This is a genomic window from Polaribacter sp. (assembly GCF_024639685.1).
Classification (GTDB): Bacteria; Bacteroidota; Bacteroidia; order Flavobacteriales; family Flavobacteriaceae; genus Polaribacter.
Genome location: NZ_JAHEHX010000003.1, coordinates 115,344 through 230,686 on the forward strand (window position 1 = coordinate 115,344; position 115,343 = coordinate 230,686).

General features: G+C 30.2%; 111 protein-coding genes and 1 tRNA gene (2 of these 112 cut by a window edge). 60 read left to right on the forward strand and 52 right to left on the reverse strand.

The genetic code is table 11. From position 1 onward, the window contains the following. Positions 1-890 carry the 5' portion of an ABC-F family ATP-binding cassette domain-containing protein gene (locus tag Q0L44_RS02755; protein WP_296634980.1) on the reverse strand. 979 nt of this gene lie to the left of the window's left edge, so the window shows 890 of its 1,869 coding nt (coding positions 1-890); it begins with the start codon at positions 888-890; the stop codon falls past the left edge of the window. Between the two features lie 129 nt (positions 891-1,019). On the opposite strand from Q0L44_RS02755, the gene Q0L44_RS02760 reads away from it, so the two are divergent. From Q0L44_RS02760 to Q0L44_RS02775, 4 genes are all read left to right on the forward strand, one after another. Then, the gene (locus Q0L44_RS02760) at positions 1,020-2,036 is read left to right on the forward strand and encodes a sugar phosphate nucleotidyltransferase (protein ID WP_296634983.1); all 1,017 of its coding nucleotides are present in this window, start codon (positions 1,020-1,022) and stop codon (positions 2,034-2,036) included. 69 nt (positions 2,037-2,105) lie between these two features. Beyond that, positions 2,106-3,017 (forward strand): hypothetical protein, encoded by a 912-nt coding sequence (locus Q0L44_RS02765; RefSeq protein ID WP_296634985.1) that lies wholly within the window; start codon positions 2,106-2,108, stop codon positions 3,015-3,017. Between the two features lies 1 nt (position 3,018). Then, the gene (locus tag Q0L44_RS02770; RefSeq protein ID WP_296634988.1) at positions 3,019-3,789 is read left to right on the forward strand and encodes a DUF4292 domain-containing protein; all 771 of its coding nucleotides are present in this window, start codon (positions 3,019-3,021) and stop codon (positions 3,787-3,789) included. After that, positions 3,789-5,024, forward strand: a complete 1,236-nt coding sequence (locus tag Q0L44_RS02775; protein WP_296634990.1) for a peptidoglycan DD-metalloendopeptidase family protein — start codon at positions 3,789-3,791, stop codon at positions 5,022-5,024. The genes Q0L44_RS02770 and Q0L44_RS02775 overlap by 1 nt, the downstream gene beginning before the upstream one ends. Before the next feature lie 8 nt (positions 5,025-5,032). On the opposite strand, the gene Q0L44_RS02780 is transcribed toward Q0L44_RS02775, so the two are convergent. Continuing rightward, positions 5,033-5,545, reverse strand: a complete 513-nt coding sequence (locus Q0L44_RS02780) for an acyl-CoA thioesterase (protein ID WP_296634992.1) — start codon at positions 5,543-5,545, stop codon at positions 5,033-5,035. A 45-nt stretch (positions 5,546-5,590) separates the two neighbouring features. Continuing rightward, positions 5,591-6,490, reverse strand: coding sequence for an SPOR domain-containing protein (locus Q0L44_RS02785; RefSeq protein WP_296634995.1), 900 nt, complete (start codon positions 6,488-6,490; stop codon positions 5,591-5,593). A 268-nt stretch (positions 6,491-6,758) separates the two neighbouring features. On the opposite strand from Q0L44_RS02785, the gene dprA reads away from it, so the two are divergent. Further along, the gene (dprA, locus tag Q0L44_RS02790; RefSeq protein ID WP_366085005.1) at positions 6,759-7,694 is read left to right on the forward strand and encodes a DNA-processing protein DprA; all 936 of its coding nucleotides are present in this window, start codon (positions 6,759-6,761) and stop codon (positions 7,692-7,694) included. 38 nt (positions 7,695-7,732) lie between these two features. Beyond that, positions 7,733-8,791: a hypothetical protein gene (locus tag Q0L44_RS02795; protein WP_296634997.1), complete on the forward strand. Its 1,059-nt coding sequence runs from the start codon at positions 7,733-7,735 to the stop codon at positions 8,789-8,791. A gap of 4 nt (positions 8,792-8,795) precedes the next feature. Here Q0L44_RS02795 and Q0L44_RS02800 read toward each other — a convergent pair whose 3' ends face one another. Further along, the gene (locus Q0L44_RS02800) at positions 8,796-9,653 is read right to left on the reverse strand and encodes a DMT family transporter (protein WP_296634999.1); all 858 of its coding nucleotides are present in this window, start codon (positions 9,651-9,653) and stop codon (positions 8,796-8,798) included. Further along, positions 9,653-12,985 (reverse strand): transcription-repair coupling factor, encoded by a 3,333-nt coding sequence (gene mfd, locus Q0L44_RS02805; RefSeq protein WP_296635001.1) that lies wholly within the window; start codon positions 12,983-12,985, stop codon positions 9,653-9,655. Before mfd ends, Q0L44_RS02800 begins: the two co-directional genes overlap by 1 nt. A gap of 301 nt (positions 12,986-13,286) precedes the next feature. Between mfd and Q0L44_RS02810 the strand changes: the two genes are divergently transcribed. After that, entirely contained in the window at positions 13,287-13,589 is a 303-nt protein-coding gene (locus Q0L44_RS02810; RefSeq protein ID WP_296635004.1) for a hypothetical protein, read from the forward strand. Between the two features lie 64 nt (positions 13,590-13,653). Here the strand turns inward: Q0L44_RS02810 and Q0L44_RS02815 are convergent, their stop codons facing one another. Both Q0L44_RS02815 and Q0L44_RS02820 read right to left on the reverse strand, forming a co-directional pair. Continuing rightward, positions 13,654-14,127 carry a DUF255 domain-containing protein gene (locus Q0L44_RS02815; RefSeq protein WP_296635007.1) on the reverse strand — a complete coding sequence of 158 codons (474 nt, stop codon included), beginning with the start codon at positions 14,125-14,127 and terminating at the stop codon, positions 13,654-13,656. Between the two features lie 7 nt (positions 14,128-14,134). After that, positions 14,135-16,366 carry a TonB-dependent receptor gene (locus Q0L44_RS02820; protein ID WP_296635010.1) on the reverse strand — a complete coding sequence of 744 codons (2,232 nt, stop codon included), beginning with the start codon at positions 16,364-16,366 and terminating at the stop codon, positions 14,135-14,137. Positions 16,367-16,461: 95 nt separating this feature from the next. Between Q0L44_RS02820 and Q0L44_RS02825 the strand changes: the two genes are divergently transcribed. From Q0L44_RS02825 to Q0L44_RS02875, 11 genes are all read left to right on the forward strand, one after another. Continuing rightward, positions 16,462-17,118: a metal-dependent transcriptional regulator gene (locus Q0L44_RS02825; RefSeq protein ID WP_296635013.1), complete on the forward strand. Its 657-nt coding sequence runs from the start codon at positions 16,462-16,464 to the stop codon at positions 17,116-17,118. Next, positions 17,115-17,951: a ZIP family metal transporter gene (locus Q0L44_RS02830; RefSeq protein WP_296635019.1), complete on the forward strand. Its 837-nt coding sequence runs from the start codon at positions 17,115-17,117 to the stop codon at positions 17,949-17,951. The genes Q0L44_RS02825 and Q0L44_RS02830 overlap by 4 nt, the downstream gene beginning before the upstream one ends. Before the next feature lie 105 nt (positions 17,952-18,056). Next, the gene (locus tag Q0L44_RS02835) at positions 18,057-21,197 is read left to right on the forward strand and encodes a UvrD-helicase domain-containing protein (protein ID WP_296635025.1); all 3,141 of its coding nucleotides are present in this window, start codon (positions 18,057-18,059) and stop codon (positions 21,195-21,197) included. Between the two features lie 46 nt (positions 21,198-21,243). Continuing rightward, positions 21,244-22,437, forward strand: coding sequence for a glycine C-acetyltransferase (gene kbl, locus Q0L44_RS02840; protein WP_296635028.1), 1,194 nt, complete (start codon positions 21,244-21,246; stop codon positions 22,435-22,437). A gap of 114 nt (positions 22,438-22,551) precedes the next feature. Next, positions 22,552-23,904, forward strand: coding sequence for an OmpA family protein (locus Q0L44_RS02845; protein ID WP_296635030.1), 1,353 nt, complete (start codon positions 22,552-22,554; stop codon positions 23,902-23,904). Positions 23,905-24,058: 154 nt separating this feature from the next. Beyond that, the gene (gene atpD, locus Q0L44_RS02850; protein ID WP_296635032.1) at positions 24,059-25,570 is read left to right on the forward strand and encodes a F0F1 ATP synthase subunit beta; all 1,512 of its coding nucleotides are present in this window, start codon (positions 24,059-24,061) and stop codon (positions 25,568-25,570) included. Positions 25,571-25,648: 78 nt separating this feature from the next. Next, positions 25,649-25,939 (forward strand): F0F1 ATP synthase subunit epsilon, encoded by a 291-nt coding sequence (locus Q0L44_RS02855; RefSeq protein WP_296635035.1) that lies wholly within the window; start codon positions 25,649-25,651, stop codon positions 25,937-25,939. A gap of 341 nt (positions 25,940-26,280) precedes the next feature. Then, on the forward strand, positions 26,281-26,676 hold the full coding sequence (rbfA, locus tag Q0L44_RS02860; RefSeq protein ID WP_296635038.1) for a 30S ribosome-binding factor RbfA: 396 nt from the start codon (positions 26,281-26,283) through the stop codon (positions 26,674-26,676). Between the two features lie 515 nt (positions 26,677-27,191). Further along, on the forward strand, positions 27,192-27,890 hold the full coding sequence (locus Q0L44_RS02865) for an FtsX-like permease family protein (RefSeq protein WP_296635041.1): 699 nt from the start codon (positions 27,192-27,194) through the stop codon (positions 27,888-27,890). Positions 27,891-27,983: 93 nt separating this feature from the next. After that, positions 27,984-28,376 carry a hypothetical protein gene (locus tag Q0L44_RS02870; RefSeq protein WP_296635044.1) on the forward strand — a complete coding sequence of 131 codons (393 nt, stop codon included), beginning with the start codon at positions 27,984-27,986 and terminating at the stop codon, positions 28,374-28,376. Positions 28,377-28,463: 87 nt separating this feature from the next. Next, positions 28,464-29,054: a hypothetical protein gene (locus tag Q0L44_RS02875; protein WP_296635046.1), complete on the forward strand. Its 591-nt coding sequence runs from the start codon at positions 28,464-28,466 to the stop codon at positions 29,052-29,054. A 27-nt stretch (positions 29,055-29,081) separates the two neighbouring features. On the opposite strand, the gene dusB is transcribed toward Q0L44_RS02875, so the two are convergent. Genes dusB through Q0L44_RS02910 form a run of 7 tightly spaced genes read right to left on the reverse strand, consistent with a single transcriptional unit; the run spans position 29,082 to position 32,624 of the window. Then, positions 29,082-30,083 carry a tRNA dihydrouridine synthase DusB gene (dusB, locus tag Q0L44_RS02880; protein ID WP_296635049.1) on the reverse strand — a complete coding sequence of 334 codons (1,002 nt, stop codon included), beginning with the start codon at positions 30,081-30,083 and terminating at the stop codon, positions 29,082-29,084. Positions 30,084-30,089: 6 nt separating this feature from the next. Continuing rightward, positions 30,090-30,335: a DUF4345 family protein gene (locus Q0L44_RS02885; RefSeq protein ID WP_296635052.1), complete on the reverse strand. Its 246-nt coding sequence runs from the start codon at positions 30,333-30,335 to the stop codon at positions 30,090-30,092. 21 nt (positions 30,336-30,356) lie between these two features. Beyond that, positions 30,357-30,491, reverse strand: coding sequence for a hypothetical protein (locus Q0L44_RS02890; protein ID WP_296635056.1), 135 nt, complete (start codon positions 30,489-30,491; stop codon positions 30,357-30,359). 3 nt (positions 30,492-30,494) lie between these two features. Then, positions 30,495-31,346 (reverse strand): DUF5777 family beta-barrel protein, encoded by an 852-nt coding sequence (locus Q0L44_RS02895; RefSeq protein WP_296635059.1) that lies wholly within the window; start codon positions 31,344-31,346, stop codon positions 30,495-30,497. After that, the gene (locus tag Q0L44_RS02900; protein ID WP_296635062.1) at positions 31,343-31,732 is read right to left on the reverse strand and encodes a hypothetical protein; all 390 of its coding nucleotides are present in this window, start codon (positions 31,730-31,732) and stop codon (positions 31,343-31,345) included. Before Q0L44_RS02900 ends, Q0L44_RS02895 begins: the two co-directional genes overlap by 4 nt. Then, positions 31,719-32,261 carry a YceI family protein gene (locus tag Q0L44_RS02905; RefSeq protein WP_296635065.1) on the reverse strand — a complete coding sequence of 181 codons (543 nt, stop codon included), beginning with the start codon at positions 32,259-32,261 and terminating at the stop codon, positions 31,719-31,721. The genes Q0L44_RS02900 and Q0L44_RS02905 overlap by 14 nt, the downstream gene beginning before the upstream one ends. A 6-nt stretch (positions 32,262-32,267) precedes the next feature. Further along, a complete protein-coding gene (locus Q0L44_RS02910; RefSeq protein WP_296635067.1) occupies positions 32,268-32,624 on the reverse strand; it encodes a hypothetical protein in 357 nt (118 codons plus the stop codon). A gap of 229 nt (positions 32,625-32,853) precedes the next feature. Between Q0L44_RS02910 and lepA the strand changes: the two genes are divergently transcribed. Further along, positions 32,854-34,650, forward strand: a complete 1,797-nt coding sequence (gene lepA / locus Q0L44_RS02915) for a translation elongation factor 4 (protein WP_296635070.1) — start codon at positions 32,854-32,856, stop codon at positions 34,648-34,650. A 72-nt stretch (positions 34,651-34,722) separates the two neighbouring features. On the opposite strand, the gene Q0L44_RS02920 is transcribed toward lepA, so the two are convergent. Then, complete coding sequence (locus Q0L44_RS02920; protein WP_296635072.1) at positions 34,723-35,421, reverse strand: zinc metallopeptidase; 699 nt, start codon at positions 35,419-35,421, stop codon at positions 34,723-34,725. A gap of 146 nt (positions 35,422-35,567) precedes the next feature. On the opposite strand from Q0L44_RS02920, the gene Q0L44_RS02925 reads away from it, so the two are divergent. The 6 genes from Q0L44_RS02925 (at position 35,568) to Q0L44_RS02950 (ending at position 39,966) form a co-directional block, all read left to right on the forward strand. Then, entirely contained in the window at positions 35,568-36,599 is a 1,032-nt protein-coding gene (locus Q0L44_RS02925) for a type I asparaginase (RefSeq protein WP_296635075.1), read from the forward strand. Positions 36,600-36,836: 237 nt separating this feature from the next. Further along, the gene (locus tag Q0L44_RS02930) at positions 36,837-37,559 is read left to right on the forward strand and encodes a MotA/TolQ/ExbB proton channel family protein (protein ID WP_296635078.1); all 723 of its coding nucleotides are present in this window, start codon (positions 36,837-36,839) and stop codon (positions 37,557-37,559) included. 8 nt (positions 37,560-37,567) lie between these two features. After that, entirely contained in the window at positions 37,568-38,032 is a 465-nt protein-coding gene (locus Q0L44_RS02935) for a hypothetical protein (protein ID WP_296635080.1), read from the forward strand. Between the two features lie 3 nt (positions 38,033-38,035). Next, positions 38,036-38,680: a biopolymer transporter ExbD gene (locus Q0L44_RS02940; RefSeq protein WP_296635081.1), complete on the forward strand. Its 645-nt coding sequence runs from the start codon at positions 38,036-38,038 to the stop codon at positions 38,678-38,680. 24 nt (positions 38,681-38,704) lie between these two features. Beyond that, positions 38,705-39,172 (forward strand): biopolymer transporter ExbD, encoded by a 468-nt coding sequence (locus Q0L44_RS02945; RefSeq protein WP_296635083.1) that lies wholly within the window; start codon positions 38,705-38,707, stop codon positions 39,170-39,172. 122 nt (positions 39,173-39,294) lie between these two features. Then, positions 39,295-39,966 (forward strand): porin family protein, encoded by a 672-nt coding sequence (locus Q0L44_RS02950; RefSeq protein ID WP_296635084.1) that lies wholly within the window; start codon positions 39,295-39,297, stop codon positions 39,964-39,966. Here the strand turns inward: Q0L44_RS02950 and Q0L44_RS02955 are convergent. From Q0L44_RS02955 to pyrH, 6 genes are all read right to left on the reverse strand, one after another. Further along, the gene (locus tag Q0L44_RS02955) at positions 39,961-40,560 is read right to left on the reverse strand and encodes a hypothetical protein (RefSeq protein ID WP_296635086.1); all 600 of its coding nucleotides are present in this window, start codon (positions 40,558-40,560) and stop codon (positions 39,961-39,963) included. The two genes, Q0L44_RS02950 and Q0L44_RS02955, sit on opposite strands and share 6 nt — an antisense overlap. Further along, positions 40,560-42,014: an RNA polymerase factor sigma-54 gene (gene rpoN, locus Q0L44_RS02960; RefSeq protein WP_296635095.1), complete on the reverse strand. Its 1,455-nt coding sequence runs from the start codon at positions 42,012-42,014 to the stop codon at positions 40,560-40,562. The genes Q0L44_RS02955 and rpoN overlap by 1 nt, the downstream gene beginning before the upstream one ends. 82 nt (positions 42,015-42,096) lie before the next feature. Continuing rightward, positions 42,097-43,530: an asparagine--tRNA ligase gene (asnS, locus tag Q0L44_RS02965; RefSeq protein ID WP_296635097.1), complete on the reverse strand. Its 1,434-nt coding sequence runs from the start codon at positions 43,528-43,530 to the stop codon at positions 42,097-42,099. 201 nt (positions 43,531-43,731) lie between these two features. Further along, entirely contained in the window at positions 43,732-46,104 is a 2,373-nt protein-coding gene (locus Q0L44_RS02970; RefSeq protein WP_296635098.1) for an efflux RND transporter permease subunit, read from the reverse strand. Between the two features lie 78 nt (positions 46,105-46,182). After that, positions 46,183-46,737, reverse strand: coding sequence for a ribosome recycling factor (gene frr / locus Q0L44_RS02975; RefSeq protein WP_296635100.1), 555 nt, complete (start codon positions 46,735-46,737; stop codon positions 46,183-46,185). Between the two features lie 26 nt (positions 46,738-46,763). Continuing rightward, positions 46,764-47,471, reverse strand: a complete 708-nt coding sequence (gene pyrH, locus Q0L44_RS02980) for a UMP kinase (protein ID WP_296635101.1) — start codon at positions 47,469-47,471, stop codon at positions 46,764-46,766. Between the two features lie 219 nt (positions 47,472-47,690). On the opposite strand from pyrH, the gene tig reads away from it, so the two are divergent. The 4 genes from tig (at position 47,691) to dnaG (ending at position 53,228) form a co-directional block, all read left to right on the forward strand. After that, the gene (gene tig / locus Q0L44_RS02985) at positions 47,691-49,013 is read left to right on the forward strand and encodes a trigger factor (RefSeq protein WP_296635103.1); all 1,323 of its coding nucleotides are present in this window, start codon (positions 47,691-47,693) and stop codon (positions 49,011-49,013) included. A 150-nt stretch (positions 49,014-49,163) separates the two neighbouring features. Then, on the forward strand, positions 49,164-49,823 hold the full coding sequence (gene clpP / locus Q0L44_RS02990) for an ATP-dependent Clp endopeptidase proteolytic subunit ClpP (protein WP_296635105.1): 660 nt from the start codon (positions 49,164-49,166) through the stop codon (positions 49,821-49,823). Between the two features lie 43 nt (positions 49,824-49,866). Beyond that, on the forward strand, positions 49,867-51,105 hold the full coding sequence (gene clpX, locus Q0L44_RS02995) for an ATP-dependent Clp protease ATP-binding subunit ClpX (RefSeq protein WP_296635106.1): 1,239 nt from the start codon (positions 49,867-49,869) through the stop codon (positions 51,103-51,105). A 110-nt stretch (positions 51,106-51,215) separates the two neighbouring features. Continuing rightward, positions 51,216-53,228: a DNA primase gene (dnaG, locus tag Q0L44_RS03000; RefSeq protein ID WP_296635108.1), complete on the forward strand. Its 2,013-nt coding sequence runs from the start codon at positions 51,216-51,218 to the stop codon at positions 53,226-53,228. A gap of 295 nt (positions 53,229-53,523) precedes the next feature. Here the strand turns inward: dnaG and nadE are convergent, their stop codons facing one another. Next, positions 53,524-54,312, reverse strand: a complete 789-nt coding sequence (gene nadE, locus Q0L44_RS03005) for an NAD(+) synthase (protein WP_296635110.1) — start codon at positions 54,310-54,312, stop codon at positions 53,524-53,526. 59 nt (positions 54,313-54,371) lie between these two features. Between nadE and gldB the strand changes: the two genes are divergently transcribed. Next, a complete protein-coding gene (gene gldB, locus Q0L44_RS03010; RefSeq protein WP_296635111.1) occupies positions 54,372-55,331 on the forward strand; it encodes a gliding motility lipoprotein GldB in 960 nt (319 codons plus the stop codon). Continuing rightward, positions 55,331-55,666, forward strand: coding sequence for a gliding motility protein GldC (gene gldC / locus Q0L44_RS03015; RefSeq protein ID WP_296635112.1), 336 nt, complete (start codon positions 55,331-55,333; stop codon positions 55,664-55,666). Before gldB ends, gldC begins: the two co-directional genes overlap by 1 nt. 2 nt (positions 55,667-55,668) lie before the next feature. Here the strand turns inward: gldC and folK are convergent, their stop codons facing one another. The 6 genes from folK to Q0L44_RS03045 all read right to left on the reverse strand — a co-directional run bounded on the left by folK (position 55,669) and on the right by Q0L44_RS03045 (position 64,465). Continuing rightward, positions 55,669-56,793 carry a 2-amino-4-hydroxy-6-hydroxymethyldihydropteridine diphosphokinase gene (folK, locus tag Q0L44_RS03020; protein WP_296635113.1) on the reverse strand — a complete coding sequence of 375 codons (1,125 nt, stop codon included), beginning with the start codon at positions 56,791-56,793 and terminating at the stop codon, positions 55,669-55,671. 189 nt (positions 56,794-56,982) lie between these two features. Continuing rightward, positions 56,983-59,226 (reverse strand): polyribonucleotide nucleotidyltransferase, encoded by a 2,244-nt coding sequence (locus Q0L44_RS03025; RefSeq protein WP_296635114.1) that lies wholly within the window; start codon positions 59,224-59,226, stop codon positions 56,983-56,985. 189 nt (positions 59,227-59,415) lie between these two features. Next, on the reverse strand, positions 59,416-59,685 hold the full coding sequence (gene rpsO / locus Q0L44_RS03030; RefSeq protein ID WP_296635118.1) for a 30S ribosomal protein S15: 270 nt from the start codon (positions 59,683-59,685) through the stop codon (positions 59,416-59,418). A gap of 105 nt (positions 59,686-59,790) precedes the next feature. Beyond that, on the reverse strand, positions 59,791-60,648 hold the full coding sequence (gene accD / locus Q0L44_RS03035) for an acetyl-CoA carboxylase, carboxyltransferase subunit beta (protein WP_296635121.1): 858 nt from the start codon (positions 60,646-60,648) through the stop codon (positions 59,791-59,793). Positions 60,649-60,833: 185 nt separating this feature from the next. After that, positions 60,834-61,901 (reverse strand): class II fructose-bisphosphate aldolase, encoded by a 1,068-nt coding sequence (gene fbaA, locus Q0L44_RS03040; protein ID WP_296635124.1) that lies wholly within the window; start codon positions 61,899-61,901, stop codon positions 60,834-60,836. A gap of 92 nt (positions 61,902-61,993) precedes the next feature. Continuing rightward, positions 61,994-64,465, reverse strand: coding sequence for a BamA/TamA family outer membrane protein (locus Q0L44_RS03045; protein ID WP_296635127.1), 2,472 nt, complete (start codon positions 64,463-64,465; stop codon positions 61,994-61,996). Between the two features lie 69 nt (positions 64,466-64,534). Between Q0L44_RS03045 and Q0L44_RS03050 the strand changes: the two genes are divergently transcribed. Next, the gene (locus Q0L44_RS03050) at positions 64,535-65,263 is read left to right on the forward strand and encodes an RNA methyltransferase (protein WP_296635129.1); all 729 of its coding nucleotides are present in this window, start codon (positions 64,535-64,537) and stop codon (positions 65,261-65,263) included. A gap of 1 nt (position 65,264) precedes the next feature. On the opposite strand, the gene Q0L44_RS03055 is transcribed toward Q0L44_RS03050, so the two are convergent. The 5 genes from Q0L44_RS03055 to Q0L44_RS03075 all read right to left on the reverse strand — a co-directional run bounded on the left by Q0L44_RS03055 (position 65,265) and on the right by Q0L44_RS03075 (position 70,156). Further along, positions 65,265-65,963, reverse strand: a complete 699-nt coding sequence (locus Q0L44_RS03055) for a porin family protein (RefSeq protein ID WP_296635132.1) — start codon at positions 65,961-65,963, stop codon at positions 65,265-65,267. Between the two features lie 2 nt (positions 65,964-65,965). Then, positions 65,966-66,697, reverse strand: a complete 732-nt coding sequence (ubiE, locus tag Q0L44_RS03060) for a bifunctional demethylmenaquinone methyltransferase/2-methoxy-6-polyprenyl-1,4-benzoquinol methylase UbiE (protein ID WP_296635135.1) — start codon at positions 66,695-66,697, stop codon at positions 65,966-65,968. 10 nt (positions 66,698-66,707) lie between these two features. Beyond that, the gene (locus tag Q0L44_RS03065) at positions 66,708-67,613 is read right to left on the reverse strand and encodes a NifU family protein (RefSeq protein WP_296635138.1); all 906 of its coding nucleotides are present in this window, start codon (positions 67,611-67,613) and stop codon (positions 66,708-66,710) included. 102 nt (positions 67,614-67,715) lie between these two features. After that, on the reverse strand, positions 67,716-69,098 hold the full coding sequence (locus Q0L44_RS03070) for a hemin receptor (RefSeq protein ID WP_296635141.1): 1,383 nt from the start codon (positions 69,096-69,098) through the stop codon (positions 67,716-67,718). Between the two features lie 11 nt (positions 69,099-69,109). Further along, positions 69,110-70,156 carry a hypothetical protein gene (locus tag Q0L44_RS03075; RefSeq protein ID WP_296635143.1) on the reverse strand — a complete coding sequence of 349 codons (1,047 nt, stop codon included), beginning with the start codon at positions 70,154-70,156 and terminating at the stop codon, positions 69,110-69,112. 152 nt (positions 70,157-70,308) lie between these two features. Here Q0L44_RS03075 and proS point away from each other — a divergent pair, with 152 nt between their 5' ends. The 3 genes from proS to rpsT all read left to right on the forward strand — a co-directional run bounded on the left by proS (position 70,309) and on the right by rpsT (position 72,232). After that, positions 70,309-71,787 (forward strand): proline--tRNA ligase, encoded by a 1,479-nt coding sequence (proS, locus tag Q0L44_RS03080; RefSeq protein ID WP_296635145.1) that lies wholly within the window; start codon positions 70,309-70,311, stop codon positions 71,785-71,787. 87 nt (positions 71,788-71,874) lie between these two features. After that, a tRNA-Glu gene (locus Q0L44_RS03085) sits at positions 71,875-71,946 on the forward strand. 34 nt (positions 71,947-71,980) lie between these two features. Further along, a complete protein-coding gene (gene rpsT / locus Q0L44_RS03090) occupies positions 71,981-72,232 on the forward strand; it encodes a 30S ribosomal protein S20 (RefSeq protein WP_296635147.1) in 252 nt (83 codons plus the stop codon). 70 nt (positions 72,233-72,302) lie between these two features. Here the strand turns inward: rpsT and rodA are convergent, their stop codons facing one another. The 7 genes from rodA to Q0L44_RS03125 all read right to left on the reverse strand — a co-directional run bounded on the left by rodA (position 72,303) and on the right by Q0L44_RS03125 (position 79,988). Continuing rightward, positions 72,303-73,583 (reverse strand): rod shape-determining protein RodA, encoded by a 1,281-nt coding sequence (gene rodA / locus Q0L44_RS03095; protein ID WP_296635150.1) that lies wholly within the window; start codon positions 73,581-73,583, stop codon positions 72,303-72,305. Continuing rightward, complete coding sequence (gene mrdA / locus Q0L44_RS03100; RefSeq protein WP_296635151.1) at positions 73,564-75,453, reverse strand: penicillin-binding protein 2; 1,890 nt, start codon at positions 75,451-75,453, stop codon at positions 73,564-73,566. The genes rodA and mrdA overlap by 20 nt, the downstream gene beginning before the upstream one ends. Further along, positions 75,453-75,956, reverse strand: a complete 504-nt coding sequence (mreD, locus tag Q0L44_RS03105) for a rod shape-determining protein MreD (RefSeq protein WP_296635154.1) — start codon at positions 75,954-75,956, stop codon at positions 75,453-75,455. Before mreD ends, mrdA begins: the two co-directional genes overlap by 1 nt. Continuing rightward, complete coding sequence (mreC, locus tag Q0L44_RS03110; protein ID WP_296635156.1) at positions 75,949-76,773, reverse strand: rod shape-determining protein MreC; 825 nt, start codon at positions 76,771-76,773, stop codon at positions 75,949-75,951. The genes mreD and mreC overlap by 8 nt, the downstream gene beginning before the upstream one ends. 18 nt (positions 76,774-76,791) lie before the next feature. Beyond that, positions 76,792-77,820 carry a rod shape-determining protein gene (locus Q0L44_RS03115; protein ID WP_296635157.1) on the reverse strand — a complete coding sequence of 343 codons (1,029 nt, stop codon included), beginning with the start codon at positions 77,818-77,820 and terminating at the stop codon, positions 76,792-76,794. Positions 77,821-77,894: 74 nt separating this feature from the next. Continuing rightward, positions 77,895-79,421 carry a bifunctional phosphoribosylaminoimidazolecarboxamide formyltransferase/IMP cyclohydrolase gene (gene purH, locus Q0L44_RS03120; protein ID WP_296635159.1) on the reverse strand — a complete coding sequence of 509 codons (1,527 nt, stop codon included), beginning with the start codon at positions 79,419-79,421 and terminating at the stop codon, positions 77,895-77,897. Between the two features lie 114 nt (positions 79,422-79,535). Next, complete coding sequence (locus Q0L44_RS03125) at positions 79,536-79,988, reverse strand: GAF domain-containing protein (protein WP_296635160.1); 453 nt, start codon at positions 79,986-79,988, stop codon at positions 79,536-79,538. 111 nt (positions 79,989-80,099) lie between these two features. Between Q0L44_RS03125 and Q0L44_RS03130 the strand changes: the two genes are divergently transcribed. The 4 genes from Q0L44_RS03130 to Q0L44_RS03145 all read left to right on the forward strand — a co-directional run bounded on the left by Q0L44_RS03130 (position 80,100) and on the right by Q0L44_RS03145 (position 84,060). Then, entirely contained in the window at positions 80,100-80,504 is a 405-nt protein-coding gene (locus Q0L44_RS03130; protein WP_296635164.1) for a hypothetical protein, read from the forward strand. Between the two features lie 140 nt (positions 80,505-80,644). Then, a complete protein-coding gene (locus Q0L44_RS03135; RefSeq protein WP_296635166.1) occupies positions 80,645-82,888 on the forward strand; it encodes a carboxypeptidase-like regulatory domain-containing protein in 2,244 nt (747 codons plus the stop codon). 28 nt (positions 82,889-82,916) lie between these two features. Further along, positions 82,917-83,336, forward strand: a complete 420-nt coding sequence (locus tag Q0L44_RS03140) for a cation transporter (protein WP_296635168.1) — start codon at positions 82,917-82,919, stop codon at positions 83,334-83,336. Positions 83,337-83,340: 4 nt separating this feature from the next. Further along, positions 83,341-84,060, forward strand: a complete 720-nt coding sequence (locus Q0L44_RS03145) for a MauE/DoxX family redox-associated membrane protein (protein ID WP_366085018.1) — start codon at positions 83,341-83,343, stop codon at positions 84,058-84,060. Positions 84,061-84,161: 101 nt separating this feature from the next. Here Q0L44_RS03145 and groL read toward each other — a convergent pair whose 3' ends face one another. The 7 genes from groL to miaB all read right to left on the reverse strand — a co-directional run bounded on the left by groL (position 84,162) and on the right by miaB (position 90,800). Further along, positions 84,162-85,799: a chaperonin GroEL gene (gene groL, locus Q0L44_RS03150; RefSeq protein ID WP_296635171.1), complete on the reverse strand. Its 1,638-nt coding sequence runs from the start codon at positions 85,797-85,799 to the stop codon at positions 84,162-84,164. Between the two features lie 112 nt (positions 85,800-85,911). Then, the gene (locus Q0L44_RS03155) at positions 85,912-86,187 is read right to left on the reverse strand and encodes a co-chaperone GroES (RefSeq protein ID WP_296635173.1); all 276 of its coding nucleotides are present in this window, start codon (positions 86,185-86,187) and stop codon (positions 85,912-85,914) included. 176 nt (positions 86,188-86,363) lie between these two features. Further along, positions 86,364-86,696: a preprotein translocase subunit SecG gene (secG, locus tag Q0L44_RS03160; RefSeq protein WP_296635177.1), complete on the reverse strand. Its 333-nt coding sequence runs from the start codon at positions 86,694-86,696 to the stop codon at positions 86,364-86,366. Continuing rightward, on the reverse strand, positions 86,696-87,418 hold the full coding sequence (locus Q0L44_RS03165; RefSeq protein WP_296635179.1) for a hypothetical protein: 723 nt from the start codon (positions 87,416-87,418) through the stop codon (positions 86,696-86,698). The genes secG and Q0L44_RS03165 overlap by 1 nt, the downstream gene beginning before the upstream one ends. Positions 87,419-87,450: 32 nt before the next feature. Beyond that, the gene (locus tag Q0L44_RS03170; RefSeq protein ID WP_296635182.1) at positions 87,451-87,948 is read right to left on the reverse strand and encodes an LptE family protein; all 498 of its coding nucleotides are present in this window, start codon (positions 87,946-87,948) and stop codon (positions 87,451-87,453) included. Between the two features lie 97 nt (positions 87,949-88,045). Next, positions 88,046-89,272 (reverse strand): sigma-54 dependent transcriptional regulator, encoded by a 1,227-nt coding sequence (locus Q0L44_RS03175; RefSeq protein WP_296635185.1) that lies wholly within the window; start codon positions 89,270-89,272, stop codon positions 88,046-88,048. A gap of 73 nt (positions 89,273-89,345) precedes the next feature. After that, positions 89,346-90,800 carry a tRNA (N6-isopentenyl adenosine(37)-C2)-methylthiotransferase MiaB gene (miaB, locus tag Q0L44_RS03180; protein ID WP_296635188.1) on the reverse strand — a complete coding sequence of 485 codons (1,455 nt, stop codon included), beginning with the start codon at positions 90,798-90,800 and terminating at the stop codon, positions 89,346-89,348. Positions 90,801-91,000: 200 nt separating this feature from the next. On the opposite strand from miaB, the gene topA reads away from it, so the two are divergent. The 7 genes from topA to Q0L44_RS03215 all read left to right on the forward strand — a co-directional run bounded on the left by topA (position 91,001) and on the right by Q0L44_RS03215 (position 100,495). After that, on the forward strand, positions 91,001-93,499 hold the full coding sequence (gene topA / locus Q0L44_RS03185) for a type I DNA topoisomerase (RefSeq protein ID WP_296635191.1): 2,499 nt from the start codon (positions 91,001-91,003) through the stop codon (positions 93,497-93,499). 33 nt (positions 93,500-93,532) lie between these two features. Next, entirely contained in the window at positions 93,533-94,699 is a 1,167-nt protein-coding gene (locus tag Q0L44_RS03190; protein WP_296635193.1) for a formimidoylglutamase, read from the forward strand. Between the two features lie 99 nt (positions 94,700-94,798). Further along, positions 94,799-96,157, forward strand: a complete 1,359-nt coding sequence (gene gldK / locus Q0L44_RS03195; protein ID WP_296635195.1) for a gliding motility lipoprotein GldK — start codon at positions 94,799-94,801, stop codon at positions 96,155-96,157. A 27-nt stretch (positions 96,158-96,184) separates the two neighbouring features. Then, positions 96,185-96,820 carry a gliding motility protein GldL gene (gene gldL, locus Q0L44_RS03200; protein ID WP_296635197.1) on the forward strand — a complete coding sequence of 212 codons (636 nt, stop codon included), beginning with the start codon at positions 96,185-96,187 and terminating at the stop codon, positions 96,818-96,820. A 42-nt stretch (positions 96,821-96,862) separates the two neighbouring features. Further along, on the forward strand, positions 96,863-98,395 hold the full coding sequence (gene gldM, locus Q0L44_RS03205) for a gliding motility protein GldM (RefSeq protein ID WP_296635198.1): 1,533 nt from the start codon (positions 96,863-96,865) through the stop codon (positions 98,393-98,395). An 11-nt stretch (positions 98,396-98,406) separates the two neighbouring features. Further along, a complete protein-coding gene (gene gldN, locus Q0L44_RS03210) occupies positions 98,407-99,261 on the forward strand; it encodes a gliding motility protein GldN (RefSeq protein WP_296635199.1) in 855 nt (284 codons plus the stop codon). Between the two features lie 193 nt (positions 99,262-99,454). After that, positions 99,455-100,495 carry an FAD-binding oxidoreductase gene (locus Q0L44_RS03215; protein ID WP_296635202.1) on the forward strand — a complete coding sequence of 347 codons (1,041 nt, stop codon included), beginning with the start codon at positions 99,455-99,457 and terminating at the stop codon, positions 100,493-100,495. A gap of 2 nt (positions 100,496-100,497) precedes the next feature. Here the strand turns inward: Q0L44_RS03215 and Q0L44_RS03220 are convergent, their stop codons facing one another. Further along, a complete protein-coding gene (locus tag Q0L44_RS03220) occupies positions 100,498-100,902 on the reverse strand; it encodes a DUF983 domain-containing protein (RefSeq protein WP_296635204.1) in 405 nt (134 codons plus the stop codon). A 74-nt stretch (positions 100,903-100,976) separates the two neighbouring features. On the opposite strand from Q0L44_RS03220, the gene Q0L44_RS03225 reads away from it, so the two are divergent. The 4 genes from Q0L44_RS03225 to Q0L44_RS03240 are packed head-to-tail and all read left to right on the forward strand — an operon-like array spanning position 100,977 to position 105,253. Then, on the forward strand, positions 100,977-102,896 hold the full coding sequence (locus tag Q0L44_RS03225) for an ABC-F family ATP-binding cassette domain-containing protein (protein ID WP_296635207.1): 1,920 nt from the start codon (positions 100,977-100,979) through the stop codon (positions 102,894-102,896). A gap of 36 nt (positions 102,897-102,932) precedes the next feature. Then, positions 102,933-103,871: a pyridoxal-phosphate dependent enzyme gene (locus tag Q0L44_RS03230; protein ID WP_296635209.1), complete on the forward strand. Its 939-nt coding sequence runs from the start codon at positions 102,933-102,935 to the stop codon at positions 103,869-103,871. A gap of 56 nt (positions 103,872-103,927) precedes the next feature. Then, on the forward strand, positions 103,928-104,716 hold the full coding sequence (locus tag Q0L44_RS03235; protein WP_366085023.1) for a glucosaminidase domain-containing protein: 789 nt from the start codon (positions 103,928-103,930) through the stop codon (positions 104,714-104,716). A gap of 21 nt (positions 104,717-104,737) precedes the next feature. Continuing rightward, entirely contained in the window at positions 104,738-105,253 is a 516-nt protein-coding gene (locus tag Q0L44_RS03240; protein WP_296635215.1) for a gamma carbonic anhydrase family protein, read from the forward strand. A gap of 59 nt (positions 105,254-105,312) precedes the next feature. Here the strand turns inward: Q0L44_RS03240 and Q0L44_RS03245 are convergent, their stop codons facing one another. Next, on the reverse strand, positions 105,313-105,768 hold the full coding sequence (locus Q0L44_RS03245) for a hypothetical protein (protein ID WP_296635217.1): 456 nt from the start codon (positions 105,766-105,768) through the stop codon (positions 105,313-105,315). Between the two features lie 102 nt (positions 105,769-105,870). On the opposite strand from Q0L44_RS03245, the gene Q0L44_RS03250 reads away from it, so the two are divergent. The 3 genes from Q0L44_RS03250 (at position 105,871) to Q0L44_RS03260 (ending at position 108,443) form a co-directional block, all read left to right on the forward strand. Further along, positions 105,871-107,523 (forward strand): mechanosensitive ion channel family protein, encoded by a 1,653-nt coding sequence (locus Q0L44_RS03250; protein WP_296635220.1) that lies wholly within the window; start codon positions 105,871-105,873, stop codon positions 107,521-107,523. Then, positions 107,523-107,699 (forward strand): hypothetical protein, encoded by a 177-nt coding sequence (locus tag Q0L44_RS03255; protein WP_296635223.1) that lies wholly within the window; start codon positions 107,523-107,525, stop codon positions 107,697-107,699. The genes Q0L44_RS03250 and Q0L44_RS03255 overlap by 1 nt, the downstream gene beginning before the upstream one ends. Positions 107,700-108,182: 483 nt before the next feature. Further along, entirely contained in the window at positions 108,183-108,443 is a 261-nt protein-coding gene (locus Q0L44_RS03260; RefSeq protein ID WP_296635462.1) for an endonuclease/exonuclease/phosphatase family protein, read from the forward strand. An 8-nt stretch (positions 108,444-108,451) separates the two neighbouring features. On the opposite strand, the gene Q0L44_RS03265 is transcribed toward Q0L44_RS03260, so the two are convergent. From Q0L44_RS03265 to Q0L44_RS03275, 3 genes are all read right to left on the reverse strand, one after another. Next, entirely contained in the window at positions 108,452-108,685 is a 234-nt protein-coding gene (locus tag Q0L44_RS03265) for a hypothetical protein (RefSeq protein ID WP_296635224.1), read from the reverse strand. Positions 108,686-108,690: 5 nt separating this feature from the next. After that, entirely contained in the window at positions 108,691-109,296 is a 606-nt protein-coding gene (locus Q0L44_RS03270) for a thiamine diphosphokinase (RefSeq protein ID WP_296635226.1), read from the reverse strand. A 76-nt stretch (positions 109,297-109,372) separates the two neighbouring features. After that, positions 109,373-109,708, reverse strand: a complete 336-nt coding sequence (locus tag Q0L44_RS03275) for a hypothetical protein (protein WP_296635227.1) — start codon at positions 109,706-109,708, stop codon at positions 109,373-109,375. Between the two features lie 461 nt (positions 109,709-110,169). Between Q0L44_RS03275 and Q0L44_RS03280 the strand changes: the two genes are divergently transcribed. The 7 genes from Q0L44_RS03280 to Q0L44_RS03310 all read left to right on the forward strand — a co-directional run. Then, positions 110,170-110,373 (forward strand): LytTR family DNA-binding domain-containing protein, encoded by a 204-nt coding sequence (locus Q0L44_RS03280; protein WP_296635230.1) that lies wholly within the window; start codon positions 110,170-110,172, stop codon positions 110,371-110,373. 34 nt (positions 110,374-110,407) lie between these two features. Then, positions 110,408-111,487 carry a diphosphomevalonate decarboxylase gene (locus Q0L44_RS03285; RefSeq protein ID WP_296635232.1) on the forward strand — a complete coding sequence of 360 codons (1,080 nt, stop codon included), beginning with the start codon at positions 110,408-110,410 and terminating at the stop codon, positions 111,485-111,487. A 25-nt stretch (positions 111,488-111,512) separates the two neighbouring features. Further along, the gene (locus tag Q0L44_RS03290) at positions 111,513-111,917 is read left to right on the forward strand and encodes a hypothetical protein (RefSeq protein ID WP_296635235.1); all 405 of its coding nucleotides are present in this window, start codon (positions 111,513-111,515) and stop codon (positions 111,915-111,917) included. Positions 111,918-111,968: 51 nt separating this feature from the next. Continuing rightward, positions 111,969-112,895, forward strand: coding sequence for a mevalonate kinase (locus tag Q0L44_RS03295; protein WP_296635237.1), 927 nt, complete (start codon positions 111,969-111,971; stop codon positions 112,893-112,895). Positions 112,896-112,905: 10 nt separating this feature from the next. Further along, positions 112,906-113,823, forward strand: coding sequence for a geranylgeranylglycerol-phosphate geranylgeranyltransferase (locus Q0L44_RS03300; protein ID WP_296635239.1), 918 nt, complete (start codon positions 112,906-112,908; stop codon positions 113,821-113,823). Positions 113,824-113,859: 36 nt separating this feature from the next. Continuing rightward, on the forward strand, positions 113,860-114,708 hold the full coding sequence (locus Q0L44_RS03305; RefSeq protein WP_296635243.1) for a pseudouridine synthase: 849 nt from the start codon (positions 113,860-113,862) through the stop codon (positions 114,706-114,708). A 438-nt stretch (positions 114,709-115,146) separates the two neighbouring features. Continuing rightward, positions 115,147-115,343, forward strand: the start of a protein-coding gene (locus Q0L44_RS03310; protein WP_296635245.1) for a formylglycine-generating enzyme family protein. Its footprint extends 832 nt past the window's final position; 197 of the gene's 1,029 nt are visible here — the first part of the coding sequence; the start codon lies at positions 115,147-115,149; its stop codon lies off the right edge, out of view.

Below are 115,343 nucleotides of genomic sequence, written 5' to 3' on the forward strand. Positions count from 1 at the left end.
TGGTCTTTTCTTCGTTGATGTGCTTTTTCTTTAATTTGATGGAAATCATCTATTCTAGATTTAGATTTTGTAGTTCTTGCTTTTGGCTGTTTTCGCATCCAATCTAACTCTTTCTTAAAGAGATTTTTAGCTTTTTCTGTAGTAACCTTTTCAAGCTGAATTCGTTCTTCCTTTTTTTCTAAGTAATAAGAATAATTTCCTTTATACTTATATATTTTACCATGATCTAATTCTAAAATTTCATTACAAACTCGTTCCAAAAAGTAACGATCATGAGTAACCATAAATAGGGTGATTTTTTCTTTTGCAAAAAAATCTTCCAGCCACTCAATCATTTCTAAATCAAGGTGATTTGTAGGCTCATCGAGTATTAATAAATCAGGCTTACTAATTAAAACAATTGCTAAAGACAGTCTTTTTCTTTGACCTCCAGAAAGAGAAGAAATTTTCTGACTAAGATCGTCTAACTTTAATTTCGATAATATTTGTGTGTATTGTGTTTCAAAATCCCAAGCATTGTATTGGTCCATTAAATCAAATGCAGTTTGGTAAGCATCTGCATCATCAGGGTTTTTTAAGGCTTTTTCATATTGATTGATAATTGATAAAATTTTATTATCAGTATCAAATATGGTTTCTTCTATGGTTAAATTTGGGTTTAGATTTTCGTTTTGAGCTAAATAAGCTATTGAAATATCCTTTCTGCTCACAATTTGTCCGGTATCAGAACTATCTAACCCAGCTATAATATTTAGAATTGACGTTTTACCTGTTCCGTTTTTAGCAACAAAAGCTATTTTTTGATCTTTATTTACACCAAAAGAGATGTTTTCAAATAAAATGCGTTCGCCATAGGATTTTGATATATTTTCAACAGAAAGATAGTTCACAAATAGTATTTTTTAGTCCTACAAAGAAACAAAAAACCATACACTTAATTTGTCTTATTTTGATTTAAACAATTTTAAATTTCTACTATTTAATGCTATCTTGCATATATATAAATAAAAAAATAGTTTATGAAAATTATCGTGCCAATGGCAGGTATAGGGTCTCGTTTAAGACCACACACGTTAACAGTTCCAAAACCATTAACAGTTATTGCAGGTAAGCCTATTGTACAGCGTTTGGTTGAGGATATAGCATCTGTAATAGATGAAAAGATAGATGAGATTGCTTTTGTAATTGGTAGTAGAGCAAAAGGTTTTCCTACTGATACAGAAGAAAAATTGTTAAAAATTGCAGCTGAGTTAGGAGCAAAAGGGTCTGTGTATATTCAAGATACTGCTTTAGGTACAGCTCATGCAATATACTGCGCTAAAGAAGCCTTGAGTGGCCCTTGTGTTGTAGCTTATGCAGATACACTCTTTAAAGCTGATTTTACATTAGACGTGAATGCTGATGGTGCAATTTGGGTAAGTAAAGTAGAAAACCCAAGTGCCTTTGGAGTCGTAAAATTAGAAGAAGGTATTATTACTGATTTTATAGAAAAGCCAAAAGAATTTGTTTCAGATTTAGCAATTATTGGGATATATTATTTTAAAAGTGGTGAGAAACTTCTTGAGGAAATACAATATTTAATTGATAATGATTTAAAGGAGAATAATGAATATCAGTTAACTAACGTTCTAGAATCTTTAAAGCAACAAGGGGCTAAATTTGTACCAGAAACTGTAAGTGCATGGATGGATTGTGGTAAAAAAGATCCAACTGTAGATACCAATAAACAAACTTTACATTTTGAGCATGAGGCTGGTAGTAATTTAGTTTCTGACGATGTTGTTTTACAAAATTCAGAAATTATACAACCTTGTTTTGTTGGTGAAAATGTGGTATTAAAAAACACAAAAATCGGTCCTTACGTTTCAATAGGTGAAAATAGTAGGGTTGAAAATTCTACGATTACAAACTCATTAATACAAACTAATGTAGCAGTTTCTAATGCAAAATTAGATAATGCTATGATTGGTAATCATGCAAAATATAACGGAGAGTATACTTCTGTAAGTATAGGTGATTACACAGAATTAACTTAGATGATAAGTTTCGGATTTACAAAAACACATAAACAAGAGAGGCAATTTAATTTTTTTAGATTGGCTCTTTTGTCTTTAATTTTTTGTTTTATTTCGATTTATAATTATGCTCAAGATAGTATTCCAGAGAAAGAAGATTTAACAGAGGAAGCTGAACTTAAATTCCAAAATTTCTTTTTTAAAGCATTATCAGATAAATCGATTGGTAATTATCAAAAAGCAATCGAAAACTTAGAGAGTTGTAATCAACTATTAGAAAATAATACAGCAATATATTTTGAGTTTTCTAAAAATTATTTGCTCTTAAATAAAACCATTTTAGCTAAAGAATATGTTACGAGAGCTTTACAAAAAGAGCCTAATAATATTTGGATGTTAAAACATTTGGTTAAAGTATACCAAAAAGAAAATAATTTAGAAGATGCAATTGTAACACAAAAAAAAGTAGTAGCAATCAGCCCTAAAGAAAAACCATTTTTAGTTAGTCTTTATCTATATAATAGAGATTATGACAAGGCAATTCTATTGATGGAACTTTTACAGAATGAAAATGCATTAACTTCAGATTTAAAAAGGATAAAACAACGTTTAAATGCAAGGAAAGTTCCAGAACAAAAGGTCCTTAAATTAAATGATATTTCAGTTTTGCAGCAAAAGTTTGAAAAAGATAAGTCTTACGAAACTTTAGAGCAAATTCTAAAAATTTCTGAATCTAATATAAGTATCCTTTTAAAATACAGTAAAGAAGGTATTGCCTTGTTTCCTGCACAACCTTTTGTTTATTTAATGAAAGCTTACGCTTTAAATAGTCAAAAAATGTACAAAGACGCTTTAACTACATTAAAGAATGGTATTGATTTTGTTATTGAAGAGCAAATGGAGGTGAATTTTTATCTAGAAATGGCTAATTCTTACAAAGGTTTAGGAGATGTAAACGAAGAGAATAAGTACAAAGAAAAAGCCAAGCAATTAAAAAGTTGACATGAGGTATATAAAATATTTAGTTCTTTTAATAATAGTTTTTACGTCATGTAAATCAAGTAAAAATATGATTGATGCAACTGCAGTAGCTAAGAATATTTCCTCAAAAAAAATAGCAAGAAGACATATGGCTGCTAATTTTGATAAGCAAACTATAGATGCAAAGCTTAAAGTAAACTTTAATAATGGTAAAACAAATCAAAGTTTAACTGTAAGTATGAAAATTAAAAAAGATGAAGTAATTTGGTTAAGAGGAACTAAGTTAATAACGGTATTTAAAGCAGAAATTACACCCACTAAAGTACGTTACTATTCTTCTGTTTTTAAAAATTCTTTTGAAGGTGATTTTTCAATGCTTAAAGAATTATTAGAAGTAGAAATTAATTTTGAACAATTGCAAAACTTGTTTTTAGGTCAAGCCTTGCAAGATGTAACTGAAGATAAACAAGAGGTATCTGTTATGAATAACAGGTATGTTTTAAACCCTGAGCAACAAGCAATGCTTTATGACATATTTTATACGATAAATCCTATGCATTATAAATTAGATCATCAAAGTATTGTAAATGAAGCTAAAGGTTTACGATTAGACATTACATACCCGAATTATAATTTAGTAAATTCAGTAGTATTTCCTACTGCAATAGAAATTAAAGCTAAAGATAAAAAAAGAGTTACAGCAATTGATTTATTATATAGAAGTGTAGTATTTGATACTGATATAACCATGTCTTTTAATATGCCTAACGGTTATAAGAAATTAACTTTTTAATGAGCTATACCAAGTTTCACATACTGTTTCTTTTACTTTTTTTAGTAAGTAGTACTCTTTTTTCTCAAACTAGAAAAGAGTTAGAAAATCAACGAAAAAAATATAAATCTGAAATTAAACAATTAAATAACCTTCTTTTTACTGAAGTAAAAAAAGAACGTAACGTTCTAGAGGAGTTAAAAGATATTAGACAGAAGATTGAGGTTAGAAACAAACTAATAAACACCATCAATTTAGAGTCAGAATTATTAAGCAATGAAATCCTTAAAAACAAAAAAAAAATAGCAAAACTAAACAACAATTTAAGAGCTCTTAAAAAGGATTATGGTAATATGATTTATAAATCCTATAAAAGTAAATCTCAGCAAAGCAGAGTGATGTTTTTATTATCATCACAAAACTTTTATCAAGCTTATAAAAGGTTAGAGTATATGAAACAGTTCACTTCTTTTAGAAAAAAGCAAGGAGAAGAAATTGTAAGTCAGACTCTTTTTATTGCTAAAATGAATGACTCTTTGCTGCATCAAAAACAAGTAAAAGACACGTTAATTTTGTCAGAAATCAATCAAAAGAAAGCCATAGAGACTGACAAAACCAAACAAGAAAATTTATTATCTCTAATCAAAAAGAAAGAAAAAAAATATAAAAGAGATCTAAGAAAAACCATTCAAGAAGAAAAACGAGTAACTGCTAAGATTGATAAAATTATAAAAGAAGAAATTGAAAGAGCAAATAGATTAGCCCTTGCAAAACTTAAAAAAAAGCCTAAAACAGTTAAAAATAACGAGTTTATTTTAAGTCCCGAAGCAAAAGCTTTAGCTGCAAGGTTCGATTTAAATAAAGGTAAATTACCTTGGCCTGTTACTGAAGGTATAATTGTTAGAAAATTTGGGGTTCAACCACATCCAATTTTTCCTGGGATTTCAATAAATAGTTCAGGTGTGCACTTTGTAACCTCTAAAGGAGGGCAAGCAAAATCAATTTTTGATGGTGAAGTTTTTAACGTTCTTATTGGTTCTGGAGGTAAAAAGAATGTTTTGGTTAGGCATGGTAATTACATCACTTCTTATAATAACTTAGAAAGTTCTTACGTTCAAAAAGGTGATAAAGTAAAAGTAGGCCAGCCCTTAGGTAAAATTTTCACGGATAAGATTAATGGTAAAACTACCTTGGTTTTTGTATTGCTTAAAAACACAATAAAACTTAATCCTGCTTCTTGGATATTAAAAAGATAGTTGTGAAATTAAAACTTAAAAAGTGCCTTTAACTCTGTTGCATCGTCTGCTTTCATTTTTCCTGCAATAACTAAACTTAGTTGTTTTCTCCTTAGAGCACCATCAAAACGAATTTTTTCTAATTCTGTTTCTGGTTTTATTTTAGGTATATCTACAGGTTTTCCTGTTTCATCAACAGCAACAAAAGTATATATACCCTCATTCACTTTTGTTTTTAAGCCAGATTGCCTGTCCTCTATCCATACATCAACGTAAATTTCCATAGAAGATTTAAAAGCTCTAGATACCTTAGCTTCTAAAGTTACCACACTACCTACAGGAACAGATTTATTAAAAGCAACGTGATTTACAGATGCAGTAACCACAATTCTAGAAGAATGTCGCCTAGCTGCAATACTGCATGCTCTATCCATTCTTGCTAAAAGTTCTCCACCAAAAAGATTGTCTAAATAGTTTGTTTCCCCTGGTAAAACTAAATCGGTAAGTATTGTTAAAGATTCTTTAGGCGTTTTTGCTTCCATTCTAAATTTTTCACAAAGATATGAATAGCCTTTTAGAAAACTATTTTATTTTACTAATAACCAAGCATCTTTAGATTCCGCTTTTTTTATTTTATACAAAGCATTAATTGCATCATTTCTGTTGGTAAAACTCTTAAATGCTACTTGTGTTAATCCCCATTTATTAGTGCCAATTATTTTTGCTTTGTAACCTTTTTGTTCTAGCTGTTTTATTTTCTTTTTTGCATTTTCAGGAAACTGAAAAGCACCAGCTATAACGTGAAAAGGTGTTGTAACTTTTTTAACAACATTTAATTCAATTGTAGGTAAAGGGTTAGTTACAGTAAATGTAGCAGTTTGTATTTTTTTTTCTAAGGCTAATTCTTGAGAAGCTATAGTGTTTTTTTGTTTATTTTGTTGGTGTAAATTATTACCAGCAAATCCTACAGTCAATAAAATTACGGCAGATGCAGCATACTTTAATAAAGGAGTTAAAAGATTTTTTTTATCTGTGTTTTTTATTGGTAATTGTATTACATTTTTGCTCTTACTTTCTAATCTTTTTGTTGTAACAGAAGATAAACCAAAAGAAGAAGTTAGGTAGTTTATTTCTTTTGTTGGATTAAAAGTTAATTGGCTGTTTTCACTTAAGGTTAAGTAACCTAAACCTTCAATTATTAGATGTTCTTTTTGAAGAGTTTTTTTCCAATTAGATACAATGTTTTCAATTGTATTTGTTGCTTTTTCAAATGATATTTTTTCTACAGAGGCAACATAGTTAGCTAGTAACCCATCATTTCCTTTAAGATTATTATTAAATGAAATTTGTTTGTATGGTGGGGAAAAACTAGCAGAATCTTCTTGAAAAGTAGCGCTTATTTTATTAGTTACAAAGCCTCCAAAATTAGGAACAATAACACAATCGTATCTAAATAATAAGTCTTTAATATAATTTTCTAATATCATATAAACAAATATATGAATTCTTAAGAATTATAAACGGAGTAGTGGCAATAATTATCAACAATTATTTTTATATCTTGTTTCATCAAATTGATATCAATGAACGATAACAAGCTATTGGCTATTTTACGATTGCAGAGAAGTAGAGCTATAGGAGATATTTTAGCAAAAAAAACTAATTGCAACCTCAGGAGGAGTCGAATATATTTTTGAACAAAAAAAGACAGTTTTAGAAAAAATAAATGGTATTGGATCTCATGCGATTAAGCATTTGTTTGACAAGAACAATAGTATTGAAGCAGAGAAAGAATTGAATTATATTCGAAAAAATAACATTAACTACACCTATTTTTTAGATGATGATTTTCCAAAACACCTTCATAATTGTATAGACAGTCCGATTTTATTATTTAAGGACGGTAATATTGAAATTAAAAATGATTCAAAAATAATTTCTGTAGTAGGTACTAGAAATATGAGTTCATATGGTCGTCATTTTTGTGAAGAACTCATCAAAGACTTAGCACCTTATAACCCAATTATAGTAAGTGGTTTTGCGTACGGTGTAGATATTTGTGCTCATAAAGCAGCTATGGCTAATAACTTACAAACTATTGCTGTTTTGGCACATGGTTTTGAACAGATTTATCCGAAAGTGCATAAAAAGTATATTCATGATGTTCATAAGAATGGTGGATTTTTTACCGAGTTTTGGAGTGAAGAACTACCTTTACGTGAGCATTTTTTAAAACGCAACAGAATCTTAGCAGGCATTTCTAAAGCTACTATAATTATAGAGTCTGCAGAGAAAGGAGGCTCTTTAGTAACTGCAGATATAGCAAATTCTTACAACAAAGATGTTTTTGCTTTATCAGGCAGAGCTACAGATGTGTTCAGTAAAGGATGTAATAGTTTAATAAAAAATAATAGAGCAACCCTGTTAACTTCTGCAGAAGATATTATAAAAATGCTGAATTGGGATGTGCAAAAAGCAGCAACAAAAACCATTCAGAAACAGTTATTTGTTCAATTAAATGAAAATGAACAGAAGATTTATGATTTCTTGTATGAAAAAGGAAAGCAAGTATTAGATGTAATTGCATTTGAATGCAATATATCAATAGTGAAATTATCTTCTGTTTTATTACAAATGGAGTTAAAAGGTATAATAAAGCCATTACCAGGTAAAATGTTTGAAATTATTTAAACAATTGCTGTACTTTTGAAATTAATGAATTATTAATTATGGCAGTAGAAAAGAAATTGATGTCTAAAAAAAAGCCTGCATTTCCTGTAAATGACATGCTTAATGCCTATTTAAAAAACTATAAGCGAACAACTAAAATTTCTATCTATTACGAAGATTTATTGCGTTTTCAAGGTTCTGTAACCGTGTATGATAAAAACAATGAAGATACACTTTGGATACGAACTTACTATTCTGATGCAGATAGAGTAGAAATAGATACGAGTTTAAAAAGAGTATATACTTTATTGCATTCTGATGGTAATGAGGACGCAATGCCTTTTTTAAATGTTGATGCAATAGATTATTGTACTTTTGGAAACTCAAAACCATTTCGTATTAAAGTTAGAAATATTTTAAATGATAATTTTACGTATTTCTATGTAAAAAAAGCCGATGCATCAAGAATTTATGGTTTAGAGTTAGAGCATATTCTATCTCCTTACAGTATGAATTTTTTAGTGCATGGAGATACTTTAATTGAAGAACACATTGCGGGTATTCCTGGAGATGATTTTATTAAAGATATTTTACCTACTTGTACAGAGTTAGAAAAAGCGCAAATAGCTAAAGAATTTGTAAAGTTTAAAGAACGATGCTTAATTCGTTTGTTGGGTGATATGCGTTCTTACAACTATGTAATTACACCTACACACGATTTTGATCAAATTATATATAAAATTAGAGCCATAGATTTTGATCAGCAGTCTTTTGAAGGTAATTTAAAAGTGTACAACCTTCAGTTTATGAAAGAAAATTTTAAGATGATAGAAATGGTTAGTAAAAAATTACAAAACGATTCTATTAGACAGTACAAAATTGAAGAACGTTCGTTTATGGCAAAAAGAATGATTACTACTCCAAGAAGAACTTTACGTTTGATAAAGTGTATGAAAAATGACACCATTTCTTACCCGGAAAATACAAAACTCCTTAAGAAAAATCTAATTCAGTACGTAGGAGACATAAAGTTTAAAGATTGTGAAAACATGGGCGAAATTTTAGAAACTATTTTAGCTTTTGTAAAACGTAATTATTTAGACATAAGTACCAAGTAACATTTTATTTTTTACTTCTTAAACTCTCTATTACAACTGTTATTAAGATTAAACTACCGCCCCAAAAAGTATTTATAGAAGGTATTTCTTGTAGAAAAAGAAAAGCCAAAACAATACCAAAAAGAGGTTGTAAACTGCTAATAATGCTAGTGGTCGCTGCAGAAAAATGTTTTAAAGAATGCAGCAATAGACTATGTCCAACTGCGGTTGTTAAAAATGCGAGTAAAAACAAATATGGCAACTGACTTTGTAGATTAGAAACATCCATAAAGTACAAAGTTGGCAACAGTACTATTGTAACTATTACGGTTTGATAAAGCATTAGCATAGTTCCATTATACTTAGCCACATGTTGCTTTAGAATTAAAATTCGTACAGCATAACAAAAGGCAGAAAGAACCCCAAATAAAATGCCTTTTACTTGTGAGCTTTCTAAGCTAAACTCAGGTGCTAAAATATACAAGCCACTTAAAACTAATACACCAAAAAGAATATAAATAGGGTCGAATTTTACCTTTACAAACAAAGGTTCTAATAAAGCAATAATAATAGGAAAAGTATATAAAGATAAAATTCCTAAAGCAACGTTAGAGAACTTTAATGCGTAAAAATACGTAATCCAATGCGCAGCCATTAAAACACCACTTATTAAGAAGGTTTTATAATCTTTAGATGATTTTATGGCTAAATCTATTTTTTTATACTTGCAAAAAATAAATAGAAAAACCATAGCTAACACTGCTCTAAACCAAATTATAATTTCAGTAGGTAGTGCAATATATTTTCCTAAAACACCAGAAGTACTTATAAAAAGTGTCGCCAAAAGTAACCCAGAAATATTTTTAATATAGTTATTTTGCATTAAATTTTTTGAAACGTTTCTAAGGCTTTTTTTACAGAATCAATTTTAATAAAAGTAATGAGCAAACGCAGCCCATTTTTAGTTTGCTTTTCTTTCATTACACAACTTTTTGGGTTTTGCTGTATATATTTTAAAGTTTTGCTAAATGCTTCTGTTTGATAAAAAGCACTTTGTTGGTCAGAAACAAAATAGCCTAACATTCGTTTTTGCTTTAAAATTACTTTTTCTAGGCCTAGTTCTTTTGCCAACCATTTTATTCTAACCGAATCTAATAAGTCTTCAACCTGAGTAGGTATTTCTCCAAATCTGTCTATAATTTCAGTTTCAAAAGTTTGTAGTTCTTTTTCTTTTTCTAAAGTACCCAGTTTATTATACAAGGCCAACCTTTCTGTAATAGAATTGATGTAATCATCAGGAAACAAAATTTCAAAATCAGTATCAATTTGTACTTCTTTTACAAAGGCTGTTGGTTTCGAAGTATCTGTTGGATACAAATCTGCAAACTCATTTTCTTTCAATTCTTCGATAGCTTCTTTTAATATTTTTTGATAGGTATCAAATCCAATATCATTTATAAAACCACTTTGTTCACCACCCAATAAATCTCCTGCTCCACGAATCTCTAAATCTTTCATGGCAATATTAATTCCACTTCCCAAATCAGAAAACAAAACCAAAGCTTCAATACGTTTTCTGGCATCATCTGTCATCATATGATAAGGTGGAGTTATAAAGTAGCAGAACGCTTTTTTGTTACTTCTACCAACTCTACCTCGCATTTGATGTAAATCAGACAAACCAAAATTATTGGCATTATTGATGAATATTGTATTTGCATTAGGTACATCTAATCCGCTTTCAATTATCGTTGTAGATACGAGTACATCAAATTCACCATTCATAAAGCCCAACATTAATTCCTCTAGCTTTTTACCTTCCATTTGTCCATGACCAATACCAATTTTGGCTGATGGAACCAATCTTTGTAATAACCCTGCAACTTCTTTAATATTATCTATTCTATTATGAATAAAAAAGACCTGCCCACCTCTAGAAACTTCATAAGAAATTGCGTCTCTAATTGTTTCTTCAGAAAAACGAATTACGTTACTTTCTATAGGGTGTCTGTTAGGAGGAGGCGTTTTTATTACTGATAAATCTCTTGCAGCCATTAAACTAAATTGCAAGGTTCTAGGAATTGGTGTTGCAGTTAAAGTTAATGTGTCTACATTTTCTTTTAAAGTTTTTAATTTGTCTTTAACAGCCACTCCGAATTTTTGCTCTTCATCAATAATTAATAAACCTAAATCTTTAAACTGAATTCGCTGACTTGTTAGTTGATGTGTGCCAATAATAATATCTACAGAACCATCATTAACACCACCAATAGCAGTAGTTTTTTGTTTGGCAGATCTAAATCTATTTAAATAATCTATCTTAATTGGAAAGTCTTTTAAACGTTCTGAGAACGTTTTGTAATGCTGAAAAGCTAAAATAGTGGTTGGTACTAAAATTGCGACCTGTTTTCCATTATCAACAGCTTTAAAAGCCGCTCTAACAGCAACTTCTGTTTTACCAAAACCCACATCACCACAAACCAACCTATCCATAGGTTGATCTTTCTCCATATCTTGTTTTACATCTAGTGTAGCTGAATATTGATCTGGAGTATCTTCATACATAAAACTACCTTCTAATTCATGTTGAATATGTGTATCTGTGCCAAAAGCGTAGCCTTTTTGAAGCTTTCTTTTTGCATACAATTGAATTAAATTAAAAGCAATATGCTTAACTCTGGCTTTTGTTTTTTGTTTGATTTTTTTCCAAGCTCCAGAACCTAATTTGTAAATTTTTGGAGGCTTACCATCTTTACCATTAAACTTAGAAATTTTGTGTAGAGAGTGAATACTTACATACAAAATATCACGTTCTCCATAAATCAGTTTTATTGCCTCTTGCTTTTTACCTTGAACATCAATTTTTTGTAAACCACCAAATTTTCCAATTCCATGATCCATGTGAGTTACATAGTCACCAATTTCTAATTTGTTTAATTCTTGAAGTGTAATAGCTTGCTTTTTAGCATAACCATTTTTCAATCTGAATTTATGATAACGTTCAAAAATTTGATGATCTGTATAGCAAACCAACTTATTATCTACATCTATAAAACCATTGTATAGAGGAAAAACAATAGTTTCATAATGTACTTTTTGATCTGCATCATCAAAAATATCATGAAATCGTTTTGCCTGTTGTTCATTAGCGCAAAAAATATAATTTGTAAACCCAGCTTTTTGATACTCATTTAAATCATCAATTAATAAATTAAATTGTTTGTTAAAAGAGGGTTGAGGATTTGTAGAAAATTCGATTTCTTTACCTTCGTATTTAGATGTACTTCCAAAATGAACAGTAGTAAATTTATGAAGTTCATTTTTGATGAAATTACCATCACAAAATAATTCTGATGGTTCTAAGTGCTTTATTTCTTTAGATAAATCGTTAAAGGCATCTTCTGCTTTTTTGAAAAATTTATCTAATTTTTGAGACATTAGACCAACATTCTTAGAAAATACAACAGTATCTGAAGAGATATACTTTAAAAAACTTTGCCTGTTTTCTTGCAAAGTTTTATTCTCAACATTTGGCATTATAGAAACTTTTTTCAGTTTCTCTTTAGATAACTGAGTTTCTACATCAAAAGTTCTAATACTGTCTATATCATCACCAAAAAATTCAACTCTATAAGGTTCATCATTAGAGAAAGAAAATACATCTATAATTCCCCCTCTTACAGAAAAATCTCCAGGTTCTGTAACAAAATCTACACGTTTAAATTTGTATTCAAAAAGAACTTCATTAACAAAGTCTAAAGATAATTCTTCACCAACAGCAATTTTTAAAGTGTTCTTTTCAAGTTCTTTTTTAGTTACCACTTTTTCGAAAAGTGCAGTTGGGTAGGTAACAATTATTGCAGGTTTTTTTCTAGAATTTATTCTATTTAAAACTTCAGACCTTAAAAGAACATTGGCATTGTCTGTATCTTCAATTTGATATGGTCTTCTATAAGAACCAGGATAAAAAAGTACATTTTTATCACCCAAAATCTGTTCTAAATCATTTAAATAATAGGCCGCTTCTTCTTTATCATTAAATATTAAAAGGTAAGGTTTGTCTACTTTTTTAAAACTTTCTGAAATAACAAAGGACAATGAAGAGCCGACCAAATTCGAAATCTGAAATTGATTTTTCTCTTGTATTAGTGCTGTTATTACCTGCGAAACTTTCGCAGACTTTTGGTATTGATTAACAATGTTCTGCTTACTCAACTGTAATTTTTTCACAAATGTACTGTCTTAAATTATAAAAAGCCAAAAAACCAATTTCATTTCTCATAGAAAAGAATATATTTGTTTGTCTAATGCACTTTAATAAACACTTTATGTCCATAAAATCGTTTTTTTTTAGTTTTTTTTAGTTGGTGTTATAGCACAATCAATTGCACAAAATGAAAAAAGTAAATGGGTTGTAGGAACAAGTTTAGCATTAGCAAAATTTACTGACTTTCAAGGTACTATTTTAGGGGGATCTTTTATAAATCAATCTCCTAGAATAAATATTTCTAAATATTTGTTTAAAAGCTTTACGGCTGATGTTGGTTTTTCTACAGCTATTTTTGATACTCAAAAATACACCACATTTGATGCTGTTTTACGTTATGATTTTGGAACCTCTATGCATAATGTTGTGCCTTATGTTGTAATTGGAGGTAGTTTTGTAAGTGCTTTAGAAACAACCCCAACTTTAAATTTAGGAGCAGGAAATACGTTTTGGGTTAAAAAAAATACGGAATTAATGTGCAGTTTTTGTACAAATATTCAGAAGATCGATTTAAGAGTCAATATTCACATTTTTATCCATCAATTTGTTTAGTGTATAGTTTTAAACTTAGGAATTTAAATCCTAGATTGTGGGATATGTGTAATTAAATCGTTAATTATTTAAGATATTTGTCTAGGATAGAATTCATTTTTTTAGAATTCAAATACCCATCAAACAGCACATCAATTTCATAATCTGAGTTTAGAATTATGGTTGTTGGGTAACTAATTTTGTCTTCTGAAATGGTAAGTTGATTTGCCAATTCATGAATACCAGAATTACCTGAAGGTTTGTAAGAAAAGTTTCTTCCTAAAAAGGTAATATCGCTTTTTTCCTCTCCATTCAACATCACAAAATAATAATCTGAATTTAGTTTTTCAATTACTTTTGAATTTTGAAAAGTATTTTTTTTCATACCATAACAAATCTTGCACCAATCTGTATACAAGAATATCACCATTGGTTTAGGAGCTATTTTTTGTAATTTTTCTACTTCAGGAAAGGTGTATTTTTTTAATCCAGTTGTTTTTTCTTGCGCACATAAATTAATACTTATTAATAGAATTAAAATGGAAAAACATTTTTTCATAATGTTTCTAAAATAAAGTAAATCTAACACCTAAAAAAGCCCTAATTCCTTGGTTGGACGCATATACATAACTTGGGTCAAAAGTCAATGCATCAGAATCATTTGGGTCTACTTGCTCATCAAAAGGATCAAATGCTCTAGAAATACTATTGGCTGCTGGTGTAAAGTTTAAAAGATTTTTTACACCACCATAAATTTCGCAAGAATTGGTGAATCTCTTACTCAATTGAATATTTTGAATACTAAACCAAGGAGAGTATGCTGCTCTATCGTCTTTAGGTCCTAACAAAGGCAAACGCATTGGGCCATATAAGTTACCTGTATAATCTACAGTAAAATTATTGTCAAATTTATATGAGATAGACCAAACACCACTAAAACTTTCTGTAAGTAATTGTCTCCTCTTAATATTGTTTTCAGTTACTGAAACATCCATTAAAGTTGCACCAGCATTTATTGCTAAACCTTTTGTAAATAAAATATCTGCGTTTAAAGAAACACCCTTAGAAACTGAAAAACCTTCTAGATTTGCATAGATAATTTTGTTAGGGTCTGTTTCATAATCAGGTAAAATTCTATTGTTAAAGTAGGTATAAAAAGCGCTTGCATCTAAAGTGATGAAAGAGTTTTCTGTATTAATTTTTTTGACGTAATTAATATTGGCATTCCATGAAGTTTCTGGTTCTAAATCGCCTTGAAACTCTACTTCTCTTGCACCTGTTAAAGCTGCATGATCTTCTGTAAAAACATTGGCTACTCTAAAACCATTACCAACACTTACTCTAAAAATATTTGATTTATCTCTAGAGTTCCATTTGTAATTTATTCTTGGAGATAATATGCTTCCATGCACACTATTATAATCCCATCTTAAACCAAGTAATAATTTCTTTCTATCTGTTATACTTATTTCATCTTGTGCAAATATTCCAGGTAAATGTATTTTAGAAGGCTGATTAAAATTACCAGTTTCATCTAAAGTAGCAAAAGTATTATCATCATAATAGGTGTACCTGTAAGCCAAACCTAAAAGTAAATCTTGTTTGTCATTTATTTTGGTATCGTAAACCAATTGTCCAAAAGCTATTAATTGAGTGGCATCATAAGAATCTGTTCCGTAAAAAGAGTCTTGATAATGGCCATTTGCACTAAATTGGAAATTTATATTTTCTGTTGTAGGTAATTGATAAGTTCCAAAAGTCTCCCACCTATTGGTGTAAATACTTTCTCCATAGACAATGTTACTTCCTCTAAATTTACGTTTCCAATCCAATTCTCCTCCCCATCTATCTTCATAAACATATCTACCAGCAATTGTAAAAACTTTATTGCTTTTACGGTCGACATTAATTTTGTTAAAGATTGATATTCTGTTTTGTAGGGTTAAATCTGTAAAATTATCATTGTTATTATCTACTCTATTTTGAAAGTTAAAATAATTAATTCCCAATAAACCTTGTGCTTTTTCGGAAATTTGATAGCGTAAACCAATATCAGTATTTACTTCTCCCCAAGAACTTGCAAAAACATCTGTAGATAATTTTGGTGCATTTGTAGGTTTTTTTGTAATGATATTAATAATTCCACCAACAGCTTCAGAACCATATAAAGTGGAAGCAGGGCCTTTTACAACTTCAACTCTTTCAATTAAAGCTTGTGGAATTCCTGTTAAACCATAAACCGTAGATAAACCACTTACAATTGGCATTCCATCAATTAAAACAAATGTATATGGGCCCTCTAAACCATTAATGTGAATATCTCCTGTATTACAAACATTACAGTTTAGTTGAGGTCTAATTCCGTTTACATTTTGCAAAGATTCAAATACAGAAGGTGTAGGATTTTTTTTAAAAAAAGTTTTGCTGTATACTTCTACAGGAACAGGACTTGCTGTTTTAGAAACGGGTCTTAAAGAACCAGAAATTACAATTTCATCTAGTGAATTATCGTCTTCTAAAACAATGTTTTTAATTCGATTGTTATCATCTAAAACTAGTTTAGACGTAAAGGTTTTAAACCCAATGCTACTTACAACTAGTGTGTATTTCCCTTTTAACTTGTAATTCAATTCATAAGAACCATTATCTGTAGAATTGGTGCCTAATTTCGTGTTCTTCAGAAAAATATTAGCAAAAGCTATGGCATCGCCATTTTTAGAAGTTATTTTTCCTTTTATACTTTTGCTAATTCCAACTTGTGTAATTAGCAATAAGATTAGAATAATATAATTTTTCAAGATCAAAATTTATGCAAATATAAAATAAATTTTAGACTTGTCTAAAAAACATTTATAAAATTAAAAAGTATATATTTGTCACATATAAAAATGATATGTTTTCACAAGCAGAAGAAAATTATTTAAAAGCCATTTATCATTTAGAATCAGATTCTAAAGAAGGTATTAGTACCAACGCTATTGCTAAAAGTTTAGCAACAAAAGCTTCTTCAGTTTCTGATATGATTAAAAAATTATCAGACAAAGAAGTAGTGCTTTATAAGAAATATAAAGGGGTTACTTTAACAGAATTAGGTGAAAAAACAGCTACTAATATTGTAAGAAAGCACAGACTTTGGGAGGTTTTTTTAGTAGAAAAACTGAACTTTTCTTGGGATGAAGTGCATGATGTTGCAGAACAGTTAGAACATATAAAGTCTCAAAAATTAATAAATCAGTTAGATGCTTTATTAGGTTTTCCAACTCACGATCCTCATGGAGATCCAATACCTGATAAAGATGGATTTGTTAATGCTATAGACAAAAGTTTACTATCTACATTAAATGTTGATGAAGCAGGTGTTTGTGTGGGTGTTAATGATTCATCATCAGACTTTTTACAGTTTTTAGATAAAAAAGGAATAACATTAGGTAAACGTATTAAGGTTACTGAAAAGGAAGATTTTGATGATTCTCTATCTATTTTAATCGATGATAAAAAATTGTCAATCTCTAATAAAATTGCAAATAATTTATACATTAAAAAATCATGAGTACATTCGAACAATTAGTAGCTTTTGGTAAAGAACATCCAATTCAAGCTGCTTTATATGCTTCACTTTTTACATGGGGTTTAACAGCTTTAGGAGCTGCTTTAGTTTTCTTTTTTAAGAAAATGAACAGAGCAGTTTTAGATGGTATGTTAGGATTTACTGGAGGTGTAATGGTTGCAGCTAGTTTTTGGAGTCTATTAGCGCCAGCTATAGACAATAGTCCAGGAGAAGGTTTTATGAAAGTTTTACCATCAGCAATTGGTTTTGCATTAGGTGCTTTAGCTTTATTTGGGATGGATAAAATTTTACCTCATTTGCATATTAATTTTAAAGAAAATGAAGCTGAAGGTGTAAAAACAGAATGGCATAAAACTACTTTATTAGTGCTAGCAATTACTTTGCATAATATTCCTGAAGGGTTAGCAGTTGGTGTATTATTTGGTGGAGCTTCTACTTTAGTAGGTGTAGAGCAAACAGAAATGATAATTGCAGCAATTTCTTTAGCAATTGGTATTGGAATTCAGAATTTTCCTGAAGGTTTTGCAGTGGCAATGCCTTTAAGAAGACAAGGAGTTAGTAGGTTCAAGAGTTTTTGGTATGGACAATTATCTGCAATTGTAGAGCCTTTTGCAGCGGTTTTAGGAGCATTGGCAGTTTCGTTTTTTACACCAATTTTACCTTCTGCATTAGCATTTGCTGCAGGTGCAATGATTTTTGTTGTAGTAGAAGAGGTAATACCAGAAACACAAAGAGATAAATACACAGATATTGCTACATTAGGTTTTATAGCTGGTTTTATTGTAATGATGTCTTTAGATGTTGGTTTAGGATAGAAAAATTCTTCCAACTTCAATTCATATAAGCAGAATTTCTACAATAGAAATTCTGCTTTTCTTTTGAAGTAAGCTTTGCTTTTGATTGCAAATAGATTAATTTGCATGAAAAATTTAGCTGTGCAAAAACCTGCAATTTTCGAAGTTTATAATGCCTCTGCTGGAAGTGGAAAAACCTTTACACTTGTAAAAGAATACCTAAAAGTATTATTAAGTGCAGACGATATTTTCACTTTTCAGAAAATATTAGCAATCACTTTTACGAATAAAGCTGCTGGGGAAATGAAAGAACGAGTACTTTCTAATTTAGAAAGTTTTGCTGATGGTAAAGAAAATGATTTGTTTTTAATTATTAGTAGTGAAATTGCTGTTGATAAGGAAACCATTCAAATAAGAAGTAAGAAAATTTTAGAGGTAATTCTGCAAAATTATTCAGCGTTTTCAATTACCACTATTGACAGCTTTACACATAAAATAATAAAAAGTTTTGCTTACGATTTAGGTTTATCTTTAAATTTTGAAGTGGAAATGGATGCAGTTTCACTGTTAAATGAAGCTGTAGATGTTTTAATTTCTAAAATTGGAACGGATAAAAAACTAACAAAATTACTCATAGATTATTCTTTAGACAAAATTGATGATGATAAATCTTGGGATATTTCTAGAGACTTAAATGAGTTTGCAAGAGTGCTTTTAAATGAAGATGATATTCATCATTTTAGAGAATTATCAGAAAGAAAATTAGAAGAGTTTACAGATTTAAAATCTAAGTTATTTACGCATCAAAAAGAGTTAAAAGAATCTTTTTCTAAGGTTGGTGAAGCTTGTTCTCAACTAATAGCTGATAAGGGTTTGGAGCAAAAGGATTTTATGCGAGGCACAATCCCTAAATTTTTTAATGATATGAACGAAAAATCGGTTAATTTTAGTTTCTTAACAAGAGCAGAAACTATTCAAAAAGCGATTGATAATCAGCATTATTATTCCAAATCTACTAAAGATGCTATTGCTCAAGATATAGAAAGTATTGTGCCACAAATTATAACACATTTCAATACTTCAAAAGAAATTTACAGTCAGTTTTTATTAAACAAATTGACTCTAAAAAACCTGATTCCTTTAGCAGTTTTAAATAACATCAATCAAGAATTAGAAAATATAAAAGAAGAAAGTAATATTAGGCTTAATGCAGAGTTTAATCAATTAATTTCAGACAATATTAAAGAGCAGCCAGCACCTTTTATTTACGAAAGAATTGGGCAACGTTTTCAGCATTATTTTATTGATGAAATGCAAGACACTTCTGTTTTACAGTGGCAAAATTTAATTCCTTTAATTGATAATGCACTAGCACAAGAAAACAGTAATTTATTGTTGGTTGGTGATGGTAAACAAGCCATTTACAGATGGAGAGGAGGAAAGGCTGAACAGTTTATTGAGTTAGGAGCATCAGCTCAAAATCCGTTTTCAATAACAAAAGAAATTAAAAATTTAGAAACCAATTTTAGAAGTTTTTCTGAGGTAATAAATTTTAATAATTTGTTTTTTCAGCATACAGCAAACTTTCTGCAAAATGATGCTTACAAGAATTTATTTTTAGAGGGTAATACTCAATTCGAAAATTCAAAAAAAGGGGGGTATGTCTCTATTGATTTTTTAGAGAAAGAAGATGAAAAAGAAGAGGAACAGTTAAAATATCCAAAGAAAGTTTTGGAGCACATTTTAGGGTTGAAACCTGAATTTTCTTTAGTTGAAATTTGTGTGTTAACAAGAACTAAAAAAGACGGAGTTGCTATCGCAAATTACTTGTCAGAAAATAATGTTCCAATTGTTTCATCAGAAACATTGTTGTTAAACACAAGTGCAAAAGTCAATTTTATAGTAGATGTTTTAAAGGTGCTGCAAAATCCAAATGATGAAGAAGCTCGTTTTGAAATGTTGTATTTTTTACATCATCATTTAAATATTCCTTACGATAAAACAACATTTTTAAAAGAGTTCGTTGTTTTCGAAAATCAGCAGATATTTGAAGAATTGCAAAAGTTTAATATCACTTTTGATATCCATAGATTCAATCAATTTCCATTTTACGAAAAGATAGAAGAAATTGTTAGGGGTTTTCAGCTGGTAGAAACTTCAGATGCTTATGTGCAATTTTTTTTAGATATTGTTTTAGAACAACAAAGAAAATCTACAGATGTAAATACATTTTTAGATTTTTGGGAAAATAAGAAAGATAAACTCAGCATTGTTGCTCCAGAAAGCGAAAATGCGGTGCAAGTAATGACGATTCATAAATCTAAAGGTTTAGAATTTCCAGTAGTAATTTTTCCTTGTGATTTAGATATATATAGACAGATAAACCCGAAGGTTTGGCTTGGAGATTTACCAGAGAATTTTGGAGATTTCAAAGAATTGCTTTTACCTTTTAATAAAGACTTAAGTCACGTTAATGCAAGAGGTTTAGAAATTTACAATCAACAAAGAGAGGAATTAGAACTAGATAATTTTAATCTTTTATATGTGGCATTAACTAGAGCTGTTGAGCAATTGTATATTATTACAGAGAAGAAAATATCATCAAAAGGAATAGAGAATACGAATTTTTATTCAGGGGTTTTTATCACCTATTTAATGCAACAAAATCTTTGGAAAGATGATGTTCTAAATTACACTTTTGGTTCTAAAAATAGAGTAAGTATAGCTAAAAAAAAGGAGAGCGTTTCAGAAACGCATCAACAATTTATTTCTACTTCTTGGCAAGATCATAATGTTGTTTTACTTGCAAGTGCTTCTAAATTATGGAATACAGCACAAGGTGAAGCCATTGATTATGGAAACTTGTTTCATGAAATATTATCTAAAATATATACAAAGAAAGATGTTCAGAAAGTAATTTATATTTATCATCAACAAGGATTTATTAATGATGAGCAAAAGAACTATATGTTGCTTAGAATAGAAGAGCTCATTAAGCATCCAGAATTGAATAAATATTATGTAGAAGATGTCATTATATATAATGAGAGAGAAATTGTAGATGTAGACAATCAAATAGTTATTCCAGACAGATTAGTTTTTGCAGCAAATAAGGTTACTATTATTGATTATAAAACAGGTGCAGTTTCTCAAGATCACAGACAACAACTATTAAAATACGAACGCGTTTTGCAATCAATGAATTTTAAGGTTGATGCGAAATTATTAGTCTATATTAATGATAATATAGACGTTGTTAAGGTGTAAACAATTAAAATAACTTTGTAAATTTGCATTTCTAAATTCATAAAAAATGTACGGTAAAATTAAGGATACTTTAAAAAAAGAAATTCAGAACATAAAAGATGAAGGATTGTATAAATCTGAAAGAATTATTACTTCTTCTCAAGATGCAGTCATTACATTATCTACTGGAGCTGAGGTGTTGAATTTCTGTGCAAATAATTATTTAGGATTATCAAATCATCCAGAAGTAATTCAGGCAGCAAAAGATGTGATGGATACTCATGGATTTGGAATGAGTTCTGTGCGTTTTATTTGTGGCACACAAGATATTCATAAAGAATTAGAAAGTAAGATTGCTAATTTTTATCAAACAGATGATACTATTTTATATGCAGCTTGTTTTGATGCAAATGGAGGTGTTTTTGAGCCTCTTTTAACAAAAGAAGATGCTATTATTTCAGACAGTTTAAATCATGCTTCTATTATTGATGGCGTTCGTTTGTGTAAAGCTGCTCGTTATAGATATCAAAATAATGATATGGCTGCTTTAGAAGAGCAGTTAATTGAAGCCAATAAGCACAATCATCGTTTTAAGATTATTGTAACAGATGGCGTTTTCTCTATGGATGGTATTGTAGCTAAATTAGATGAAATCTGCGATTTAGCAGACAAATACGATGCAATGGTTATGGTTGATGAATGTCATGCTACAGGTTTTATAGGTAAAAAAGGTAGAGGTACAGTAGAGTTAAAAAACGTAATGGATAGAGTAGATATTATTACAGGAACTTTAGGAAAAGCTTTAGGAGGTGCAATGGGTGGTTATACGACCGGTAAAAAAGAAATTATAGAAATTTTACGACAACGTTCTAGGCCTTATTTATTTTCGAATTCTTTGGCACCATCTATAATCGGAGGTTCATTAAAAGTTTTTGATTTAATAGAGAGTGACACCACATTAAGAGACCAATTAGAGTGGAATACCAATTACTTTAGAGCAGAAATGGAAAAAGCTGGTTTTGATTTGGTTGGTGCAGATGCTGCTATTGTTCCAGTAATGCTATATGATGCTAAACTTTCGCAAACCATGGCAGATAAATTGTTAGAAGAAGGAGTGTATGTAATAGGTTTCTTTTTTCCAGTGGTACCAAAGGGGAAGGCCAGAATACGAGTGCAATTATCTGCTGCCCATAAAAAAGAACATTTAAATAAAACTATTGAAGCTTTTACCAAAGTAGGTAAGGAACTCGGCGTTATTTAAAACTATTTTAAAGAAGTATTTTTTTAACATTTTATTGAATTATCTTTGTAAATAAGTTTTAAGAACTTACTTTTGTATATTATTATATTAAACTTTTAATTTAAAAACTTGATAATGAAACATTTAAAAATAGCTGTGATAGCTTTATTTGCTTTAGTTACTGTTAGTAATGTAAGCGCACAAGATGAAAACAATCCTTTTGTTGTAGGATTTGGTGTAAACATAGTAGATTTTTATAATTCTGACGACTTTTCAACACAAATTAATGATGCGTTAGGAAATAAGGATTGGAACTTTTTACCATCAATTTCTAGAATTTCTGGAGAAAAATATTTAGACAAAGGATTTACCTTACAATTAGCAGGGGCTTTAAGTGAAATTACATTTCTAAATACTGAAGATGATGTAGATTTTTTATACTACTCTATTGATGCTATCGTAAAATACGATTTAAACATGTTATTTGGAAACACAGGTTGGTTTGATCCTTATGTATATTTAGGAGGAGGATACGTTTCTGTTAATTCTAATGGAGAAGGTATGATTAACGCAGGTTTTGGTTTCAATACTTGGTTTAATGACAATTTAGGTTTAAATTTTCAAACAGGAACTAAAAAAGGTTTTTCAGACAAAGTTAAAGCTCACTACCAAAGTTCTTTAGGTATTGTTGTTAAATTTGGAGGAAAAGATACTGATGGAGATGGAGTATACGATAAATTTGATGCTTGTCCAGAAGTTGCTGGTTTGGCTGAATTTAATGGGTGTCCAGATGCTGACGGTGATGGGGTAAAAGATTCTGATGATGCATGTCCTAACACGCCAGGTTTAGCTGCTATGAATGGTTGTCCTGATGCTGATAGTGATGGTATTGCTGATAAAGATGATATGTGTCCTAATGAGAAAGGTACAAAAGCTAATAAAGGTTGTGCTGACACTGATGGAGATGGAGTAGTAGATAAAGATGATAAATGTGCATCTGTTGCTGGTCCAGCTGCAAACGCAGGTTGTCCTTGGCCAGATACTGACGGAGATGGTGTTTTAGATAAAGATGATAAATGTCCAAATGAAGCTGGTGTTGTATCAGAAGCAGGTTGTCCTGAAATTATAACTGAAGCTGCTAAAATGGGTGTTGATACTTTTGCAAAGTCAATTTTATTCAACTCAAACAGATCTAGCTTTAAATCAGGAGTTTCTGCTCAGTTAGATGGTATGATCGAGATTATGAATAAGTTTCCAAAAGCAAACTTTATCATTAAAGGTTATACAGATAACACAGGTTCTGCTGCTTATAACTTAAAGTTATCAGAAAAAAGAGCTGCTGCTGTTATGAACTATTTAACTAAAAATGGTGTAGATGCTGCAAGATTAACTTCAAAAGGTTTTGGAGTGGAAGCGCCAATTGCTTCAAATTCAACCAGAGATGGAAGAGCTCAAAACAGAAGAGTAGAAGTTAAAGTGACAAACTAGTCAGTTTAGTAAAAAATATCAAAAAGCCTCATCTATAAGATGAGGCTTTTTTAGTTAAAAAAGTTTTTTTATTTGTAATCAAAAAATTACCTTTGCATCTTGAAAAAGGGATAACATTCCTATTTAAAAAATAATAACTTAATTAGATATAAAAATGTCTACAATTACAGGTAAAGTTTCTCAAATTATTGGGCCAGTTATTGATGTTGAATTCAATACTGAAAAAAACGAACTTCCTAAAATATATGATTCATTAGAAATTAAAAAAGCTGATGGTTCTATTTTAGTATTAGAGGTTCAACAACATATAGGTGAAGATACAGTTAGAACAATTTCTATGGACGCCACTGATGGTTTACAAAGAGGTGCAGAAGTTGTAGCTACAGGGAATCCAATCCAAATGCCTATTGGAAACGATATTTATGGTCGTTTATTTAATGTTACTGGAGATGCTATTGATGGTCTTGGTAACTTAAGCAAAGAAGGTAAAGATGGTTTATCTATACACAGAGCAGCTCCTAAATTTGAAGACTTATCTGTATCTACAGAGGTTTTATTTACCGGTATTAAAGTAATTGATTTAATTGAGCCTTATGCAAAAGGAGGTAAAATTGGTTTATTTGGTGGTGCAGGTGTAGGTAAAACGGTATTAATACAAGAATTAATCAACAACATTGCTAAGGGGCATGGTGGTTTATCTGTGTTTGCAGGTGTTGGTGAGAGAACTCGTGAAGGAAACGATTTACTTCGTGAAATGTTAGAGTCTGGTATTATCAAATATGGTGATGACTTTATGCATTCTATGGAAGAAGGTGGTTGGGATCTTACAAAAGTAGACAAAGCAGGAATGAGAGATTCTAAAGCTACTTTCGTATTTGGTCAAATGAACGAGCCACCAGGAGCACGTGCACGAGTTGCTTTATCTGGTTTAACAATCGCTGAATATTTTAGAGATGGAGCAGGTGAGGCACAAGGTAAAGATGTTCTTTTCTTTGTAGATAATATATTTAGATTTACACAAGCAGGTTCTGAGGTTTCAGCACTTTTAGGGCGTATGCCTTCAGCAGTAGGTTATCAGCCAACATTAGCAACAGAAATGGGTGCAATGCAAGAGCGTATTACATCTACTAAAAAAGGTTCTATTACCTCTGTACAAGCGGTATATGTTCCTGCAGACGATTTAACAGATCCAGCACCAGCAACAACGTTTGCTCACTTAGATGCTACAACTGTATTGTCTCGTAAAATTGCTGAGTTAGGTATTTATCCAGCAGTAGATCCCTTAGATTCTACTTCTAGAATTTTAACTGCAGATATTTTAGGTGATGAGCACTATTATTGTGCACAAAGAGTAAAAGAAATCTTACAACGTTATAAAGAACTACAAGATATTATTGCTATTTTAGGTATGGAAGAATTATCTGAAGAAGATAAACTAGTAGTCCATAGAGCAAGACGTGTACAACGTTTCTTATCTCAACCATTTCATGTAGCTGAACAATTTACTGGTATACCAGGAGTTTTAGTAGATATTAAAGATACTATTAAAGGTTTTAATATGATTATGGATGGTGAATTAGATAAGTATCCAGAAGCTGCATTTAACTTAAGAGGATCAATTCAAGATGCAATTGATGCTGGAGAAAAAATGTTAGCCGAAGCATAAACAAGTTTTGAGTTTTAAGCTTTTAGTTATCTATGCATAATTAAAAACTATAACTAGAAACTAAAAACTTTTAAAAATATGTTTTTAGAAATTGTAAGTCCAGAAGCTGTATTATTTTCTTCACAGGTTGATGTTATTTTAGTGCCAGGAGAGGATGGAGAGTTCCAAATGTTAAATAATCACGCACCTATTGTTGCAAATTTAAAGGAAGGTTTAGTGAAAATTCACATTCATTCTCAGCAACTCAATAAAGAGGAGTTAAATAGTTTATTAGTACCACTTGAAACTGATGATAAGATTTTAACCTTACAAATTAATTCAGGAACTTTAGAATTTAACGATAACAAAGCTATTATACTAGCAGATTAATTTAGTAATCTGTTTAAAAAAATCTCAAAATTTTTTTTTGAGATTTTTTTTTGTAGAAAACTTAGTATTTTAAATTTTTAAAAATTACTACCTCAGTAATTAATTAATTTATTTTTTGTTTGTTATAATAGTAATGGCTATGTAAGAAATGGCAAATAGCCTTTTAAAAACACTACTGAATAAATTATAACGAAATTATTTTTAGCCTTTAAAGTTAAAAAAGTAGAGGTCTACAGAATTTTCCTATTATACATGTGAAATGTTATATTTATAGTACATTTAGTAAAGTATGCAGTTAAAAATAAAATATACACTCTTTAAAAATATTGTAAATTTGTAGTATGGAAGAAACTAACAGACAACGAAAAATTGCAGGAGTACTGCAAAAAGATTTAGTAGATGTGTTGCAAAAAGCAGCACAAGATGGTATGAGGGGTGTAATTATTTCTGTTTCTAAAGTTCATGTTACTTCAGATTTAGGAGTGGCTAAGATTTATCTGAGTGTTTTTCCTTCTGAAAAAAGAGAAGAGTTAGTTAAAGGGGTTCAATCTAATACTGTTCTAATACGTCATGAAATGGCAAAAAGAACAAAAAACCAATTACGTAGAATGCCAGAATTATTATTTTTTGGAGATGATACACTAGATTATTTAGAAGAAATAGACAAATCTTTAAATGGTAAAGATGAAGATCCTATAAAAAATCCAGAAGTACTTCCGCGCAGAAAAAAAATATAAATTCATAAAAACTGAATTTTTCTTATTACATAGCTAAAAGGTATTTACTCTCAAAAACGAGCAATAATGCCATAAACATAATTACTATTATAGCCTCTTTTGGTGTAATTGTAAGTTCGTTAGCATTATTTATTATTCTCTCGGGATTTTCTGGTTTAAGAACTTTTAGCTATACCTTATTAGACGCTTCAGATCCAGATTTAAAAATTACTGCTTTAAAAGGGAAGTCTTTTTTTGTTGACGATAATTTTCTGCAAATCCTAAATAATCAGCCAGATATAATTACTTATGCAAAGGTCATTGAAGAACGTGTTTTTTTAGAGTACGGAGATAAAAATGAAATTGCTTTTCTAAAAGGAGTCGATGATAATTACACGAATATTACAAAAATAGACAGTGCAATATATATAGGAGATTGGTTAGATACTTCTTATGTAAATACAGCAGTACTTGGCAGAGCAATTGCTATAAAACTATCCTTAGGTGTAAATAGTTACGGAAAACCATTAACTGTTATGGTTCCTAAGCCTGGTAAAGGATTTATAAACCCTACTAATTCATTCTACAAAACAGATGTGCAAGTTTTAGGGATATATACTGGTACAGAAGACTTTGAAAATAAATATGTTTTTGTAACTCTAGATCAAGCTAAAAACCTATTGCGTTTTAAAGATAATCAAGTAACTGCAATTGCTTTAAAAATATTAGATAAAGATGATGCTGATGATATTGCTACAACCTTGCAAAAAAAACTGGGAACTTCTTACAGTGTAAAAACAAAAGAGCAACTGAATGATGTTTTTTATAAAGTTATAAATACAGAAAACTTTGTGTCTTACCTTATTTTTACGCTCATTATTATAATTGCTTTATTTAATGTAATAGGCGCAATAATTATGATGATAATTGACAAAAAACAGAACTTACAAACTTTAAACAATTTAGGAACCACTATACAAGAAATCAAAAATATTTTTGTGTATCAAGGTTTCTTACTTACTTTTTTTGGAATGTTAGTTGGTTTAATATTAGGAATTATTTTAGTGTTTTTACAAGATACTTTTGGTTTATTTATGATTACTGAAAGCTTGCCTTACCCTGTAGAATTTCAGTTTTATAATTTTATAATTGTTATATTTACAATAACAGTTTTAGGTTTTGTTGCAGCTAAAATAGCGAGTAGTAGAATCAACCAAAAATTCATTGAAAAATAGTATGCTTAATTTTTTTAAATTGTTTTTTGTATTAGGTTTTTGAATACTACTCATAAATTGTGCAAGTATAAAAGCAACAAGTTCTAATGGCTTGTGTTTAAAAGAAAAGATTATTACAACAGGTTTTTCAGAGATACAGAAAAACTACACTTTAAAAATACCGAGCAATTGCGTCGTTTTTTTGATACGCATTGTGTGTTTTCTTATAAACCTAAAAAATCAGTAAAACAGAAACCTTATTTAGTAGTTTTTGTATTAGATGAAGCGCACTTATCTTTAGATGATAATATTCATAACTTAGAGGATTTTACCAATGATTTCGTTAAAAATATTTTAGCAAAAAATAGTGATCTTAAGTTAACTGTAAATTATCAAGAGCATACTTTATATAAAAAATATTCTACTGTTAGTTATAAAACTTCTTTTTTAGGAAATACCTATACAAGTTTAAATGTCAGTTTTTTATTACAATTTCAAACCTTATAGAATAACTTATTTTGCAGAGAAAGGTCAGTTTCCTAATTACCTAGATGACTTTACAAGTATGCTAGAAACTTTCAGAATTACAGAATAATGATTAAAAAGTTTTTATTTATTAGTTTATTAGCATCCATTTATTCTTGCTCGTCAGCCAAACGAGTTGAGAAAAGATGTAAGGATAATCCTTTTGAAGAATTGGATAGTTTGCTGAGCGCAAACCAGAAATTAAATTACACCATACATAAACCCAAAGACTGGAAAAAAGGAAAGACTAGTAATGGTGATTGGTATTTTTTAGAATATAAATATATTGATTCTCTAAACTATTATTCACGAAAAGTTGATGTTTATATTGGTTTAGATAAGCTTCGTAAAAAGTGTGTTACCCAATCATTCTCAATTGATGATTATTTACATTATTTTGTAAATTATAAGAGTAAATGGTTTCCAAAAGATAAATTCAAGTATTTGCTATTAAAAGGCAAACACAAAGTTTATGGTGATATGTATATTGTCAAATATTCAGAAAAAATAAACTCTGAAATAAGTTACACTAGAAGTTTTTTTCTCTTTTTTAAAGAAAATGAAGGGTATGTTATTCAATATGCAGCTAATCCTAAATATTATAACAACTATCTTCCTGTGGTAGAAAAGATGGTAAACTCTTTTAAAATTTTGAATTAAAGAGAACACCTATTTTTAACGATGTAATTATCGAATATCAGGAATTAGTGCATTACCAAATTTAGCTTCTACTTCATCAAAGGTTTTAAAAACATCTGCAGGATCATCTGAAGTAACCATTTGTAAACGATAATCTTTAAAATGAGGTATCCCTTTAAAATAATTGGTATAGTGCCTTCTTGTTTCTACGACTCCTAAACGTTCGCCTTTCCAGTCTATAGCCATTTGCAAGTGTCTTCTTGCAACTTTGGTTCTCTCTGCAATAGAAGGTTTTGACAAATGTTCTCCAGTTTTAAAGAAGTGTTTTACTTCGTTAAAAAACCAAGGATATCCAATAGATGCTCTACCAATCATAGCGCCATCTAAACCATAATCATCTCTCATTTCCATAGCTCTTTCTGGAGTGGTTACATCTCCATTTCCAAAAACAGGAATATGCATTCTTTGGTTGTTTTTTACTGCAGCAATTAGTTTCCAATCGGCATTACCTTTATACATTTGAGCTCTAGTTCTTCCGTGTATAGAGATGGCTTTACAACCTACATCTTGTAAACGTTCTGCGACTTCTACAATTCGTATTGAATAATGATCCCAGCCTAAACGTGTTTTTACAGTAATAGGTAAATTTGTATGCTTAACCATTGCCTCTGTAAGAGAAACCATTAAATCGATGTCTTTTAAAATACCTGCACCTGCACCTTTAGATACTACTTTTTTAACTGGGCAGCCAAAGTTAATATCTATAATATCTGGATTCGATTTTTCTACAATTTCGATGGTTTTTAACATCGAATCTAAATTGGCACCAAAAATCTGAATTCCTACAGGTCTTTCTTTTTCGTAAATGTCTAATTTAATAACGCTTTTAGCAGCATCTCTAATTAAACCTTCTGATGATATAAATTCTGTATATACAACATCTGCACCATTTTCTTTACATAAAGCTCTAAAAGGTGGGTCAGATACATCTTCCATTGGTGCTAATAATAATGGGAAATCGCCTAATTCTATGTTGTCTATTTTTGCCAAAACAAATTAATTTTTTGCAAAATTACTGTTTTTATATGTTAAAACCCAAAGACTATAAAGCCTCAAGCACAATTCACCAAACATTCCTACTATAAAAATAAATGAAGCTGTCCCATCTATAAAGTAACTACAAACTCTACCAAATCCTAAACCTAACATAAATATCACATTACTAAACAATGCTACATTTAGATAATTAGTCTTTAAAACGCCTATAACCCATAAAGCACTGAACCCCAAATACAAGCCCATAATTGCTTTTAAAAAGTTTTGTTAATCTAAAGTTTTTGGAGAAATATTAAAAATAGCATTCGGATAAAAACCATAAATAAACGAAATAGGAATTGTAATAGTTGCAGAAATTATTAAATGTATTTTTTGTTTAAAATCAGAACTTGATAGCATCATATATTAAAAAACTCTCACAATATTAAATCCAAAAACAACATCTCCTTCAGCATAAGAAATAAATGCAGGTTCATTGGTAGATTGCGCATTAGTAAATAATAATTGGAAAACATGTCCTCCTGTTTCAATATCTACACCAACTGCAAAAGCATCGGAAAAAGGAGAGTTCTCAGGTCTACTTAAATTATAAATATATTCTGCATTTAAGCTCATGCGTTTACTCATCTTTACGCGTCCACCAAAACCCATGGCAAATTGGTTATGGCGTGCCTCTGAAACTATATTTAAATTTTGTACGTTTTGTCTCACGTAACTGGGAGCAAGTTCAAAAGAAAAATTCTCAGAAAAACGCCTAGAAATAAGTAGTTGATTTGCATAGCTAAACCTATCTGATGATTTTAGTTCTGGAAAATTATTTTCATCTAATAATGTATTTATATTTATAGTACTATATCCTGCAATTGTTAACGGAAATTTATTGGACTGTTTCGCAAGTAAAAATTTAAGAGCACCTGCCAAAGTTCTATTATAAGATTCTCTACTAATACTTAACTGAATACCTTCCCAAAAACTATAAGCCAATTGTATTTTAGTATTTGCATTATCTAACCCAAAAAAAGTGTCAAATCCATCTTTTAGAGGACCAAATCTGTGGGAAACATATAAGTATAAATCTCCTTTTCCGCCTACTTTTGTAGATTGTAGATTGCCGATTTTCATGGCTTTAAAAGCTGGAAGGTTAAATGTTACTATTTTTTTGGTTTCTAGGTTTAGTTCCTCCATTAAATCATCTTGACCAAATATTGCTGACGAACAGATGAATAATAAGCTATAAAATAGCATCGTATTTCTCATAATGTGGGCTTAATTTTTATGCATTGGTCTAATTTTAATTCTTCTAATAAATCATCGTAACCGATAATGCGTCCTTTAAGGGTAATTGTTGTATTTGGTTGTAGGTTTTTAGTGTTTAAACCTTCTTTAAATTGGCAATAAATCTTACCGTCTAAAGTAATTCCCTTTTTACCAATAGCGGTTATTGCACCATTAATTTCTACAATTTTAGCATTCCAAAAAGTATCATTCTTTTCAACTTTTAACAGTAGGTCTTTTGCAGAGTAAGCGCTATAAATTTTTTTGGTTTCAATTCCTTCAGGTTCTTTAATTAGTTTGTAAAATGGAAATAGCAAAATAATGCTAATTACAAGTACTATTAAAAACTTTATTCTATTCTTTTTCATTAAGGGTATAGTTTATAGAAACTTCAATATTTTCAGCTATTTTTTTCTCGACAATGGCAGGGATTTCAATTTTAAAATCTTTTGGTGATACAATAAATGTTGCTTTTAAAAATAACGTATTATTTTCTTTTTTTAAAAATGCAGTTGTTTTTATTTCTTTTGTAATTCCTCTAATTGTTAGTATTCCTGTAAGTGTATGCTTTTCTTTTTCATTGACTTTTAAAAGATTAAAGTTACTTAACTCTCCCTTAAATATAGCTTTTGGGTATTTGTAAGAATCCATATAATTTTCATTAAAATGCTCTTGCATTAGCGCTACTCTAAACTGAAAAGCAGTCATGAAAAGTTGTGCGACTAGTGCTCCAGTTTCTGTGTTTAGAAGTACAGAAGTACTATTATTTGTAGCTTCAATAGGCTCAAAAACAGCTACGGAAGCTTTAAAATTAGTGTTTCCGGTTCTGGTAAAATATTTTTGAGAGAAAGAAGAATAGCTTAACGTTAACAATAAAATAAATAGTGCTTTTTTCATAGATAGTTAGTTTTCTAAAAAACCATCAGCTTTCCATTGATCAATAATAGCTAAAATACTTGCTGATAATTTTCCTGAAGATGGCATAGGGTTTGTATTGCTGTTCATTCTACCTATTAGGCTACCAAATTCGGCAGAGTTACGAACTTGCGTATATGTGTTTAATGATAAAAAACTTGCAGATCCTCCTGCAATGTGACAGTTTGTACAATGTGATGTCATAATGGTTTTAACATCTTTTTCATAAGTAACTAACTCTAAGATTGGGGTTACTTCTTCTAAGGGAATTACTGTAGAAGTACAGCTGTTTGTTATTAGTAGAAGTAAACTAAATAGAAAAGTTTTATAAATAGTAATTTTCATTTTACAAACAATTATTTAATTTACTCCAATATACATATTTAAAATCAATTATTTTTTAATTTAAAGCACACAATGCTTAATTTTTATAAAATTATTAGTCCATCATGCAAAAACATCTTAAGTATTGGTTTAAATTGAGTGAAACTTGTTTTTTCAGGTTGTTTTTTTTGTTTGAGAAGGCTTGTAAATAGCCTATCTTTGTAGATTGAAAGTAGTTAGATAACGAAGTATGAAAAATATTAGAAATTTTTGTATAATAGCACACATAGATCATGGTAAAAGTACTTTAGCAGATCGATTGTTAGATTATACTGGTTCTGTAACTGAACGTGAAAAACAAAATCAGTTATTAGATAATATGGATTTGGAGCGTGAACGTGGAATCACTATAAAATCGCATGCTATTCAAATGGATTTTGTTCATAATGGAGAACCATATATTTTAAATTTAATAGATACACCAGGTCACGTAGATTTTTCATACGAAGTATCTAGATCTATTGCTGCCTGTGAAGGCGCCCTCTTAATCGTAGATGCTGCACAAAGTATACAGGCGCAAACCATTTCTAATTTATATTTAGCGTTGGAAAATGATTTGGAAATTATCCCCGTTTTAAACAAAGTAGATTTACCTTCTGCAAATCCAGAAGAAGTAACAGATGATATTGTAGACTTGTTAGGTTGTGATCCTGACGAGGTAATTCATGCAAGTGGTAAAACAGGTTTTGGAGTTGATAATATTTTACAAGCAATTATAGACAGAGTTCCTGCTCCTAAAGGAGATCCGGAAGCACCACTTCAAGCATTAATTTTTGATTCAGTGTATAATTCCTATCGTGGAATTGAAACCTATTTTAGGGTGATTAATGGAGAAATCAAAAAGGGACAAGAAATAAAGTTTATGGCCACAGGTAAAAATTATTTTGCCGATGAAATTGGAACCTTAAAGTTAGAGCAAGTCGTTAAGAAATCTGTAAAAACAGGAGATGTTGGCTATCTAATTACAGGTATAAAAACAGCAAAAGAAGTTAAAGTAGGAGATACAATAACGGATGCTCATAAACCAACAACCGAGATAATCGATGGCTTTGAAGATGTAAAACCCATGGTATTTGCAGGTATTTACCCGGTAGACACAGAAGATTATGAGGAGTTACGTTATTCTATGGAAAAATTGCAACTAAATGATGCTTCTTTGGTATTTCAGCCTGAAAGTTCAGCGGCTTTAGGTTTCGGTTTTCGATGTGGATTTCTTGGTATGTTACACATGGAAATTATTCAGGAACGTTTAGAGCGTGAATTTAACATGACAGTAATAACAACTGTACCAAACGTATCATACCATGCATTTACTAATAAAGAACCTAATGAAGTCTTAATCGTTAATAATCCTTCAGATTTACCAGAGCCTTCAAAGTTAAATAGGGTAGAAGAACCATTTATAAAAGCATCTATAGTTACAAAATCTGACTTTGTTGGTCAGGTAATGAGCTTATGTATCGAGAAAAGAGGTCAGATTGTGAATCAGACCTATTTAACAACAGAAAGAGTTGAGTTAATTTTTGAAATGCCGTTGGCAGAGATTGTTTTTGATTTTTATGATCGTTTAAAAACAGTTTCTAAAGGATATGCATCATTTGATTATCATCCAATAGGATTGAAAGAATCAAAGTTGGTTAGAGTAGATATACTTCTAAATGGAGATACTGTAGACGCACTTTCTGCATTGCTACATGCAGATAATGCATATACAATTGGTAAAAAGATTGTAGAAAAATTAAAAACACTTATTCCAAGACAGCAATTTGATATCCCTATTCAAGCTGCAATTGGAGCTAAAATTATTGCTAGAGAAACCACAAAGGCTCTTCGTAAAGATGTAACAGCAAAATGTTATGGTGGAGATATTTCTAGAAAACGTAAATTACTAGAAAAGCAAAAGAAAGGGAAGAAAAGAATGCGTCAAGTAGGTAACGTTGAAATACCTCAAGAAGCATTTATGGCTGTTTTAAAGCTAAATGACTAGTACTTTTAAATAAAACTAAAAATGCCTTCTTGATATTTTCAAAAAGGCATTTATTTTTTTATTAAGTTCATATTAATCTCTTCCTCCAAGTACTTGTAACCCCCAATACAGAAGCATTGCTAAAGAACCAAGAGCAGCTACTAAGTATGTTCTTGCAGCCCATTTTAAAGCATCTTTAGAACCAGTATATTCTTCTCTAGAAAGCATGTTTTTATTCTGTAACCATGCCAGGGCCCTATTACTAGCATCGTATTCTACTGGAAGTGTAATAAAACTAAAAAGTGTAGCAAACCCCATAAGTATAAGTCCTGTTACAGCTATATAAAATCCAAAATTAGCGGCACCAGAAGCAGCTCCTAAAATTAGCCCACCAATTACAAGCCATTGAGAAAAGTTAGATGATGCACTTACTATAGGGACAAGTTTTGATCGCATTGTTAGCCAATCATAAGCAGTAGCATGTTGTACAGCATGACCTACTTCATGAGCAGCAACAGCAGCAGCAGCAGCAGTTCTTTGGTTGTAAACTGCTTCACTTAAATTTACCGTTTTATCTTTTGGGTTGTAATGATCTGTTAATCTTCCAGGAGTAGAAATAACTTTCACAGAAGTAATGCCGTGATCTGCAAGCATTTTTTTTGCAATTTCAGCACCACTCAATCCATTTCTTAAGCTAACATTACTATATTTTTTAAATTTATTTTTCAATGTATTGCTAACTATCCAACTTCCTAAAGAAATAATACCTATAAGAATGTAAAATCCAATCATAATTTATAATTTAAAGATTTGTATTTCATTTTTGTTTGATAAATTTACAACATAAATTATTCCATTCTTATTTTTTCATAAAATTTGATTCAATATTAACAAAAACAAGTCCTATTTATAGTCTTAATTTATTTATGAATGACAAAATGACAAAAAAACCAAGTATTCTCCTCTTATATACAGGAGGTACAATTGGTATGATTAAAGATTATAAGACAAATGCTTTAAGGGCTTTTGACTTTACTCAAATCACGAAAAATATTCCAGAACTACATCAATTGAATTGCAAGATAGATAGTGTTTCATTTGACGAACCTATAGATTCATCAAATATGAATATTTCTTCTTACCAAAGAATTATTGACATTATTGATTTAAATTATAAAAATTATGACGGTTTTGTTATACTTTCTGGATCAGATACAATGTCTTATGTCTCTTCTGCAATAAGTTTTATGTTAGAGAATCTTCAAAAACCAGTTATTTTCACTGGTTCTCAATTGCCTATCGGAGATTTAAGAACAGATGCTAAAGAAAATTTAATTACCTCTATAGAAATTGCATGTGCACGAAAAAATGGAAAGCCAGTTATAGCAGAGGTTTGCCTATATTTTGAATACAAGTTATATAGAGCAAATAGAACCACAAAAATAAATGCAGAGCAATTTGAAGCATTTATCTCTATGAATTATCCGCCATTAGCAGAAAGTGGTGTTCATTTAAACTTCAATGACTTTTATTTACACACTCCGGATTTTACAAAAAAATTGGTAGTAAGAAAAAAATTGAACAACAATATAGCAATCTTAAAACTTTTCCCTGGGATAACTTTTAAAGTAGTGGAGAGTGTTTTAAATTCAGAAGAATTACAGGGTGTTGTTTTAGAGACCTATGGTGCTGGTAATGCACTAGATCAAAAGTGGTTTTTAAAAACTTTAGCACAGGCAATTCAAAGAAACATTAAAATTATAAATGTTACCCAATGTATTGGAGGATCAGTATCTCAAGGTCACTATGAAACCAGTGTGGCGCTAAAAGAAATAGGAGTTATAAGTGGGAAAGATATTACCACTGAGTCTGCCATTGCAAAATTAATGTATCTACTAGAGGAAAATCTAAATGTTAAAAATTTTACCCACTATTTTGAAAACCCATTACGAGGAGAGCTAACTCCGTAGTGCATTTTTCATAAAAAAATAACAATGTTGTAAAATAATTAACAAATGTGTCTTTAAAACTGAAATGCATAAAAAAAAATTTTTTTATGCATAACATTTTTTGTTACTTGGCACTCTCTAAAATGAAAAGTTATGTTTTGTGCATAAAAAAAGATAATGTGTTACATAATTTCTTTATTTGAGTCTAAAAATTTATATATTTAACCCGTTAACTATTAAAATTAATTTATAACTAAGATGAAAAAAGTAGTAAATGTCTTATCTGTAACAGGATTTATGTTTTTTGGAGCTGTACAATCTACATTCGCTCAAGAATCAGCAACTGAATCTCAAACGTTTCACCAAGTATTAAAGCAAAACTTTATTGACGGTGGACCAGGATTTATGGGAATTGTATTGGTAGCTTTAATTTTAGGTCTAGCCATTGCCATTGAAAGAATTATTTATTTAAACATGGCAACAACAAATACTAAAAAATTATTAACAAGTGTAGATGAGGCGTTAAGCTCTGGAGGAGTAGAAGCAGCTAAAGAAGTTTGTAGAAATACAAAAGGACCTGTAGCATCTATTTTTTATCAAGGTCTAGATAGAGTTGATGAAGGCATCGAAGAAGCTGAAAAAGCTGTTGTATCTTATGGAGGTGTTCAAATGGGACAATTAGAAAAAAATGTTTCTTGGATTTCTTTATTTATCGCTTTAGCACCAATGCTTGGTTTTATGGGTACTGTAATCGGTATGATTGGAGCATTTAATGATATTGCTGTTGCAAATGATATTTCTCCGGCAGTTGTTGCAGGGGGTATTAAGGTAGCCTTATTAACAACTGTATTTGGTTTAATTGTGGCTATTATTCTTCAAATATTTTATAATTACATCGTTGCAAAAATTGATGGTATTGTAAATAATATGGAAGATGCATCTATCTCATTGGTAGATTTATTAGTAAAGTATAAAAAATAAAAATTAAAATGAAAAGTAATAAAATTTTAAATATTGTTATTGCTGGGATAGCTCTTATCGGAGGTGTTCTTTTCATAAGAATTTTTATGGAAGATGCTCAAGATATAGAAGATAATATAAACGACTTACAGAATACTGTAGTTAGTCCTTTAATATCTTTTTCTACTTGGTTGTTTTATGCTGCAGTTGCAATAACTATTGGTTTATCTTTAGTTAGCTTGGTAAGAAACCCAGATAATTTAAAGAAAACTCTAGGAGGTTTGGCAATTTTAGGCGTTCTTTTACTTGTTGCTTATTTCTTATCAGATAGCAATGTAGTATATAATGCCGCTGGTGAAATAGAAGCAGGAGGAGAAGAAGGTTCAGCAGTAAATAGATGGGTTGGAACAGGAATATGGTATAGCTTTATCTTAGGAGCAATCGCGAGTCTATTTTTTGTTTGGGACTTAGTAAAAGGACTAGTTAAATCATAACATATGGCAAGAAGAGATAACCCAGAAATTAACGCAGGTTCTATGGCAGACATCGCTTTTCTGCTATTAATTTTCTTTTTAGTTACAACTACTATGAATGTAGATTCAGGTATCTCTAAAAAGTTATCAGAAAAGCCACCTATTGATTATGTACCGCCTGTAATTAAGAAAAAGAACATATTTGAGGTGAACATTAACAGAAATAACGAACTACTTGTAGAAGGAGAACGTATGGATGTTAAGGACCTTAAAGATGAAGCTGTAAAGTTTATTGATAATGGTGGAGGTATAGGAAATCCAAGTGAGGATGGAACACCTGGAAAAGCATGTGACTACTGTAAAGGAGAGAAAAGTGATGCTTCTTCTGATCACCCTAGCAAAGCAATTATATCTGTTCAGAGTGACAGAGGTACTGATTATGGTACTTATATCGTTGTGCAAAATGAGCTTTTAAAAGCTTATACAGAACTTAGAAATAGATTATCTAGAGAACGTTATGGGATGTCTTATGATGAGTTAGAGCAAGCTTTTATTGATGCTAAGAAAAGTGCAGACCTATCTAGTCAGGTAGATAAATTGAGAAAAAAAGTTGAAGATATTAAAACTTCATACCCTCAAATTATCTCTGATGCAGAGCCAACTTCATAATTAATTTAAATTTATAACACACTTATGTCTAAATTTAGAAAAAAGAAAAAAGGAATTCCAGCTGTAAATACAGCTGCCCTTCCAGATATCGTTTTTATGTTACTTTTTTTCTTTATGGTTACAACAACTATGAGAGAAACTAATTTAGTAATAGAAAATCCGCGATTACCTGGTGCAACAGAAATTAAGAAGTTAGAAGATAAGAGTTTAGTAAGTACTATTTATATTGGGAAATCTAAAGACCCTAACAGAGATGGTGTTGGTTTCAATAAAATTCAGTTGAATGATAAAATTTCTTCTGCAGACCAAGTACCTGCTTTTATTTTCAGTAAAAGAGATAAGATAGCAGAAGCACTTCACCCTTTTATGACAACTTCTATTAAGGCAGATAAAGAATCTAACGTAGGAACAGTTATAGATGTAAGACTTAAGTTAAGAGATGTAAATGCTCTTAAAATAAATTACTCTACAACTGCTGCTGCAGATAATTAATAGCTTTAATATTTTAATACTATTTAAAAGGGCTAATTCTCACATGAATTAGCCTTTTTTTTGTTTTTACTTACTTATTTTTCTTTCTAAAACTTTATATTTAAAATCTCTAAAAGACAAGAATGAAGTTTATTTTTTTTATATTTTTCTTTTTTATTGCTTTTTTCATACATGCGCAAAAAGACTCATTGCAGTTAGGATCGCGTTATGCTGAAGATCAGATTTATGCTTCAGTTTCATATGCGCAATTAACTAATCAGCCTTCTGGTATTACAAAAAGTGGCTTTTCTTATGCTTTTTCTGTTGGGTTTATAAAAGATTTTACGCTGAATAGAAAAGGTACATTTGCACTTGCATTTGGTTTAGGATATGGTTATGATTTTTTTAATCACAAATTAAAAGTGCAAGAACTAGACAATAAAATTATTTTTGACTCTGGCGCTAATTTATCATCAAATACATTTTCTTACCATAATTTAGAAGTTCCTATAGAGTTCAGATGGCGGACGTCTACAGCTAATAAATATGATTTTTGGAGAATATACACAGGGGTTAAATTTCTGTATAATTTAAAAAATAATTTCAAGTATACAGAAAACAATACATTATTTACGTCTAACTCAATTTCTAACTTTAGAAAGCTACAATATGGTTTAACATTTTCTTTTGGTTTCGATGAATATAATTTTAACTTATTCTACAGTCTATCACCACTATTCGAAAATGCTACTATACAAGGAGAAGGTATAAATACTTCTGTGCTTAAATTTGGTTTTATATTTTATATTTTATAAAAGTAAATACATTCCCAAAATTGCACTTATTCCAATAAAAAAACCTAGGTATACTTCTTTTACAGTGTGTGCTTTTAAGTGTAGTCTTGAACTTGCTAATAAACCAGCAATTAAAAAAAGAGTCATTATAATTAAAATATAAGATTCCCTTGACATGAGTGAACTAAACATAAAAAAGCCGCACGTTAATCCTATAGAAAGTAAGTGAATACTTGATTTTATTTTAATATTTAATAATAAATAGGTTATTAATAGACCTAGAGCAGTTGCATAAAATAACATTGATATTTCTTCTAATACTTTTACTCTATAAAATAAGTTTCCTAACATATAAAATAGAAATACCATGATAGCTAATGGTATTTTCCTTTCTTTTCTGGTTTTTAATTGATAGCTATTAATAATTCCTGTCTTTTTTAAAGTAATTAATAGTAATAAAGGTATAACGTACGTACTTGCAAAAACAATACAAATTGTTATGAGTTTTTGGTATTGCTCTATAGGTTTTGTAGTTGCTAAAAAATAGATTATAATACCGACTGTTGGTATTACAATGGGGTGGAATAGGGTCGATATTATTTTGTGAATACGCACTAAATTTCTTTTCTTAAACGAGCTACAGGTAAGTCCAATTGCTCTCTGTATTTAGCTATAGTTCTTCTTGCTATTGGGTAACCTTTATCCTTTAAAATGGTCGATAATTTCTCGTCAGTTAGTGGTTTTTTCTTATCTTCTTCTGCAATTACATTCTCTAAGATTTTTTTGATTTCTTTTGTAGAAATATCTTCTCCTTGATCATTTTTCATAGATTCTGAAAAGAACTCTTTAATTCGCTTTGTCCCATAAGGAGTAGCTACATACTTACTATTTGCTACTCTAGATACTGTAGATACATCCATATTAATTTTATCTGCAATGTCTTTTAAAATCATTGGTTTTAACCTTCGTTCATCTCCAGTTAAAAAATAATCATATTGGTAATGCATTATAGTGTTCATAGTAACCAAAAGAGTTTGCTGTCTTTGTTTAATTGCATCAATAAACCATTTGGCAGCGTCAAGTTTTTGCTTTATGAAAAAAACAGCATCTTTTTGAGCCTTATTTTTTTTATTAGATTCCTGGTAGCCTTTTAACATATTGTTGTAAGTAGCAGAAATATGTAGCTCAGGAGCATTTCTAACGTTAAGGGTTAGGTCTAATTCTCCATCAATAATTTTAATTGAAAAGTCAGGAACTATTTGTTCTGCGATTTTATTATTGTCAGCATAAGAGCCTCCAGGTTTTGGATTTAATTTTGAAATTTCGGTATTAATTTCTTTCAGTTCAGTTTCAGTAATATTAAATTTTTCTTGAAGTTTTTTGTAGTGTTTTTTTACAAAATGATCAAAGGCATTTTCTAAGACATCAATTGCCAACTCTCTGTGTTTGTTTGTTTCTTTAGCTTTTAGTTGAATGATTAAGCATTCTTTTAAGTCTCTTGCTCCAACCCCAGTTGGATCTAAGTTGTGAATTACCTTTTTTAATACCTGTAATACTTTTTCTTCTGTTGTAAATACATTTGCCGTAAAAGCCAAATCATCAACTAAGTCTATAATCTCTCTTCTTATGTATCCACTATCATCTATACTCCCTACTAAAAAATCAGCAATAGCTCTTTCTTCTTCGTTTAGATTAAACGTATTTAACTGGCTAACTAGTGATTGGTGAAATGATGTCCCTGCAGCATAGGGAATATTTTTCTCATCGTCGTCGGCAGTGTAGTTATTGGCTTGAGTTTTATAGTTAGGTACTTCATCATCACTTAAATACTCATCAATATTTATGTCCTCTGCTTCAATCTTTTCAGTTCCTGCATCTTCATATTCATTAGAAAAATCATCATCAGCATCAAAGTTTTCCTTACCTGTATCTAGAGCAGGGTTTTCTTCAATTTCTTGTTTTAACCTCTCTTCAAATGCTTGGGTTGGCAATTGAATGAGTTTCATCAGCTGAATTTGCTGAGGAGATAATTTCTGTAAGAGTTTATATTGTAAACTTTGTTTAAGCATATACACAAATATAACAAATCGATAAACATAAAATCGCCATTCTTTAGAGAATGACGATTTAATACCTAGTAGTAATTATTACTTAAAACTCTGCGTTCTGTGGTGTTCTAGGAAATGGAATTACATCTCTAATATTACTCATACCTGTGGTAAATTGAACTAATCTTTCGAACCCTAATCCAAATCCAGAGTGAACAGCAGTCCCATATTTACGTAAGTCTAAATACCACCATAATTCTTTTTCTTCAATATCTAGGGCTTTCATTTTTTCTACTAAAACATCAAAGCGTTCCTCTCTTTGAGAACCACCTACAATTTCACCAATGCCTGGAAATAAGACATCCATAGCTCTTACAGTTTTACCATCATCATTTAATCGCATGTAAAATGCTTTAATATTTGCTGGATAATCGAATAAGATTACAGGACATTTAAAGTGTTTTTCTACTAAAAAACGTTCGTGTTCAGATTGTAAATCTGCCCCCCATTCATTGATAGGAAATTGGAATTTCTTCTTTTTGTTCGGTTTTGAGTTTCTTAGAATATCTATAGCTTCTGTGTACGAAACACGTTTAAAATTATTATTGACCACAAACTTTAATTTTTCAATTAAACTCATTTCACTTCTTTGAGCTTGTGGTTTGCTTTTTTCTTCTTGCGCTAATCGTTGATCTAAAAATTCTAAATCGTCTTTACAGGTCTCTAAAACATCTTTTAAAACCGATTTTATAAAATCTTCAGCCAAATCCATATTACCATCTAAATCCATAAAGGCAACTTCTGGTTCAATCATCCAAAATTCTGCTAAATGACGTGTTGTATTAGAATTCTCTGCTCTAAATGTTGGGCCAAAAGTATAAGCTTTACCTAATGACATTGCAAATGTTTCAGCCTCTAACTGACCAGAAACTGTAAGATTGGTTTCTTTACCAAAAAAGTCTTTACTATAATCTATTTTACCATCTTCTGTAACTGGTGCTTTGTTGTCTTCAAAGTTTGTAACTCTAAACATTTCACCTGCACCCTCTGCATCAGAACCAGTAATTATTGGTGTATTTACATAGTTAAACCCATTTTCTTGAAAGTACTTGTGAACTGCAAATGATAATTTAGAACGTACACGCATAACTGCGCTAAACGTATTGGTTCGCATACGTAAGTGTGCATTTTCTCTTAAAAATTCAAAGCTATGTTTTTTAGGTTGAATAGGATATTCATCAGGATTAGAGTCACCCAATATCTCAATACTAGAAACTTGTATTTCTATTCTCTGACCCCTTCCTTGGCTTTCTACAACAGTACCTTTTATAGCAATTGCAGCGCCTGTAGTAATTCTTTTTAGAGTTTCTTCTGCAGTATTTTCAAAATCGATAACACATTGTATATTTTTTATTGTAGAGCCGTCATTTAAAGCAATAAAACGATTGCTTCTAAATGTCCTAACCCAACCTTTTATATGAATCTCTTGTAAAATTATACCTGAATCTAATAATTCTGCAACGTTACTCACTGTCATCTGTAGTTTTTCTTTAATTTATATACTATAGTTTTCCTAAGCTGTAAAGATACTTTTTTGTGGTATAATGAGCAATTGAATAATTAGATTAATGTTTCTAATAGATTCATATAAAAGTAATTTTTAAGCATTTGTTAAAGAAATCTATTTATAAATTTAAGTAGCTCTAGATTTTATAGAATTAAAAAATAATCTTTAACGTTATTGTTCTTCTGATTCTTTAGGTGGTAAAATTTTCATAGCAGGTTCTCTAAATACTTTTTGATTTGCAATCTTTTTTTCGAACGTTAAAAGCAAAGAAGGTAATAGTAGTAAATTAGAAACCATAGCAAGTAATAAAGTAACTGAAACTAAACCTCCTAAAGCTATTGTACCACCAAAGCTAGACAATGTAAAGACCAAAAAACCAAAAAACAATACGATAGATGTATAAAACATACTTACCCCTGTTTCACGTAATGCGGCATAAACAGAAGGCTTAATTTTCCATTTATTTGCTATAAGTTCTTGCCTGTATTTGGCAAGAAAATGTATAGTATCGTCTACAGAAATTCCAAAAGCTATACTAAAAACTAGTATGGTAGACGGTTTTATAGGAATATCAAAAAAGCCCATTAATCCAGCTGTGATTAATAAGGGTAATATGTTAGGCAATAAGGATATAAGAATCATTTGAGGAGATCGAAACATCCATGCCATAAATAGTGCAATAAGTAAAATTGCCAGAGATAATGAAAATACTAAATTAGTTATTAAGTAATTGGTTCCTTTAATAAACACTAGAGCTTTTCCTGTAATCGATACAGAGAATTTATCATCAGGAAATTCTTTTTTAATAACAGCTTGTAATCGTTCTTGAATTATAGCCATTTTATCTGTTCCAATGTCTTTCATAAAGGTTGTTATTCTTGCATAACGTCCAGTAGTATCTACAAAAGTATTTAACATACCAGCATCACTATTTGAGTTTTTCGTATAAGAAAAAATATAGTTTTGTTCTTGACTTGTTGGTAGTTGATAATACTTAGGATTACCTTTATAATAAGCTTGTTTTGAGTATTTAACAAGGTTTACTATAGAGATGGGTTTGGACAATTCTGGAAAAGTAGCAATAACATCATTCAACTTGTCCATCTTCTTAAGTGTAGACAATTTCATGACTCCCTTTTCTTTTTTAGTATCTATAAAAATCTCAAGTGGCATTATACCTCCAAATTCTTGTTCAAAGAACTTAATATCTTTGTAGAAGCTCATGCTTTTTGGCATATCTTCAATTAAGCTTCCTGACACTTTAATTTTATAAACTCCAATAATTCCTAAAATAATAATAATTACTGTAGTAAAGTAAATGGAAATTCGCTGATTTTTTACTGCTTTTTCCATCCAATTTACAACGTTTTCAACCCATCTTCTTTCTAAATGACTTAAATGCTTCTTTTTTGGCGGAGGCATAAAGCTATAGATGATAGGTATTATTAAAAGTGCTAGAATAAAAATACTTACAATATTTACAGAGGCTAAAATTCCAAATTCACGTAAAAGAGAACTTTTTACAAATACAAAAGTTGCAAAACCAGATGCTGTTGTGATATTTGTCATTAAAGTAGCATTACCAATTTTAGAAATTACACGTTGTAAAGCTTTTGCTTGTTGTCCATGTTTTTTAATTTCTTGTTGGTATTTGTTTATTAGAAAAACAGCATTCGGTACTCCAATAACAATAATTAAAGGAGGTATTAAGGCAGACAAAACTGTAATTTCAAAACGGAATAAACCAATAAAACCAAATGCCCAAGTAACACCAATCATAACCACTAAAAGCGTAATAAAAGTAGCTCTATAAGATCTAAAAAAGAAGAAAAATATAATAGCAGTAATGAGCAAAGCACCTAAAACAAAGAGCATAATCTCATCTTGAATGTTTTGTGCATTTAATGTTCTTATATACGGCATTCCAGAAATGCGAACATCTAAATTATTATCTTTTTCAAATTTCTCAACAATTGGAATAAGTGTTTTAAAAATAAAATCTTTACGCTTAGGGGTGTTTATAATTTCTTTTTTAATATAGATAGCGGTTTGTAGAGAGCCTGTTTCTTTATTAAATAAAAGATTATCATAAAAAGGCAGTTTTTCAAAAAGTTGATCTTTTATTTCATTTACCTCTTTTTTTGTAGAAGGATTTTTATCATATAATTTTTCTAGAATAAATTTTCTTTTTTTTCTATCTGCTTTCAGTTTTTGAACATCTGCAATAGAAAGTGAAAAGTCAATTTCCTCTAAATCATCAAATTGATTTACCAGATTATTCCAAGCATTAAATTTTTTTGGTGTAAATACTGTTGAATCTTTGATTCCTAGAATTACAAGGTTACCTTCTTCACCAAAAATATTTAGAAAGGCATTGTATTCTAAGTTAGCCTCATGATTTTCAGGCAGTAAATTTGCTTCTGTATATGAGAATTTCATATACTTCATTTGTGATGCAAGTAATCCTGTTACAATTGCAATACCAATTAAAACCAAATAACGGTTTCTTAGTATAATACTTGCTACTCTTGTCCAAAAATTCATTTACTACTTTTTTATGATAGAATAAAGTTAAAAAAAAAGAGTGTTTATAAAACACTCTTTAATTTTACATTAGAACTATTAGATTGTCATGATTTCCTTTTCTTTGACAGCTAATTTTTCGTCTATATTTTTTACGTAGGTATCTGTTAACTTTTGCACATCATCTTCAGCTATTTTCTTCATGTCATCAGAAATCTCTACTTTTTTAATGTCATTATTTGCGTCTTTTCTAGCATTTCTAACACCAACTTTTGCATGTTCAGCTTCCGCTTTTGCCTGTTTTGCTAGGCCTTTTCTACGCTCTTCAGTTAATGGTGGTACATTAATCATTATTAAATCTCCATTGTTCATTGGATTTAATCCTAGGTTTGCAATTTGAATTGCTTTTTCAATAGGTTGCAACATGTTTTTTTCCCAAGGTTGTATACTTAATGTTCTAGCATCTGGTGTGTTTACATTTGCAACTTGACTTAATGGGGTTTGAGAGCCATAATAATCAACCATTACTGTACTAAGCATTGCTGGGGTTGCCTTACCTGCTCTAATAGAAATTAACTCTTTTTCTAAATGCGTTATTGCATTTGCCATAGCTTCTTTGGCAGTATCTAATATAAATTCAATTTCTTCGTTCATCTTTTTAAAATTTAAAAAGTTAGATTTTAGTTCTCTACAATTGTACCAACCTTTTCACCAGAAACTAATTTATTTAAGTTTCCTTTTGTATTCATATCAAAAATAATGATTGGTAATTTATTTTCTTCACTTAACGTAAAAGCTGTCATATCCATCACTTTTAAGCCTTTATTGATTACATCTTTAAATGTAATCGATTCGAACTTAACAGCATCTTTAAACTTTTCAGGGTCTGCATCATATACTCCGTCAACTCTAGTTCCTTTTAAAATAGCATCTGCATGAATTTCAATTGCTCTTAAAACAGCTGCTGTATCTGTTGTAAAGTATGGATTTCCAGTACCTGCACCAAAAATAACAACTCTGCCTTTCTCTAAGTGACGAATTGCTTTTCTCTTAATGTAAGGTTCTGCTACTTCTTTAATTTCAAGAGCAGTTTGTAAACGAGTATGCACATCTTCATCTTCTAATGCGCTTTGTAATGCTAAACCATTTATACAGGTTGCTAACATACCCATGTGATCTCCTTGAACACGATCCATCCCATTTGCAGCACCAGCAAGACCTCTAAAGATGTTTCCACCCCCAATTACAATAGCAACTTCGATACCTTTTTCTACAACCTCTTTAATTTCTTTTGCATATTCTGCAAGACGTTTAGGGTCTATTCCATATTGACGATCACCCATCAATGCTTCTCCACTTAATTTTAAAAGGACTCTTTTGTATTGCATTTTGTATTGCTGTTTGATATTCTTACAAAAAATAAGAAAATTTGAGTTGTGCAAAATTACTATTTTTTTTTATTTATAATGAAATGTGTCTTATAGTTTTAGTTTTTAAATATTTAACTAAAACGAAATAACTGAAATTGAACTATTTAAACTTTTGTAGGCTTAATTAAATTGACTAATTTTGCACTCGATTTTTTAAGAACTAGAGATTAATAAGAAATGAATATTACAAAAGAAAACGTAGATGCATTAAATGCAGTTGTAAAAGTTGATATTGTTGCAGATGACTATCAAGCAAAAGTAACAGAAGTTTTAACAGATTATCGTAAAAAAGCAGACATTCCAGGTTTTAGAAAAGGACATGTGCCAATGGGAATGATTAAAAAGCAATATGGTAAATCTGTAATGATTGATGAAGTTAACAAACTTATACAAGATTCATTAAACAAATTTTTAACGGAAGAAAAGTTAGATATTTTAGGTAACCCATTACCAAGAGTAAATGAAAACTTTAATTGGGATGCAGATACTTTTACATTTGAATTCGAATTAGGTTTAGCTCCAGAATTTGATATTGATTTATCAACAAAAAATAAAATTAAGCAATACAATATCGTTGCAACTGATGAATTGATTGATGAAGAAGTAAAAAATATTCAGACTCGTTATGGAAAAATGAGTGCATTAGAAGAGGCAACTGAGAACGCTAATGTTACTGGTACTTTTGTAAATGAAGAAGCTGGGATTAATAAAAAATCTACTTTCTTAGTTAATGATCTAAAAGGTAAGAAAAACGAGAAAAAAGTAATTAGTGCTAAAATTGGCGATGTTATTGAGCTTGGTACTAAAAAACTTTTTGAAGACGATTTTAAAACAAAACAGATTTTAGGTTTAGCAAATGATGCTACTGATGGCTTAGATGTTACAGTTACCTTAACTGTTGAGGATATTACAAAAACAGAACCTGCAGATTTAGACAAAGAATTGTTTGATAAATTGTTTGCCGATGGAAGCGTTTCTACTGTAACTGAATTAAGAGAAAAAATTAAGGAAGATGCAGAAAAGCAATTTGAGCAACAAGGAGATCAGCAATTATTAAACGCAGTTCAAGAGTATTTAATAGAAAATACAAAGTTTGATTTACCTGCAGATTTTCTTAAAAAATGGTTAGCAACAGCTGGTGAAAAAGAATTAACTGCTGAAGAAGCTGCTGCTGAGTATGAAAAATCTGAAAAAGGATTACGTTATCAATTAATCGAAAGTAAGATTATGAAAGATAATGACATCAAATTAGATTATAAAGAATTGGTAGATTATGCTAAAGGATTTATTCGTCAGCAAATGGCCCAGTTTGGTAATATGAATCCAGAGGAGAAAGAGTTAGATGATATTGCTGGTAGAATTTTACAAAATAAAGATGAAGCTCAAAAATTACAAGGGCAATTAATTAGCCAGAAACTATTAACTTTCTTTAAAGAAAACATCAACTTCAAAACAAAAGAAGTTACCTACGAAGCGTTTATTAAAGAAGTTTATAAATAGATTGAATTAGCTTTCTAAAACTTGTTTTAGAAATCAATAAATAAGTAAAACCTGAGCTTTCAAGTTCAGGTTTTTCGTTTTAAAATCTAACACAATATTAAGAGAATAGTTCTTATCTTTACACAACCAATAATTTAAAGAGTTTAAGACATGAATTACGGAAAAGAGTTCGAAAAATACGCTACTAAACATCATGGAATTAGTAGTACTAGCTATACAAAAATTACAAGTAGTTTAACTCCATATATTATGGAAGAGCGCCAAATGAATATTACGCAGATGGATGTTTTTTCACGGTTAATGATGGACAGAATTATATTTCTTGGAACAGGAATTAATGATCAAGTAGCAAATATTATACAGGCACAATTATTGTTTTTAGAAAGTGTAGATGCTAATAAAGATATTTCTATTTATATCAATTCTCCAGGAGGAGGTGTTTATGCAGGTTTAGGTATTTATGATACGATGCAATTTATAAAGCCAGATGTTGCTACAATTTGTACAGGTATGGCTGCTTCTATGGGAGCTGTTTTAATGTGTGCAGGAGAAAAAGGTAAGCGTTCAGCTTTGCCTCACTCAAGAATTATGATTCACCAACCTTTAGGAGGTGCTCAAGGTCAGGCTTCAGATATAGAAATTACTGCTAGAGAAATCTTAAAGTTAAAAGATGAATTGTATGCTATTATAGCAAATCATTCAGGCCAATCTGTAGAAAAAGTTCATAATGATTCTGATAGAGATTATTGGATGAAAGCCAATGAGGCCAAAGAATATGGTATGATTGATGAGGTTTTAGCAAGAAAATAAAGCTACAAGAGTCAATAAAAGCAAAAGTAAAAAGCAGATTATAATGTCGAAAGAAGAAAACTTAGAATGTTCATTTTGTGGACGTAAAAAAGCAGAAACAGATTTACTGATTGCTGGTGTGGATGCTCATATTTGCGATAAATGTATAGAACAAGCGCATGGAATTGTAGAAGAAGAAATATCAGAAGCAAAAACATCTAGTTTATCTAAAGATTTAACGCTAAAAAAACCATTACAGATAAAAGAGTTTTTAGACCAGTATATTATTGGTCAAAATGAAACTAAAAGAGCAATGGCTGTTGCAGTTTATAATCACTACAAAAGACTATTACAAGAAAAAAATTCAGATGAAGATGTAGAAATTGAAAAATCGAACATTGTTTTAGTGGGTGAAACAGGTACAGGAAAAACATTGGTGGCAAAAACGATTGCCAAGATGTTAAATGTACCTTTTTCAATAGTAGATGCAACAGTTTTAACACAGGCTGGTTATGTAGGAGAAGATGTAGAGAGTATTTTAAGTCGTTTATTACAAGTAGCAGATTACGATGTTGAAAAAGCTCAGAGAGGTATCATTTTTATTGATGAAATAGATAAAATTGCCAGAAAAGGTGATAACCCTTCCATTACAAGAGATGTTTCTGGAGAAGGGGTTCAGCAGGCATTATTAAAGTTATTAGAAGGCTCAGTGGTAAATGTTGCTCCAAAAGGTGGGAGAAAACATCCAGATCAAAAATTTATAGAAGTTAATACGAAAGATATTTTATTTATTGCAGGAGGTGCTTTTTCAGGAATTGAAAAAATTATAAGCAAACGTTTAAATAGACAAGCTGTTGGTTTTGGTGCATCTTTAGAGGAAGATATGCTAGATGAAGATAATTTATTACAATATATAACACCTTTAGATTTAAAATCCTTTGGTTTAATCCCTGAAATTATTGGGCGTTTGCCTGTGCTAAGTTTCATGAATCCTTTAGATGCAAAAACACTTAGAGCTATTTTAACGACACCAAAAAATGCCATTATTAAACAGTATACAAAACTATTTATTATGGATGATGTGAACTTTACAATAGAAGAAGATGCATTAAATTATATTGTAGAAAAAGCTGTTCATTACAAGTTAGGCGCAAGAGGTTTACGTTCTTTATGTGAAGCAATTTTTACTGATGCAATGTTTGATTTACCTAGTTCTGATCAGAAAGAGTTGAACGTTACAAAAGATTACGCTGAGGCAAAATTATCGAATACAACATTAAAAAAATTAAGGGCTGCATCTTAAGTAAGACTTAGTTTTAATTTATATAAAATCTCGTTAAACAAATTTTAGACCTCATAGACATTAAAACATATGAGGTCTTCTTATATTTGTTTTAGAATAAAATTACATTCATGATTTCTAGAAGTACTATAGACCGAGTTTTTGAATCCGCTAGAGTAGAGGAGGTTATTGGTGAATTTGTACAGTTAAAAAAAGCAGGAAGTAATTTTAAAGGATTAAGTCCTTTTACAGATGAAAAATCTCCATCATTTATGGTGTCTCCTGTAAAGCAAATTTGGAAAGATTTTTCTACAGGAAAAGGGGGTAATGCTATTTCATTCCTTATGGAACACGAACATTATTCGTATCCTGAAGCTATTAAATGGTTGGCAAAAAAATACAATATAGAAATAGAAGAAACAGAGCAAACGGATGAGCAAAAAGCGCAAATGAACGAGCGCGAAAGTATGTTTCTAGTTTCTAACTTTGCAAAAGATTATTTTCATGACTTAATGCTAAACACTAATAAAGGTAAAGCTATAGGGTTAAGTTATTTTAAAGAACGCGGTTTTACAGATGAAACTATTAAAAAGTTTGATTTAGGATATTGTTTAGATGAATGGGCTAACTTTACAGATGCAGCATTAGCAAAAGGTTACGATTTAAAATATTTAGCTTCTACTGGTTTAACTATTGTAAAAGAAAACAAACAGTTTGATCGTTTTAAAGGCAGAGTAATGTTTCCTATACATTCCATGTCTGGAAGAATATTAGGATTCGGAGGTAGAATTTTGAAGGCGGATAAAAAAGCTGCGAAATATCTAAATTCACCAGAAAGTGATATTTACCATAAGAGCAAAATTTTATACGGAATCTATCAGGCTAAAAAAGAAATAGCAAAACAAGATAATTGTTATTTAGTAGAAGGCTATACAGATGTTATTTCTTTTAACCAATCTAGTATAGAAAACGTAGTAGCTTCTTCAGGTACAGCTCTTACTGCGTATCAAATACGATTAGTAAATAGGTTAACAAAAAACATTACAGTACTTTTTGATGGAGATGCTGCAGGGATTAGAGCTTCCATTCGCGGAATAGATTTAATCCTAGAACAAGGAATGAACGTAAAAGTAGTTCAGTTTCCAGATGGTGAAGATCCAGATAGTTTTGCAAAATCGCATTCAAACTCTGAACTTAAAGCATATTTAGAAGATGCTGCACAAGATTTTATCAATTTTAAAGTTTCACTTTTACTAAAAGATTCTAATAACGATCCTATAAAAAAAGCTGGGGTAATTAGAGATATTGTAACGAGTATTTCAAAAATTCCAGATTCTATTCAACGTGAAGTTTACATTCAAGAATGCTCTAGAATTATGGAAATTTCCGAGCGTGTTTTGTTTAGTGAGTTGGCACAACTTTTAAAGAAAGAAGTTTCTGCTAAAGTTAAGAAAAGTAACTCTCAAGCAGCTTCGAATCAAGACCCAAACCAAACACCTCCAGAATATTTTGCTGAACTAGAGCAAGCACAAATGGGTGTTGTAAAAGGTGGGGAAGTATCTTTTAAAAAAGTAGACGAGTTATCAATTTTAGAAAGAGAAATTATTCGAATTTTGCTACTTTTTGGTAATGAGCAAGTAGATTTTTTGGAAGAAATTATTAATGTAGATGAAGATGGTAAAGAGTCTATAACAACTAGAGAATACCAAAACTCGGTATCTGCAGAAATATATGTGCATTTACACGATGACGAAATTGAGTTTTCTAATGAAAATTTTCAAGAGATTTATACAGAAATTATTCATCAAATCAATCAATCAGAAAAACTTAATATAGATAGCTTTGTAAATCATCCAAATACTTCTATAGCAAATACAGTAATCTCTATTTTAATGGATGAAGAAAAACACCAATTAAGCAATTGGGAAGCTCAAAACATTTTTGTAACCAAAGCTACAGAAGTATTGTATAAAGCTGTTAATGATTCTGTATTTAACTTAAGGCGTGTTTTAATAGGTAAAAAGATAGAAGAGTTATTAAAAGAAGCTAAAGAAAGTAATTCTTTATCCTTAGATTTAGAAATGATAAAAGATTATACGTCTTTAAAAATGAAATTATTTCAAAAGTTGAATCGTGTTGTTTAGAAGCTCTATTGTTTAAATTACTATTTTCTACATTCATAATTTAAATATTTTTACCAATTAAAATTTAGCAAAACATTTCCCTGTATATCGCTGCTTATATTTAAAAAAAACTATGAAAAGAAGGCTGCAAATATTTAAGAGCACTTAACCATTTATTTTTTGAGATCTCCAACGGTTTAAAAAGTAGTACATTTTTAAGTTATAAAAAAAATGCTGATTGCATTTTTTATTATAAGACAAGTTATGCAAAAAAAACACGCTAGTTTCCTCTAGCGTGATGTTTTGTCCTAACCTTTTATTTTAAATCTTTAGGAATCTCGCAAACAGGTATTGGTTGCATTTTGTGTTGATTGATGTTGTTTAGTCTAGAATAAATTTTGAACACCTCAAGTTTTCGATCAGAAAAATCACTTTCAGTTTTTCCTTCATCTTGCATTTTCATTGCCCATTCTAATTCATCATATGATGCACCTATTTGATCTTCATCAGTTCTACTATCACCAAACAAACCATCAGTTGGTTGCGCAATTTGAATCGAATTTGGCACACCCAAATAGGCTGCTAATTCATAAACTTCAGATTTCATTAAGTCTGCAATTGAACTTAAATCTACCCCTCCATCTCCGTATTTTGTGTAAAATCCAACCCCAAAATCCTCTACTTTATTTCCTGTACCAGCCACTAAAGAACTATTAATTCCAGCTAAATAATATAAAGTTGTCATTCTAAGTCTTGCTCTAGTATTTGCCAAAGATAAATCTACTTTATCAGTGTCTTCAATTGTAGAAACAGCACTTTTAAAATCTTCAAAAGTAGAGGTTAGGTCAACTCTAACTTCACTAACATTATCAAAACGATTTTTTAACTGTACAATATGTTCTTCAGCTCTAGAAACCTGACTTGCTGCTTGGTGTATTGGCATTTCTACACACAATGTTGGTAAGCCTGTTTTAGCACAAAGCGTAGAGGTTAGTGCAGAATCTATTCCTCCAGAAACACCTACTACAAAACCTTTTACACCAGCATTTGTAGCATAATCTTTTAACCAACTTATAATATATTCAGATACTTTTTCGGTATTCATTAATAAACTATTTTAGTATTTTTATCGTTTTTAATTTCAATTACTAAGATACAAAGAATATGAGATTTTATTTTACGCTATTTGTGGTTTTGGTACTATTTTTTTCTTGTTCTAATAAAAATAAGTCTCAAATAGCTATTTCTGACATAAAATTAGATTTTACCATTAAAAGGTTTGATGTGGATTTCTATTCGGCAAATGAGGAAACCTTGATAGACGTAAAAGATGAATATCCTTATTTTTTTCCAGAACAACTATCAGATAGTTTGGCATTGTCAAAAATAAATGATGAACAAGAAAGAGAGTTATTTACTGAAACTCAATTGTTGTATAACAGTCTCAACAATTTAGAAAATGAGTTAACAGGTTTATTTAAGCATGTTAAATATTACTATCCAACCTTTAAAGTGCCAAAGGTAATTACAATGTTAAGTAATATTGATTACGATAATAGAGTAATTTACGCAGATAGTTTACTATTGATTTCCTTAGATGCTTATTTGGGTAAAAATCACCGATTTTATAGTGATTATCCAAATTATATAAAGCAAACAAATACCGAAAATCATATTTCAGTTGATGTTGCAAATGCATTAATTGATACCCAGTTGCCAACCAAAATGCAAAGAAGATTTGTAGATAAAATAATAAGTGAAGGTAAAAAAGCCTATTTAATAGATAGATATCTACCCAACGTTTCTGATGCTATAAAGATGGGGTATACACCAGAAAAATTAAATTGGGCAATAACAAATGAAGAACAAGTTTGGATGTATTTTATAGAGAACAATCTGTTATTTGATACCAATACTAAATTGAGCCAAAGATTTATAGACAATTCACCATTTTCCAAATTTTATACAGCCGAAGATAAATCTACACCTGGTAGAATTGGAGTTTGGTTAGGTTGGCAAATTGTAGCTTCTTATATGCAACATAATGATGTATCTTTGCAAGAATTATTAAAAAAAGATACAGATGAGATCTTTAATAAATCAAAATACAAACCCAAAAAATAATGGCTGTTTCACATAATTCTGAGGTAAAATTTAATATAGGTTTAGACGAAAATAAAGTTCCTGAAGAAATTTCTTGGACTGCAGAAGATGGAGGTATAGATGATGCTGCTTCTAAAGCAGTAATGATTTCAGTTTGGGATCATCAGAAAAAAGATACGCTACGAATGGATTTATGGACGAAAGATATGCCTGTAGATGAAATGAAACAATTTTATCATCAAACATTAGTGTCTATGGCAGATACATTTGAAAGAGCTACAGACGATCAAAAAATGAGTGCTACAATGCGAGATTTTTGTGATTACTTTGCAGAAAAGTTAGAGCTTAAAAAATAAGTTTAACCCTTTTTAATTTGATTGATGATGTTTGTATAATCGTCAGGATTATTCACAAAATCAAGTTCAGAAACATCAATTACTAAGGTGTTTAAATTTTGTTGCGTACTTATAAAGCTTTTGTAACCGTCATGTATTTTCTGTAAATAAGAAGCTTCTATATTTTGCTCATAATCTCTACCACGTTTTTTTATGTTTTCTAAAAGACGCGTGGTGTTTTGGTAGAGATAAACATATAAATCTGGCTTTGTTATTTCTTTATACATTAAATCGAACATTTTACGATACAGCAAATATTCCTCTTTTTGTAAAGTAATTTGAGCAAAAATTAACGATTTAAAAATGTAGTAATCAGAAACTACAAAGTTTTTAAATAAGTCTAATTGTGCTAAATCATCTGATAATTGCTGATACCTATCAGCCAGAAAACTCATTTCTAATGGAAAGGCAAAGCGTTCTTTATCTTCGTAAAATTTTGGTAAAAAGGGATTGTCTGCAAATCGTTCTAAAACAATTTTTGCATTAAATTCATCAGACATCATTTTAGAAAGTGATGTTTTACCTGCACCAATATTACCTTCAATTGCAATGTAATTGTATTTTTCTGATATTGGAATTGGTCTCTTTAGTTTTTCATGTACCAAAGTTATTTCAGAATCATCACTACAATTTTGTAAACAGATCGTAATTTTTTGTTTTTCTATTGGATGAATAATTGATCCAGCAATTTCAGCTAAAGGAACCATCACAAATTTGCGTGCTAACATTTTTGAATGTGGTACAATAAGCATTTTAGAAAAGATGATTTCATCATCAAACAACAACATATCTATATCTATGTTTCTGTCTGCGTAACCAGCTGTATCTTTACGTTCTCTACCTAAGTCGCTTTCGATATTTAGAAGAATTTGCATTAACTTTTCTGGTGGATGGTAGGTGGTTACTTTTATGCATATATTATAAAAATCATTACTATCAAACCCCCAAGATTCAGTTTTATAAATAGAAGAAATACCAAGAACAGCACCTACTTTATTTGCAATAAGATCTATTGCTCTTTGTAAGTTTTCTTTTTTATTTCCTTGGTTTGTGCCTAAAGATAGATAAGTGATTCTTTGAATTTTCATAAGAAACACAAAGAAACAAAAAAGCATAAAAAAATCGTCAATTTTAATTGGCGATTTTTTTATGAAATGATTCTAATGATATATTTGCCATAAATGATAAAACTAATGAAATAGTAAATAAGTGTACAAAAAAAACCTATTAAGTTTTTACTTAACAGGTTTTATAGTATCATTTAAAAAAGAAATTATTTACTCTTTTTTATCTTCTCTTGGTTTGCGATCATCACGTCTGTTATCACGTCCACGATTATCTCTTCCTCTATTATCTCTACCTCCAGAGCGTTTATCATCTCTAGGTGGTCTTGCTACATAACCTTCTGGTTTTGGAAACAATGCTTTTCTAGATACTTTTTCTTTACGTGTTCTTGGGTCTATACCAAAGTATTTTACATCTAAAACATCACCTAAATTAACTACATCTGTTACATTATCTGTGCGTTCCCAAGCTAATTCACTAACGTGTAATAAAACTTCATTTCCTGGAGCTTCTGTATATTCTACAACAGCACCAAAGTCTAACATTTTAATTACTTTAACTTCGTACACAGAACCTTTTTCTGGTTTGAATAACATTGATTCAATTTTAGCAATCACTGCATCCATTCCTTCAGGTTTAGTACCTAAAATTTCGATAATACCTTCTTCTGTTACTGGGTCTTCTGTAATTACAATTGTAGTTTCAGTTTCTTTTTGTAACTCTTGAATGTGTTTACCTCCTGGACCAATAAACGCACCAATTAAATCATTTGGTATACGTCTAGTAATCATTTTTGGAGCATGAGCTTTTACATCATTGTTAGGAGTGTTAATTGTGTCTGTTAACTTCCCTAAAATATGTAAACGACCATCTCTTGCTTGTTTTAGTGCATTAACTAAAATTTCGTAAGAAAGTCCTTTAACTTTAATATCCATTTGACAAGCTGTAATACCATCTGCTGTACCAGTTACTTTAAAGTCCATATCTCCTAAGTGATCTTCATCTCCTAAAATGTCAGATAAAACTGCATAGTTTTCACCATCAGAAATTAATCCCATAGCAATACCAGAAACTGGTTTCTTTAATTGTACACCAGCATCCATTAATGCCATAGTTCCAGAACAAACAGTGGCCATAGAAGAAGAACCATTAGATTCTAATACTTCAGACACTACTCTTACTGTATATGGGCAATCAGCAGGAATCATTCCTTTTAATGCTCTTTGAGCTAAGTTTCCATGACCAACTTCTCTTCTAGATGTTCCTCTTATTGGACGCGCTTCACCAGTAGAAAAAGGAGGGAAGTTGTAGTGTAAATAGAAAGTCTCTTCACCTTCAAAAGAAGGCATATCTATTTGATTAGCTTCTCTACTTGTACCTAAAGTAACTGTTGCTAAAGCTTGAGTTTCTCCACGTGTAAAGATTGATGAACCATGCGTTGACGGTAAGTAATCCACCTCACACCAAATTGGTCTAATATCTGTTGTTTTACGGCCATCTAAACGTAAACCTTCTTTTAATGTTAAATCGCGAATTGCATTTTTTTGAGCTTTAGAAACATATTTAGAAATTAAATTTCCATATTCAGCTTGCTCTTCTTCAGAAAATGAACTTTTTACTTCTTCTTTAATTGCGCTAAAAGCTGCACTTCTTTCATGTTTAGCAGAACCTGCTTTCGCAATTTCGTATGTTTTATCATACACTAAATCATGAATTTTATTTTCTAAATCTTCATTTGTAGTTTCTGGTGTATATTCACGAGTTTCTTTTTTACCAAAAGCTTCTGCTAAGGCAACTTGTGCAGCACACTGTACTTTAATAGCTTCATGGGCAAACTTAATTGCTTCAGCCATCTCCTCTTCTGAACACTCATCCATTTCACCTTCTACCATCATTACAGAGTCTGCAGAGGCACCAATCATCATATCAATATCAGCTTCTGCTAATTGTGCTCTTGTAGGGTTGATGATAAACTCTCCATTTACTCTACCAACTCTAACTTCAGAAATTGGGCATTCGAATGGTAAATCTGATAATTGAATAGCGGCAGAAGCAGCTAAACCAGCCATTGCATCTGGCATAACATCATCATCATGAGACATCATCTGAATCATAACCTGAGTCTCTGAATGGTAATCTTTTGGAAATAATGGACGTAAAACACGGTCTACTAAACGCATTGTTAATACTTCACCATCACTTGGTCTTGCTTCTCTTTTAAAGAAACCTCCAGGATAACGTCCTGCAGCAGCAAACTTTTCTCTATAATCTACAGTTAAAGGTAAAAAATCTACATCTTTCTGTTCGTAGTTAGAAACTACAGTACACAATAACATACATTTACCTGACTGAACAACAACTGAACCATGGGCTTGTTTTGCAAGCTTACCGGTTTCTAATGAGATGGTTCTTCCATCTCCAAGGTCTATAACCTCTCTAAATACTTTTGGAATCATAAATGAATTCTAAATTTAAATTACTAATTACTTGTTGTTGTGTTGTAGTTGTTATGTGTTTTTTCCAATGGAAATACAAAAGGTTTGTTACTTCTTTTGATTTTTTTATAAAGTGTCTGTTTTCGTCAACAGAAATAATTACAATAAATAAAAAAGAGGCACGTTTATAGAGCCTCTTTTTAGTAAGAATTATTTTCTAATTCCTAATTCTTTAATTATTGCACGGTATCTAGCAATATCAGTTTTCTTTAGATAATCTAATAAACTTCTACGCTTACCAACCATCATTACTAAAGAACGCTCAGTGTTAAAATCTTTTCGATTGTTTTTTAAGTGCTCTGTTAAATGGTTAATTCTGTGCGTAAATAACGCAATTTGACCTTCTGAAGAACCAGTATCGTTTTTTCCTTTACCGTGTTTTTCGAAGATTCCTTCTTTTACTTCTTTAGTTAAGTACATGCCAATATTATTTAAATGATTTTTATGTATATCAATGATGTTTTCATTGAAGTTGCAAATATAATCTTATTTTTTAGAATAACTAATTGAATTAGAACCTTTTTATTATGCTCTAACAGGTATATTCTGTATCAAATCAATGTATAGATTTACTTGTTTTTTTAAATTTTTACGTTCATAAATGGCATCTAAAAATCCGTGTTCTAGTAAGAACTCCGATTTTTGAAAACCATCTGGTAAATCTTTTCCTGTGGTATCTTTTACGACTCTTGGGCCTGCAAACGCAATTAATGCATTAGGCTCTGCAATATTTATATCTCCTAACATAGCATAAGAAGCTGTTGTACCACCTGTTGTTGGATCTGTACATAATGAAATATAAGGAATTTTAGCCTCTGCTAACTGTGCTAGTTTTGCAGATGTTTTTACCAATTGCATTAAAGAGAGTGATGCTTCCATCATTCTTGCTCCTCCAGATTTAGAAACCATCAAAAACGGAATTTTGTTTTCTATACTGTAATTGATTGCTCTTGCAATTTTTTCACCAACTACAGATCCCATAGACCCTCCAATAAAGGCAAAATCCATGGCAGCAATAACTAAATCTTTACCTAAAGATTTACCAACTGCAGTTCTTACAGAATCTTTTAGTTTAGTTTTTTCTTGAGCAGCTTTTAATCTTTCTGGGTATTTTTTAGTATCCTCAAACTTTAAAGGATCTTTGGAGGTTAAAGATTCATTCAACTCCTCAAATTTATTATCATCAAAAAATAACTCGAAATATTCTTTACTTCCAATTCTTACATGGTAACCATCTTCTGGACTGACGTAGAGGTTTTTCTTTAATTCTTCTGTATCTATAATTTTACCACTAGGTGTCTTATACCAAAGACCTTTAGGAGTATCTTTTTTCTCTTCTGTTGGTGTTTGTATTCCTTTATCAGTTCTTTTAAACCAAGCCATATAGTTTACTTTTAATTAACTTTTTACAATTTAATCTTTCCTTTTCGTCCTAAAGCAAGTGTACAAATATAACAGTTTTTGTGAATTAACAATATTTCTTTAATTGATTATTTTTAAGTGTTTTGTACAAAAAAAGCATTTTGAATTTTACCTCAAAATGCTTTTCTTATTGTTGTTACTTGTGTTTACAAAGTATCTACATTATTTAAGTCTGCAAATGCTTGTTTTAAACGCGCTTTAAAAGTTTCTTCTCCTAAACGTAACCATTTTCTAGGATCGTAATATTTTTTATTTGGTTGATCTGCTCCATCAGGATTACCAATTTGCGTTGCTAAATAAGGCGCATTATCTTGCATATAATCTCTAATCCCTTCTGTAAATGCAAATTGTAAATCTGTGTCTATATTCATTTTAATAACACCATAACCAATAGCTTCTCTAATTTCTTCTACAGTAGAACCAGAACCACCATGAAAAACAAAATCGATATGATTTTCCTCAACTCCGTATTTTTTTGTAATAAATTCTTGAGAGTTTTTAAGAATTTTTGGTGTTAATTTTACGTTTCCAGGCTTGTAAACACCATGTACATTTCCAAAAGCTGCAGCAATCGTAAATTGAGGAGATACTTTTAATAACTCTTCGTAAGCGTAGGCAACTTCTTCTGGTTGTGTATACAACTTAGAGACATCTACATCAGAGTTATCTACACCATCTTCTTCACCTCCAGTAATCCCTAATTCAATTTCTAAAGTCATACCCATTTTGCTCATTCTAGCTAAGTATTCTTTACAAATTTCTATATTTTCTTCAATTGGTTCTTCAGATAAATCTATCATATGAGAACTGTATAGAGGTTTACCTGTTTCTGCAAAATGTTTTTCTGAAGCATCTAACAAACCATCGATCCATGGTAATAATTTTTTTGCACAGTGGTCTGTATGTAAAATTACAGGCACACCATAAGCTTCTGCTAAAGTGTGTACATGCTTTGCACCTGCTATACCACCTGCAATTGCTGATTGTTGATTTTCGTTAGATAAACCTTTACCTGCATTAAACTGAGCACCTCCATTAGAAAACTGAATAATTACTGGAGCATTAAGCTCTTTAGCAGTTTCTAAAACACCATTAATTGAGTTAGAACCAATAACATTCACTGCTGGTAGTGCAAACCCTTTTTTCTTTGCATAGTTAAAAATCTCTTGAACTTCTTTTCCTGTTGCAACACCAGGATTTATATTGTTACTCATTATTATTAGTTTTATTTGATCTATGTCAAAAATACTAAAATTAAGGAGTTAATTTTAAATGGATAAACATAAATCACGAAAACGTTACCTTTTTAAAAAGGATAGTTGATACCTATATTGTATACTGCATTACTAAAATTGTAGTTTCTAAACCATTTTTGGTTTTGTAAATAGGGTTCATAAGTTTTAAAACCTACATCAAATCTTAGAATTAAAAAATTAAAATCTACTCTTGCTCCAAGACCAGAGCCAATAGCAATATTTTGAAGTGAAGAAAAATTAGTTAACTTCTCATTTTCGTTAACAAAACTAGATCCAGAAATGTCCCAAATATTCCCTGCATCTATAAATAAAGCTCCTTTTAATTTTCCAACTACATCAAAGCGATATTCTAAACTACTTAAAAACTTAAAACTACCAATATTAAATTCTAAACCATTATTTCTGGCTCCAGGACCTAATTCATAAGTTTGCCATGCTCTAATATCATTAGATCCACCTGCAAAATAAGCTTTAACAAATGGAATGCTAGAATTGTCATAAGTAAATATGGCTCCTAAAAAAGTTCTAAATGCAATAACTGAATTGTTATTCATTTCCCAAAACTTCTTATATTCTATATCTGTTTTAAAGTATTGAGCTAAAGGAATATTTAAAAATGTCTTTTTGTTGTTTTCATTTCTCTCTGATGAAAAAAGTCCTAAAAAATTTCCTGAATTGGCAATTCTTGCTCTAAAAAAAGAAAAGTTATTGTCTTTAAAACTTGTTTGGTTATTAAAGGTGTATGAGTAGGCCAAAATAGGGATCAAGAAATCTGAAGTTATAATATTATAACGATTAAGAATATTTAAACTAGTGTTATACTCCTCTGGATTTGAAGCTCGGAAATTAGCATCATTAACTACAGTGTTCATAAAATTAGTAGCGCCATTAGGTAATGTTAAATCGTTACTTGTATTGTTATACAATTTTGAAATGGAATTTAAAGTTTGGTATTCTGAATTGTAAATGTTAAAAAAACTACTGACGTTTAAGTTTTTTATGTACTGGGTGTTAAAAATTTCTAATTGTATAGTTTTAGTTGGCGAATATTGCCACTTGTAGTCGGTTAGGAATGTAAATGTTTGTCTGTCTAATCCTATATTTTTTTGAAAACTAGACCCTAAAGAAAAGAGTGTTCTAGGAGACATTTGTTTAGGTACAAATTTGCTTAACCCAAAAGGAGCTACAAAACGAGGTATTTCTAAAGATAAATCTGATCCAATTTCCCAACCAGGTCCATTTTGAGAATTAAACCAAGAACCTAAAAAAGACATTTTTGCTAATTCTGCACCCTTAAAAGTGTTTCTATTAGTTAATGAAAACTTTCCTGAGACTCCTATATTTCTAATATTGGAATGTGTTAATTCTGTATCAAACCCTAAGGTGTATTTTTCAAATGGTGCTAAAAAAATATCTGCAGTCAATTCGTCTTCAGCATTTCGTTCGTAAGAGAATTTTATAATAGTAGATTTAAAGTTGTTTAATAATTTTAAATTCCTTCTTGTTAAATTAGTTAGAGTATCTTTATAAATGCCATCTTTTTTTAAAAAAATATTTTCGTAAAGGTATTTTGGATTGTAAAGTATCTTGTTGTAAGCTAGAAACTGAACTCCTTTATAATTTAAAGTGTCTTTAAATTTTTGTAAACTATTGTTAAATGAATAATCGGTAATAACATTAATTTTTCTAATTGTATGCAATTTGTAGGGCCTCTCTATATATTTACCATTATTTTCTATTAACCTATTCGAAGAAACTAAAAAATCTACATTTGTTTTGTTATCTGTTCTGGTAGAATCTACATAAAATCCAAGAGCAGATTCTGTAAAATTATAAATACCATTGTTTCTAAATAGCTTAACCACTTCTTTGGCTTCGTTTCTAAATGTTTGATCTTTATATTGCTCTCCCTTTTTTAATAAACTTGTAATCCCAGAATTTTTGTAAATAGAATCTAAAATTGGTGATTGAATTTTAATTTGAATGCTATCAAAAACAGTTGGATTTCCTTTGTTAATTCGATAAGTAACTTTCGCTTTCTTTTTTAACGTGTCTATTTTAGCGCTTACTTTAGATTTAAAGAAACCCTGTGTTTTGTAATAAGCAGATAAGTTGTCTTGGGTTTTTTTTATTTTTTTTTCATTTAGCAATTCTGGAGCATCAAACTCTAAAAACCATTTATTTAGGTTAATAAAAGAGTTAGCGTAAGCAATACTTTGCTTTTCAGAAAAAAATCTTTTGATAAATTGATAAGACTTAGGGTTTTTAATTGCCCATTCAGAGGCTTTTTTGGGTTTAGAGGTATCTCCAATATTATAAAAATATACACCAAAAGGCATTCCTAAAAATCGAGAATTTGGTTTTTGAAGGATGTATTTTTGTAATTCTGTTCCACTAGTTTTTACACTATCTATAACAATCGTGTTTTTTGTGAGGAGATATTTACCATCAATAACATGCTCTGTAGAATTACATGAGAATAAAAAGAAAATTAATAAAAAATAAATCGATAGTTTTTTCATTATTTTTGCAATCCAAAGAAATTCAAAAATAGTATTTTCTTGTGGTTTATTTTTATTTAGAAGCAATTAATGAGTGTCTCAAAAAATCAATTTAAGCTTATAAACAGTTTGTCTCAGAAAAAGTATCGAGAAAAACACGGTTTATTTGTTGCAGAGGGAGTAAAAGTTGTAGAAGAGTTGTTAAACTCTTCTCTAGAGCTTGCTTATTTATTTGCTTTGCCTTCTTTTGATTCTTCAAATTATAAAGAATGTGCTATTCAAATTTCTGAAAACGAATTAAAAAAGATGAGTAATTTAAAGACACCTAATAATGTTTTGGCTGTTTTTAAAATTCCAAAAAAAATAGAACCCGAACAAACTGGTTTAAGTTTAGCACTAGATGCGGTTAACGATCCTGGAAATCTGGGTACAATTATTCGTCTCTGCGATTGGTTTGGTATTCAACAATTAATATGTTCTACTACAACAGTAGATTGTTACAATCAAAAAGTAGTGCAAGCAAGTATGGGCTCTTTATCTCGAGTTTCCATTACATATCTTTCTTTACCCGATTTTTTAAGTAACACTAAACTTCCTACTTTTATTGCTGACATGAATGGAGATAATGTTTATGATTCTTTGCTTCCTAAAGCGGGTGTTTTGGTAATGGGGAATGAGGCTAATGGTGTTTCTAACGAAATAAGATCTATAGTAAAACACAAGATTTCTATACCACAATTTGGTGAGACTCAGAAAACGGAAAGTTTAAATGTAGCTACTGCTACTGCTATATTATTGAGCGAGTTTAAACGAAAGTAGCTTATTCGAAAGCAAAGTTTAGAAATATGCCACGCGTTCCCATAAAGTTTATAGGTGCTGTCCATTGACTGTTAGCGTCATTATCATATTTTACTTCATTATTAATGGAAAAAGCGCCACGAATTGAAGGAGAAAATTTAAAGAAATTTAAATATATATCGATACCCATACCTACCTCGTACATAAAATTATGCGTTTGCATTCTAAATTGACCCGCTGAGTTATCGTCCTGATTTTTTTCATTACTAGAAAAGTTATAATCATAAGAAACTCCAGCTAAAACATAAGGTCTAATATTTTTATATCGATCAGTACTAAATTTTAAAATTACTGGCACATGCAAATAGGTAGAGCCAATTTCTCTAACGCTATCTTGTGCTGTATCTATATGATTAAAATAAATGTTTTTAGAATTTGTTACTAGACCAGGTTCAAAACGTAGGTTTAAATTTTTATGTAACCTTAGATCTGCAATTAAACCTACATTAAATCCAGAAGAGGGTTCAACAATTATATTTGCATTACTAATATTGCTGTTTTTTATATTTAATTTAAAATCATTTTGGTTTATGCCTAAGTAAAAACCATAATGTAATTTTCTTTTGTCGAAAGTTGGTAGGTTTTCTACACGATCTCTTTGTGCGAAGAATGTCGCAGAAATTAATAGACAAAAACTAAGAAAAAATACTTTTTTACTCATACTTATTTACTTGCAGTATAAATTGTTGCTACACCAAATGTAACTGGTTCTGCTTTTGTATGAGTAAACCCATTTTTTTGTAGAATATTGTTGAAAGCTTCTCCAAAAGGAAAAGAATTTGCAGATTCTGATAAATAAGAATAAGCACTTTTGTCTTTAGAAAATAATTTACCAACTGTTGGTAGAAATATATTAGTGTATAATTTGTACCCCTGTTTAAAAGGAAATTTTACAGGATTAGATGTTTCTAGAACAGCCAAAACGCCTGTTGGTTTTAAAACTCTAGCAATTTCTTTTAACCCTTTGTCTAAGTTTGCAAAATTACGAACACCAAAAGAAACAGTAATTGCATCAAAAGTAGCATCTTCAAAAGGCATTGCCTCAGAATCACCAACAATCATTTCTATTTTATCTGATAAGTTTGCTTTTGCAATTTTATGCTTTCCAACTTCTAACATTCCTGCAGAAATATCTAAACCTACAATTCTATCAGGGTTTAAATCAGACATCATTAAGGCTAAATCTCCTGTACCTGTTGCGATGTCTAAAATTTGTTTTGGGTTGTTTTTGCTAACAATTTCTACAACTTTCTTACGCCACTTAATGTCAATCCCTAAAGATATAACTCTGTTTAAACCATCATAGTTTTCAGAAATATTATCAAACATTTGAGCAACTTGTTCTTTCTTGCCTAATTTTGAATCTTTATATGGATTAATTTTTTCTGCTGACATGTTATCTTAATTATCCGTTAATTGCTACAACTTCATTAATTTGATTTGGTAGCATCTCTTTTAAAAGAGATTCTATTCCGTTTTTTAGAGTAGCTGTAGAAGATGGGCAACCACTACAAGCTCCTTGTAAAATTACGCTTACTACTTTATTTTGTTCATCATAAGATCGAAAAGCAATATTTCCTCCATCACCAGCTACTGCAGGTTTTATATATTCATCTAAAATGTCAGAAATTTGGGCAGAAGTACCCTCTAATTCTATTACTGGGGCAACAACTTCTGGGGTTTTGCTGGTTTCTATTGTAGGTAAATCTTTAATAATGGTTTTACCATCAGCTAAATATTCGCGAATAAAAGTTCTAACTTCTGCAAAAACTTCATTCCATTCAACCATATCGTATTTCGTTACAGAAATATAGTTATCTGATATAAATACTTCTTTTACAAAAGGAAAATTAAATATTTCTTTTGCTAAAGGCGATGATTTGCTGGCCTCTTCAATATTCTTAAACTCAACATTTGTTTGTGTTAATGCTTTATTTGTGCTAAACTTCATTACAACAGGGTTTGGTGTTGCTTCTGCATAAACCTCTATTGCCTCTTTTTTTGTTCTTGAAGTTTCCTCGTTAACAACTACATTTCCATCAGAAATATAAGCTTCAATTTGTTCTGCAACTTCATTTTGTACATCAGTCCATTCTACAATATCAAAACGTTGAATCGCAATAAAATTTGCAGTTATAAAAACTTTTTTTACGAATGGTAAATAAAATAATTGTTGCGCTAAAGGTGAGTTTTTAGCTTCGTCTATGTTCGAAAATTCATAACTACCTCCATTAATTAAAACTCTTGTACTGTTAAATTTTAATATGGTTTCATTGGTCGTTTCTTGAATGGTGATTTTTGTCTCTAGCATATACTTATTGTAAGTTGCAAAATTAAGGTAAAAAACTCAATTTAAATAAAAAAGACCTTGCATTTATTTAAAAACGCAAGGTCAAATTTAGCGAGTTTTATTTTATAAACTAAGTGATACTGAAGTAGTGAGAATTTTATTGTTTATCGTTAAATTTGAAGCATTTACGTTAAAACCTGAATAAAAATTATAGGCAGCTGTTCTATTACTATCACTGTATGATAAATCTACTTTAAAGTTTCCAAAATTATAACCAGCCCCTAACGAATATCCTTTTAAATCATCTGTTTCCAAGGCATTTATATCTGGACTTTGTTCAAAACGATAACCTCCCCTAACACTTAGTCTTTTTATTCTCCATTCTGCACCCACATTAAAGTTATGTGTGTTTCTGTAATCATCTTGAAAAGATTTATTTTCCAAAGAAAAATCATCACCTGATAATCTAATATTTTTAAAATTTTTATTGGTGTAATCAAAACTTAAAAGTCCGCTTTTACCAAATATTACAGCACCACTAGCTATTAATTTACTAGGTGTTATTAATCTGTAAACTAAAGCTTGACTTGGAAAATAACCGCCTGAAGTATTATCGTAAATAACACTATCATTACTTATAAAGATTTCTGTATCTCCGTAATAACCCTCATTGTCTAAAATATTGCTTTCTTCAATAATTTCTGAAAACCAAGTAGGTGTTTGGTAAGATAAACCAAATCTAAAGTATTTATTTGCTTTGTAAATAAAACCAAGGTTTGCAGAGAACCCCTCTCCAGATGTAAGATTTTCTTGATATAAATAGGCATCTAATTCGTTTCCATTTGCATCACTATTAAATTCTACTAATGTAGATTTTTGAATAAAGTTTAAATAATAAAAATTTAAACCTAAACCAACATGCAGTCTTTCTTCGTGTACTGAAGAAAAACCAATATTAAATTCACTTAACTCACCTCCATAAGAATTTTCAAAAACTTGTTCATCAGCAATATCGTAATTTAATTTTGGGTCATTAGTATCTAAAGGAAATTCAGTAAATGTTGCAACACCACTATTACCTCTAGCACTAAAATTTTCTGAAAAATCTTTAGTAAGCCTATAGTTGAAGCCAACTGCAAACTTATTCCATCCAGAATCATTATTTTCTCTAAATACTAATATGGCTCCTGCTTGAGATAGGTTTATAAATTGATTGTTATCCATTAATGAATTACCATAATAATCAGTTGTAATTTGCGAATTTCTAGAGTTAAATGTCCCAGAAAAACTACTATTAGTAAAGACAGATAAGCCTGCTGGATTTATATTTAATGAAGATATATCTCCGCCTAAAGCTCCAAAAGTACCACTCATTGCTGTAAATCTTGCTGAACCTACGTTATCATCTTGAGAGAATAAAATGCCTAAATCTTGATATCCTAAAGACTGAGCAAAAGATATAGTTGTAGTTGCGAATAAAATCACTAGTACTAATAATTTTTTCATAATGATTTTTTTTAATTTCCTCTTTTAGATGACGAACCTCTACTAGAGGTACTTCTGCTTGAAGATGATGACCTTGATGAACTTCTTGATGTAGATGCTTTACTTGAACTTCTTGAAGAATTTCCTGAGGAAGATGCTCTACTGTTTCTACTATTAGAGTTAGATCTACCAATATTAGAGCTTCTTCTAGATGAAGTGCTTCCTTTTCTATTAATAGTAGTTCCTCTTCTATTAGTAGGTGTTACATTGCTTCTAGTTGTATTTGTGTTTCTCTTAATAGTGTTGGTGTTTCTTCTACCTGTTTTTTTAGTTACTCTTCCGTTTGAATTATTTCTATTTATAGTGTAGGTGTTGTTTCTTCTAGTATTATTTGCTATGACATTTCTTCTACCGTATCTAAAACCTCTATTGATATTATTGTATCTGTTATTTCTAAAACCAGTTATTCCAAAATTTGGTAAAAAAGGGTTTAAATATCCTCCATTCCAGAAGCTAGAATAAGGATCTACAAATCCCGAATTAGCATAGGTTCTACCCCAAGTGCTAAATCCCCAAGGTCTAATAAAGCCTCTTCTCCATCTCCAGTTATTGTAGCCCCATCCTATAGAGTTAAAAGCCCACCTATTATTAGCACCCCAGCCCCAACTGTTAAAACCACCTCCCCAAAAAGGATTATTCATTAAATTGATATTTACAACAACATTATTATCTTCATAGCCCCAAGGTTGAGCACCATTGTAACTCGAATTTTCATCAGAGAACTCTCCATTATTCAATCCATCATCATAATAATAGTCATCTACATCAGTAAATATTTCATTGTTGTCAATATTTTGTAGGTTTTCTAATTTTTTAGAAAAATAATTTTCTTCATAATCTTGGTATTCTTTTTCGTCTACAACAATAACTTTCTTTTCTTCATCTTTTGGTGTAGTATCTCCGTAAATGCCATCATCATTATACACACTTTGATATGTACCACATGAAACTAAAAATAAATTTGCAGTTACAAATAGTACAAGTTGAGTAAGCTTTACGTTTTTATAATTTAGTTTCATAATTATTTGTGTTTAAGTGTTCTACTTTATTTCTAAAAATCATTACTATAAACTGTTAAATTATAGTAATTTTGCTTCAGTAGTATTGAAGTGATTTTAATAAATATTAATTTCACTTTAAAGATAACAATATTTGTGCCAAAGTTTTATTTATGAGTAAGAAGTTAACAAAAAGAGCAGAAGATTATTCTAAATGGTATAATGAATTAGTGGTTAAAGCAGATCTTGCAGAAAATTCTGCAGTGAGAGGTTGTATGGTTATTAAGCCCTATGGATTTGCAATTTGGGAAAAAATGCAGGCAAAATTAGATAGAATGTTTAAGGAGACGGGTCATGAAAATGCATACTTTCCATTATTTGTTCCTAAAAGTTTATTTGAGGCAGAAGAGAAAAATGCAGAAGGCTTTGCTAAAGAATGTGCCGTAGTTACTCATTACAGGTTACAAAATGATCCGGATAATGAAGGTAAATTAAGAGTAGATCCAGAAGCCAAGTTAGAGGAAGAATTGGTTGTTAGGCCAACTTCAGAGGCAATTATTTGGAATACCTATAAAGGATGGATACAATCTTACAGAGATTTGCCTTTATTAATTAATCAATGGGCAAATGTGGTTCGTTGGGAAATGAGAACACGTTTGTTTTTAAGAACAGCTGAGTTTTTATGGCAAGAAGGGCATACAGCACATGCCACTAAAAATGAGGCTGTAGCTGAAGCAAAACAAATGCAAAATGTATATGCAGAATTTGCTGAAAATTTTATGGCAATGCCAGTAATTAAAGGAGTAAAGTCAGACAGTGAAAGATTTGCAGGTGCTGAAGACACTTATACTATAGAAGCTTTAATGCAAGATGGAAAAGCATTACAAGCTGGTACATCACACTTTTTAGGTCAAAACTTTGCAAAAGCATTTGACGTTAAATACACATCTAAAGAAGGAAAACAAGAGCATGTTTGGGCTACCTCTTGGGGTGTTTCTACTCGTTTAATAGGAGGTTTAATAATGACGCATTCAGATGACAATGGGTTGGTGTTACCACCAAAATTAGCTCCAATTCAAGTTGTGATTGTTCCTATATATAAGAATGATGAGCAATTAGAGGCGATTACTAAAAAAGTTAATACTATAACTAAAGATCTAAGGGGAAAAGAAATTTCTGTTAAGTTTGATAATAGAGATACTTTTAGACCAGGAGCAAAATTTGCAGAATACGAATTAAAAGGTGTTCCTGTAAGAATTGCATTGGGAAGTCGTGATTTAGAAAATGGCACTTTAGAAGTAGCTAGAAGAGATACATTTGTAAAAAAAACAATTAAAATTGATGACGCTGTAACTTACATTCAAGATTTATTGAATGATATTCAAAATAACTTATTTGATAAAGCAATTCATTTTAGAAAAGAGCATACAACTGAAGTAAATGATTTTAAAGAATTCAAGAAAGCTTTAAAAAATACCGGAGGTTTTATCTCTGCTCATTGGGATGGTACAGAAGAAACAGAAGATCGAATTAAAGAGTATACAAAAGCAACGATTAGATGTATTCCAAATGATGCTGATAATGAGCCTGGAATATGCGTTTTAACAGGGAAACCATCACTAAAAAGAGTTCTTTTTGCAAAGGCATATTAATTTTTTTAAAAAATAATAAAAAAAGGTTGCAGAGTTTTAAAAACGTTGTATATTTGCATCCGCAATTGAGAGATAATTGATTGTTATGGTCCGTTCGTCTAGGGGTTAGGACGCATGGTTTTCATCCATGTAACACGGGTTCGATTCCCGTACGGACTACAAAAGTTTTAAATAAAAACGATAAAACAGAGTTATGGCAAATCACAAGTCAGCATTAAAAAGAATTAGAAGTAACGAATCTAAAAGATTACGTAACAAATATCAGCATAAAACAACTAGAAATGCTGTTAGAAACTTACGTGTTGTAGAAGACAAGAAAGAAGCTGAAGGGATGCTTACAAATGTAATTTCAATGTTAGATAAATTAGCTAAGAATAATATTATCCACAAAAATAAAGCAGCTAATTTAAAGTCTAAATTAACAAAGCACGTTGCAGCTCTTTAATCATTAAGAAAAATTAAAAAAACTCTGAACTAATTCAGAGTTTTTTTTGCTTTAAATTAAATATTTCTTGTCAAAAATCATAATTTTTATGAGCATCTAGTCTAATAAAAATAAATAGTAAGGTTGTAAAGCCCCAAAGTGAAGATCCTCCATAACTAAAAAAGGGTAGGGGAATACCCACAGTAGGTAGTAGTCCTATAACCATGCCTATATTTACAATAACATGAAAAAATAGAATAGAAGCTAGGCTGTAACCATAAATTCTTCCAAACTTATTAGGGTGTTTTTCTGCCTGATAGATAATTCTATACAATAAGGCCATAAATAAAAGAATAACAAAACTACTTCCTAAAAAACCCCATTCTTCGCCAACTGTACTAAAAATATAGTCTGTATGTTGTTCAGGGACAAAGTCTCCTTGTGTTAAGTCTCCATTTAAAAAACCCTTGCCAGTAAAACCTCCAGAGCTAATGGTTAATTCTGATTGATATGAATTATATCCAATACCTTTATGGTCAATTTTTTTACCAAGAAGTATATCAAATCGGTCTTTTTGGTGAGAAGGTAATGTGTTTTCATAAATGAATCCAGTTCCAGAGATAAATATTCCCAATAGAAAATAAATACCTATTATTTTTAACCAGTTAAATCTTAGAAACCTTACTCCACCTTTATATATGAAATAAATGGTAAGTAATGTTAATAATATAAAAGAATAAAGTAGTACTATTTTAAATCCAAAATAGATAGTTGTAATGAACAAAGTAATTATAAAAACACCAAGTATTATATAGTTTAGTGTTAGCCCTTCTCGATGTAATACAAAAAAGAAGGAAACATATATTAAAGCAGAACCTGCATCTGGTTGTAAAAAAACTAAAAATGCAGGAAAAAAAACAATTATAAAAGCTTTAATTTGATTTTTAATAAGTTTAAAGTTATACTGTCTATCACTTAATAATTTTGCGATTGCTAGTGCTGTAAATGCCTTCACAAACTCTGAGGGTTGTAAGCTCATAGCGCCAAAATTGAACCAAGATTTTGCTCCGTTTATTTCTTTGCCAAAAGGGAATAAAAGAAAAAGACTTAGAAGAGACAACAAGTACAGAAGCGATGCGTACTGCTCGTAAAATTTAGAATTAAAAAATAGAATAATAATACTAAGCGGAAAGCATAACATAATCCAAAGTAATTGTTTCCCGTATTTGGTTGTAAAATCGAATAAACTCCTGTGTTCTTCTGAAGTTGATGCTGCGTATATATTTACCCATCCAAAACTTATTAGAATTAAAAATAGAAATACCATAAACCAATCAATATTGGCAAAAATATTATTTTGTTCCTGTCGCAATTGTTTCTTTTTTAGATATTTGTTTATCGTAGATATGATCTAGATTCTTTTCTAAAATGGATTTCTCTCTGTATTTATTTTGAGCAGAAATAGTTCCTTTAATGTATTTTTCTATAATTAAACTACTAATTGGAGCTGCAATAGTAGAACCATATCCGCCATTTTCTACAAAAACTGCTAAAGCAATTTTAGGGTTATTCTTTGGGGCAAAGGCAACTAATATCGAATGATCTTCTAGCTGTTCTTTAACTCCATCTTTAAATATAAAGTTTTCTGCTGTTCCAGTTTTTCCACAAATCTCAATTCCCTTAACCTGGCTAAATTTTCCAGTTCCAGTTTTAAATACTTCATGCATTGCTTCGATGACTGGAGAAAAATTATTTTTATCTATTGTAGTTTGTTTGGGAATTGTAAAATTAGGTTCGTCTATTAATTTAGAGTCTACTTTTTTTACGATATGTGGCGTAATGTAATTTCCTTTATTTGCAATTGCTGCAGTAAAATTAGCTAATTGAATTGGAGTAGTAAGTACTTCACCTTGTCCTATTGCATTAGATATGTTGGTATTTGCATTCCAAGTATACTTATATCTATTATCATAATATTTTCCATCTGGAATTAAACCAGGAGAACCAGCTGGTAGGTCATAGCCTAAGTAATTTCCAAGCCCAAAACTTCTAACATGTTTATTCCAATTATTAAGTCCTTCTGTCGAATTTTTTTCTTTTTCTACAATTTTTTTATATGTATTGGAAAAGTAACTGTTGCATGATTTTGCAATTGCTGTTTTTAAAGCAATAGGCTTGTTGTAAATACCACAATGACACCCCATAAATTCATTAGGTCTATTTCCATACCTATACCCTTCGTAGCACCTAAACGTAGTGTTTTTGTTGATTACATTTTCTTGTAAACCAATTAAAGCATTCATCATTTTAAATGGAGAACCTGGAGGATATGCAGCAAGCAAGCCTCTGTCAAATGTTGGTTTTTCGATGCTATCTAAATTAAATAGCTTGTAAGAGTTTGGAGACCTTTTTCTTCCTACAAGCATATTTGGATCGTAAGAAGGAGCTGTTACAAGTGCTAAAATTTCACCTGTTGCAGGCTCTATGGCTACAATACCTCCTCTTTTACCTTTCATTAAATTTTGAGCATACATTTGTAACTCAATATCTAAAGTTAACACAAGGTCTTTTCCATTCTCAGGAAGTGTATCGAAGGTTCCATTTTTAAAAGAACCAATAACCTTGTTGAATCTATTTCTATTTAGGTATTTTTTACCTTTTCTACCTCTTAATACTTCTTCGTATTGCCTTTCTATACCATCTTTACCTTCTAGTTCTCCTTGTTGATAATAATCGTTGTTTCTCGCTTTTTGTTCATTTACTTCTCCAATATATCCTAAAACATTTGCTGCTCCTGGTACAGGGTAATCTCTAATTATTCTTTTTTGAATATAGAAGCCAGTATACTTGTGTAATTTTTCTTGCAAAAATGCAAAATCCTCTTTAGCTAACTGTTTTAAAAATACTGATGGAAGATATCTGGCATATCTTTCTGCTTTTTTAAAACTTTTTAAAAAACTTTTCTTATCAATTTTTAAAAGTGAACATAATTCTAGAGTATCTAAAGGTTTTACCTGATCTGGTTGAACCATTACATCATAAGAAAGTTGATTTGCAACTAATAGCTTACCATTTCTGTCATAAACATAACCGCGTTCTGGATAATCGTAAACAACTTTTACAGCAGCATTATGAATAGGGTTGTAATTTTTACTGTTAATCATTTGCAGTTGAAATAATCGTCCAATAAAAACTATTCCAGTAATTGTAATTAGAAAATAAAGTAAAAAACTCTTTTGCATTATTCAGTTTTATTAAATAAATAACTTCCTAAGAAATATAAAATTAAAGTAAAAACAGTAGAAAAAAACGTGTTTAAAAAAACTTCTGAAATGTTATTTAGACTAAAATTAGCAAAAGAAAAGTAAATAAGGTGATGAATTAAAGTTAAAGTAACTACATAGTTAAACCTTTTTCCAAAAGGCTCAGATTTTAATTTGAAGAAAGCATAGTCAGTGGTTACTTTTCTAAAATATAATTTGATAAAAAATAATCTAGTATATGCAATGATTAGTAAAGAAAATGCATGAATTCCTCCAGAATCTGAAAATAAATCAATTCCTAAACCAAGGAGAAATGTAGAGAATAAAAATGGAATCCTATTTTCTTTTAGCGGGTATAGAAAAACAAAAATAATATATAAGTATGGATTTATATGACCTAAAAATAAAATATTGTTTAAAACGAATACTTGAAGAAACAGTAAACCAAAAAATAGAAAAATAAGACGTAAACTACTATTCATTGTTTTCTTCTAATTGTTTAATTTCTTGTCGGTAAAGGTTTTTAATAATTTTAACATATCCCAGACTGCTCATGTCATTAAATAAGGTGATATCTACTTTGTTATCTGCGCTATTTCCTTCATTAATTTTAGAGATTATACCAATTAAAATTCCTTCTGGAAATATAGTTGATTTACCACCAGTCTCTATAGTGTCGCCAATTTTTATTGGAGCTTGTCTTGGAATGTCTGAAAGCTGAACTGTATTATAGTTTTTTCCATTCCAACCTAAAGTGCCAAAGTAGTTAGTGTTTTTAAGTCTAGCATTTATTTTACTGTTTTTGTTTAAGATAGATTGTACTCTAGTATAATCTTTACTAGTATGCTCTGTAATACCAATAATACCCCTACTATTAACTACAGCCATTTCCTTCTGAATACCTTGATTTTCTCCTCTATTAATTGTTATGAAATTAAAATCTTTAGCGTAATTATTATTGATAATTTTTGCTGTAGAGAACGTATATTTTTGATAATAACGTGTAGTATCTAAAACAGTTGAGTCTTTTATACCAGGGTTAACACTTCTTTTTGACAGTAAATTTTTAAGTTTTGTGTTTTCTTCTGCTAAAAGTTTATTTTCTTCTTTTAGATTTAAATATTCTGTGATTTTTGAGTATTGATAGTACAGTCCTCCAGTTAATGAGTTTGCTGAGTTTATGAATTTACTTTTATGAAAACTTAAGTTGTTAAAAATGAAAAATAACGCCACAAATTCTAATAAAAGAAAAAATAGAAAGTATTTAAACTTCTGAAAAAAGTAAATAATTTGTTGCATTTTTAACCACTACTCACGCTAGTTCATTAATATATTTTTATATTTTTCTAGTTCCTTTAAAGCAATTCCTGTTCCGCGAACTACAGCTCTTAAAGGATCTTCAGTAACATATACAGGTAAATCAGTTTTACGAGATAAACGTTTATCTAATCCTCTTAACATAGAGCCACCTCCAGCTAAATAAATTCCTGTGTTGTAAATATCTGCAGCTAATTCTGGTGGAGTATTAGATAAAGTTTCCATTACAGCGTCTTCAATTCTTAAAATAGATTTATCTAACGCTTTTGCAATTTCTCTAAAGGATACTTGTACTTGCTTAGGTTTACCACTGAGTAAATCTCTACCTTGAACTAACATTTCATCTGGAGGAGTATCTAAATCTTCAGTTGCTGCTCCAATTTGAATTTTAATTTTCTCTGCAGTAGTTTCACCAACATGTAAGTTATGCTGAGTTCTCATGTAGTACATAATATCACTCGTAAATAAATCACCAGCAACTTTTACAGATTGATCGCAAACAATACCACCTAAAGCAATAACTGCAATTTCTGTAGTACCACCACCTATATCTATTATCATATTTCCTTTTGGCTCCATAATATCTATACCAACACCAATAGCAGCAGCCATAGGTTCGTAAATTAGGTAGATTTCTTTAGCATTCATATGTTTTGCAGAATCTCTAACGGCTCTTTTTTCTACCTCAGTAATCCCTGAAGGAATACATATTACCATTCGTAAAGCGGGTGGAAATAATTTCTTTTTTATTGATGGAATTTGTTTTACAAACTCCTTAATCATTTCTTCTGATGCTTGAAAATCTGCAATAACTCCGTCTTTTAATGGACGAATTGTTTTAATATTTTCATGTGTTTTACCTTGCATTAGGTTTGCTTCTTTACCAATAGCAATTATTTTTCCAGAAATTCTGTTTCTAGCAACTATAGAAGGGCTGTCTATAACAACCTTTCCATTGTGTATAATAAGTGTATTTGCGGTTCCTAGATCAATCGCAATATCTTCTGTCATGAAGTCAAAAAAACCCATAGAAATTAAATCTTAAATTAAAGTGTACTCTATCAAATTTACAAAAAAATAAACTTGTGTAACTTTTATTTTAATTAATGTTTAAAATGCCTTGTACCTGTCATTACCATAGATAAATTGTTTTCATTGCAGTAATCAATACTTAATTTATCTTTTATAGAACCACCAGGTTGAATAACACTTGTAATTCCAGCTTTACCAGCTATTTCTACACAATCTGGAAAAGGAAAAAATGCATCGCTAGCCATTACAGCTCCATTTAAATCAAACCCAAAACTTGTAGCTTTTTCAATGGCTTGTCTAAGAGCATCGACTCTACTTGTTTGTCCTGTACCGCTTGCTAATAGCTGATTGTTTTTAGTAAATACAATAGTGTTAGATTTTGTGTGTTTGCATATTTTTGAAGCAAATAATAAATCTTTTAACTCCGTCTCTGTTGGTTTTGTATTAGTCACGTAAGTTAAATCTTCTAAAGTATCTGTTTTGGCATCTTTATCTTGTATAAGAAGTCCATTTAAAGCTGTTCTAACATTTTGAGAAGGTAATTCTGTGGTTTTCTGAACTAAAATTACTCTATTTTTCTTTCCTTTTAAAATAGTTAGCGCTTCATTAGAATATGAAGGAGCAATTACAACCTCGCAAAATAATTTATGAATTTCTTCAGCAGTTGCTGCATCAATTTCTGTGTTAGAAATTAATACACCACCAAAAGCAGAAACAGGATCACCAGCTAAAGCGTCTACATAAGCTTGCTTTATTGTATTTCTTTGTGCAAAACCACAAGCATTATTGTGTTTTAAAACCGCAAATGTTGGATCTTCACCAATAAATTCATTCATTAAATTTACAGCTGCATCAACATCTAAAAGATTGTTGTAGCTTAATTCTTTACCATGTAATTTATCGAACATTGTATCTAAATCACCAAAGAAATATCCTTTTTGATGAGGGTTCTCTCCATATCTTAAAGTTTTAGATCTTGTTTCGCTTGCTTTATATACAACTTCATCTTCATTAAAATAATTGAAGATGGCAGTATCGTAATGTGAAGAAACATTAAATGATTTTGCAGCAAACTTTTTACGTTGTTCTATAGAAGTTTCTCCATTATTTGAAGATAAAATCTCTAAGAACTCATCATATTGTTCCATAGAAGAAACCGTAAACGTATCTTTAAAGTTTTTGGCAGAAGCTCTAATCAAAGAAATGCCACCTATATCTATTTTTTCTACTATATCTTTTTCAGGTGCTCCAGAAGCAACTGTTTTTTCAAAAGGATATAAATCAACAATAACTAAATCTAACTGAGGAATATTGTATTCTTTCATTTCAGCAATATCACCTTCATGGTCTTGTCTGTTTAAAATACCTCCAAAAACTTTAGGGTGTAATGTTTTTACTCTACCTCCTAATATAGAAGGATAAGAGGTTACATCTTCTACAGGTACTACATCTATACCTAATTCTCTAATAAATTTTTCTGTACCTCCTGTAGAGTAAATGGTCACATTTAGTTCATTTAATTTTTGAACTATTGGTGCTAAACCATCTTTATGAAATACTGATATTAATGCTGATTTAATTGTTTTTGAAGTGCTCATTACAAGTTGTGTTGTTAATCGAGCAAATCTAAGTAATCGTTAAAGAAAACACAACGAAAAGATAGTAACAAAAATACTAAGTAATTAACATTTTAGTGAAGGATGGTATCCAATTTACAAAATACCTGAAACCTGTTTGCAAACATATTCTAAAAGATTTTCATCTTTTTTTGTAAAAATATTTGCAGTATGAGAATCTATATCTATTTGTCCAATATTTACTTCATTTATAAAAATAGGAATTACAATTTCAGATTTTACTTTCCAGCCACAAGAGATATAATTATCTTGTTCAGAAACATCCTGCACTATAAAATTCTCATTACTAACAGCAACTTGTCCGCAAATCCCTTTACCAAAAGGAATTATAGTGTGTTCTGTTTCTTCTCCTGTGTATTGTGCTAATTTTAATTCTTCTTTATTGCCATTTTTAAAATAAAAACCAACCCAATCATAATAAGAAATTTCACTTTCTAGGTAATCACAAATTTCTTGTAATTTTTCTTCTTTTGTTTTTGTTGATGCAATTATAACATCTATTTTTTCTTGAATTACTGCTGTATTCATAAGCTGTTTTCTAAAGATTTAACATAAAGAATATCGTTTTTTATGATAAAACCTTACAGTTAATATTTAACACAAAGTTAAAATATCTTTTTGTAAATTTGTATTATTATAATGAAACAATTTTCAATAAAAATAGCATCCTTTACACTAGCTTTTTTAGTCTTATTTTCAACCTTTTCTTTTACGGTTGATACTCATTTTTGTGGTGATTTTTTAGTGGATATTTCTTTTACAGGAGAAGCTGAAGGTTGTGAAATGCAGATGGGCAAAGCATCTGAAGCTAAAATGAAAAACTGTTGTAAAGATGAGGTGCAAGAAATTGAAGGTCAAAAAGAACTTCAAATACAAAAAGCAGTCAGTTTGTCTTTTAAAAAGCAACAATTTTTAACGACTTTTATTGCTACTTATAAAGATATATTTGTAAAAAGTAAATCTAACAATAATTTTTACAAAGACTTTTCTCCACCAGATATTCCAATAGATTATCAGGTTCTTTACCAAAATTTTTTAATTTGATTTTTATTTAAGTAGGTTTTTAATGGCATTTGCCATTAGATTTCTATGCACATGTTTACGCTTTAGCTAAAGTTTAAACAGAAAAGCTATGTTTTTTATTAAAATTCATAGAGTACAATCATTAAATAAATTCAATTAAAATGAAAAAATATTTTATAAATAGTTTGTTGCTATTTATGCCAATAATCATCTTTTCGCAAACTACTTTTAAAGGAATGATTATGGAAAAAAACAATTTTAAAGATAATTTGGGTGTAGAAGGAGCAACTTTATTTTGGTTAAACACCAATGTAAGTGCAATAACCAACAGTAAAGGTTGGTTTACTATACCTTATAATAAAGAATATAAAAAACTTGTAGTTAGTTATTTAGGTTACAAAACAGATACGCTTACCATAAATAGTTTAGCACCTATTCACTATTTTTTAAAACCAGAAAGTGAGTTAGAAGAAATTACAATAAATAGTAAAAGAAATGCTGTTCAGAAAAATTCTTTTGCAACTGTAAATATGTTTACTGTAAATTCTGAGGAGTTGCTAAAAGCAGCGTGCTGTAATTTAGCGGAGAGTTTTGAAACAAATCCCTCTATCGATATAAGTTTCTCAGATGCATTAACAGGTACAAAACAAATACAAATGTTAGGGTTAACTAGCCCTTACTTATTAATTACACAAGAAAATATTCCTGCTGTTAGAGGTTCAAGTCAGGTCTTCGGACTCACATTTACACCAGGAACTTGGGTAGAAAGTATACAAATTACAAAAGGTGCAGGTTCTGTGGTAAACGGTTTCGAGAGTATTTCTGGCCAAATTAATGCAGAACTGGTAAAGCCTTTAACAGACAATTCCTTTTTCTTAAATGCCTATGGTTCTCAAATGGGCCGTTTTGAATTGAACACTCATTTCAATAAAAAAGTATCAGATAAATGGAATACAGGTTTGTATGTGCATGGAAATTATAGGGGACAAAAATTTGATAATAATGATGATGATTTTCTAGACATGCCATTATCCAATCAAATAAATATAATGAACAGATGGCAGTATACAGATGCAGAAAAAGGTTGGGTAAGTTTTATTAATGTTCGTTTTTTGAATGATGAAAATCAAACAGGAGAACTCAATTTTAATCCTGAGATGGATAGAGGGACAACTAATAGTTGGGGAAGTGAAATAGATACCAAACGTTTTGATACTTCTTTAAAGTTAGGTTATGTTTTTCCAGAAATGCCTTTTCAAAGTATAGGCTTTCAAATGGCTTATAGCAACCATCAACAAGATTCTTATTTTGGTTTAAATGTGTATGATATTCAGCATGAAAGTATGTATTCCAATTTAATTTTTAATTCTATTATTGGCGATACTAGAAACAAGTTTAAAACAGGGTTGAGTTTTACGTATGACAATTATGATGAATTAGTAAATGCTACAATTTTTGATAGAAACGAAAATTCTTTTGGAGGATTTTTTGAGTATGCCTATGATAATTTAGATAATTTTAGCTTAACTGCTGGTTTAAGAATTGATACTCATAATCTGTTAGGAACTTTTATAACACCAAGATTGCATTTGCGATACGTACCTTGGGATAAAGGTGTCTTGAGAGCATCTGTTGGAAGAGGAAAAAGAAGTGCTAATATTTTTGCTGAAAACCAACAATTGTTTGCAAGTGCTAGACAAATTAATATAGATGATGCTGGTGGTAATATTTACGGATTAAACCCTGAAATTGCATGGAATTACGGAGTTTCGTATTTACAGAAATTCAATGTATTTGAAAAGAAAGGAGATATTACTTTCGACTATTACCAAACGAGTTTCCAAAATCAAGTAGTTGTGGATTGGGAAAATCCGCAAGCCATTTCTTTTTACGATTTAGAGGGGAACAGTATTGCAAATAGTTTTCAAGTGGAAGTAAATTATGAGCTCGCTAAAAATTTAAATTTAAGAACGGCTTATAAGTATTTCGATATTTCTACAGATTATAAAAGCGGAAACTTGCAAAAACCTATTCAGCCTCAAGATCGTTTCTTTGCTAATTTATCATACGAAACAGATTTAACTATGAAAGACTCTCAATGGAAATTCGATGTGACTTTCAATAACATTGGCGAACAACGTTTGCCAAATACAAGCACAAACTCTATTCAATATCAATTACCAGAAAATGCAGAGCCTTATCAGCTTTTAAATTCGCAAATCACCAGAGTTTTTTCTAGTAAATTTGAAGTTTATGTTGGAGGCGAAAACTTAACAAATGTAAAACAAAACAATCCTATTTTAGGTAGTGATACTCCTTTTGGTGCAAATTTTGATACTACAATAGTATATGCCCCAATTTTTGGACGTTCAATTTATGCAGGATTACGATTTAAAATAAAGTAAAACAATAATAATTTTTAAAATAAAGACAATGAAAAATATAATTTTAACGATCAGTATCTTTTTAATTGCATTCACAATGCAATCTCAAGAAAAACAACAAGAAATAAAAAAGGATAAAAATGCCAAAGTAGTAATGAATGTTGATGGTATTTGTGGCATGTGCAAAAAAAGAATAGAAACTGCGGCTTTAAAAGCCAAAGGTGTAAAATTTGCAATTTGGAGTACAAAAACACATCAGTTAAACTTAATTATGGACGAACGCAAAACTGATGTTGCAGCTGTTCAAAAAAATATTTTAGCAGTTGGACATGATATTTTATTAGGAGATGGTAAAAAGTTAGAAGCAAAATTAGAAGCCTATAATTCTGTACATCCTTGTTGTAAATATAGGGATGATGAAATTGTGTTAGATCATGAAGTAGATTTGAAAAAACAAAAAAAGAATTAAAATTATGATGAAACAAACATATTCAGTTTCTGGTATGACTTGCAATGGATGTAAAAATTCTGTTGAAAAATCATTATTGAAATTTATTGAAATTGTTGAAGCTACAGTTAACCTCGAAAAAAAGGAAGTAGAAGTTTTGCTAAATGATGAAATTTCAGTTCAGAATTTGCAAACTGGTTTAGCAGATAAATTTGTAATTTCTGAAAAGATAGAAAATGTAGATACCATTTTTAAAGAGGAAGAAACATCTCAAATAAAGCAATTGTATCCACTGTTTTTAATATTTACTTTTATTACTACTGCATCCATTTTAATACATTACAGAGATTGGCAAATTGCTGAATTTATGTACACTTTTATGGGGTTATTTTATGTGGTCTTTAGTTTTTTTAAGTTTTTAAATGTAAAAGGTTTTGCTACAAGTTTTGCTATGTATGATCCTGTAGCCAAAACCTTACCTAAATATGGCTTGGTTTATCCTTTTATAGAATTAGTCTTAGGATTTTGCTTTTTAATGCATTTTCAAATAATGCCAGCCCTAATATTTACTATTGTAATTTTAGGTATTACAACAGTTGGAGTTACAAAATCTCTGTTGAGTAAACAAACTATTAAATGTGCTTGCTTAGGCTCAGTTTTAAATTTACCAATGACAAAAGCTACGTTTATAGAAAATTCTATTATGATTTTTATGGCAATTTTTATGATTTTGAAATTGATTTAATGCTAAAGTAAATTAAATAAAAAAATCCGTTAGAAATTTATAACGGATTTTTTTTATCATAATTTCACAAGAGTGAGATTATTACTTTCACACATTTAGTGTTACATCATTCCTGGCATTCCACCACCCATTGGATGCATTCCACCCCCTGCTGGTGCATCTTCTTTAATATCTATTAAAGCACACTCAGTAGTTAAAATCATACCAGCAACAGAAGCTGCGTTTTCTAAAGCAACTCTTGTAACTTTTTTAGGATCTATAATACCAGCATCTAACATGTTTACATAAGTTTCAGTTTTAGCATCGTAGCCAAAGTCTTTTTTACCTTCTAAAACTTTATTGATTACTACAGAACCTTCACCACCTGCGTTTTCTACGATAGTTCTTAAAGGAGCTTCAATTGCCTTATTTACGATTTGTACACCTGTAGTTTCATCTAAGTTTTCTGTAGCTAATTTCTCTAATACTTTTTTAGCACGGACTAAAGCAACACCACCACCTGCAACAATACCTTCTTCTACTGCAGCTCTAGTTGCATGTAAAGCATCATCTACTCTGTCTTTCTTTTCTTTCATTTCTACTTCAGAAGCAGCACCCACATATAAAACTGCAACACCACCAGCTAACTTAGCCAAACGTTCTTGTAATTTTTCTTTATCGTAATCAGAAGTAGTAGTTTCTATTTGCGCCTTAATTTGATTTACTCTTGCTTTAATAGCATCTGCATCTCCAGAACCATTTACAATTGTTGTGTTGTCTTTATCAATTGTAATACCTTCTGCAGTACCTAATAAATCTAACGTGGCATTTTCTAAAGAAAAACCTCTTTCTTCAGAAATAACTGTCCCTCCAGTTAAAATTGCAATATCTTCTAACATTGCTTTTCTCCTGTCTCCAAAACCTGGAGCTTTTACAGCAGCAATTTTTAAACCTCCTCTTAATTTGTTTACTACTAAAGTTGCTAATGCTTGTCCATCTACATCTTCTGCAATAATTAATAAAGGTCTACCAGATTGAGATACTGGTTCTAAAATTGGTAAAATTTCTTGTAAGTTAGAAATCTTCTTATCAAATAATAATACATAAGGGTTTTCTAAATCTGCAATCATTTTATCTGCATCAGTTACAAAGTAAGGAGATAAATATCCTCTATCAAACTGCATACCTTCTACAACATCTACATAAGTATCTGTACCTTTTGCTTCTTCTACAGTAATTACACCTTCTTTACCAACTTTACCAAATGCCTGTGCAATTAAGTCTCCGATTGTATTATCATTATTTGCAGAGATTGCAGCTACTTGCTGAATTTTATCAGATGAGTTACCAACTTTTTGTGTTTGTTTTTCTAAGTCAGAAACAATTGCTTCTACAGCTTTGTCAATTCCGCGTTTTAAATCCATAGGGTTTGCACCTGCAGCAACGTTTTTTAAACCTTCCTTTACAATTGCTTGTGCTAAAACAGTAGCAGTTGTTGTTCCATCACCAGCTAAATCGTTGGTTTTAGAGGCAACTTCTTTTACCATTTGAGCTCCCATATTTTCTAGCTCATTTTCTAATTCTACTTCTTTTGCTACAGAAACACCATCTTTAGTTACAGTTGGTGCTCCAAATGCTTTAGAAATAATTACGTTTCTTCCTTTAGGTCCTAAAGTTACTTTTACTGCATTTGCTAATGCATCAACTCCACGTTTTAAACCGTCTCTTGCTTCAATATCGAATTTAATATCTTTTGCCATTTTGTTTTTATTTTTTGCTTTTAGCTGTAAGCTTTTGGCTTTTAGCTAAAATAGTTTGCATTAATTTTTATTTTTTTGCTAAAGGCCAATAGCCAAAAGCAAATAGCTTTACTTATACAATTGCTAGAATATCTGATTCACGCATCATTAAATAATCTTTACCTTCTAACTTTAATTCAGTTCCACCATATTTACCATATAAAACAGTGTCTCCGACTTTTACAGTTAAAGGCTCATCAACTTTACCATTACCGACTGCAACTACAGTTCCTTTTTGTGGTTTCTCTTTTGCGTTATCTGGAATAATTAATCCAGATGCCGTTTTTGTTTCTGCTGGCGCAGGTTCTACAAGAACTCTGTCTGCTAAAGGTTTAATGTTTAATCCCATTGTTTTATAAATTTTGATTAATAAAATTATTTTTTACGTTTTTAAATGGTCAGAAGTTATGCCACATGTTAAAAACTGACAAATTTTCTTTGAATGATTTTTAAACAGAAAATCATTGCAAAAAAAAATGCCAACGTGTCATTTACGTTGACGTTTTTTTTATTGTTGATGAATTTTTATTTGATAGTATCGTTTGCTGTTGGTAGTGTGTTCTCTACAGGAGCTGAAGTCTCAATACCGTCTAACGTGTTGTTTAGGTTTACGTCGTTTTCACCACCTCTTGGTATTGCAACGTTAGATAGTAGAATTAATGCAAACATAGCTATTGCTAAAGTCCAAGTTGTTCTATCTAAAAAGTTATTTGTATTTTGAACACCACCTAAAGATTGTGCACCTCCGCCACCAAATGAAGAAGATAAGCCTCCTCCTTTAGGATTTTGAACCATTACTATTAATACTAAAGCTACTGCTACAATTAAAATTAATATTATAAAAGCTGTATAACTCATTATTTATTTTTTTGTAAAATTTTTATTCTTTTTATTTGGTCTGCAAAGAAACCACTTTTTTCTGGATATTTCAAACTTAAAATTCGATAGGCTTGAATTGCATTTTCATATTTTTTTTGCTCTAAATATACTTTTGCCAATGTTTCTGTCATTAGAGAATTATCCTGTCGGTTTGCTTGCAGTTGAATGTTTATGTTTTTGTCTTTAGATAACGGTTCTATTTTTGGGTTATTTTCTATAAATTTATTGACTAAATCTGCTTTGTTTTTCTGATCTGTTTTGGGTAATTTCTCTCTTTGAATCGTTTTCTTTGTAGACAGTTGTAGCCATTGGTTAAATGAATAGCTTTCTGTACTTTTAAATTGTAAAGGCTCTCCTACAGCTAGTTCTTTTTTTGCGTTGTTCGTTAAAGGAGTAATATCTGCATCTTCTGCAGTAGTAGTAAAATCAGTTTTTGATTGCTTTGTACTTTTTTTATTTTGTGAAAATTTAGGAGATGTAATGTATTCAAATAGAATACTTCTATCTTTTGTATGCGCTGCAGTTTTCTTTAATTGTTTATTATACTTAAAACTGCTATCTTTTTTTAATTTTTCTAAATAAAGTACTTGAGCTAATTGAAAATAGGGATATGTATCGATAACAGATTTAAGCGTTGTAGTTTCTACATCATGAATCTCTATTTTTTTTGTTATGATATCTTTAAATTCTGCTATTTCCAATGATTATAATTTTTAAATTTTTAAAATAGATTTTACCATTTTGCTACTGATGCATTAAAAATATCTTGAATAACTCTTTCTAAAATTTCATCTAACGCAGTTTCTAGAACGCTTCCAGATAATTGTGCATTTGCGTCAAAGTCAGAATAAAAAGAAAATGTTTTTTCAAAATCGTCTTCCTCTACTAGTTTGTTTACAAAACGAACATTTACGGTAACAGTTAGTCTGTTCTGTGCTGCAGTTTGATTAGATGTTCCACTCATTGGTGTTATTCTATATCCAGTTATTTCTCCACTAAAATATAGATCGCCATTAGAATTAGTAAGTGTTAAATTAGTTTGTCTTGTAAAAAGATCTTGTAGGTCATTGGTGAAACGTTGTGTTAAAACAGGTTCAACAAGGGGAGCTTGGTTTGGAAAAAAGTCAATTTGTATGGTTTTTGCATCTCCTGTATTACCTCCTGTGAAAGAATAGGCGCCACAACCAATTAGTGTTGTAAATATTACTAATGATACTATTATTTTTTTCATATTTTTAAAGTTCTTGATACAATTTTTCATTTTTCAAAATCACTCGAACTGACATTTTCAATTACACATTTCGACGATTAAAAAATTACACATTTTCCTATAAATCGTATTGTTTTATTTTTCTGTATAGCGTTCGTTCAGAAATCCCTAATTCTTTAGCAGCTAATTTACGTTTGTTATTGTTCTTTTCAAGTGATTTTTTTATCATTTCTATTTCTTTGTCTTGTAAAGATAAAGATTCATCTTCTTCAATTGTTTCAATGAAATCGTAATTATCTTCTGCTGTTTTATTCTGTTGAGGAACGTTTAATACTTCAATATCTAGGTCTTCTAAATCTTTATTGTTGTAAATTTTTTCTAAAAGCCTGTGGTTTTCTTCTTGCACTTCTTCTACATTTCCATTTTTCATTAAGTCTAAAGTTAGTTTCTTTAAATCATTAATGTCATTACGCATATCAAAAAGAATCTTATACATAATATCACGTTCTGTAGAAAAGTCGTTTTCTTTTTTACTACCTATAATTGCGGGTAAGTTATCTGATGTATTGGGTAAATATTGTTGTAGTTTAACTGCTGAAATAATTCGTTCTTCTTCAATCACAGAAATTTGCTCGGCAAGGTTTTTAAGTTGACGGATATTACCAGGAAAGCGAAAATTAGCTAGAAGGTTTACTGCATTCTCGTCTAAACGAATAGATGGCATTCTATATTTTTGTGCAAAGTCAGAAGCAAATTTTCTAAATAGTAAGTGGATATCACTATTCCTTTCTCTTAAAGCAGGAAGGTTAATTTCTATAGTACTCAATCTGTAATATAAATCTTCTCTGAATTTTTCTTTTTCAATTGCAGATTGCATATTAACGTTTGTAGCTGCTACAATTCTCACATTAGTTTTTAAAACTTTTGAAGAACCTACTTTTATAAATTCTCCATTTTCTAAAACACGTAGCAAACGAACTTGAGTAGTTAACGGTAATTCACCAACTTCATCTAAAAAAATCGTACCTCCATCTGCAACTTCGAAATAACCTTTTCTATCTTGAGTTGCTCCTGTAAATGCTCCTTTTTCGTGGCCAAAAAGTTCACTATCAATTGTACCTTCAGGAATTGCTCCACAGTTTACAGCAATATATTTTGCGTGTTTTCTATGTGAAAGTGAATGAATAATTTTAGGAATACTTTCTTTACCAACACCACTTTCTCCAGTAACAAGTACAGAAATGTCAGTAGGTGCAACTCTAACCGCTTTCTCCAAAGCTCTATTTAGATGAATATCGTTTCCAATAATTCCAAAGCGTTGTTTTAATGCTTGTAAGTTTTCCATTTTCTTTTCTTAGAATTCATAAAAAAGAAATTAGATAAGGTTTGTGCTTACCTTTAATTTCTTTTTCTGAAAATTAATTATTATCTGAATATCCAACAGCAATTCCTTTTAAGGTAGCTGAGGTGCAATCTTCTACTTTTACATTTACAAAATCCCCTAATTTATATTGTTCTTTTGGAAATACAATAACAGTGTTTTGAGTATTTCTACCTTTCCATTCATTAGGGTTTTTCTTAGAAGTACCTTCTATAAGAACTTCTTCTACTTTGCGTAAATGTTGTTGAGTTCTGAATAAAGAATGTTTTTGTTGTAAATCGATTACTTCTGTTAATCTTCTTTTCTTTACAGCAGCAGGTATATCATCATCCATTTTCTTGCCAGCTAAAGTTCCTGGTCTTTCAGAGTAGGCAAACATAAATCCAAAATCATATTTAACATACTCCATCAAATCTAAGGTGTCTTGATGATCTTGTTCTGTTTCTCCACAAAAGCCAACAATCATATCTTGAGACAAGGCCATTTCTGGAACAATCTTAAATATATTATCTACCAACTCCATGTACTCTTCACGAGTGTGTTGTCTATTCATGGCTTTTAACATGGCATTACTTCCACTTTGAACTGGTAAGTGAATGTACTTGCAGATATTCTTGTGTTTTGCCATAACATATATTACGTCTAAACTCATATCTTGTGGGTTAGAGGTAGAAAAACGGAAACGTGTTTTTGGAAATTGAGTAGCACACATGTCTAGCAACTGAGCAAAATCAACAGCGGTTGCTCGTGCCATTTCTGAAGCCTTTATAAAATCTTTTTTTAAGCCTCCTCCATACCATAAAAAACTATCAACATTTTGACCTAATAAAGTAATTTCTTTAAAATCTTTATCTATCATAGTTTGTATTTCTTCTAAAATACTTTTTGGGTCTCTACTTCTTTCTCTTCCTCTAGTAAAAGGGACTACACAAAATGTGCACATATTGTCGCAACCTCTAGTTATAGATACAAAAGCAGATACTCCATTAGAGTTTAAACGAACTGGTGAAATGTCTCCATAGGTTTCTTCTTTTGACAAAATAACATTTACAGCATCTCTTCCCTCATAAACTTCTTCTAAAAGGTTTGGCAAATCTTTATAAGCATCTGGACCTACAACTAAATCAACAATTTTTTCTTCTTCTAAAAACTTTTCTTTTAGGCGTTCAGCCATACAGCCTAAAACGCCCACTTTCATTTTTTTGTTAACTTGTTTTACAGCATTATATTTTTGTAATCTTCTACGAACTGTAGTTTCTGCTTTTTCACGAATAGAACACGTATTTACTAAAACTAAATCTGCCTCTTCTAGTATTTGAGTAGTATTGTAACCTTCTTTGTCTAAAATAGCTGCAACAATTTCACTATCATTCATATTCATCTGACAGCCATAGCTTTCTATAAATAATTTTTTAGTGTTCTCTTTCTTATTTTCTGTAACAAGTGCTTTTCCTTGTATTTTTTCGTCAATAATTCTCTCTACTTCTTGCATCTTTTATTTTGTAAATTGAAGTTAGACAAAGATACAATCAATTTTGTATTTTATGACAGATTGGCAGAAAATTAATGTTGTATTTCTGTTAATTATCTAGCTAATTTTTGTGAAAAGATTTTTTTTAATAAAAAACTAACTACTTTTGTACTTCAAAATTTACCTATTTTTTATGGGTTTTGATTGATAAAATGAAATATATGGCGAAGAATTTAGTAATAGTAGAGTCACCAGCAAAAGCAAAAACAATCGAAAAATTTCTTGGTAAAGATTATCAAGTTGAATCGAGTTATGGGCATATTGCAGATTTACCATCGAAAGAATTAGGGATAGATGTAGAGGGTGATTTTAGGCCTAAATATATTGTTTCTGATGATAAAAAACCAGTTGTTAAAAAACTAAAAAGTTTAGCAAAAAAGGCAGAAACTGTTTGGTTAGCAAGTGATGAGGATAGAGAAGGAGAGGCTATTGCTTGGCATTTAAAAGAGCAATTAGATTTAAAAGAAGATAGTACAAAACGAATTGTTTTTCATGAAATAACTAAAAAAGCAATACTTAAAGCTGTAAAAAATCCTAGAGATATAGATTACCATATGGTGAATGCTCAGCAAGCACGTAGAGTTTTAGATAGGCTTGTGGGGTATGAATTGTCGCCAGTTTTATGGCGTAAAGTAAAAGGTGGTTTATCTGCAGGTAGAGTGCAATCTGTTGCAGTGCGATTAATTGTAGAAAGAGAAAGAAGTATACAAGATTTTAAGCCAGAAACACATTTTAAAGTAGTTGCTGAATTTTCCAATAATGAAGGTAAAAAGTTTAAAGCAACTATTCCTAAAAACTTTGATTCTAAAAAAGCTGCAGAAGACTTTTTAAAGTCTTGTGCTAATGCTGATTTTAACATTGCAGATTTAACTAAAAAACCTGCAAAGAAATCACCAGCAGCACCATTTACAACATCAACCTTACAACAAGAAGCATCACGTAAATTGGGCTTTGCAGTAGGTAGAACAATGCAAGTTGCACAACGTTTATACGAAGCGGGTTTAATAACTTATATGAGAACAGATAGTGTAAATTTATCTGTTGATGCAAGAAATGAAGCCGAAGAAGAAATTATTGCTTCTTACGGAAAAGAATATAGTAAGCAAAGAGTGTTTAAGTCTAAAGCCAAAGGTGCACAAGAAGCCCATGAAGCGATTAGACCAACGAACATGAAAATGCATGCTATTGATACCGAATATGATCAAAATAGGCTCTATGATTTAATTTGGAAAAGAACCTTGGCTTCACAAATGAGTGATGCTCAATTAGAAAGAACTAATATTAAAATAGAAAACTCTGAAAACTCAAAAATCTTTACCGCAAATGGAGAGATGATTAAGTTTGAAGGTTTCTTAAAAGTATATTTAGAAGGCAAAGATGATGATGATGAAGAGCAAGCAGGAATGCTGCCTAATCTAAAAGTTAATGAAGGTTTAGATTATATTTTTATCAACGCTACGCAGCGTTTTACAAGTCCACCTTATAGGTTTACAGAGGCGTCTTTGGTAAAGCAATTAGAAGAATTAGGTATTGGTCGTCCATCTACTTATGCACCAACAATTTCTACTGTTCAGAGAAGAGGTTATGTAGAAAAGGGGCAGAATGAGGGTATAGAAAGAACTTATGAGCAACTTATTTTGTCTGATGGTGCTGTAAAAAGTAATCAATTATCAGAAAAAACAGGTTCAGATAAAAACAAGTTAGTGCCCACTGATATTGGAAACATTGTAAACGACTTTTTAGTAGCCAATTTCTCTAATATTTTAGATTTTGGATTTACTGCAAAAGTTGAAAATTCTTTCGATAACATATCTGAAGGAGACGAAGATTGGATAAAAATGATCAAAGAGTTCTACATCAATTTTCATGATAACGTAGAAGATGTAAAAGAGAACGCTGAAAGAGAAAGTGGTGAACGAATATTAGGAGATCATCCAGTTTCAGGAAAAACAGTTTTGGTGCGTTTAGGGAAATTTGGACCTATTGCTCAAATTGGAGCTCCAGATGACGAGGAAAAGCAATTTGCTAGTTTAAATAAAGATCAAAATTTAGGTACAATTACATTAGAAGAAGCTTTAGAGTTATTTTTATTGCCAAAAACGCTAGGCGTTTATGAAGATGAAGAAGTTGTGGTTTCTAACGGTCGATTCGGACCCTACATCCGTTTTGGGAAAATGTTTGTATCTCTAGAAAAAGGTGAAAACCCGATGGACGTTGATTTACCTAGAGCTGAAGAATTAATTAGAACTAAGCAAAAAGCTGATGCACCTATTTATCATTACGAAGATTTACCTGTTCAAAAAGGGGTTGGTAGATTTGGTCCCTTTATTAAGTGGAATAATATGTTCATTAACGTGAATAAAAAGTATGATTTTGATAACCTTTCTGATGAAGATATTATAGAATTAATAGAACTTAAAAAGCAGAAGGAGATTGATAAAGTTATCCATAACTGGGAAGATGTTGGCATTCGTGTAGAAAAAGCAAGATGGGGAAGGTTTAATGTTTTAAAAGGTAAAATTAAAATAGAGTTACCAAAAACAACAAAAATAGAAAAACTATCTAAGGAAGACGCGGTTAAGATGATCGATGCCAAAACTCCAAAGAAAAAAGCCTCAAAGAAAAAAACAACAAAGAGAAAAACAGTTAAAAAGAAATAGTATTTTTGGTTTTTACATTTTGAAAATTACGTAATGATCAAAGATTTTTTAACTCCTATAAAAGACATTTTACTAGCTAATTTAGCTCTACAACCTGAATCGTGTCTTGGGAATAAAATTAATATTCATACAAATAAAAATGACTTTCCTGATATAGAGGGAGCACAAATTGCAATTTTTGGTGTGCAAGAAGATCGAAATTCTGAAAATAATTTTGGATGCGGAGAGGACTTGTTCTTGGTTAGGAAAAAATTATATGCTCTCTTTCCAGGAAACTGGAACACGAAAATTGTAGATCTAGGAAATATTACAAAAGGGGCAGAAGTTTCAGATACTTATTTTGCCGTCTCAGAAATTCTAACTGCTTTATTAACAAGAAATATTATACCAATAATTATAGGAGGTGGCCAAGATATTACTTATATAAACTACAGAGCTTATGATGCTTTAGAGCAAACTGTAAATATTACAACTGTAGATAGTCGTTTTGATTTAGGTTCTTTAGATGATCAATTATCTTCTCAATCGTATTTGAGTAAAATTATCATGCAAACGCCGAATAACTTATTTAATTATTGTAATGTAGGTTATCAAACTTATTTTAATTCACAAGAATCAATTCAGCTTCTAGATAGCTTGTATTTTGATGCTTACAGATTAGGTAACGCAAAGGAACTAGAAATTATAGAGCCTGCTTTCAGGAACGCAGATATTGTTTCTATTGATTTAGGCGCGGTTAGACAAAGTGAGGCCCCAGCAAATAATAATGCATCTCCTAATGGATTTTATGGTGAAGAAATTTGTGCTATTTCTAGGTATGCAGGATTAAGTGATAAAGTAACATCCTTTGGAATTTATGAATACAATTCAAAATTAGATGTCAATTCTCAGACAGCAAATTTAATAGCTCAAATGATTTGGTATTTTATTGAAGGAGTAAATGCTAGAGTAAAAGATTATCCTTTTTCTGGCAAAGAGAATTACCAAAAGTTTACCGTGCTATTAGACGATGATGATCCATTAATTTTTTACAAGAGTCATAAAACAGGGAGATGGTGGATAGAGATTAATATTTTATCAGATAATAAATACAAAAGGCATGCGTTAATACCATGTACTTATAAAGACTATACAGAGGCAACAAATCAAAAAATACCTGAAAAGTGGTATAAAGCCATGCAAAAAATGATGGCATCATAAATATTATGAAATTGAATACGTTAAAATACAGTTTCAACATTGTATTTTAGCAAAAAAAATAATAGGTTTACGAACTTTTAGTAAAGACAAATACAAAATATGAAGAAAGCAGCAATATTTGCACTTTTAATAACCGTTTTTTACAGTTGTGGTTCTAATGATAGAGGAGAATTAGTAGGCGTTAAAGCTAAGAAAAAATGGTTCTCTGAAAAACCATATGGTATGGTTTTGGTTCCAGGTGGTTCATTTACAATGGGTAAGCAAGATGAAGATATTATTGGTACAATGAATTCTCCAACAAAAACAGTTACTGTTAGGCCTTATTTTATGGACGAAACAGAAATTACTAATAATGAATACAAAGAATTCGTGCTTTGGGTAAGAGACTCAGTAGTAAGAACTAGATTAGCTTACCAAGCGGAATTTGCAGCTTTAGGAGCAACATCAAATGCTACCGGAAATAATAGAGCCACTGGTATTCAATTGTATAAATTTAAAGATACTTTAGCAAACTCGACTCCTTACCAAAGGTATATGTATGAAAATTATTATCAATTTGATACAATACAGCCTTTAAATTGGGAAGAAGATTTAGTTTGGAATAAAGAAGATTATCCCGATGTTGATTACGTAGAGGTAATGGATTCACTTTATATTAGCCGAGATGAAGCTGTTGATGGAGTGCGAACTTTTAATACAAAATATTTAAAATATAAATATTCTTGGTTTGATAGAGATAATGCAGCAAGAAAAGGTGGTGATCGAAAAGATTTTGTTCAGACTGAGGTTCTAAATATTTACCCAGATACAACAGTATGGGTAAAAGATTTCAATTATTCTTATAACGACCCAATGCATCAAGATTACTTTTCTCATCAATCTTATGGAGATTATCCTGTTGTTGGAGTTTCTTGGGGGCAAGCAAATGCATTTTGTAATTGGAGAACCAAAAAGAAAAATGACTATCTAAGCGCTAAAAAGAATACTACTCAAGTTCCAGATTTTAGATTACCAACAGAAGCTGAATGGGAGTTCGCAGCTAGAGGTGGTTTAGAGTTTGCAACATATCCTTGGGGTACAGGAAGTACAACTAGTGATAGAGGTTGCTTCTTAGCGAATTTTAAACCTGTTAGGGGTAATTATGCAGTAGATGGTGCTTTATACACTATGGAAGCAGAATCTTTTAACGCAAATGATTATGGATTATATAACATGGCAGGTAACGTTTCAGAGTGGACAAACACTGCCTACAACCTATCATCTTATTACATGGCCTCAACAATGAATCCAAACGTAGAAGATAGAAAAAATAAAAGAAAAATAATTAGAGGAGGTTCTTGGAAAGACGTAGCATATTACTTAGAAGTAGGCTCAAGAGACTACGAATATGCTGATACTGCTAGAAGTTACATTGGCTTTAGAACTGTTCAAAATTATATAGGAACAACAGACAAATAATAATTAAATAAAAATTTAAATATAAACATGGCACAATCTCAAACTAAAAAGAAACTATTTAATATTGCATATAATGTTGGAGCTTCAATTGTAATCTTAGGAGCATTATTCAAGTTGAATCATATTAGTTTTGGTCCTTTAAATGGATCTACAGTTTTAGCAGTTGGTTTAATTGCAGAAGCTATTATTTTCTTTTTATCTGCCTTTGAAAGTCCAGAAGAAGACCTTGATTGGTCAAGAGTATATCCAGAATTAGCAGATGAAACTGTTTCTTCAAAAGAGAAAACAGGTGCAGAGGGCTTATTGTCTCAAAAACTAGATAATTTATTAAATGAAGCCAAAATAGATGCCCAGTTGATGGAAAACTTAGGAAGTAGTATGAAAAACTTTCAAGGTGCAGCAGAAGGCTTATCTGCAGCATCAGAATCTATTTCGTCAACAAATAAATACAATGAGCAAATGTCTATGGCTGCTGTTCAAATGGAATCATTAAATAACTTATATAAAATACAAGTAGAAAACTCTAGCAAACAGGCTGAATTAAACGCAGCTGTAGTAGAGAACACAGAAAGGTTAAAAGAGCAAATGGATTCTTTAGCTAAAAACTTGTCTTCTTTAAACGGAGTGTATGGGAATATGTTATCTGCAATGTCAAGCAAATAATTAGTTATAATTAATTTTAATCACAACAAACTAATTTAAGATATGGCAGGAGGAAAAATGTCGGCAAGACAAAAGATGATAAACTTAATGTACCTTGTTTTTATAGCAATGTTAGCTATGCAAATGAGTAAAGAGGTTTTATCTGCTTTTGGTTTTATGAATGAAAAGTTAGAGGCAAACAATTTTTCTACAACAGAAAAAAATAATCAAGCATATGCAAACTTAGAGACAAAGGCTTCTGAGCAAGTAGCTAAATTTGGAGAATTAAATAGACAGGCAATTCAAGTTAAAAGTTTATCTGATAATTTTTATAGTTATTTAGAAAATTTAAAATCTAAAATGACTGCAGATTTAGAAGATGCCAAAGATTATGAGTCTATGGATAAGACGCTTTTTTTAGATACTTACTTTTTTAAAGGAGATGGGTATACAAAAGAAGGTCAAGAATTTTTAGATATAATCAATAATTACAGGACAAAAATCAATGAAACTTTAGGAAACAACAATCAGTTTTCTTCCGTTTTAAATGATAGATTTAATACTAATACCTTAATTGATAGTGATGGTGTTAAAGTACCATGGCTAAAATATAGGTATGAAGGATTCCCTTTGGTTGCCTCTTTAACAAATCTTACACAAATGCAAGCTGATATCAGAAATACAGAGTCTGATGTTGTTACCAATCTTTTAGGTGGTAAATTAGAAGAAGCATTGTCATTAAACAATTATACTGGTATTGTTCGTTTAAATAAGAGTGCTTATTTTTCTGGTGAAAAAGTTACAGGTGAAGTAGTTTTAGGAAGATATGATGCATCATTAGTGCCAGATAAGGTTGTTTTAAATGGAAAAGATGCAACAGATGCTGTAAAGAATGGACAAGTAATTTTAGACATGCCTACAGGTAATGTCGGAGAGAAAACAATAAAAGGTACAATTTTCTTTAGAGAAAATGGAGAGGAAGTTCCTGTTCCTTTTGAAAGCAAATATTCAGTTATAGCAGAGCCAAGTTCTGCAGTTGTTTCTGCAGATAAAATGAATGTGGTGTATAGAGGGTTAGACAATCCAATATCTGTTTCTTTACCTGGCGTTGCTGCCAGTAATTTAAGTGTTTCTGCTTCAGGAGGTAAATTAACTAAGTCAGGTGCTGGTTATGTTATTAGACCGGGTTCTGGAAATATTGCAACAATTAATGTAAGTGCAAAATTAAGTAGTGGTAAAAGTGTAAATTCAAAAGCAACATTTAGAATTAAAGACATACCAGCAGCAATGGGTTCTGTGCGAAATCAATATGGTACTGTAAGAATGCCAAAATCAGGTTTAGCAAATGCACCAATTAATGCAGGATTACCAGATTTTGAATTCGATTTAAAAATTAAAGTTCAGAGTTTTAAAATTAAAGTTCCTGGTGAGTTAACAATAATTGTAAACGGAACTAAATTAAGTGCAGCTGCCAAAAAGGTATTGTCAAAAGCTAGGAGAGGAGATATTATCAATATTTATGATATTAAAGCAACTTACGGTAATGGTACTCCATTTAAGAAAGTATTACCAGTTAACATAGAGCTGACAAATTAAAAATATAAATTATGGTTAGAAATTTTATACTCGTATTTCTTTTCTGTTTATCAGTAAATTTTATTCAAGCACAAGCTAATGTGCTTAATGCAAAATCTGCAGATGAAATAGGTAAAAGTAGTATAGAAAGGTTAGAAGTAAATAATGATGGCCCAATTCCTTATGGTTATGTAGATGATAGAGATGTAATGTGGTCTAAGGTAGTTTGGGAGTTTGTAGATTTAAATCAGAAAATTAATTTGCCTTACTATTTTCCAATAGACACCACAAATATTTCTTCAGATAGAAGATCTTTGTTCGATACTTTAATAAAAGGAATTAAGCAAGGAAAAATAAAGGAGGCTTATACCGATTCTTTTTTTAATTCTAAAATTACTCAAGACGAAATTGATACCCGTTTGGTAAATATAAGAGATGAAAATGGTTATGTAGATACATTTAGAATCCAGACAGAAGATGTTGTAGGGTACATGTTAAAAGGAATGTGGTATTTTGATAAGCGTCAAGGAGAAATGAAATACCGTTTGTTAGCTCTTGCTCCTATGGGTAAAGATGTGCAAACTTTAGGTGTAGAAAATGTTGAAGACGATAATTTGTATGAGTTGTTTTGGATCTTTTTTCCAAATGCAAGACAAGTTTTACACGAATCAAAAGTTTTTAATCCAATGAATGCTTCTCAGCCAATATCTTATGACCATTTATTAAACGCAAGACGTTTTAATTCTGTAATAGTAAGAGAAGAGAATATTTATGGTAACAGAGCTATAGAAGATTATATTCGAGGTAACTCTTTATTTCAGTTGTTAGAGGCTAATAAAATTAAAGAAGATATTAGAAATAGAGAAATAGACATGTGGAACTACTAAAGTTCTATCCTGAAAATATGAAAAACGTTTGCGAAAGCAAGCGTTTTTTGTTTGTAGTTATTTCATAGTTTTTGCACTCGTTTTTTTTTAATTCTTCAAAAAGAGCTCAAAAAATTAAGATAATAAGGGTTAGACTAGTTTATAAGTACAGTCATGACTTTCAATTAAAACAAAACTTAAGTATTTTTACAGCGTGAAATTAGATTACATCATAGTTGGTTTAGGTTTAGCTGGTTTAGCCTTTGCAGAGCAACTTATAAACGCAAATAAGAACTTTGTTGTTTTTGAAGACAGTTCTCAGACTTCATCACTTGTAGCAGGTGGGGTCTATAACCCTGTAATTCTAAAAAGATTTACGCCAGTTTGGAACGCTAAAGAACAATTGCAAATCGCTTTACCCTTTTACGAGGATTTAGAACATAAATTTCAAACTACTTTTGATTATAAATTTCAAACTAAAAAAGTATTTAAATCAATAGAGGATCAGAACAATTGGTTTGCTGCTTTAGATAATTCTAAATTAATAGATTATTTAGATGCAGATTTAGATCATCAGAAAAAAGAAGGTGTTATTGCTGATTTTGGTTTTGGTAATGTAAAGCAAACAGGTAGAATTGACACTAAAAAATTAGTGGATACGTATAGAGCTTATTTAGAAAAAAGAGCACTAATTAAATTTGAGCAGTTTAATCATCAACTAATTAAATTTCATCCAAATCACTTGGCTTATAAAGATATTGCTGCAAATAGAATTGTCTTTTGTGAAGGTTTTGGAATGAGAGAAAATATTTTTTTCAATTATTTACCTTTGAATGAGGTGAAAGGCGAATTGATTACCATTCATGCTCCGAGTTTAAAAATAGATTTCCAATTAAAGTCAACCCTATTTGTGCTTCCTTTAGGGGATGATGTGTACAAGGTTGGTGCAACTTTTAATTGGTCAGATAAAACTTCAACTCCATCAAAAAAAGGCAGAGAAGAGTTAATTGAAAAATTAGAAAAGGTTATTAATGTTCCCTATAAAATACTATCGCAAACAGCAGGAATAAGACCAACTATTAAAGACAGAAGACCTTTAGTAGGTACTCAACCAGCTTTTCCTAATTTGGCAATATTAAATGGTTTAGGCACAAGAGGAGTAATGATTGCACCAACAATGGCTAAAGCACTTTTTAATCACTTAGAAAAAGGAGAAGAGATAGACTCAGAAATAGATATTAAAAGATTCGAATAGGATTATTCTTTCTTATTATTAGAATCTTTACTAGCCTTTTCATCATAGCTTACAAACATATTAATCCACAAAATTCTAGACAGTCTTAAATTTAAAGGAGCTGTAATTATTAAAGCCGCTAAAACTGTAAAGAAAGAATTTAATAAATCGAATTGAAAACCCAATTTTGCAATTAAAAAAATGGTTACAGAAATAGCTACCGTAATTCCGTAATTAATATACATAGCTCCATAGAAGAAAGAAGGTTCTATCATGTATTTTAAATTACAATGAGAGCAAGTATCGTGGATTTGGGTAATTTTTGAAGGATTGAAAGTAATTCCATGTGTAAAGAATTTTCCTTCATGACATTTAGGGCATTTTCCGTTTGCAATACTATATATTTTTGTTCCTTTTTTAAACACCATAACTTTAAAATTTCTCTACTTTTGCCAAAGGTAAAATTTTTACCACTTTTATTAAGTAACAATTATTACATTTCATGTTAAACGTACATAACTTAACTGTTTCTTTTATGGGAACAGACCTATTCTCAGGTATCACTTTTAAATTAAATAAGGGAGATAGAATTGGTTTAATAGGTAAAAATGGAGCAGGTAAATCTACCTTACTAAAAGTGCTTTCTAAAGATATAGAAAGTAGTGGAGGTACTATGGCTTTTGATAAGGATGTGCAAATTGGTTTCTTAAGACAAGATATAGATTTTGTGGAAGGACGAACAATTTTAGAAGAAGCCTATCAAGCATTCGAAGAAATTAAAAAATTAGAAGCAGAGTTAGAGGTGATTAATAACCAGCTTACAACTAGAACAGACTACGAAAGTGATTCTTACACGCAATTAATTCAAGACCTTACAGACAAGCAAGAACGCTATGAACTTTTAGGAGGTTATAATTATCAAGGAGATACAGAGAAAATATTACAAGGTTTAGGTTTTCAAAGAGAGGATTTTAACAAGCTTACAGATACTTTTTCTGGTGGTTGGAGAATGCGAATTGAGTTGGCAAAATTACTATTACAGAATAATGATATTTTGTTATTAGATGAGCCAACAAACCACTTAGATATTGAATCTATTATATGGTTAGAAAATTTCTTAAAAGGATATTCAGGGGCAATTGTCTTGGTTTCTCATGATAAAATGTTCTTAGATAATGTTACTAACAGAACTATAGAAATCTCTTTAGGGCAAATTTACGATTACAAAAAACCTTATTCTCAATTCTTAGAATTAAGAGGAGAAATAAAGGAAAAACAGTTACAAGCTCAGAAGAATCAAGAAAAAGAAATAAAACAAAAACAGCAATTAATAGATAAATTTAAAGCAAAGGCTAGTAAAGCATCTATGGCTCAATCTTTAATGAAACAACTAGATAAAGTTGAGTTGATAGAGGTAGATCAAGATGACAATCAGGCTATGAATGTGCGTTTTGCAATTTCTAGAGAACCAGGAAAAATAATTGTAGAAGCAGAAAATTTATCTAAAAGTTATGGAGAAAAGCAGGTTTTAGAAGGTGTAGACTTATTGATTGAAAGAAATAGTAAAATTGCCTTTGTTGGTCAAAATGGTCAAGGTAAATCAACTTTGGCAAAAATGATGGTTGGCGAAATTCCTTTTGAAGGGCATCTAAAGTTAGGTCATAATGTAGAGGTAGGTTATTTTGCTCAAAATCAGTCTGAATATCTACCACCAGAAAAAACGGTGTTAGAAATTATGGAAGATGCTGCTACAGATACTAACAGAATGCGAGTTAGAGATATGTTAGGTTCTTTCTTATTTGGTGGAGATGCTGTAGATAAAAAAGCAAAAGTACTTTCAGGTGGAGAGAGAAACAGGTTGGCTTTATGTAAATTGTTATTGCAACCATTCAATGTCTTAATCATGGATGAGCCTACAAACCATTTGGATATTGCCTCTAAAACTGTTTTAAAAGAAGCCTTAAATAACTTTAATGGTACTTTAATAGTTGTGTCACATGATAGAGAATTCTTACAAGGATTAACGTCTACCGTGTATGGTTTTAGAGATAAAGAAATTAAAGAGTATTTAGGTGATATTGATTATTTCTTAGAGCAGCACAAAATGGAAAGTTTACGTGAAGCTGAAAAGAAAACTGTGGTAAAAGTAGAAAAAGATACTTTTAAAAAAGAAGCGCATCAACTAAGTAGAGAGCAAGAAAAAGAATTAAAAAAGTTGAATAACAAGCTTTCTAAAATCGAAATTGAAATTGCAAACTTAGAAACTGAAATTGAAAATATTGATTTAGAGTTAGCTCAAAATTATGATGAAGTTTCTTCTAAACCAGATTTTTTTAAGAACTATAAAGCTAAAAAAGACACAGTAGATACTTTAATGGAAGATTGGGAAAAAGTAGAGGGGCAAATCTCTAATTTTTCATAAACAATAACGCTATTTTAGGTTTGGAAATTAAATTAAATGGACTTTAATACAACGTATATTTCCGAAAATCAAAAAATTGAATTACCTCTTTTAAAAGAAAAAGGTGTTGAGCTTTTTGTAAAAAGAGAAGATGAAATACATCCTTTTGTTTCTGGTAATAAATTTAGAAAATTAAAGTACAATTTAACTGAAGCCAAAAATAAAAAGAAAGACACTTTATTGACTTTTGGAGGAGCTTTTTCTAATCATATAGTTGCTACAGCTGTTGCAGCTAATTTAAATGGTTTTAAAAGTATTGGTATAATTAGGGGTAAAGAATTAGCCAGTGATTTAAAAGAAACTCTAGCTGAAAACGCAACCTTAAGAGAGGCGAAAAAAAATGGAATGACCTTTAAATTCATTTCAAGAACTGTATACAGAGACAAAGAAAATGCTGATTTTCTAAATAGTTTAAAAACTGAATTTGGTGACTTCTATTTAATTCCTGAAGGAGGCACTAACCCACTTGCTGTAAAAGGTTGTCAAGAAATTTTAACAAATCAAGATATAATTTTCGATTATATTTGTGTGGCAGTTGGAACTGGAGGTACCATTTCTGGAGTAATAAACTCTTTGCAAAGTCACCAAAAATGTATTGGCTTCCCTGCATTAAAAGGCAATTTTTTAAATAACGAAATAAAAAAGCATGCACATTTTAATGATAATTGGAAGTTACAAACTGATTATGATTTTGGCGGTTATGCAAAATATAATGAGACTTTAATTCGTTTTATGAACGATTTTAAAAGTCAGATGAATATCTTATTAGATCCAATTTATACTGGTAAAATGATGTTTGGGATATTAGATTTGGTTCGAAATGATTATTTTTCACCAAACACCAAGATACTCGCCATTCATACTGGTGGCTTACAAGGTCTCAAAGGTTTTAACAGGAAATTAAAGTTTAAAAATCACCCTTTAATACAGACATAATGCATATTAGAATAGTTCTTTTTTTATCATGTATTTTTCTTTTACAAAGTTGTTGGTTGCAAAAAAAACCTGTAACTACGTCTAAAAAAGATGCTGTAACATTAGAACCAATACCTCTAGAGACACCTTCTGTAAATGAAAAAAAATTTATTAAAAACCTAAAAAAAAGTAACCCTAATTTAAATAAATATACATTAGCTTATATAGAAAGATTTGCTGCTATTGCTGTAAAAGAAATGCATCAATATAAAATACCTGCTAGTATAACTTTAGCACAAGGTATTCTAGAATCAGGAAGAGGTAGAAGCGAATTGGCTTTAAAATCAAATAATCATTTTGGTATTAAATGTCATACAGCTTGGCAAGGTGAAAAAGTATATCATGATGATGATGAAAAAGGAGAGTGTTTCAGGAAGTACAATTTTCCAGAAACATCTTATAAAGACCATTCATTATTTCTTTCAGAACGAAAGCGCTATGCCTTTTTGTTTGATTATGATTTAAAAGATTATAAAAAATGGGCTTACGGTTTGCGAAAAGCAGGGTATGCTACAGATAAAAAGTATCCTATTAAATTATTGAACCTAATTAAAACTTATCGTTTATATGAGTTTGATGCCATAAAAGAAAATGGTAATAGAAAAAAAACCAAGCAGAATAAGAGAAGAAAAAAGGTTAAGCAAGCTAAACGTATCTATAAAATACCTAAAACGCATAAAGTAAAAAAAGGGGATACCTTATATGCTATAAGTAGAAAATATGGGCTTACTATAATTTTTTTACAACAATTAAACAACCTATCAGGGACTACTTTAATTGTAGATCAACAATTATTATTACAATAAAAATTCAATTAAAATTCGCCAATGCCAATCATAAAATCAGTAAGAGGAAAAACTCCAAAAATACCAACAGATTGTTTTATTGCTGAAAACGCTACTATTTTAGGAGAAGTTTCTCTGGGAAAAGAGTGCTCGGTTTGGTATAATGCTGTTATTAGAGGTGATGTCCATTATATAGAAATTGGGAACAAAGTGAATATACAGGACGGAGCTGTTATTCATGCAACCTATCAAAAATCACCAACAACTATTGGGAATAATGTTTCTATTGGTCACAATGCTATTGTGCATGGTTGTTCAATTAAAGACAATGTTTTGATTGGTATGGGAAGTATCGTCATGGATAACTGTGTAATAGAAAGTAATTCTATAATTGCTGCTGGTGCAGTTGTTTCTAAAAACACAATCGTAGAAGGAGGAAGTATTTATGCTGGTATTCCAGCTAAAAAAATAAAAGATATTTCTAAAGAATTAACTTCTGGAGAAATTGATAGAATTGCAAATAACTATGTGAAATATTCAAGTTGGTTTAAAGAATAAAAAACCCGGTTTCAAATTTGAAATCGGGCATTAATTCAACTAATTAACTAAAACTATTTTTATCTACCTCTTCTGTTTCCCATTCTCTTTTTCATTCCTTTACGTTTCAACATCTGTTTCCATTTTTGCTTTCTTTTCTTAGCCATTTTCTCAAATTTTTCAAACTGCTCAGCCTTTAAAATATCTTTCATTTTATTTTTGAATTCAATTTTAGCTTCTAATTGCTGATTCTTCATTGCAAAAAGTTCATCTGCAGAAAGCTTTTTTTCTTCATCTCTTAAAGCTTTTCTTTTTTTCATTGCTGCTTTTCTATCTTGAGCTTGTGCCATTAATAATGGCTTAATTTCATCTTGTTGCTTATCAGATAAATCTAAAGCTAATGTCATTCTTTTTACGGCCAATTCTGTGCGTTGCTCAATAGAAAAATTAGGTTTTTTATTTCTTTTTTTTTGTTGTGCTTGAGTAGTAAAAGTAAATGCGAATAATAGCAGTAAAATGCTGGCTGTTTTTTTCATAATTATAATTTGTTTAATTTTTTATTTATGCTCCTTTGACTCTAGAAAATAGAAAAGGTTTAAATTTGTCTGGAATTTAACACGTAATTAACAATTTTAGTGATGAGGAAGATATTTTTAGTTTTTTTAATATTACCAAGTTTTTTATTAGGACAACAACAGTCTTTAGATAGTTTACAAGTAGATTTAAGTAATCCGAATGCTACTATAAACACACACTTAGACTTTTTACAAGAAAATAACTATCAGCCTAAAAAAGCTGCTAAAACTATTTATGGGTTAGAGGAGAAAAAAGCGATTAGAAAAGTCATAAAAATCAAACAAGTTTTAGACGGTAAAGGACTTTTTGTAGACTTTAATAGCATACCAACAAACCCAAATTATACAGACTCTATTGGTGTAAAAACATTTGCGAGGTATGTTGTTTTTCCTAACCGATTGCCAGAAATTTACGTAGAGAAAAAAAATAATAACTGGTATTATTCATCAGAAACAGTTGCTAAAATAGATGCGATTTATAATAATGTTTTTCCTTGGTATGTAAATTGGATTCAAGAAATTGTACCTGAATATGGTCATTATCAATTTTTTGGGATAGAGGTTTGGCAACTTGTAGGGCTGCTTTTGTTATTGTTTTTTGGATTTGTTTTCTATTTTGTAGTAAAAAAACTAGCATTTAAGTTCTTAAAAAAAATACAGCATTATATTACTAAAAGCAATACAAATCTAGAATTAGATCAATATTTAAAAAAACTAGCACATCCAATTAGTCTTTTATTCTCTATTCAGTTTATAAGTACTGTTTTTCCTTCGTTACAATTCTCATTAGCTATAAACAGATGGTTTTTTCTAGGTTTAAATATTATAGAAACTGTTTTTTGGATTTATGTATTTCTAAAACTAGTGAAAGTAGTGATGCATATTTATTCAGATTTTACAGCAAAAACACATAGTAGATTAGATGACCAACTTGTACCAATTTTAAATAACTTATTTACAGGTATTGTGCTTGTATTCGGTTTTTTAAAATTATTAACTTTTTTTGGAGTAGACACTACAACGTTATTAGCAGGTGCAACAATTGGTGGTTTAGCTTTTGCTTTGGCATCTCAAGATACTGTCAGAAACTTAATAGGTACAATAATGATTTTTGTAGACAAACCCTTTCATATAGACGATTGGATAGAGGCAGGAGAAGTCGTCGGAACTGTAGAAACTGTAGGTTTTAGATCTACAAGAGTAAGAGCTGCAGATACCTCAATTTATCAGATACCCAATAGTAAATTGTCTGAAATTGTGATTAACAATAAAGGGTTACGTTTGTACAGAAGATACAATACCAATTTAGGATTACGTTATGATACACCACCAGAATTAATAGAGGCTTTTGTTAATGGAGTGCGTCAAATTATTATAGAACATCCAGAAACCAGGTCAGATTCTTATAATGTAGAATTTACAGGTTTTGGAGATTCAGCTTTATTAATTATGGTTAATGTTTATTTTAAAAGTTTGGCTTGGAGTGAAGAGCAAACCTCTAAGCACAGATTGCATATTGCTATTATTAAATTAGCAGCAGCTTTAGGAGTGGAATTTGCATTTCCTTCTACTACAGTTACAATAGAACAATTTCCAGATAAGAGTAACCTATCTCCTAAATACAACACTGGTAGAGAGAATATTAATGCTACAATACAAAATATTCTTACAGAGTTCAAAAATGATGTTCCACCAGAAAATACATCAGAAAGTTAATGAAGCATCTTTTTAAAATCCTTTTAAGAGTTTTTATACTATTAATTATTGGCTTTACTGTCTTTTATTTTTGGGCATCATCATCTAGTTTAGATAAAAACGAATATGCCAAAATAATTCAGAATTCTGATGTGTTTTTAGAGAATAAAGATTCTGTTTTTAGCATTGCCACTTAAAATATTGGTTATTTAAGTGGAATTACAAACAACAGACCTACTCCTAAGCCAAAAGAGCTTTTTGATGCTAATTTACAAAAGGTAAAAAAGGAAATAAAAAATGTTTCGCCAGATATTATAGCTTTTCAAGAAATAGATTATGATGCTTCACGCTCATATTACATTAATCAAGAAGAAGAAATTGCCAAATTAGGATATAATTTTACAGCAAGAACCATTAATTGGGATGAGCACTATTTACCTTTTCCTTATTGGCCAATTAGCTAACCAAGAAAGAATAATTTTATCTAGAGTGGAAGATTCTCCTTTTTATAGAGATGCCTTCTATTTAGAAAGATTAGCACAAATTGTAAAAGCGAATATTAGTGGCAAAGAAATAGTAATTATAAATATTCATTTGGAGGCATTTGATAAAGCAATAAGAGCTAAACAATTTAAGGAAGTAGAAGCTTTTTTAATAGATATAAAGACCATTATCCTACTATTCTTTTGGGTGATTTTAACTCTCGTGCTAGAGATAAAGATGCAGCTGTACAACAGCTATTAAACTCAGACAAAATAGGTAATGCAGCCTTTAGTAAAAACAATATTGCAAATACATTTGATACTAAAAGCCCTTATGAGAGAATAGATTATATTTTTTATACTAAGGAATCTATTGAGTATGTTTCTGGTAGCGGTTTAAATGAATTCGAACAAGCTTCAGATCATTTGCCTGTTTACATGAATTTTAAGTTAAAATAACTTTTAATTTAGGCGACTTCCCCTCTATGAGGTTTTAAGGTATCCCTGTAAGTCTTCATGTCTTTTTCATCAACAATGATAAAAGCAGAAACCAACATTGGATTATTTTCTTTGATGTCAATTTCATGAAAAGTAAGTTTTTCTAAAACTGCAAACTCTTTTAAGTGAATGGTATGATGTTTGGCAGTTTCCTTTGCATCTGGGCCTCTAAAATCCCACAATAATTTTATTTTTCTATCCATTGTGTTTAATGATTGATGAAGATAAATAAATTTCCTTCTGAAAATGAAATCGAAACTTCATTATTTATTGCTTTATTTCGAGTACCAATTCTTTCTCCGAAAGTTAAATCTTCATTTGTTATAAGGTATTCCAAACCTTCAGTTAAAATATTTGTTGCTTTAGGAAAAGGAATTAAAGACACAATTTGGTCTTTACACGCTGTAATTTTAGTCTTATTATTTGCAAGAAAATACCTACTATGATTATCATAAAAAGTAAGGTTTAATTTACTTTTCCATTGAATTGCAGTATGTAAGTTTCCTAAAAAATGATCTTGTTCTGCTCCACTTGCTCCATAAACATCAATAGAGGTATAATCTCTTTCAAAAAGAATTTGAAGTATTTTATCAAAATCTGTATAATTTTGATTTGGTGTATTGATTACCTCTATTTCCTGAGGTAATTTTTTTAAGGAATCAAAATCGCCAGCAATAAAAGTAGGAGTAATACTGTTTTTTTCAAGGTATTGATAAGCACTATCTGTAGCACAAATAATTTCATATTTGCTTAAATCTGGTAAGGATTTTGGTTTTTCTCCATTTAATAGTAAAAAAACATTGTTATTCTTCATTTAAACAAAAATACAAACAAAAAAACATCAACACTTTATAAGAGTTGATGTTTTTTAAAGCCAAAAATAATAGTAATTAGCTTTTTTTAGAAATTAAAATAATTGAAAATAATTTTCCTATTAAAAAAATAACTAAACCAAAAGTGTGGGATAATAATCCAATTTTAAAGCCTCCAGCTAAAACTTGAGGAGCAATATCTGTTGATTGTGAAATTTCTTCTAATCCACCAAGCATACCAATTATAAAGCCTAATACTCCAAAAACAAAAGCAAATAAGCCTAGTTCTTTTATTAATTTTATTGTTTTTTCTGAGTTGTCTTTTAATCCTTTTACAAATAAAATAAAAATTGCAATCTGTAATAATAATAAAGGAACCATAAAAATTGGTCCACCCTGCATAATAAAGTTCATAAGATGTTTTTTTAATTATAGATTAAATGTATTTCTAAATTCTGAGTTAATATTTTTTTTGCGACGAACTTCTTAATTAAAACTGCTTTTAACCAAAAACTTGATTTTTCTTTAATTTTACAGAAAATAGGTAGAATAGAGCTTTAAAATAGTATTTCGTCTTTAATTTACTTTTCAAGATAAAAAAATCTTATTTTGTAGTATGAATAAAAGCATCCTAAATAAATTATCAAAGATTCCTATACATCTTTTGTTTTGGGTAATTGTATGGTTTTTCTATTATACATTCTTTAGTGCAGGTTCATCTAACCAAAGTTTTATTTTCTGGTTTTCGAGTATTTTAAGTATCGTTTCAATAGTTGCTTCTTACAGTTTTATGTATCAAATAATTCCTGATTATTTAATACATTAAAAAGTATAGTCAATTTACTTTATATACCATCTATGCTTTTTTGTTTAGCATGTGTTTGGTTTGTAGAGAAACCATTACTAATTTTGAAGAAAAACTACCATCTCAATTATTTATACGTTCGCACAGATCTTTTATTGTAGCTTTTAGAAAGATTAATTCTTATACTAATGAATTTTTAGAAATTAAAGATAAAACTGTGCCAATTAGTAGAAGTTATAAAGAATCGGTTTTAGATAAATTAGCAGATGTTTAGTTATACGTTTATATTTGTGATAAATTTTTAGACTTTGAGTACAGATCAATTTTTAGTAAAATCAGATTTAAATTTAGTTAAAAACGCAAAATTTACATGGAAAACACCTAGTAATATTGCTTTGGTAAAATATTGGGGGAAAAGTAATCCTCAAATTCCTAAAAATGTATCTATCAGTTTTACACTAAATAATTGTCATACAATTACTACCATCGAATTCGAAAAAACAAACAAATCATCTGAAGTTACTTTCGATTTGTTTTTTGAAGGAGAACAAAAAGAAGAGTTTAAGCCAAAAATTGCAGAATTTTTTAAAAGAGTAGCAGATTATTGCCCTTATATTTTTGATTATAAAATGATCATTCATTCAGAAAATTCATTTCCACATTCTAGTGGAATTGCGTCTTCTGCAAGTGGTTTAAGTGCTATTGCTATGTGTTTAATGAGTTTAGAAAATGAATTAATAGCAAAATTACCTGAAGATTTTATCAATAAAAAAGCGTCATTTTTAGCAAGATTAGGTTCAGGAAGTGCAAGCAGAAGTATTGAAGGGCCATTAGTTGTTTGGGGTAAACATCCAGAAATTCCAGAAAGCTCAGATTTATTTGGAGTTCAGTTTCCTTTTAAAGTAGCTCCAATTTTCGAAAACTATCAAGATGTTATTTTGTTAGTAGATAAAGGAGAGAAACAAGTATCAAGTACTGTTGGTCATAACTTAATGCACAACCATCCTTATGCTACAAATAGGTTTCAACAAGCAAATGATAATCTTACTAAAATTTCAAATATTCTAAAAGAAGGTGATATCAAAGAGTTTATTCATCTGGTTGAAAGTGAGGCTTTAACTTTGCATGCTATGATGTTAACCAGTACTCCTTATTTTATTTTAATGAAGTCAAACACGCTAGAAATTATCAATACAATCTGGGAGTATAGAAAAACGACTAATAGTAATATTTGTTTTACACTAGATGCAGGTGCAAATGTACATGTGTTGTTTCCAGAAAATGAGAAAGAAACCGTTTTGCAATTCATAGATAAAGAGCTGTCAAAGTTCTGTCAGAAAAATCATTATATTTGTGATACAGTAGGTTTAGGAGCTGCAAAATTGTAGTAAAACTGCTGTTAATAAGCCTTTTATGAATCTAAAATTACTATTACCTTTATTTTTTTTAACCTTTTTTTCGTTCTCAACCCAAGCACAATCTAAAGTGTATTTTGATTCAAATTGGAATGTAGTAACCAAAGAAAAAGCAGTCTATTACAGAACTATTTCTGATAATAAGTCTAAAAAAGAATGGATTATAGATTACTACATTTCAGGTAAAAAAGCGCAAGAAGCTAATTATATTAAAGGTAATCCAGATGGTAAATTTTTAATATATTACAATACAGGTGAGTTAAAAAGCATTGGTTTTTATGAAGATGGTTTAAGGGAAGGTGTTTGGAAAACTTATGATAAAAACGGAAAAATTATACAAAAAGGGAAGTATAAGAATGATGAAAAGGTGGGAGTTTGGAAAACTTTTTACAAAAACTTATAAATCCTATTAGAATAAATAATCGTATTTTTGTGAAACAATTGTAAAAGAAAAATGAAAGGTCCGTTATTTTATGCTAAAATACTTCTGTTTGGAGAATATGGAATTATAAAAGATTCCAAAGGTCTGGCCATTCCATTTAATGCATATAGAGGTGCCTTAAAGTCTTCTACAAATTTAGAAGGTGCAGCTAAAGATTCTAATGCAAATTTGTTACGCTTTTACAACCATTTATCGCAATTAAATTCTGATAAAGTTACTTTTAACTTAGAGGCTTTTAAAAATGATGTTAATAGTGGAATGTACTTTGATTCTTCTATACCTCAAGGTTATGGAGTAGGAAGCTCAGGAGCTTTGGTGGCATCAATCTATGATAACTATGCTACAGGTAAAATTACAGTTTTAGAAAATTTAACAAGAGAAAAGTTATTAAAGTTAAAAGAGATTTTTTCTTTAATGGAGTCTTTCTTTCATGGTAAAAGTTCAGGTTTAGATCCTCTAAATTCGTATTTAAGTTTACCTATTTTAATCAATTCTAAAGAAAATATTGAGCCTGCAGGTATTCCTTCTCAGAAAGAAGGTAAAGGAGCTGTGTTCTTATTAGATTCTGAGCAAATTGGTGAAACAGAACCTATGGTTAACATTTTTATGAATAAAATGAAAAACGAAGGGTTTAGAAAAATGATAAGCGAAGAGTTTGCAACTCATACAGATGCTTGTATAGAAGATTTTTTATCTGGTAATGTATCTTCTTTATTTGGTAATGTGAAAAAGTTATCTAAAGTTGTATTAAAGAACTTTAAGCCAATGATTCCTGATGCTTTTCATAAAATTTGGGCTCAAGGTATTAGTACAAATGACTATTATTTGAAACTTTGTGGTTCTGGAGGTGGAGGTTACATCTTAGGTTTCACTGAAGATTATCAAAAGGCTCAAGAAAGTCTAAAAGACTATAAATTAGAATTAGTTTATAGATTCTAAACCATTTCTTATGAGTTCTTCTAAAATGAAGACTTTCTTAAAAAAAATTTTTAGTTTACTATCTGTTGTAAGAGGTTACAATATTTTAGTCTTAATAGCTGCTCAGTATTTAGCAGCTATATTTATTTTCTCGCCTAAACATTCTATTAGAGTTGTAGTTTTTGATTTACATTTATTATTCACAGTTATTGCAACTGTCTGTGTTGTTGCTGCTGGTTATATTGTTAATAATTTTTATGATGTAAAAGTAGATCGAATTAATAGACCAGTTAAAACGGGGGTAGATAATTATGTGAAGCAAGAAACCAAACTTAGCTTATATTTTATATTAAATTTTATCGGGTTTATATTCTCATGTTTTGTTAGTTGGAAAGCAGCACTTTTCTTTTCTGTATATATTTTCGGAATTTGGTTCTATTCTCACAAGTTAAAGAAGTATCCATTAACGGGTTTAATTTCTGCAACTGTATTAACCATTCTGCCTTTTTTTGTGATTTTTGTATACTATAAAAATTTCTCAGAAATAATATTTGTGCATGCTATTTTCTTGTTTTTTGTAATTATGGTTAGAGAATTAATCAAAGATTTAGAAAATATGAAAGGCGCTTTGGCTAATAATTACAATACTTTTTCTGTAGCTTACGGAGAAAGAAAAACAAAAGAATTGTCCATTGTATTGCTCATTTCTACCATTTTTCCAATTGCAATATTATTTAAGTTTCCAGAGTTGAGTTATATGAAATATTATTTTTATTTAGCTTTAATTTCGCTAATAGCTGTTGGTGTTTTTCTATGGATATCAAACAAGAAGAATCAGTATAGATTATTACATAATACCTTGAAAATATTGCTTTTAATAGGTGTTTTTTGTTTAGTTTTTATAGATACTTCATTACTTTTAGAAAAGGTAATAGATAGCCTACATTAGAAATCTAATTTAAGTACCTTTGCCAAAATTTATAAAATGAACTCAAATAAAAACTCGTCGAGAAGACGACTTGAAGGCAACAATAGTAAGCCTCTAAGTAGAAAACCATCTAACAAGAGAACTTCAAAAAAAGACGCTAATAAATCGTCAAAACCAGGTCAAACTAATACATTAACAGGAATTCGTTTAAACAAGTATATTGCCAATTCTGGAGTTTGTTCTAGAAGAGAAGCAGATACTTATATTGAGCATGGAAGTGTAAAAGTGAATGGAAAACTGGTTACAGAAATGGGCTATAAAGTTCAGCCAGATGATGTTGTACAGTTTGATGGTACGTCTATTACACCAGAACAGAAAAGGTATATTTTACTAAATAAACCAAAGAATTACATAACAACAATGGATGATGATCGTGGAAGAAAAACGGTTATGGACCTTGTTGCAAACGCATCAAAAGAGAGAATTTATCCTGTAGGACGTTTAGATAGAAATACAACAGGTTTATTATTGTTTACCAATGATGGAGATTTGGCTAAAAAGTTGACACATCCAAAGCATAATGTGCGTAAATTATATCATGCATCTTTAGACAAAAAACTAGATTTAAAAGATTTAGAAAAATTAAGAGGTGAGGTAATTATTGAAGGTAGAAAGGTGTTTATTGATGCGGTTTCTTATGTTGATGGTCAGCCTAAAACAGAAATTGGAATCGAAATTCATTCTGGTAGAAACAGAATTGTTAGAAAGATTTTTGAGCATGTTGGTTACAAAGTAAATAAATTAGATAGAGTTATTTTTGCTGAGTTGACTAAGAAAAATTTACCAAGAGGTAGATGGAGAGCTTTAACAAATCAAGAATTGACCAATTTACAAATGATGAAATAATAGCTTTTATTAAAAATTAGACATAAACCTTTTAAGAATTTTCTTAAAAGGTTTTTTATTTGGTGTACATTATAAAAATCAGTCAGTTTTGCTGCTAATGAAATGGTTTTATGATCGATATCGTATTTAGGATTAATTTCTTACAATCTCAACTATTTTTGTACTACAAGGGGTTTCGTATTTCTATTTGGGTATAAAATTTGTAATCCTATAAAATTTCATTTTTTAAATATTTATTGGATACATGACTCTAATTCTTAAGAATTTTACTAATTTTTATTTGATAAAATTAAGAAAACTTCAGAACTATTTCTATTTAATTTTTAATATAAATTTAATTTTTCACGAATTCTATTTTAATTATTTTATTAAGTTTTAAACTGATTTTATTTTCTAATTAGTAGTTTTGTTTTTAAATTATAAAATAAGAAAAACTTTATGAAAAAATTTTTAGTTCTTTTATTTTTTCTTTCTCTAAGTTGTAATAAAGATTCTGTCATTGATACTCCAGAGGGTATGGTTTGGGTCTCAAAAAAAACTTTTTTACTTGGTGCAAAAAATGCTGATAAATATGCCATGCCCAGAGAAAAACCTGCGCATAAAGTAACTGTAGACGGATTTTATATAGATATAAC

Bases quoted from the DNA above. Each gene is read 5' to 3' on its own strand.
- Q0L44_RS02760 (WP_296634983.1), top strand. From the start codon at position 1,020: ATGAAAATTATCGTGCCAATGGCAGGTATAGGGTCTCGTTTAAGACCA.
- Q0L44_RS02770 (WP_296634988.1), top strand. From the start codon at position 3,019: ATGAGGTATATAAAATATTTAGTTCTTTTAATAATAGTTTTTACGTCA.
- Q0L44_RS02775 (WP_296634990.1), top strand. From the start codon at position 3,789: ATGAGCTATACCAAGTTTCACATACTGTTTCTTTTACTTTTTTTAGTA.
- Q0L44_RS02780 (WP_296634992.1), bottom strand. From the start codon at position 5,545: ATGGAAGCAAAAACGCCTAAAGAATCTTTAACAATACTTACCGATTTA.
- Q0L44_RS02785 (WP_296634995.1), bottom strand. From the start codon at position 6,490: ATGATATTAGAAAATTATATTAAAGACTTATTATTTAGATACGATTGT.
- Q0L44_RS02795 (WP_296634997.1), top strand. From the start codon at position 7,733: ATGGCAGTAGAAAAGAAATTGATGTCTAAAAAAAAGCCTGCATTTCCT.
- Q0L44_RS02800 (WP_296634999.1), bottom strand. From the start codon at position 9,653: ATGCAAAATAACTATATTAAAAATATTTCTGGGTTACTTTTGGCGACA.
- Q0L44_RS02815 (WP_296635007.1), bottom strand. From the start codon at position 14,127: ATGAAAAAATGTTTTTCCATTTTAATTCTATTAATAAGTATTAATTTA.
- Q0L44_RS02825 (WP_296635013.1), top strand. From the start codon at position 16,462: ATGTTTTCACAAGCAGAAGAAAATTATTTAAAAGCCATTTATCATTTA.
- Q0L44_RS02830 (WP_296635019.1), top strand. From the start codon at position 17,115: ATGAGTACATTCGAACAATTAGTAGCTTTTGGTAAAGAACATCCAATT.
- Q0L44_RS02835 (WP_296635025.1), top strand. From the start codon at position 18,057: ATGAAAAATTTAGCTGTGCAAAAACCTGCAATTTTCGAAGTTTATAAT.
- kbl (WP_296635028.1), top strand. From the start codon at position 21,244: ATGTACGGTAAAATTAAGGATACTTTAAAAAAAGAAATTCAGAACATA.
- Q0L44_RS02845 (WP_296635030.1), top strand. From the start codon at position 22,552: ATGAAACATTTAAAAATAGCTGTGATAGCTTTATTTGCTTTAGTTACT.
- atpD (WP_296635032.1), top strand. From the start codon at position 24,059: ATGTCTACAATTACAGGTAAAGTTTCTCAAATTATTGGGCCAGTTATT.
- Q0L44_RS02855 (WP_296635035.1), top strand. From the start codon at position 25,649: ATGTTTTTAGAAATTGTAAGTCCAGAAGCTGTATTATTTTCTTCACAG.
- rbfA (WP_296635038.1), top strand. From the start codon at position 26,281: ATGGAAGAAACTAACAGACAACGAAAAATTGCAGGAGTACTGCAAAAA.
- Q0L44_RS02865 (WP_296635041.1), top strand. From the start codon at position 27,192: ATGGTTCCTAAGCCTGGTAAAGGATTTATAAACCCTACTAATTCATTC.
- Q0L44_RS02875 (WP_296635046.1), top strand. From the start codon at position 28,464: ATGATTAAAAAGTTTTTATTTATTAGTTTATTAGCATCCATTTATTCT.
- Q0L44_RS02885 (WP_296635052.1), bottom strand. From the start codon at position 30,335: ATGGGCTTGTATTTGGGGTTCAGTGCTTTATGGGTTATAGGCGTTTTA.
- Q0L44_RS02890 (WP_296635056.1), bottom strand. From the start codon at position 30,491: ATGATGCTATCAAGTTCTGATTTTAAACAAAAAATACATTTAATAATT.
- Q0L44_RS02895 (WP_296635059.1), bottom strand. From the start codon at position 31,346: ATGAGAAATACGATGCTATTTTATAGCTTATTATTCATCTGTTCGTCA.
- Q0L44_RS02900 (WP_296635062.1), bottom strand. From the start codon at position 31,732: ATGAAAAAGAATAGAATAAAGTTTTTAATAGTACTTGTAATTAGCATT.
- Q0L44_RS02905 (WP_296635065.1), bottom strand. From the start codon at position 32,261: ATGAAAAAAGCACTATTTATTTTATTGTTAACGTTAAGCTATTCTTCT.
- Q0L44_RS02910 (WP_296635067.1), bottom strand. From the start codon at position 32,624: ATGAAAATTACTATTTATAAAACTTTTCTATTTAGTTTACTTCTACTA.
- lepA (WP_296635070.1), top strand. From the start codon at position 32,854: ATGAAAAATATTAGAAATTTTTGTATAATAGCACACATAGATCATGGT.
- Q0L44_RS02920 (WP_296635072.1), bottom strand. From the start codon at position 35,421: ATGATTGGATTTTACATTCTTATAGGTATTATTTCTTTAGGAAGTTGG.
- Q0L44_RS02925 (WP_296635075.1), top strand. From the start codon at position 35,568: ATGACAAAAAAACCAAGTATTCTCCTCTTATATACAGGAGGTACAATT.
- Q0L44_RS02930 (WP_296635078.1), top strand. From the start codon at position 36,837: ATGAAAAAAGTAGTAAATGTCTTATCTGTAACAGGATTTATGTTTTTT.
- Q0L44_RS02935 (WP_296635080.1), top strand. From the start codon at position 37,568: ATGAAAAGTAATAAAATTTTAAATATTGTTATTGCTGGGATAGCTCTT.
- Q0L44_RS02940 (WP_296635081.1), top strand. From the start codon at position 38,036: ATGGCAAGAAGAGATAACCCAGAAATTAACGCAGGTTCTATGGCAGAC.
- Q0L44_RS02945 (WP_296635083.1), top strand. From the start codon at position 38,705: ATGTCTAAATTTAGAAAAAAGAAAAAAGGAATTCCAGCTGTAAATACA.
- Q0L44_RS02950 (WP_296635084.1), top strand. From the start codon at position 39,295: ATGAAGTTTATTTTTTTTATATTTTTCTTTTTTATTGCTTTTTTCATA.
- rpoN (WP_296635095.1), bottom strand. From the start codon at position 42,014: ATGCTTAAACAAAGTTTACAATATAAACTCTTACAGAAATTATCTCCT.
- asnS (WP_296635097.1), bottom strand. From the start codon at position 43,530: ATGACAGTGAGTAACGTTGCAGAATTATTAGATTCAGGTATAATTTTA.
- Q0L44_RS02970 (WP_296635098.1), bottom strand. From the start codon at position 46,104: ATGAATTTTTGGACAAGAGTAGCAAGTATTATACTAAGAAACCGTTAT.
- frr (WP_296635100.1), bottom strand. From the start codon at position 46,737: ATGAACGAAGAAATTGAATTTATATTAGATACTGCCAAAGAAGCTATG.
- pyrH (WP_296635101.1), bottom strand. From the start codon at position 47,471: ATGCAATACAAAAGAGTCCTTTTAAAATTAAGTGGAGAAGCATTGATG.
- tig (WP_296635103.1), top strand. From the start codon at position 47,691: ATGAATATTACAAAAGAAAACGTAGATGCATTAAATGCAGTTGTAAAA.
- clpP (WP_296635105.1), top strand. From the start codon at position 49,164: ATGAATTACGGAAAAGAGTTCGAAAAATACGCTACTAAACATCATGGA.
- clpX (WP_296635106.1), top strand. From the start codon at position 49,867: ATGTCGAAAGAAGAAAACTTAGAATGTTCATTTTGTGGACGTAAAAAA.
- dnaG (WP_296635108.1), top strand. From the start codon at position 51,216: ATGATTTCTAGAAGTACTATAGACCGAGTTTTTGAATCCGCTAGAGTA.
- nadE (WP_296635110.1), bottom strand. From the start codon at position 54,312: ATGAATACCGAAAAAGTATCTGAATATATTATAAGTTGGTTAAAAGAT.
- gldB (WP_296635111.1), top strand. From the start codon at position 54,372: ATGAGATTTTATTTTACGCTATTTGTGGTTTTGGTACTATTTTTTTCT.
- gldC (WP_296635112.1), top strand. From the start codon at position 55,331: ATGGCTGTTTCACATAATTCTGAGGTAAAATTTAATATAGGTTTAGAC.
- folK (WP_296635113.1), bottom strand. From the start codon at position 56,793: ATGAAAATTCAAAGAATCACTTATCTATCTTTAGGCACAAACCAAGGA.
- Q0L44_RS03025 (WP_296635114.1), bottom strand. From the start codon at position 59,226: ATGATTCCAAAAGTATTTAGAGAGGTTATAGACCTTGGAGATGGAAGA.
- rpsO (WP_296635118.1), bottom strand. From the start codon at position 59,685: ATGTACTTAACTAAAGAAGTAAAAGAAGGAATCTTCGAAAAACACGGT.
- accD (WP_296635121.1), bottom strand. From the start codon at position 60,648: ATGGCTTGGTTTAAAAGAACTGATAAAGGAATACAAACACCAACAGAA.
- fbaA (WP_296635124.1), bottom strand. From the start codon at position 61,901: ATGAGTAACAATATAAATCCTGGTGTTGCAACAGGAAAAGAAGTTCAA.
- Q0L44_RS03045 (WP_296635127.1), bottom strand. From the start codon at position 64,465: ATGAAAAAACTATCGATTTATTTTTTATTAATTTTCTTTTTATTCTCA.
- Q0L44_RS03050 (WP_296635129.1), top strand. From the start codon at position 64,535: ATGAGTGTCTCAAAAAATCAATTTAAGCTTATAAACAGTTTGTCTCAG.
- Q0L44_RS03055 (WP_296635132.1), bottom strand. From the start codon at position 65,963: ATGAGTAAAAAAGTATTTTTTCTTAGTTTTTGTCTATTAATTTCTGCG.
- ubiE (WP_296635135.1), bottom strand. From the start codon at position 66,697: ATGTCAGCAGAAAAAATTAATCCATATAAAGATTCAAAATTAGGCAAG.
- Q0L44_RS03065 (WP_296635138.1), bottom strand. From the start codon at position 67,613: ATGCTAGAGACAAAAATCACCATTCAAGAAACGACCAATGAAACCATA.
- Q0L44_RS03070 (WP_296635141.1), bottom strand. From the start codon at position 69,098: ATGAAAAAATTATTAGTACTAGTGATTTTATTCGCAACTACAACTATA.
- Q0L44_RS03075 (WP_296635143.1), bottom strand. From the start codon at position 70,156: ATGAAACTAAATTATAAAAACGTAAAGCTTACTCAACTTGTACTATTT.
- proS (WP_296635145.1), top strand. From the start codon at position 70,309: ATGAGTAAGAAGTTAACAAAAAGAGCAGAAGATTATTCTAAATGGTAT.
- rpsT (WP_296635147.1), top strand. From the start codon at position 71,981: ATGGCAAATCACAAGTCAGCATTAAAAAGAATTAGAAGTAACGAATCT.
- mrdA (WP_296635151.1), bottom strand. From the start codon at position 75,453: ATGCAAAAGAGTTTTTTACTTTATTTTCTAATTACAATTACTGGAATA.
- mreD (WP_296635154.1), bottom strand. From the start codon at position 75,956: ATGAATAGTAGTTTACGTCTTATTTTTCTATTTTTTGGTTTACTGTTT.
- mreC (WP_296635156.1), bottom strand. From the start codon at position 76,773: ATGCAACAAATTATTTACTTTTTTCAGAAGTTTAAATACTTTCTATTT.
- Q0L44_RS03115 (WP_296635157.1), bottom strand. From the start codon at position 77,820: ATGGGTTTTTTTGACTTCATGACAGAAGATATTGCGATTGATCTAGGA.
- purH (WP_296635159.1), bottom strand. From the start codon at position 79,421: ATGAGCACTTCAAAAACAATTAAATCAGCATTAATATCAGTATTTCAT.
- Q0L44_RS03125 (WP_296635160.1), bottom strand. From the start codon at position 79,988: ATGAATACAGCAGTAATTCAAGAAAAAATAGATGTTATAATTGCATCA.
- Q0L44_RS03130 (WP_296635164.1), top strand. From the start codon at position 80,100: ATGAAACAATTTTCAATAAAAATAGCATCCTTTACACTAGCTTTTTTA.
- Q0L44_RS03135 (WP_296635166.1), top strand. From the start codon at position 80,645: ATGAAAAAATATTTTATAAATAGTTTGTTGCTATTTATGCCAATAATC.
- Q0L44_RS03140 (WP_296635168.1), top strand. From the start codon at position 82,917: ATGAAAAATATAATTTTAACGATCAGTATCTTTTTAATTGCATTCACA.
- Q0L44_RS03145 (WP_366085018.1), top strand. From the start codon at position 83,341: ATGATGAAACAAACATATTCAGTTTCTGGTATGACTTGCAATGGATGT.
- groL (WP_296635171.1), bottom strand. From the start codon at position 85,799: ATGGCAAAAGATATTAAATTCGATATTGAAGCAAGAGACGGTTTAAAA.
- Q0L44_RS03155 (WP_296635173.1), bottom strand. From the start codon at position 86,187: ATGGGATTAAACATTAAACCTTTAGCAGACAGAGTTCTTGTAGAACCT.
- secG (WP_296635177.1), bottom strand. From the start codon at position 86,696: ATGAGTTATACAGCTTTTATAATATTAATTTTAATTGTAGCAGTAGCT.
- Q0L44_RS03170 (WP_296635182.1), bottom strand. From the start codon at position 87,948: ATGAAAAAAATAATAGTATCATTAGTAATATTTACAACACTAATTGGT.
- Q0L44_RS03175 (WP_296635185.1), bottom strand. From the start codon at position 89,272: ATGGAAAACTTACAAGCATTAAAACAACGCTTTGGAATTATTGGAAAC.
- miaB (WP_296635188.1), bottom strand. From the start codon at position 90,800: ATGCAAGAAGTAGAGAGAATTATTGACGAAAAAATACAAGGAAAAGCA.
- topA (WP_296635191.1), top strand. From the start codon at position 91,001: ATGGCGAAGAATTTAGTAATAGTAGAGTCACCAGCAAAAGCAAAAACA.
- Q0L44_RS03190 (WP_296635193.1), top strand. From the start codon at position 93,533: ATGATCAAAGATTTTTTAACTCCTATAAAAGACATTTTACTAGCTAAT.
- gldK (WP_296635195.1), top strand. From the start codon at position 94,799: ATGAAGAAAGCAGCAATATTTGCACTTTTAATAACCGTTTTTTACAGT.
- gldL (WP_296635197.1), top strand. From the start codon at position 96,185: ATGGCACAATCTCAAACTAAAAAGAAACTATTTAATATTGCATATAAT.
- gldM (WP_296635198.1), top strand. From the start codon at position 96,863: ATGGCAGGAGGAAAAATGTCGGCAAGACAAAAGATGATAAACTTAATG.
- gldN (WP_296635199.1), top strand. From the start codon at position 98,407: ATGGTTAGAAATTTTATACTCGTATTTCTTTTCTGTTTATCAGTAAAT.
- Q0L44_RS03220 (WP_296635204.1), bottom strand. From the start codon at position 100,902: ATGGTGTTTAAAAAAGGAACAAAAATATATAGTATTGCAAACGGAAAA.
- Q0L44_RS03225 (WP_296635207.1), top strand. From the start codon at position 100,977: ATGTTAAACGTACATAACTTAACTGTTTCTTTTATGGGAACAGACCTA.
- Q0L44_RS03230 (WP_296635209.1), top strand. From the start codon at position 102,933: ATGGACTTTAATACAACGTATATTTCCGAAAATCAAAAAATTGAATTA.
- Q0L44_RS03240 (WP_296635215.1), top strand. From the start codon at position 104,738: ATGCCAATCATAAAATCAGTAAGAGGAAAAACTCCAAAAATACCAACA.
- Q0L44_RS03245 (WP_296635217.1), bottom strand. From the start codon at position 105,768: ATGAAAAAAACAGCCAGCATTTTACTGCTATTATTCGCATTTACTTTT.
- Q0L44_RS03250 (WP_296635220.1), top strand. From the start codon at position 105,871: ATGAGGAAGATATTTTTAGTTTTTTTAATATTACCAAGTTTTTTATTA.
- Q0L44_RS03255 (WP_296635223.1), top strand. From the start codon at position 107,523: ATGAAGCATCTTTTTAAAATCCTTTTAAGAGTTTTTATACTATTAATT.
- Q0L44_RS03265 (WP_296635224.1), bottom strand. From the start codon at position 108,685: ATGGATAGAAAAATAAAATTATTGTGGGATTTTAGAGGCCCAGATGCA.
- Q0L44_RS03270 (WP_296635226.1), bottom strand. From the start codon at position 109,296: ATGAAGAATAACAATGTTTTTTTACTATTAAATGGAGAAAAACCAAAA.
- Q0L44_RS03275 (WP_296635227.1), bottom strand. From the start codon at position 109,708: ATGAACTTTATTATGCAGGGTGGACCAATTTTTATGGTTCCTTTATTA.
- Q0L44_RS03280 (WP_296635230.1), top strand. From the start codon at position 110,170: ATGTGTTTGGTTTGTAGAGAAACCATTACTAATTTTGAAGAAAAACTA.
- Q0L44_RS03290 (WP_296635235.1), top strand. From the start codon at position 111,513: ATGAATCTAAAATTACTATTACCTTTATTTTTTTTAACCTTTTTTTCG.
- Q0L44_RS03295 (WP_296635237.1), top strand. From the start codon at position 111,969: ATGAAAGGTCCGTTATTTTATGCTAAAATACTTCTGTTTGGAGAATAT.
- Q0L44_RS03300 (WP_296635239.1), top strand. From the start codon at position 112,906: ATGAGTTCTTCTAAAATGAAGACTTTCTTAAAAAAAATTTTTAGTTTA.
- Q0L44_RS03305 (WP_296635243.1), top strand. From the start codon at position 113,860: ATGAACTCAAATAAAAACTCGTCGAGAAGACGACTTGAAGGCAACAAT.